The following is a 115,343-nucleotide window of genomic DNA, read 5'->3' on the forward strand; positions in this document are numbered from 1 at the left end:
GCATCATCAGAGGCACTATTGATGCGTAAACCCGTGGATAGACGCTCCATCGCATTCGTTAGTAGGTTGTTGCTTTTGTTTACCGCACCTTGTGCAACAATTGATGCGTAATTAGTGTGAACACCTAACATGATACTTCTCCAGAAAATAACTGTGGTCTTGGTAAAACCTGACTTCAGGCATAACTCACTAAAGCGACAATAACGGCGTATAACTGAAACTTATTTAAAAAATATGGTGTTCACAAAGCTAAAAAAGACGGAATGCATCTCTTACAAACAAAAATGCCAGTAAGCTAAACTCACTGGCACTTAAAAAACCAACGCAATTAATGTGACCTAATTAGCGCAATAAGCCCATCACTAAGCCTGTATTTTGGTTAGCAGAAGACAATACAGTCGTGCCTGCTTGAACAAGCAGTTGGTTACGCGTCATATTCGCTGACTCAACCGCGAAATCCGCATCCATAATACGGCCTGCTGCAGCTTTAGTGTTTTCAGTAACACTGGCTAAGTTCGCCGCGGTATGGCCAAGACGGTTAATGTTGGCACCTAAGGTTGAACGTTCTGTCCCTACTGCTGCCAAGAAAGTATCAACAAGTGCAATAGCTGCGTTAGCAGTGCCACCCGTTAAAGTACCTGCGACAGTTTTAGATATAGCACCTAACTTAACATCTAATGTTTCAGAGGTTCCTGCACCAATCTGGAACTTCACACCTTTAACCAAAACACCATCGGTAGCATCTTTAAACAGATTGTTACCTGCATAAGTAGTGTTATCTACAATACGAGTTATTTCTGCGTTCAACTGCTGAAACTCAGCATCTAGCGCAGTTAAATCTTCAGCAGAGTTCACACCGTTAGCCGCTTGAGTCGCCAGTTCTTTCTGACGGTTGGCGATTGTCGTTAACTCTTCTAGCGCACCGTCAGCCGTTTGCAACATTGACGTCGCATCGGAGATATTACGTGACGCTGTCTCCATGCCTTTTACGTTTGCACTCATGCGATTAGCAATCTGTAAACCAGCTGCATCATCAGAGGCACTATTGATGCGTAAACCCGTGGATAGACGCTCCATCGCATTCGTTAGTAGGTTGTTGCTTTTGTTTACCGCACCTTGTGCAACAATTGATGCGTAATTAGTGTGAACACCTAACATGATACTTCTCCAGAAAATAACTGTGGTCTTGGTAAAACCTGACTTCAGGCATAACTCACTAAAGCGACAATAACGGCGTATAACTGAAACTTATTTAAAAAATATGGTGTTCACAAAGCTAAAAAAGACGGAATGCATCTCTTACAAACAAAAATGCCAGTAAGCTAAACTCACTGGCACTTAAAAAACCAACGCAATTAATGTGACCTAATTAGCGCAATAAGCCCATCACTAAGCCTGTATTTTGGTTAGCAGAAGACAATACAGTCGTGCCTGCTTGAACAAGCAGTTGGTTACGCGTCATATTCGCTGACTCAACCGCGAAATCCGCATCCATAATACGGCCTGCTGCAGCTTTAGTGTTTTCAGTAACACTGGCTAAGTTCGCCGCGGTATGACCAAGACGGTTAATGTTGGCACCTAAGGTTGAACGAGCAGTGCCCACTTCTTTAATATAAGTATCTACGGCTGTTATTGCCGCTGTCGCATTCGCAGCTGAAGTTAAATCACCACCAACATCCGTAGGTTTTGCAATTACCACATCTAAGGTTTCAGTTGTACCTGCACCAATTTGAAATTTAACACCAGTACCAGTGCTCAATTTGGCGAATAAGTCATTACCTGCATAGGTAGTTTTGCCCATGATACGAGTAGACTCTTTAATCAGTTCTTGGAACTCATCATCCAAGGCTTTCAAATCATCAGCAGAGTTCACTCCGTTGGCCGCTTGAGTCGCCAGTTCTTTCTGACGGTTGGCGATTGTCGTTAACTCTTCTAGCGCACCGTCAGCCGTTTGCAACATTGACGTTGCATCCGAGATATTACGTGACGCTGTTTCCATGCCTTTTACGTTTGCGCTCATGCGATTAGCAATTTGTAAACCAGCGGCATCATCAGAGGCACTATTGATGCGAAGCCCTGTAGATAAACGCTCCATGGCATTGGTCAATAGGCTGTTGCTTTTGTTTACCGCACCTTGTGCAACAATTGATGCGTAATTTGTGTGAACACCTAACATGATACTTCTCCAGAAAATAACTGTGGTCTTGGTGAAACCTGACTTCAGGCATAACTGAATAAGACGACACAAAACTCGTAGCACTGAAATCAAGAAACTAACTTTCACCAAATTACACAACTATATTCGAGTATCAGACCACCCAATCAGAGTAAAAGCGCACTAACCTGCTCTCGATTGGCATTTCCCTGAGCCATTAACGAAGTCACTTGATAACTAAAGGGGTAAGGTTGCATAAATTTATGCAAAAGCTGCAGTTCAGCCTTAGGCTGGCTCGAGGCCGTTAATTGCTTAGCCTTCACCAACAGTAAGCGGTGCGATGCTTTAATATCATCAATTTGCACTGTGACTTTTTTTTCAACTTTTGACACTTTAGCCAACGTCATTTTTAACTGTTCAGGATCCGTAAAATTCCACTCTCGGGGATCCTGCCAACTAAATTTTTCTTCTAGCGGTATATTTCTCGGCTCTCCCGCGGGCAACCTTTGCCCTTCGCCAACCATTAAAATCCCACCACCGAATCTAATCCAAGTCTCGTGCGGTGCAGTAAACACGGTTTCATCGGAGGATAAACGGTCGATACTTATTCCAATAGAGGCTAAAACAGGTTCGATAATACCTTGAAGCTCTAAGCGATTTTTATTCGCAGGCAAAAATAAATGCAATGTTTGCTTTTCTGTAAAAAGCGTAATTATTTCATCGCGATTCTTAGGTAAAGTAAGATCAACTCGTCGAAACTTAAAAAAATGTACTGCTGCAGGCTGCGAAGCCGTAATCAAATTCAAGTGATGATCGAGTAAGCGCTTTCCTTGGTAATGAGGCTTAATCTCGATTAATTGCCTACGACACTCTTCTGCTTTATTTAATGCATCTTCAACCACCGAATGTTTACTCGATTGGCGGGTTTGCAGCTGTTTATTTAGTTGGCCTAGTATACTTTTAGCCGAACTCAAGCTCTGTAACACCACTTGCGATGCACTAATATTATGCTGCTCTTGGGTCACCTTGGCCCAACGTCCGTAGGCTTCTAATCTATGCTTAGGTATGGGCCTTGCTTTTGGTGCGCTACGGGGCGCACCTGATGTTGGAGCAACATAATGGGACGTTACTGTCTGACTTTGACGTAACTGACTAAGTGACTCACCTATCCCTTTGATCATTTGGACTCATTACCTACATATGATTAAAAAGGGACAGCTGACTAATTTGGACAAAAGTTTGCTGGGTAATTTTTAATGCCGTTAACTTGACATTAAACTCTGCGGTGGCTGCGGCATAATCGAGCTCTTGCGTTTCACCTATCACTTGCTTACTAAACAACACCATCTCTTCATGGGAGCTTTTGACTAAAGCAAGATTATTTTGCTTGCCACCGAAATCGGTAATAGCCGCACCTATGCTATCTAAGGTTTCACTTAACGCTGTTTGTATTGCATTTGCTGCCGCACTAAAAGCGGCATCGCTTGGCGATACGCTTGGATCCTTTAATACGTTAATATAGTCCACTGTTTGATTTAAAATATCTTGGCCAGCATTGGAGAATAAAACCTTTTCGGCAGTGACATTAGCCGTAGTCCATGACGAGTTAGAGGTTTGTACCGTTCTCTCGCTAGCATCTCCTTGGTAGACGTATCGCCCAGTTGCATCCTTTACTACTGCGGCTTTCTCTATCGCGTTACCCGAAAACAGGTAATTACCCGACTCATCAGTGGCGTTAATATTATCCACCAACCCCTTTAAGAGTTCTTCCATCTCAGATGCATAGGAGGCTCTATCCTCTTTAGAGAGATTCGAGCTATTAGTGGCAATGCTGATTTCCTTCATTCGCAGCTGCGTCTCAACCATGCTAGATAAATAGGTTTCAGCTCGGTTCATGCTGGTGCTTAAGGAATCAATATTTTTAACGTATTGCTGCACTAGCGCGAGATCGCGCTGATTATCCATCACTCGAACAACACCAATTGGATCATCTGAAGGCGATAATATTGAAACACCTTTAGAGAGCATTTGATTCAAACGTGCCACATCATACGTCGTGTTCTGCAAACTGTTTAAATTGTTAGTGTATAAATTTTGCATTGTTACACGCATGAAAAAAGTCCTTAAAAGCTACTCAGCATTGTTTGAAATAGTTGATCTGCGGTAGAAATCACCTTCGCATTAGCCATATATGACTGCTGATAGATAATCAAATTGATCCCTTCTTCGTCGGGATTCACGCCACTGGTACTTGCCCACTGGGACTGCGCATCTTTCTGTAAATCAACACTGGTTTTAGCAAATGAAATCGCTTGGCGAGAAGCTGAGCCTAGCTGACCAACCTTACTAGAGAAAGATTCCGCTAAGCTTGTGTTACTACCAAGGCTGGTAAAACTCAGCTCTTTATTCGCTAGTTGCACTAAGGTTTTTAAATTTGTGTTATCGCCTTGGGTGCCATCTTTACCAAAAGCAAGTTTATCAGGCGTAAAACCAGCCGTTAGAGATAAACTTCCCCCAGGGTTATTGGCTTGATAAGTAAATAAATCCTGTGATGGTATCGCCCCATTTAAGTCGGTACCTGAAGCAAGAATAGAATTAAATTCGGTCGCTAACATTACCGCTAATTCATCGATGTACTCTTGTGAGTCTGCCAGTTGCACATCACGGTAAGTAAGTAAGGCGCCTAAACTGCCACCAGCGGTTTCATCAACATTAAACTGGCTGGAACTAAACTGAAGAGTCACCAGATCATTTTTAGGATTAGCGGGATCGGGAGCGCTCGCTAATTTAGCCGCCGTATTTCCTGTCAGTAATGGCTCACCTCGGGCCAGCGAGATATTGACCATGCCTTGGCTATCTTCAACAACCCGAATATCTAAAATCGCAGCTAAGTCATCAATCGCGGCATCTCGGCTATCCTGTAGTGCTGGCGGAATCGTCCCTGTCACGCTCGCTGCCTGAATGTCGCGGTTAAAACTGGCGATAATATTAAGTTGAGAGTTAATCTCTTTAACGGATGAACCAAGCTGCCCATTGATCTGATTACGTTGCGAATCAATATTGTCGTTGATTGCATTCACTCTTTGGGAAACGGCTTTCGCCTCATTCAGCACAGCTTGTCGATAAGCAATGAGGTTAGGCTGCTCCATTGCTGAATTTAGCGCTGCAAATAACTGGTCTAAACCTTTTGAAATATTGTTTCCTTCTGCACCAAATACTTGCTCAGCCTGACGTAAATAACTACTTTGCACTTTCGAAAAGCCCACTGCACTAGTGGTTTGCCATAACTGTGCAACTTCGTACTGATCAGAAATCCGTCTCACACCGTCGACAAAAACACCAGCACCGGAGCCATAAGCTCCGCCCCCCACTGAACTTAACATCACCTGCTGACGCGAATAGCCTGCAACCATAGCATTAGCAACGTTATTTGAAGTTGCATTTAATGCGGCCATACTTGCCAAGAGGCCAGACTTACCAATGTTCAACATGCTCATTTAAAATCCTTCACAACAGGCCGCATAATAAGTGCAGGCTGCATTGCTGTCGTTGTCATCTGTTGTGGATCAAAGGCGACCGGATCTTTCTCGGACTGAAATGAACGTGATAGCTGCTTAGTCATCACCTCAGCTAATCCCATGCCATTTACTTGGCTTAAACGACTCGCTAATTCCGCATCATGTAAATCTTGATAAATGCCATTATTACTTTTGGAGGTTAAAGGATTATCTTCGTCGGCCATCGCATCAGTGGCTGAGCGCATTTGCTTTAGTACCGTTTGTAGGAACTGCGCCTCAAACTGCTGGCTGACTAATTTCAATGCACCTTGCTCGCCATTCGCCTTAATCAAATCATCGGCACTAAGCTTATTTAAATAACCACCAGCGCTTTCAACTTTCATTAAATCACCACCAAATCCGCTTCCAAGGCACCCGCTTCAGACAGGGCTTCTAGAATCGCCATCAAATCCATAGGTGTAGCACCTAGGCTATTCACAGCTCGTACAATCTCTTCTATTGAAGTGCCTTCTGGCCACACGAACATACGTTTATTATCTTGCTCAACCAGCACTTGACTGTCATCTGTAACAACAGTCTCTCCTGCAGCATTACCCAGATATGCCCCATTCGGTTGACTCACATTTTGCCGCTCAACAATACTCACAGTTAAATTACCATGGCTTACGGCAGCCTTCCTCGCAACAACATCCCCCCCCATAACCACGGTGCCAGTACGACTATTAAAGACAATCCGGGGTGAGCGCCGACCTTGATCAATCTTAAGTTCTTCAAGCATTGACATAAAAGTCACACGCTCTCGATTCGACTTAGGCGCATGTATCAACACCTTTGCATGGTCTTGTGCTCGTGCTACATCAGGACCAAACACTTCATTAACCGCTCGCTCAATATTACGGGCAGTTTTAAAGTTAGGGTCTTTGAGGTTGAGTATGATGTCTTCATTATCACTAAAATTACTTTTGATCGGCGCCTCAAGTAATGCACCGTTAGGAATCGTACCGACGGTTGGAACGTTGACAGTGACAGACGATCCACTACGACCCGCAGCAGAAATACCTCCAACCACAAGATTTCCCTGTGCGACCGCATAAATCTCTCCATCAACTGCACGTAGTGGTGTCATTAACAAAGTGCCACCTTGGAGGCTTTTGGCATCGCCAAGGGATGATACCGTGACATCTAAGGATTGGCCTGGACTTGCTAGCGAAGTGATGGTGGCGTGGACCGCAACAGCTGCAACGTTTTTTAACTTAGGGTCAGTTTTATCGTCAATTTGTACGCCAAACTGTTTAAGCATATTCACAACTGATTGACTGGTAAACTTGACTTGAGAACGATCCCCCGTTCCATTAAGACCCACGACTAAACCATAACCTACCAGTTGGTTATCTCGTAATCCCTGAACATCAACAATATCCATCAGGTAACGACTTTGCTCTTCCGCTTGTAATGTGCTGGTAGCCAAAAGTAACAATAATAAACAACGTAACATCTCAATATCCTTGGTTAGAGCGGAAACCATGGGCTATTGAAGTAGCGAGAAGCCCACCCCATAGCATTACTATCAGCAATCGCCCCTTGACCACCATATATAATTCTAGCGTCCGCAATACGTTGTGAAGATATAGTATTGTTATTGCCAATGTCATCAATGCGTATGATGCCAAGCAAGCGTAAATACTCATCACCTTGATTCAACCGCAGCCATTTTTCACCGCGGATCAATAGGGTTCCATTTGGTAACACCTTAGAGACGGTTACAGTGATTGAACCAGATAGCTGATTTTGTTGGGTACTGGAGCCAGCGCCATTAAACCCCCTTGAGAAAGAGGTTTTACCATCGGCATTAGCACTTTTTTCACCGATATTCCCCATCAGCCCCATACCCATGTCTTGTTCTTTGTTGGTCTTAGTATCAGCCTTCTTACTCGAATAGGTTTTTTCATCCAACGCAACGGTTAAAATATCGCCCTCACGGAAAGCCCGCTTATCCTTAAATAGCGTTAACATATAACCTGGACGATAAAGACTGCCGTCTTTCGCTTCTGGCAAACTGTAGTTAATCTCGGGCGGTGCCCATTCCTTCGTCCCAGGTTTCGTTTCCTGATCTGGAATATGAGATATACAACCCGACAACAGTGCGAAACAGACAAACCATAACCAACGCATTTTCACCTCACTAAACAGATTGGTTGAGGAACTTGAGCATGTCGTCAGAGGCTGACACAACCTTAGCATTCATCTCATATGCTCTTTGCGTAGAAATCATTTCGACCATTTCCTCAACCACATTGACGTTTGCACCCTCTAACGCCCCCTGTCGTAAAGCGCCTAAAGCTTGATCACCCGCCACACCTTCCACTGCCACACCCGATGCCGCCGTTTCACGGTAAAGGTTGTCACCACGAGCTTCTAATCCAGAGGGATTGGTGAAGTTAACAAGTGTAATTTGACCTAAATCTTGGGGTTCAGCTTCACCAGCCATTTTGGCAGTGACGACACCATCACTCGCAATAGTGACAGTAAGCGCATCTTCCGGGATCACGATATTAGGTATCAAAGGTAACCCTTGTGACGTGACCATCATACCTTCGCTACTGCGATAAAATTGACCGTCACGGGTATACGCAAGATCGCCATTTGGCTCTTCTACTTGGAAAAAACCATGACCTTCAATCGCTAAATCCAACTGCTGACTGGTATTTTGCATATCACCTGTAGTGAATATTTTTTGAGTACCAACAACTCTTGTACCCGCACCTAACTGCAAGCCCGATGGTAAATTATTGAGCGCATCAACCTGCCCGCCTGGCTGACGTTGCACCTGATAGAACAGATCGTTAAACGCGACACGATCACGCTTAAAACCTGTGGTATTCACGTTTGCCAAGTTGTTGGCAATCGCGGTCATTTTCGTATCTTGTGCTGTTAGACCAGTTTTACTGACCCATAATGCTGATTGCATACCACTAATCCTTAAACATTGCCCAACAGACGATTACCAGCCTCGGCCAGTTTTTCTGCGCTTTTCATTAACTTAACTTGAATCTCAAATTGACGACTCAGATCCATAGATGCAATTAGCTCTGACACAGCCTGCACGTTACTCGACTCTAGGAAGCCACTATCTACTAATACGCCTTCATCCTGCGGTAATACTTGACCATCACGACGATAGAGCAGCCCATCCTGCCCTTTTTGCATTAATGCATAATCAGGATTCACCAGCTTCAATCGACCGACTTCCTCAATGATCCCCCCCTCGGAGGGCAAAACACTGACTGTCCCGTCTTCACCGATAAACAACTCTTTATATTCAGGAAGTACAATTGGACCATCAATGCCTAATACTGGCCGACCATCAATAGTCAGTTGCCCCTCCGCATCTGACTCTATTGCACCTGAACGGGTATAAGCTTCAGCACCGTCAACAGCAACACTGAACAAACCGCGATCACGAATCGCTAAATCCAATGAACGACCAGTAGGATTGATCACTCCACTTTGCTGGCTAAAACCACTGCTTTCGGTCTGTGCCATCACCCGAGTATTCAAACTATTACCTTGGGTAGCTAAAGGCACTGCATTCACGCGCTCTAGGTCAGCTTTAAACCCCGCCGTCTCAGCGTTAGCCAAGTTGTTCGCACGAATACTCTGAGCCTCAAGGATACGAACAGCGCCACTTGCTGCGGTATAAAGCATCTTCTCCATGTCAGTGCCTCTTGTTAAATGGCATTAAGTAATGCTTGTTGCATAGTCGAGTTCACATCGAGAACTTTGGCGTTAGATTGATAATTACGCTGTGCCGACATCAGGTTAACCATTTCAGCTGTGGTATCCACATTCGAGCCCTCTAAATACCCCCCCGTTACCGTACCCATAGTACCTGTAGAGGGTGAGCCAATAATGGCTTGCCCAGCGGTATTTGTAGCAACCCAAGCATTGTTACTCACTGCTGACAAACCGTTAGGATTACTGAAGTTTGCGAGTACGACCTGCCCCTGTAATTGATCTTGGCCGTTGGTATAAGTGCCATACAACATGCCATTATCATCCAGACGTACTCCCTTTAACTCACCCGAGGTGTAACCGTCTTGAGATAAGCTGGAGTTGTTGTATTTGGCAGCATATTGAGTGCTTTTATCGAAGTTGATATCAAATTTGAGCGGTGATGCTCCGTTGCTCAATGTAAGGTCGAAGGTATCTTTCGTTGTAGTTGGATCTAAAATCCCTTTCGAATCAAATTTTAATGTTGTTTGGTCTGGCAGCAGAGTCCCATCAAGCGTGTAATTAACCGTCCACTCATTCGGCGCTGTTTTCACATAATATTGCGTAACAACATGCTCAGTACCTAGGGAATCGTAAACACTAGTGGTTCCAATTGAGTGATAGCTATCGATATTTTTAGGATCAAATGGAACTGCAGGAACGGCTGGAGGAATCACATCAACTCGTGCATCTAAATTTGAAACCATATTTACTTCAGTCGTGGCTTTCGCCGCCAAAGATGCAGTTTGTACCTGTAAATCGCCTACATTACCGGTTTGCAATCTTCCCATCGCATTGACAGAATATCCCTGCAAACGGCTCCCTACAGGGTCGGTAATAAACCCTTGACTATCCTTATGGAACATCCCGGCTCTAGCATACATAGCGCCACCGTCATTGCCCTTTAGGACAAAAAAACCTTCCCCCTGGATCCCCATATCAAGTTGGCGACCGGTATACGTTAAGCTACCACCCTTAGAGAAGTTTTGAGTCGTTGACATCACACCAACGCCACCCGCCTGACCACCATTATAAATGGATGCGAATTCACTACGACCACCACGAAAACCACTCGTAGAGGCGTTCGCAATATTGTTACTGATGGTGTTGAGATCCTGGGTCGTTGCTTGTAATCCACTTAAAGCAATATTAAATGACATCTTTATTTCCTATAAAATGATTTACGAAACTTCAGAAATATTGAGAACTGAAATAACACCGACACCTTGGCCCATTTCAGCCATCATCATGCCCGATGCACTCGAAAAATGAATTCGCTCAATGGGAGCCTTAATATAAGTGGGCGCAATAAGGCTATTTTCACCAACAATAGCCTTAGCTTTGATTTCATATTGTCCTTTTGCTAATCCCAGCTCCTCAGGATCGATAGCAAAACGTATATCTCCCAGAGTTTGCGCACCTAGTTGTAGAGTGTGGACGACTTGCCCTTCAGAATTAACTATTTCAATATCCAGAGATTCAACTGCATTCTCCAAATAAACTTTTCCCTCAACCTTTTCAGCATCTAACGCAAACTCAGACACTGGCACCATAGCATTCTTCCCAATCAAAGATGCTGACTGCACAATGCCTAAATTTTCCATCATGACCATTTGGTTTGCTTGATTCTTTCGCATTCCCTCTAAACTTTCGACCTGGGAAAACTGCGCTAATTGAGAGATATACTCAGCACTGTTTAGCGGTTTAGTGGGATCTTGATTCTTGATTTGCGCGATCATTAAGGTCATAAATTCATTTTTTAATGATGCTGCATCATTTTCAGGTGCGGCCAAAGCACCCACTGGATTTTGAGCTGAACGATTGCTAGAACTAGCCACTTCCATGTTATTTATTTCCTAATTGTAATAACCCCTGCTGCATAGAGCGCGCACGGTTCATTACTTCTACACTAGTTTCAAATGAGCGACTTGCTGCCATCATGTCGGCCATTTCTTCAATAGTATTCACGTTGGAATAGGCGACATAACCTTGTTCGTTGGCAAAGGGATGATTCGGCTCATAGCGCATATCTAATGGGGCATCAGCCTGCACTATATCGCTCACCTCAATCGAAGCACCAATTGCGCCTTGTTGAGTAGAATCATAAATAGTCGCAAATACAGGTTTTAAGGCCCGATATGCGGCTTCTGGATTTTCAGCCGCAGTACCAGCGTTAGCGAGGTTACTCGCAACCGTGTTCAAACGTATGGTTTGGGCATTCATGCCAGCACCAGCAATTTGATAAATATCACCAAATGACATATAGGCTCCTAACGACCTTCAATGGCAGACTTTAAACCTGCTATTTTCATATTTAAAAATGTCAAACTCGTTTGATAATCCATCACATTCTGTGAATATCTCGCCTGTTCTTTTCCTAGCTCTACAGTATTATCATCAGCAGAGTTTTGGTAAGGCATGCGATAGGCAAGATTGTACTGTTGACTCAATGGCATACCAGCTTCAACATGTTTCATGGCGGCCTTGAAATCCAAATCTCGGGCTTTATACCCTGGAGTCTCAGCATTGATTAAATTGCTTGCTAATACCTTGCTTCTCTCCACCCTGAAATTGAGTGTTTGAGGATGTATTCCTAATGCTTTATCAAGGTTGATAGCCATCTCGACTCCTAGTACTGTATGCCCAAATTAATATCGATGGCTAAGCAACCTACAATTTGCGTGCCAATATATTTATACATATAAAACAGTTGGTTAAATGACCCCCCTAAGAATGGACGGAAAGTATTTTTCCCTTATTGTGCTATTAAGTATCTTGTTACTTCCCCTCAAGGCATTGGCGAAAGGAACGCCTTCTGCAACTGAACAAATATCTCAACAAACGACAAATTCATTGTCAGCCGAGATTGCGAGATGGCAAAAAACACAAGAGATCACAAAGATCAGCAAAAAAATCTCACTACGTATTCCATCAAGTGCTGCAAAATTAAAAGCCTGCAGCACTTCACTGAATATTGAAGCCGCTAAAGGACTTCCATTTGGTAGGATCCAGCGCAAAGTCAATTGCAATACTGAAGGGTGGTCATTGTATGTTCGTGCAAAAGTTGATCTCAGTGCCTATATTCCTGTCACAAATCAAACCCTCGAGCGAGATGAAGTGATCAGCGCAGAAAATCTTCAATGGAAAATGTTGCCTCTCACAGCATCAGATCAAGATATTATTACTAATGAAAGGCATATTTTAGGCCAGGCAGTAGTCAGAAAAATAAGAAAAAACAAACCTATAAAATCGAGCAATTTAAGCACTCCATGGCTTGTCAACATTGGGGATGAAGTGATTATCGAGGCAGCAAGCCCCACCTTTTATGCAAATATGTTAGGAATTGCTATGGATGCGGGTAAACAAGGGGACGCGATTAGAGTTAGGAATGCAAGCTCTGGCAAAATTATTACCGCTTATCCTGTTGCAAAAGGCAAAGTGCAAACCCGCTTTTAGTCTGTAATACAGACGTAAAAGATCAAAATTTTATTTTAGAAAATACCATTTGGGTCGCCTATATCTATTATCAGACCATTTATGACGATGAACATCTATGGAAATTAATAAAATTAACAGCACCTTAAGTGCTGGCTTTAACACGAGCAAAAGCGTTGATACGCTCAAAAAAACGCTTGTTTCAGACCATTTATCTACTTCAAACACGCAAGATATAAGTGACGATTGGCAATTACTGGAACAAACCCATAAAGAGCTACAAACGGTCTCTGATGTGGATATGGATAAAGTTGCCGCAATTCGTCAGGCAATGAGTAACGACAGCTTTGAATTAAGCTTGGATAAAATTGCTGAGAAGATACTTATACAACATGGAAAATAGCCAAGGAAATAAACGCGAACTCGTTCAAAACTTGATCAGAGACATTCGTCAAGATCTCGATGGGTATAGCCAACTCAAAGCAATGCTAAAACATCAACGAGAGTTAATGCAGCGTAGAGATAATGATGCCCTCTTAGCTCATAATGAGCGTCAAACGGCACTGTGTAACAAGCTTGAATTAAGAGCAAAGCAACGCAGTGAGTATCTTAAGATACTTGGCTTCAATGCTGATAATGCTGGCATGAAACGATTAATTTCAGCACTGCCAGATCACCTTAGGCCACAAATAAAAATATCTTGGGACAACTTACAATTGTTGGTCAAAGATAGCCAAGCAGCCAATGATACCAATGGGCGCTTGCTCGTGATGCAGCAAGAAACCATTAACCGAATTTTGAACGGCGATAAAGAGCTACATGATATTGATTACGGTGCCAAACGCTAACTTGCTCAGTAACTATGTCTAAGAGTATTACCACCAAGATTCTCTAAACTAATCAGCTTTTATTCCTATAATAGATGGCCGCCAAATCATCAGCCAAGACTTGCTCACTTCGTCCTGCTCGTGCTTTGTCTTGGAGATGTAATTGTGTATCAAACCACTTTAAACCTTGCTGACGTCCAAGCTGTTGACGCCAAAGCCGGTCGATACGCAGATGTTCCTGCAAAAGAAACGTCTCCCTTTGAGCCAACTTCTGGTACATAGGCTCTAAGGCTTGCGCCATACTTGCTGAATTCTGCCAAAGTAAAACATTTTTTCCCTCTTTGGCACCACGATAAGTGAAAATCATCTGCGAGAGCGTTTGTTGTTGCTGTCGGTTCAGTTGAACATTTTGGTTGGAATGCTCCCGCTTTTGACCAAGCTGGGCTAACTGTTTTTCAGCCTGTATGCATAACTTAGAGAGATGACGCCGGCTCATAACCCATCACTCCCATCAACTGTTCCAACTGCTCTAAACTCTCTGCTAAATTGATTTTAGTTTGTGTAGCTTGACGCAAAAACTTAGCCATATCTGGATACACACGTACAGCAAGGTCCATTTCTAGGTCTTGCCCCGCTTGATACCCCCCTAACGGTAATAAGTCTCTTACCTCATTGTAACGACTCAAAATATGCCTAACGATATGGCTTTGTTCAACATTACTTGGTGATGCTATCTTCATTGCAAGACGGCTGACAGAGGCGTTAATATCAATCGCAGGAAAATGACCTTGTTCGGCCAACTTCCGACTCAACACTATGTGACCATCTAAAATTGCTCTAGCGGCATCTGCAACAGGGTCTTGCTGGTCATCCCCCTCCACAAGTACGGTATAGAAAGCAGTTAACGTTCCTGAGGGATGTTCACCATTTCCAGCCATTTCAACCAGTCTAGGTAACTGTGCAAATGCCGAGGGTGGATAACCTTTAGTAGCGGGAGGTTCACCGAGACTCAGGGCAATTTCACGTTGTGCCTGCGCGTAACGGGTCAATGAGTCAACCAATAACAGCACCTGCTTACCCTGATCCCGAAAAGCGCAGGCAATCGAATGGGATAACTGCATAGCACGCAAACGCATGAGCGGTGTTGTATCGGCGGGGGCAGCAATAATTACTGCACGTTTACGCCCCTCTTCACCAAGCGTTTCTTCAATAAACTCACGCACTTCACGACCGCGCTCACCTATTAGGCCAACAACTACAACATCTGCATCGGTAAAACGAGTCATCATGCCGAGTAACACGCTTTTACCCACGCCAGAACCAGCGAATAATCCCAACCGCTGTCCTCTGCCAATAGGCAATAAGCTATTTATGGCACGGATTCCGACATCAAGTGGCTGCTTTATAGGTTGCCGTAATAGTGGGTTAAAACTAGTATGCGACTGCTGAACCTGTTGAACATCAGTGAGGGCGCCTTGCAAATCAAGTGGCTGCCCAAGCCCATCTAGCACTCTGCCAAGTAATCCATCACCAATAGCGATCGTTTGTTCATTGGTAATAGGAAGCACTCTCGCACCAGGCATCAAACCTTGTGTAGGCTCAATAGGCATCAGGCAGAGCACATCACGATGAAACCCTACAACTTCCGCCTCGATTAAACGACCATGTCGCCCCTCGATCTGGCAACGGTCGCCCATGCCAAGTTGACAACCAACAGCTTCCAGCAATAGGCCATTGACTCTAATCAGACGCCCATAGACCCGTGCAACAGGCACTTGTGGCCAATCATCTTGGAAAAAATCAGCCTCCAAGATCGGCCTCATGCAATTTAGTTTCGACTAACTTCATGCAGGTATCGAGTCTAGTCTCAACTGAGGCGTCTGCATCTGACTTATCACTCACAATGCGGCAACTTCCTGCTGAAATATTACTATCAGCAACCAAATTCCAACCGCGAATTTTATCTTCGGCCAGTTCTTTTAATTTGATAACCGTATTGGGCTCTAAATGGATCTTCATATCCGATTGGTCATCTGGCAAAGCACTTAAGGTCTCCTCAACAAGTTTCAAGATCTGTTGTGGCTGAAGCGTTAGCTCACAACGTATAACTTGTTGCGAAACCCGACGAACTAAATCTAAAATCAAACTTTGCTGTTCACGCACCTGCTTAGCATGCCCATCTTCAAGCAATTCCCTCAATGCACCAAGCGGTACAAGCAAACTATTCAGCTGTTCATTAATCGCGCTTTTCCCTGAGACAATGCCTTCATGCTTACCTTGATGAAAACCAGCCGCATGTCCGGCAACACGCCCCTCTTCGAGCCCCGCCTCATAGCCTGCATTCTTACCCTGGAGTACCCCCTCCTCATAGCCCTCATCAAATGCCTGCTGGTAACTTTGAAAATCATTACCTGCCTCTGAAGAGTCAACAGCATCATGCAACGCAGGAAAACGATACCGACGTGCAAGGCTTGGATTCAGACGCCAACGTGAATGCTTATTTTCCATTAGACTACGACCTGCTCTTCAAATAGTTGCAATTCAATCTCACCCTCTTGCATCAATTGTTTCGCAAGCTCCATGATCTCTTTCCTAGCACCATTTGCCCGGCTAACAGGAACGCCTCCTAATGCTTCAATTTGAGCTTCAATCGCCGATGACATGCGTTTAGGGAGTGCATTAAGCAAAGAGTCTTTTAATTCAAAATCAATGCCTTTTAATGCTAACGACAAAGTTTCTGAGGGTACTTGCCCCAGCAGAGTTTGTAATGTCTCTTGCTTTTGGCGACCTAAGATAATGAAATCAAACATATTATCAGTTACATCAATCGCCATTTGTTTATCGTGAAGTTTGATCATTTCCATCAGTTGTTCACGATCACCTTCAAAACGATTAAGAATATCAGCAACTTGCTTCACACCAGCGACCTGCGTATGGCTTTTCTCCATAGCCATTAACATACAACGCTCAACCAGCTCACGTAATTCATCGACAACGTTACGTTCTAATTCGCCTAGTTGGGCAATACGTACAAGCACCTCATCTTGGCTATCGCAAGGTAACATCTTTAATATCTTAGCGGCACTTTCCGCGGGTAAAAGCCCTAAAAGTACCGCTTGTAATTGGCAATGCTCATGAGTAATTTCACGTGCAAGTAATTGAGGATCAACCCATTCAAGCCGCTTTACCAGCACTTTGATTTCATCCCCATAAATACTGTCAATCAAACTTTTTGACAGTCTATCTCCAAGCGCAATGTCGAGTGTCTTTTGTAAATATGAGCGTGAGGCTCGAGCAATACCAGATTGTTCTTTATAACGTTGAAAAAAACGACTAAGAACTGCTTCAGCCTCTTGCTGCGTAATACTCGATAACCTTGCCATTTTATGGCTTAAGTGCTGCACATCATTGCGATCAAGGTGCGCCATCACCATGGCTGCACCTTCCTCTCCCATACTCAGCAATAACATAGCTGCTTGGGCATAATTATCCATCTTGATTTCGCTTGAGTTATTCACCGTCTTTATCGCCTATCCAATGAGCTATTACTTCTGCCACGCGCGCGGGTTCTTTATTTGCCAATAACGCCAAATGTTCCATCTTCACCGTCAAAGGCGAACCTGGCTCAGGTAAACCTTGACTACCTAGCCAATCAGCACTGGGCAACTGATGTGCTTGTTTAGAAGCATATTCATCCGTTAATCCGGTTGGGGCATTGACCGCTGCAGCGCTTAATGCCGCAACAGGCTCTATAGAAGGAGTGGGGATCTGAGCTGTACGAGTGAGATGTTTAACCAAAGGTCGTAAGACAAACAAAATAAGTCCGAACCCAAGAATCCCGCCAATAATGTAGCGAAAATAGGATTGGTAGTTTTCGGATTGCCACCAAGGTGAAGGGGATAATTCTGCCGTCACTGTTGGGGTGAATTCAAACGCGTTGATAGTAAAACTATCGCCTCTGTCAGCAGAAAAACCGATAGCATCTTTAACCATGTTTCCAAACTTAACGAGTTGAGCATCATCTTTAAATGCTCCTTGAGCTGCAGCACTATTGATGAGAACTGAAACAGAAAGGTTCTCGAGTTGCATCTGCTGGTAACGCACATGGCGAACGGATCGTCCAACATCGTATTGACGACTTTCTTCTTGTTTCAGGTTACGCGTTTTATCATCTGCAGCATCTTTGCCTGCCTTTGGAGGCTTATTACTTAAAGCCCCAGGGATCCCAGCCGCAATACTGTTACTCGAATCGTCGATACTCGTACGTTCTTGAGTCACAACATTTTGAGGATCGAGTGACTCCTTGGTTTCTTCAACCTGATTAAAATTCACCTTTGCCGTCACTCGCACTTGAAAATTATCATGGCCAAGTACAGGTTCCAGCATTGAAGCAGCATTCGTCACTAAGCTATGCTCGAGTTCACGAGTGTATTGTAATTGCTTATTCCTAGACTGACTAAGATCTTGATTACCTGAAATATTCTCACTTAAATATCGGCCATCTTGGTCAACAACCTTAATGTTGTTTGCCGTAAGCCCAGTTACACTCCCCGCAACGAGATTAACAATGGCATCTACTTGTGATTCGGATAAACGTGTATTGGGATCCAGCTGTAACATAACAGAAGCCGTCGGTAACTCAGGTTCCTGACGAATAAACAGACTCTGTTTGGGTATTGCTAAGTGGACTCTGGCAGCTCTTACCGACTTTAATGACATAATGGTGCGAGCTAATTCGCCTTCTAAACTATGCCGATATTTTGCTTGCTCCATAAATTGACTAGTACCTAGAGCATTATTATCGAGCGCCTCCATGCCGGAAGGCACTTTAACTTTAACCCCTTTTGCAGCCAACACCATCCGAGCATTACCAACTTGCTCCTCGGCAACCAGTACCGCACCAGTGTTCGCCTCAAGTCGATAAGGAATCCCTTCCGCCTCTAATACATTAAGAACTTGAGACGTATCGATATTTTCTTGGCTACCATACAAAGGACGGTAACCCGAAGTGGCCGTCCATAGCATTAACACTATGACGCTGGCTACAACCACTGCGAGCAGGGCAAGAATGATGACCTGACGATCCCCACGATTAAACCTACGCCATTTCTGGGTTAACTCCGCAATGAGTCCTGACGAACGCTCAGCTCCCACAATATCCTGACCTGATTGTTCAAAAGTGGTAGACATTCACACATTTCCTTAAATTGGCATCTTCATTACATCGTCGAATGCTTGCACGAGACGATTACGAATTTGGAGCATAGTCGCAAAGGACAAGCTGGCTTTTTGCGAAGCCACCATAGCACCGACAAGGTCATCACTCTTTCCACTATCAACCGCCATCATCGCCATTGAGGAACGATTCTGATCTTGGTTAACGGCCTCAACCTTACTCTTTACTAAATCTGTAAATGAGCCATAAACTTGAGCATGATCGGAGGGGTTAGGAGAGATTTTGATCGCACCTTTAGCGACTTCACGATGAATACTTAATGTATCCATTAACATGTTTGAGCTAACAATCGATCCTGAAGACATATTTTTTCCTATTACTTTTTGTATTAAGCAGCACGTCCCGCTTGCTCTAATAACGTTTCAATATCAATTCCTGCATCTCGCATCTGCACGAGTCGATATCTAAGAGCCCTAGTCGTCATACCCAATGCCTGTGCACTTAAGGTTCGCTGCCCATTGAAACGTTTAAGAACATCAATGATGTATTGGAACTCAGCCTGCTGTTTTGAAGCTCGCAGTCCATCTGTGACATCTCGATGTTCAACCGGCAATACTTCTTCCTGAACATTCAAACCAAGCTCGGCAGCCTGTATAGCCAATCCTCGCCGCATGACTAATGCTCGCTGGATACAATTTTCTAATTCCCTTACATTCCCGGGCCAATCATATGAGACAAGGGTTTGTTTTGCGTGGTCACTGAAATAACAGGCGCTAATTGCATCTGTTTGGCTATACAAATTCAAAAAGTGCTCAGCCAGAGGCAAAATGTCAGACTTTCTCTCCCTCAATGGACTGATTTTCAAAGGTAAAACATCTAAACGATAAAAAAGATCTTCTCTGAAGTTACCTAACTCTACTGCCTGTCTTAAATCACGATTAGTAGAAGCGATGATCCGAATATCCAAAGGTACAGCATGCAGGCCACCAAGCCTTTCAACTTCACGCTCTTGCAAAACTCGCAGTAACTTAGCCTGTAATGCCAAGGGCATTTCACCGATTTCATCGAGCAGTAATGTACCTCCATTTGCCTGTTCAAATTTCCCTGCCTTATCGCAAACCGCTCCTGTAAACGCACCTTTTACATGCCCAAACAACACTGACTCAAGAATACTTTCAGGAATGGCAGCACAGTTAATAGCAACAAAAGGCTTGTGCGAGCGCGATGAGTTGCGATGTATATAGCGAGCAAGAGGCTCTTTGCCAGTGCCACTCTCCCCTAGCAATAAAACACTAGCTTCAGTACTGGCAGCACGGTGAGCGAGCATCAACAATTGCCGACTAACGGCTGCTGATACGACCAAACTAGAATCGGGTAATTCTAATCGCCGTAATCGATGAATAGACGCAAGCAATTGCTCACTTTCGACAGGAATTAATAAATAGTCTTGGACACCAGCACGCATGGCTGCAGTAGCTAGCTCACTTTGCTCCGGAGCTAGTAGAGCAAGCTGATTGCGACCAGGAAAACGAGTGAGATAATCCTTTACATCACTAGGAGAACAACCAGACAGATTGATAACTGTGAGCCATGGCACTTCCATTCCATCTTTCCATAAGCAAAAGTCCTCTTGCATTATTTTGCACAAAAGATCCGCTTCTAGGTTTAGCCCCTCAATCCGTATACTTAGGCCTATCACTCGCCTTTACCCTCATATTTACAACACATAAAAAATATCTAATTCACTGGTTAATTTATATTTAACTGAGCTTAAAGATAAATTGTTTCAGTTAAAAAATAGGCATTACGCCACACCTACTATTAATGCCATGGCAATTGAAATCACAAGTTGCGGAAGTAAAACTTCCACCCAAAATCAATAAGGGAAGCATAGTTTCCATTATTGATTTACTGTTATTTGTGACAAATGTATTTTTATCTTTATAGAATCATACTAACAAGGGTACTTGGCAGCCAAAGCGTCATGAAAAACATCAAAAACATGATACATGTAACTAAAGACTGACTTATACCAAATATACTTGTGAATTAATATATCGAAGTGATAAAAATATTATCATTGTAATACACAAAGCAAAATCTGACTTATTTTGATGGAATTTACATCAATTAATGATATTAAGTTATAGACGACACCTTTTGTAAAAAGGTTAACACATTGAAAAACAAAACATAATTAGCATAAAGCTAAAAGGTAAAGGAAATAAATATGTCAAAAAACACAATACTGTCAAAAAAACATAAAGCGACAAAATATTGACTTAAAAAATAAAAGCCGCGTTTAATTCAAAAGTTATCACACAACACCCATTACATTTTATTCACAACAAGCATCAAATATCACCACTCTCACATTTCTTTATATTTTCCCAATAATTATTATTGAATACTTTAGCTGGATTACCTTATTATCACCGTCATTTTAAACGGAACACTTCCAGCATACCTCAGTCATATGCCGTTTAAGTCAATAACTTTTGATAGGTGATTTACCGATATAAAATAGCTGGCATGCTATTGAGCACGCTTTTTATACAAACGAGCATTGTAAGCAACCCGAATAAACTCTTGCGGTGATAAAACAGCATTGATAGGAAGTAAAATGAAGATAACCGCTAAAGCTCGACTGATTAAATCGAGTTCGGATGAAATAATTCGACCTATTATGTTAGTCCAAGAAAAACTGGCTAGAACACGTTTATTACAACAACTGGCTCAGTCACACCGTCCGCTGTTGGATGCCATAAACAATATCCTATCCCCACTTCTCAGACAGGGATATTCCACTGTTTCTAGTTCAAATTTAACCGAACCAAGGAAGCCTATAACCCCCGAACCTTACTACGCTTGGTTTATGTTGAAACAACAACAAAATATCCTCGGTTATTGGAGAATAGACCGCTGCACACTCGATCAATTAGCGAGCAATTACTATGGCAATATGTCAATGCCACTTAGCTCTCCTTTAAGAGATCCAAGCCATTCAGAGTTTAGGCTGGCAAAAAAATTGTTACTTGCAGTGATTAATGAGCTACCAAATAACATTATCGATGCCGATATCATTGAAATTGAATTGATTAATGGTCAAATGGAGCTTTCAGTATCAGCAGTATGGTCGTTCAATTTCAGCCAAGAGACCTATACACCGCCAATGCTTTTTTGCTTGAGCGAATATTTGCTCGGTCATTTAGCTGAGCAGCCTAAAAAATCAGAGGCTAGCGCAGATTTACCTTCAAAATTAGCTATTTGGTTAAAAAATCTGCCAGTAAAGATTCAAGTAACACTGGGGCAACATAAGATCCCAGTCCACTCTCTTAGCCTGTTGAACACTGGTGACATTCTACCAATTAATTTATATCCAAAAACCTTGTTATCCATCGGTAGTACTCCTTTGTTTCACGCAACAGTGCATAGTCATGAAGGGCTGATGGTGGCGAAATTGACCCAAGATGTTTACCAGAATGAGGAGCACGACATTGGCTGACCAAACGATTCTATCGGATGAGGATTTCCTACTCGATGACGATATTTTCTCTGAAAAAAATCTACTTAAACAGGATCTTAATAGTAGAAAGCTGAAGAATAACAATTTCTTCCAACAACTTCCGGTACAAGTCACTCTAGAGCTTGCCAGTGCAGAAATGTCCTTGGGTGAACTAAATCGAATGGGGGAAGGAGATGTTATTGCACTTGACCGCATGGTAGGCGAACCACTCGATATCAGAGTCAACGGCGCATTATTAGGCCGAGGTGAAGTCGTAGAAGTCGCAGGTCGGTATGGTGTTCGTCTGTTAGAAATAGAGAGTATCACTCTCGATGGGACTACCAACGAATGATCCTGCGGCTGCTTTTGCTCTCTGCTCTATTGTTTGCTCCCAATGCGATGGCATCTGAAGGCTTGACCTTGTTTACACTGGATAATGCTGAAAGTAGCCAAGCAGTTAATATTAAACTCGAAATTTTAGCCCTCATGACAGCCATTAGTTTTTTACCTGTCATGTTGATGATGCTTACAAGCTTCACCAGAATAATCATTGTATTGGCCATTTTAAGACAAGCGCTCGGATTGCAGCAAAGCCCACCAAACAGAGTCTTGGTGGGAATCGCGTTGATTCTCACGATTTTTATCATGCGACCAGTAGGAGACAAGATTTATAAAGAAGCATACATGCCATATGACCAAGGAAAAATCGAGTTAATGGAAGCCATTTCGATTGCAAAGGTTCCTCTAACTCGATTTATGCTGGCACAAACCAGAGAAACCGACCTTGAGCAAATGTTGAAAATCGCCAATGAACCTACACACATCAAAACAGCAGAGGAAGTCCCATTTTTTGTACTGATGCCCGCCTTTGTATTAAGTGAGCTAAAAACCGCTTTTCAAATCGGCTTCTTAATCTTCTTACCTTTTTTGGTTATCGACCTAGTGGTGGCAAGTGTACTTATGTCTATGGGGATGATGATGCTGTCTCCCTTGATTATCTCACTCCCATTTAAGTTAATGATCTTTGTATTAGTAGATGGTTGGGCTATGACAGTCAGCACGTTAACAGCCAGTTTTGGATAACAAATGGATATCAATGAGCTGACGGCTCTTTTCGCAGACTCCATGTTTCTTGTCATTATTATGGTTTCAGTACTTGTGACGCCTGGATTGATTTTGGGTTTAATTGTTGCGGTATTTCAAGCAGCTACACAGGTCAATGAGCAAACCCTCAGTTTTTTGCCAAGACTCATCATCACCTTGCTCATGGTGCTGTTTGTGGGTAACTGGCTGATACAACAGCTCAGCGATTTATTCGACAGGCTATTTATGAACATTCCCCATATTATCGGTTGATATGCTGTCACTGACGTCAACAGAAATCAGCATGCTCATTGGCGGCCTCTGGTGGCCATTTTGTCGGATTATGGGCGCTTTTATGGTCATGCCTCTGCTAGGTAATGCTTATGTACCCGTAATGGTGAGAATTTTTCTCGCCCTCAGTATTGCTGCATTGTTAGCGCCTATGCTTCCGCCCGTTCCTCCTATTGATGCACTCTCCCTTGCATCACTCTTTTTAGCAATTGAGCAGCTACTTATTGGGTTTATGCTCGCATTATTTTTAACGCTGCTAATACATGTGATGACAATGCTTGGCAATATTATGTCAATGCAAATGGGGCTCGCAATGGCCGTAATGAACGACCCAGCCAATGGTGACTCAAGTCCAATTATCAGTGAATGGTTTCAGATTTTTGGCACATTGATTTTTCTTGCTCTTAATGGTCATTTAGTAGCCATTAACATCATTGTGGATAGTTTTCGTTTATGGCCGATCGGTAATGGAATTTTTGAGTTGCCGCTCATGGGACTAATCAGTCGATTTGCTTGGTTGTTTGCCGCTTCACTTATGCTAGCCATACCAGCAGTGCTGGCGATGTTGATGGTGAATATTACGTTTGGCGTATTAAGCCGCTCAGCTCCCTCACTAAATATCTTCTCACTCGGTTTTCCCATGACAATGTTAATGGGATTGTTCTGTGTGTTTCTATCTTTAAGTGGCATCCCTAGTCGATACAGTGATCTTTGTTTAGACGCTCTGACTGCTATGTATCAATTTATCGGTGGGAATATATGAGCCAAGCGCAACAAGATAAAACAGAACAAGCCACACCGCAGAAACTTCGCAAAGCAAGGAAAGAGGGACAAGTCCCACGCTCCAAAGATCTTGCTTCAGCAGCTCTTGTTCTTGGTTGCTCAGTGATACTCACCACAAATGCCGATTGGTTTGCAACAAAAGTCAGTGGATTAACTAAATACAATATGCAGTTGACACGTGCTGAGTTAGACCAGCCAGATATGATGGTACGCCACCTTGGAAGCAGCTTTGTTGAAATGTTAACGCTCTTAAGCCCACTTTTTATCATGGTCGCACTACTCGCTGCCGTCGCCGGAGCGCTACCAGGCGGTCCTATATTCAATTTTGGAAATGCCAATTTTAAATACAGTCGAATTGATCCTATTTCGGGCATAGGAAGAATTTTTTCCGCACAATCCCTCGTTGAGTTACTAAAATCCTGTTTAAAAATCGTGCTCCTCCTAACGATTATGTTGGTTTTCTTGAATGGCCATTTACAAAGCTTACTCAGTTTTAGTCATCGCCCAATAGAAGAAGCCATTCGGGATGGAATAAACCTTTTATCCCAAGGGATGCTTTATCTCGGTACAGGGCTTATCGTCATCGCCTTTATTGATGTCCCATACCAGTACTGGCATCACAAAAGACAATTACGCATGTCACGCCAAGAGGTAAAGGACGAGCATATTCAGCAAGAAGGGAAACCAGAGATCAAAGCAAAAATCCGTCAGCTACAACAACGTATTGCTCGTTCCCGTGCAGATACGACTATTCCTAATGCTGACGTCCTTTTAGTAAACCCCACTCACTACGCAGTAGCATTAAAATATGATCCTGCATTAGCCGATGCTCCTTATGTTTTAACCAAAGGCACTGAAGAACTTGCTCTTTATATGCAAGAGCTCGCCAGAAAACATGACATTGAAATTATAGATATTCCACCACTCACAAGGGCTATTTATCATTCGACACAAGTCGATCAGCAAATTCCCAGTGCCTTGTTTATCGCCATTGCACACGTATTAAGTTATGTCATACAGATACGAGCTTCTCGCAAAGGGTTACAACAAAAACCGGAACCATTACCACATTTTTTTATTCCTCCCCATTTACGTCACGATTGAAGGAATGCTTAACCTATGAATTGGCTACGACGCACCTTTGCAGGAAATTACAGTTATATTGGTATTCCAGTTATGCTGCTCGCTATTCTGGCGATGGTGATTCTGCCACTCCCTGCATGGCTATTAGACATTTTATTTACATTTAACATTGTCCTCGCCGTTATGGTACTGCTCGTGAGCGTGTCGATAAGGCGACCACTGGAGTTTTCAGTCTTCCCAACCTTGCTATTACTTGCCACCTTAATGCGTCTCACTCTAAACGTCGCATCAACGCGGGTAGTACTTATTGAAGGTCACGAAGGCGGTGATGCTGCAGGTAAAGTAATTCAAGCCTTTGGTGAGGTCGTTATTGGCGGGAATTATGTTGTAGGCGCTGTTATCTTCTTAATTTTGATGATAATTAATTTTGTGGTTATCACCAAAGGGGGAGAAAGGATCTCCGAGGTATCTGCACGTTTTACGTTAGATGCCTTGCCAGGTAAACAGATGGCTATTGATGCCGATCTGAATGCAGGTACGTTAACTCACGAACAAGCACGCATTCGTCGTCAAGATGTTGCAAGGGAAGCAGATTTTTACGGTTCTATGGATGGAGCCTCAAAATTTGTTAGAGGCGATGCGATTGCTGGACTATTAATTTTAGCTATCAACATCATTGGTGGGATCTGCATAGGTATCTTTATGCATGATCTCAGTACAACTGAAGCCTTTAAAACTTATGCGCTCTTAACCATTGGTGATGGCTTAGTTGCACAAATTCCATCTCTTCTGCTCGCCACTGCTGCGGCTATCATTGTTACGCGGGTTTCTGATGCAGAAGAAATGCCGACACAATTAAGCCGACAATTACTTGCCAATCCTAAAACCCTGGCCACTGCCGCAATTGTGATGGGAATTCTTGGGATCACACCGGGAATGCCTGCATTAGTCTTTATCTCTTTTGCAATATTACTGGGGTTCGCGGCATGGAAGCAGACCCAAAATAGAGCGGCCTTCACAGAAGATAAAACGGAAGATCAAATTGAAGTAACGCTAACTGAGCCTTCTGCCCCTAGCTGGGAATCACTTCCTTATGTTGACATCATCGAAGTAAGGCTAGGTTATAGGTTGGTGCATTTAGTTGAAAAAACGAAAGGTGCAGAGCTACAGAAGCGACTGACAGGGATCAGACGTACGCTATCTGAACAAATTGGATTTTTACTTTCTGAAGTTAGAGTTCGTGACAATTTAGCCTTAGCGCCGCATGCATACCAAATTAATTTTATGGGGACCCAAGTTGCAATTGCCGAACTCGAACCAGACCTACTTTTAGCGATAAAAAGTGGGCCTGTCTATGGCACAATTGACGGGATTTTAACCAAAGAGCCCGCCTATCAAATGGATGCCATTTGGATCGAACCAGATCTAAAGGCTAAGGCATTGAACTTGGGGTACTCTGTGGTTGATAACGCAACAATTATCGCTACTCATGTGAGTAAATTACTACGGGAGTCACTCCCCGAGTTATTGCAACATGATGATATTATGCAATTAACCGACAGGCTAAGTAAGCAAGCACCAAAACTTGCAGAATCTCTTAGCACTTGCTTAACGCCCATTCAATTGCTCAAAGTCTTTCGATTACTGCTTAAGGAACAAGTACCGCTCAAAGATATACGGACCATAGCAACAACCTTGCTGGAGTGTAGCGAACAAACTAAAGACCCGGTTCTCCTTGCGGCTGATGTACGCTGTGCGTTACGTAATAGCATATTGCATCAAATCACTGGTAGCAGTACACAGCTGAATGTACTCACACTGACTACAGAGTTAGAGCAAACCTTGATGACAGCATTAAACCAATCACAACAACAAGGACGAGTATCACTCGATAGTTTCCCTATAGAACCGAATTTACTTGCACAATTGCAACATAAAATGCCGCAGCTACTCGCTGAGTCAAGAGAGAAAGGATACAACCCCATCCTACTTGTATCGCCACAATTGAGGCCTTTCCTCGCGCGTTATGCGTTAGCATTTGCACGGGGATTACATGTTTTGTCTTATAACGAGGTTCCAGAGACAAAAGAATTGATGATCGCAGGACAACTTGGATAATCAAGCCCAGTCATTACGTAATGTGTTAAAGCAAAATGTCGTCTCCTTTCAGCATCGGCTAAAAATATACTGACCATTTGTCACCACACACGTTTTAAGTCTTGAGAAACATATGGATAACTGACCTAACGTTAGTATTTCGTTATGGTCAGAAATCCATAGATAGTTACACTCATCACTCCATTCATCTTTAAATCGACCTTTTAATTACATTTTTACAATAGTATGAACTGCATCAGGTTCTAGGAGACAAATGTCCTCTGGCATCCTTGCTTACCTCCCTATAATCCAGGCCATCACTTCGTGACTCGGTGCTTGGTTCTCTTGCTTCATTGCGCGGCCACACCGTTTCCCTTAAGGAGCTAGCAAATGAAGATACTCGTGCTAAATGGACACCCCAACGTAACTCAGTCTGTGGCAAATGCCAGCATACTTGCCCTTGAGGCTGAGCAACCAGGCTGGCATATCAATTCAGTGGCTCAGTTTGATGGCGATATTGCAGCCGAACAACAACAATTACTCGAAGCCGATGTGATTGTGGTGCAATTTCCTCTCTATTGGAGCACCTACCCTGCTGTGTTAAAACATTGGATAGATGAAGTATTTACTTATGGCTTCGCTTTTGGGCCCAACGGCAGCCAATTACAAGATAAACCAGTACTGTTTTCCATTACGGCTGGAGCCACCGAAGCATCTTACAGTGAGACAGGCTTTAATTTTTTACCCTTTAACGCTTATCAGCAAGCCTACGAACATCCATTTAGGGCTGCCGCCGTCAATATTTTAGACACTATTATCAGCTTCGAGATGAACTCAACAGTTTCAGAAGGTGGTAATAAATCAACTACCCTTTCCCTCGCATCAGCACACGCTAAACGGGTCATTGCAGCCGTTAATTCATATAAGGAACACTCATTATGATCCAATCAGTCCTTGGCATTTTGGTGTTATTAGGTATAGGTTTTCTGTGCTCAGATAACCGCAGCATGATCAGCTGGCGCGCAGTAAGCGGTGCATTTGGTATCATCATCGCACTGGCCTTTTTTGTACTGGCAACCGACATAGGAGCCGATGTGTTGCTGGCTGTTTCAAATACGGTAGGCAAAGTTTTTGGTTACGGCACAGAAGGGATCAAATTTGCCTTTGGCAGCTTAGTCAATTTCAGTGTTGAAGGTATAGGTTTTGTCTGGGCATTGCAGGTATTACCACAAATCATCTTCACTGCCGCGCTAACCTCACTTCTGTACTACCTCGGAATTATGCAGTGGTTTGTATTGATTATTGGCGGCAGCTTGCAAAAAGTACTAGGTACCTCACGTGCTGAATCGATGAATGCCGCAGGTAATATTATTCTCGGGCAAACTGAAGCACCTTTACTGATCAAACCCTATCACCGAGTCCTCACCCGCGCGCAAATTTTTGCAGTGATGGTCGGAGGGTTATCATCGATCGCAGGCTCTATTTTAGCGGGCCTTGCAGGCATGGGGGTAGCTCTTAACTATTTGATCATGGCTTGTTTTATGTCAGCCCCTGCAGGTTTAATGTTCGCTAAATTGATCATTCCAGAAACTGAGCCAACCGTTAACGAAGTACCTGAATTACCCGATGATGAAAAACCTAGCAGCTTTATTGATGCGATTGCTAAAGGGGCGATTGCCGGCATGGGAATCGCGGCAATCGTTGGTGCAGTTATCATCGCCTGTATTGGCCTAATGGCCTTGTTAAACGGTGGTTTGGGCGCGATTGGTGAAGTGTTTGGTTTGCCAACGTTAACCATCGATCTGATCCTAGGGATCTTATTTGCACCTGTAGCCTGGTTGATAGGCATCCCTTGGGCCGAAGCAAGCACAGCAGGCGCATTCTTAGGCCAAAAAATAGCAATGAATGAGTTTGTCGCCTTCGCCAACATGGGGAATGTGGAGCTATCTGCACGTAGCAATGCCATCATGACGATTGCCTTATGCGGCTTTGCTAATATCGGGTCAGTAGCCATGGTATGTGGCGCCCTTAGCAAAATGATCCCTCAACGCGCGAGTCTAATTGGTCAGCTCGGGATGAAGGTCCTATTAGCAGCTACGCTCGCGAATTTGATGAATGCCGCAATCGTCGGTGTATTTATCTAAAGAGTCCTCAGGAACGGTAGGCTAGTGCCGAACTCGCCTACCAATCTATATGATTGATAAAGGTCTAAAATGAGTATTCAACCCCATATTCTAGTCGCTCCCCATCAAGTCAGTGACAAAGCCATTGTCTGCGGAGAGCCCGCTCGAGTTAACCGAATTGCCTCACTACTGACAGAAGTTGAATTCTTAGCAGAGAATCGAGAGTTTCGTCTGATGCGTGGCCGTTATGGGCAAATCCTGATCACCGTCTGCAGCACAGGTATTGGCGCCCCCTCAGCACTCATTGCCCTTGAAGAGCTACATCAATGCGGCGTCAAACAGCTTATTCGCATTGGCTCTGCGGGAGCGCTCCAACCACATATCGCTATAGGTGATGTGATTATTGCTGAAGCAGCGGTGCGTGACGATGGTGGCTCAGCCAGCTATGTAAAACCTAGTTTTCCAGCCTATGCCAACCATCGTTTAGTCGCTAAATTACAAGAATATTGTGTGCAGCACCGTATTAGCGCCCATAGTGGTGTGGTGCGGTCACACGACAGTTTTTATACCGATCAAGAACAAGATCTGTGTAATTATTGGCACCGCCGAGGTGTATTAGGTGCCGATATGGAAACAGCTGCATTATTCACTGTCGGTAGACTGCGAGAATTAGAAGTGGCAGCAATTCTCACCAACGTAGTTCTTTTTGAACAAGATGTTAAAGCAGGAGTTAATGACTATGTCGCAGCCTCCCAAGCATGCGCTCAAGGTGAACGACATGCCATTTTAGCCGCACTCAACGCACTATGTGATTAACCAGACCTATGTTTTCCTAGTTCTCTCATGAATACCAATATGGCGCAGTCTTTGCGCCATATTTCCCCTCCTCATTTCAGCCCCCCATATCAGCGCCATAACTCGCACCTAAATGGTTACATGCAAGAGATGTACGTATTTTATGTTAGGATGTGTATCAATCTGCGGCAAGACACGCATCTAATCGCACAAATATTCAGAATTATCATTGAAATGCAGCTACATCCAGAACTCTCTAGCCGCTTTGGCAGCACATTAACCGAGCAGCGTGAACTCTTTAAGCACGCCTTATATCAGTGCCAAACGGGCATTCGCCATTTTTCTCCCGGTGAGACTATGTTGCAACAGGGTCAAAACGTGCGTGAACTTTATCTAGTGTCAGTTGGAAAAGTCGCTATGTATACCAGTGCCAATAATGGCCGCCGTTTTCAATTAGGTGAACTGAATTGTGACCAGCATATTTTTGGTGAAATTGAGTTTTTTACTCAACTCCCCTGTCAGTGGACAGTGATGGCCGAAGATCAGATGGAAGCAGAGGTGATCTGTGCGACCAAACTGCAACAATGCTTAGTCACACAACCGCAATTAGCACTTTTTTTTGCCTCTGCACTGGCATGGGATTACCAAGACTCAATGGCAATCTACACTAATCGTTTACTCCATCCGATAGCCGTAAATATCGCCCTAGACCTGTTGCAGCGAAGTCAAAACAACCTTGCTCTCGGCGCCTTTAACAAAGTAGAACAGGAAGCTGAACGCTTTGGCACTAGCAGTCGTGTTTACCGACGAGCTCTCAATTCATTAATTGAACTCGGCCTTGTCGAAAAGCGCGAGCAGCAGCTTCATATTATCAACCCTAAATCACTAGCGGCCTTTATTGCCGATTAACGCAAATGACCACGCTTTTAGTACCTTTATAACCACACTCTCTGTTAAGCACTTTGACGCTTTTTACCTTCTAAAATCGATTAACTTGCTGGGCGTCTGGACACATGCGCAACTTGTTTACACCATTCCAAACAATGGCGTAAGCTTCTGCTGTAGCTCATGGTGGGAGGCGACTTGAAAATGCGGGCGAATACCTGCGGGGGCTGCGTGTCCATGGACGTTATACCAACAGGTGTGGAATCCCGCGTTGATACCGCCTTGAATATCTGAATGCGGGTTATCGCCCACCATCAACACTTGTTCGCGTGCGGGCTGACCCATCAGCTCGAGGGCGTATTCAAAGATACCGACATCGGGTTTAGCCATGCCCACTTTTTCTGAAATAACCAAAATATCAAAATGATGCTGTAAACCAGTACGCTCTAAACGCACTGTTTGCAACTCGGTAAAACCATTGGTGATGATCCCCATTTTGGCTTTTCCCTGCAGCGCGGCCAGTAATTCACGGGCGCCGGGCAAGGGCGCACAAATCTCAGCCATCGCCGTTAAAAATGCACTGTTTAAGGTTTGCGGGGTCAGCGCAAGCTTTGCCGCCCATGGCTCGAAACGTATGGTTTGCAGTTCGGCGGCGCTGATCTTGCCATCCTGATACGCAACCCATAACGGCTTGTTTACACTTTGATATTCTTCGAAATCGGTACGAGTAAAATCGACGCCAAAACCTGAAAACATACGCTTCAGCCCTTCGAAAGCATCGAAATAAAAGAGAGTTTCATCTGCATCGAAAAGCACCCAAGTATAGGGTAAAGCGGCAGCATGATTCGGGGTTAAAGATGACATACGACTCCTAACAACACACTAAAGGCACGGCTTAATCCGTCAAGGCAAGCAGCACAGTACTATACAACACCCAAAATCTAACGCGAAGGCACACGAAAAACAGAGCATAGTTAGCAAGTCTATCTGCCAATAATGCTTTAGCGCCTTCAACACCAAGGGAACAGGTTTTTAGTTGCGAAATAGTCTACTATCTTGGTTTAAGATTGATAATACCGCATACATGAAACCAATTGTTGAGCATATCTCAACAGTAATTAGATTAGGCACCTGTTTCCAGAGATGAGCTCCAACACGGGTTATCATCGTCGCTGATCAGCCTGAGCATAAAACCTCACCGCCACAACATTGGAGCCCTTTGATGGATCATTTTTCTGCCCTGCCCATTTTTGTCACTGTGGTGGAATGCGGTAGTTTTTCCGCCGCAGGACAAAAACTTGGGCTAAGCAAATCGGCCATCAGCAAGCGTATTACGCAACTGGAGCAACACTTAGGGATTCAACTATTACAACGTACCACTCGCAGTTTGAGCCTGACGGATGCTGGCGCGCGCTATTTCGAATATATTCGCCCCGCAGTGCAGCTTACCCAAGAAGGATTGGATGCTATCTCCGAGCTGCAGCAAACGCCTAAAGGCAATCTGCGAATTTCCGTGCCTATGGTGTTTGGACGCTTGTATATTGCCCCTTTAATCGCTGAGTTTTTAAAACGTTACCCCGATATTCAGCTGCAAATGCAAATGGATGATAAGACCACTGATTTAATCGCAGGCGGCTTCGATCTGGCCATTCGAATTGGCGAGCTTCCTGACTCCAGCCTTATCGCCCGCAAAATTGCCCCTTGTTTGAGCGTGATTTGCGCGTCCCCCGCATATCTAGCGCAGCACGGTTTACCCATAGTTCCTAACGAGCTAACTCAACACAACTGCTTGTTTTACAGTTACTTTCAAGACGGTGTGGAATGGAGCTTCCACAGTCCCGATGGCATGCAACGCATCCAACCCAAAGGGAACTATCAGGTTAATAATAGCGATGCCATCCATCTAGCCTGTCTCGATGGACTCGGTATCGCCAACCTACCACGCTTTATTGTTGAGTCCGATCTACAGGCAGGGCGTTTACAAACGATACTGGCTGACTTTCCACTCCCCGAACATGGTATTTATGCCGTATATCCGCAGCGAAAATACCTCCCAACCAAAGTGACGGTATTGATTGAGTTTTTAATGGAGAAGTTGGGAAAAATCTAGGAAGTAATATTTAACCCACAGCCAATTTAGCCGCGTCATGCCACATTACATCAGGGATTGGCTGTTCTAATCGCCATGTGACATTCATGGGTTGTGAGCCGTTATGGCTGACATAATGCACTTTGCCAAAATTAACAAATCCCATAGTGCGGCCATTTTCATCTTTTGACTGCTCTCGAACAAACAGCAACACGGTTTTTCCCAGCTTTTGTTGCTCAATATAACTCAGACCTCTACCTAGTTCTGGCCTTGCGCTATTTTGCGATTGCCAGTGGAATAGATGTTCACTAATCGCATAGTCGTGATACATGGTTGTCGGTGAAAACTGCTTCTCTGATTTATTTAACGTCACAAATAAACATTCAAGGTTTTGCTCATTAATCGCAAGTACACCTTCCCTTGAAGGCGATTTAGCAGCAAATGTGCTTGCACCCATCGCCGCTAAAATTTGCTCACGAGTATAACGAGAGTGCACTTTCAACGCTGTGGGTTGGAGTAATTCCAAATCCATTTCTTGATGGTGTATCCGGTTAATCAGTATCGCCAAAACAGACAACAACTCTTCTTGCAACGGCTTATTGCGTAACATCAGCAAGCTAGCCGCTAAACTGTTAACGTTTAAAGCCGTACCTGATTTATCCCAAAAGTTGTAATGACACATCAAAGCAAACTGATTTTGAATAGGATCCACCCCATTAAAGACAAAATCATTTTCGCATAACTGCTTGATAAATTTTAAATAGGATAATGACGTGCAACTGAGTAAGTGGAAGTTAATCGCACGATAATATGCCTTGGCTAAACCCGGCTGAACTGCAGGTTCTGCAATCTTTTCTCCCTGTACAGCCTCGACTAAAAAGGTCCATCCACTTTGGCCATTAATCTTTATGCGATAAATATCTTCAAGGCTCACTTGCGGGTTCATGCGTAAAAAATTGCCTAGCGTGAGCGGCAAGTCAGTTTGATGTTTAAAGTTTGCCATTAGACTGGTTAATCGATTGGCATTGAGCGTTGCGCGGCTAATATTACGCAAAATCATCGACTGCGCTTTCTCTTCAAGTTCAATTCGGCACCCTAGCGGTAGATGCGGAAAATCATTGAGAATTTCATCTTTAATCGACTGATTGGTTTTACCGACTAACGCTCTAAATTTCTGTGAGAAATCATATTCATCGCGTGAATTGCCAACAAAATCTAATACGGTGCAGCACTGCTTATCATCGGTGAGACGCAAACCTCGGCCAAGTTGTTGCAGGAATATGGTCAAGCTTTCCGTTGGCCGTAAAAATAACAAGGTATCGACCTCTGGAATATCGACACCTTCGTTAAAAATATCCACCACACACAAAATGGATAATTTGCCACTAACTAAGCTCTGCCGCTTTTCGTAGCGCTCTTCACTATTATCGCTGGTCAACACATCGGCGCTAATCCCCGCTAAATTGAACTTTTTCGCCATATACTCGGCGTGTTCCCTACTGACGCAAAAGGCTAACGCCTTAATATTGTCTATATCAGTTACGGTTTCAGCTAGGCTACGAATAATACGCGTCACGCGTTGTTCATTATGAGTGTATAAATTGCTCAGCTCAGCGACGTCGTATCGGCCACGACTCCAATTTAACTTGCGAAGATCGGTCTCATCATCAATCGCAAAATATTGAAAAGGACATAAATGCCTTTGATTAATAGCTTCGGGTAAACGTATTTCGGCGGCAATGACACCGCAGAAGTCAGCCAGAATATCGACACCATCATGCCGTTCAGGGGTTGCCGTCAACCCAAGTAAAATCGTCGGCTCAAAATGTTCTAATAGCCCACGGTAACTACTCGCAGCAACGTGATGGACTTCATCAATAACAATATAATCATAAAAATCAGTTGCTAATGGCAAGTTATCAAGTTGCAGATTCAAACTTTGGATAGATGCAAATAAATGTTTGTAACTATTAGGTTTATGCTCTGCCACCCATAGCTCGCCAAATTGATTGTTCTTTAACACACCGCGATAAGCGCCGAGGGCTTGCTGTAAAATTTCTTGCCTATGGACAACAAATAGGAAATTTGCTTCTGGATGTTGTTTATAAAACTGTGCGAAATCGAATGCGGAAATAATCGTTTTACCCGTGCCGGTTGCTGCAACAATAAGGTTTTTAAAACGACCATGAACGCTTCGTTCTACTGCAAGCTGTTCGAGGATTTCTCGCTGATGCGCAAACGGCTTAATGTCAAAATGAAATGGGCTCGGTTCAGTGCCACTGCCTTTCGCTTCTTTGAGCGCATTGTTTAACTTTTCTTTACTGCTCTCATCACCGCTAAAAAGCTCAAATTCGTTCGATTCCCAGTAAGTTTCAAAGGTACTGAGTGATTTATCAATGATGTGGGGAATTTCTTGGGTGGTGATCTTAAGGTTCCACTCAAGCCCGCTGGTTAATGCAGAATGCGATAAATTTGAAGAACCGATATAACCGGTATGAAACCCCGTATTTCGTAAAAATAAATAGGACTTTGCATGCAGCCTTTCACGTTTCGTGTTGTAACTTAATTTGACTAGGGTATTGGGTAAACTAGCTAGAAACTCGACGGCTTTAGCATCCGTCGCGCCCATATAGGATGTAGTGATGATGCGTAACTCTTTACCGCTGCGTGTAAATTCCTCAAGTTCATTTTTGAAGATGCGAATCCCCGCCCACTTGATAAATGACACCAGCCAATAGATTTTATCCGATGATCGGATCTCACGTTTAAGCTCACTTTCAAGTGATAATCCCGCATTACTCCCGCAAAAAAGCTCACTCTGAGTGAGTCCCGTTAATGGAAATATGGCGGCCGTATATTTAGGTAAATCAGTCGCTATCGGATTTTGTTTGTTAAAAAGAGCCGTGAGGATCCGACCTTGGCTATCGATAAGATTTTCATTAATAAAATCATCATCGTTAATGTGCTCTTTGAGCCACATCACTAACCGGTTAGCCAAACTGATTTGATTGAAGACTTGGTTTTCATCGGCGGGAACTGAATTAATCACATATTCAATTACTTTAGTCAGAAAACGTGAGAGCCAAATACTTGCCTCAGCAACTTCTAGCTTCCTTTCTCCAACAAAAAATATGTTCTTATCTAAGCGCTGCTCAAGGAGTTGAGTAATAAGCTTTTCATAAATCCCGACCTGTTCCATAGCCAGATATGCCCCTAGACAAACAATCAAAGTTGTAGCGAATATACCACATAACAATTTGATTCAAATTGCGATTTGTGGGATGGCTTTATCTTTTGCGATAGAGAGTTAATATAGCCTAGGCTTTAAACTAATCGATTTTTTACGATAAAGGCTGTAATTACACGCGGGAAATATGTTAGGCAGGCGAGCATTTCCCCCACAAAAGCAAACTAGCTTCTACTGCCCACTCGGCAATAAGTACCTTGTACTTCGGCCGCCGGCGTCGGCTTTCACTAAAAAGCCTTGCTCGACCATTTGCGCAAGGTGACGGGTGGCGGTGGCGCGGCTCACCTTCGCGACCTTTTGATACTGGCTACTATTCATCCCTAATTCAAAATCGCCATCTAACATCCGATTGAGCACTTTGGCTTGCTCTTGACTCAATAAGGATTGATCGACATTTTGCCAATACTGCGTTTTTAGCAGAGTCTTGTTCACATCTGCCATCGCATTGAGTAAGCAATCATTGAGGGTTTCAAAAAACCATACTAACCAAGGAGTAATATCGACATTTCCCCTTTGGGTGGACTCTAAAATGTCATAGTAGGCTTGGCGACGGGCCAGAATACTGACCGACATAGCGTAAAAACGAATTGAGCGTTTTTCCGCTTGCGCCAAAGCTAAATCGGTCAATAAACGCGTGATGCGCCCATTACCGTCATCAAGCGGATGCAGAGTCACAAACCAAAGGTGAGTTATCGCCGCACGGATAAGCGGATCGATACCCAGATCTTGCCTTGATGCATTAAACCATTCAATAAACTGCGAGAGTTCAGCGTCCAAACTGGCTTGAGAGGGGGCCTCAAAATGCACTGTTGGTTTATCAATCCGGCCTGAGACAACTTGCATAGGCGTATCGCCACGTAGCGCTCCACCAATAACTGGGTTAAACAGCGTATAACCCTGTGGAAATAACTGTTTATGCCAACCTAATATCCGCTCAAGGGTTAACTCTGTATCTAAATTTTTTAAGGCATCGAGCATAATGTCAGCCAAACCATCGGTTTGTACTGTGGTCGGATACGGTTTGTCTTCGGACACGCCGAGTTTTTTAGCCAAGGATGAGCGCACCGAAGCAGCATTGAGCTTTTCACCTTCAATAGCACTCGAGTGAATAATGTTAGCGAGTAAGGTGTCGAGTGCCGCCGCTGATGTTAACTGGCTGTCGTCGTGACTTAGCATTTGCTTGCCGAGCAGTTGACCCTGATTGAAATAAACCTGACGCAGCAAGACATCAATGCTGCTGGCATTCCAATGAAATTTAGGCCAATCGGCTTGCTGCCAAATCCACATAGCTTACCCCATGAGTCAAATAACAAGCCTATTCTACTCACATTATGAGTCAATTAACAAACCTATTTACCTCACAAAATGAGGCAAATAATGCAAGCAATCGCCTCATCTTGCCCAAATGCTTCTAGCATAAAGGGATTTATGCTGTTGATTGCTTCTACAAAGCAATACCGACGCAACGCCAGCTTTGCGCTGCCAAAACCGACTCACTGCGATATACTGCCAACGTTCATAAAACGCTAATGTTAAAACCCAATTTACACACCCATCGCGACCACACTGACAAGAATGCAGAGCCCAATCCATGCCTGATAATGCAACTATTGCCACCCTTCCCGATTCTCAAGGGCGTGACTATCGCGCAGATGTACGGCTCAATCAGGTACAGTGCGATTCGACTAAATCAAATGACACTAGGCCAAGTACAATCGAGCCAAATGCAACCAAGCCGAGAGCCATCATGCATGAATCGCATGCTGCCGAGCAAAAACAGAAGATTATTTTTATCGGTTTGCCTCGCACTGGGACGACGAGCGTGAGCGTGGCCTTATTGGAGCAAGGCTTAAGAGTGGCGCATATGGCGTTTACCAAAGAAGCCTTTATGCTGGCGGATGCGATTTCCGATGCGCCTTGTTTTAGCGATTTCAGACAGTTGGATGGATTATTCCCCAAAGCCAAGTTTGTCTATCTTGACCGAGAGCTAGAGTCTTGGGTGCCGTCGATGCAGATGTTACTCAGTCGAATGCTGCCACATTTAGATGTGCAAACCGGCCGATTCCACCCGATTATGAAACGCAGTTTTCGACATAGCTTTGGCGTAGGTGTAGTCGAAAATCCGCAAGATACACAACATCTTATCGATTGTTATCTGCGCCATAAACAAAGCGTGTTCGACTATTTTGCTGGCCGAGATGACTTCTTATCAGTCGATGTAAGTCAGCAAGGCGCCCTCGGCCAATTATTAGCATTTATCGGATTAGCCAGCGCCGAAGACCAACAGAATTTTCCTAAACTCAATGTAGGCCGTAATGTCGCCAGTTGGGATGAATATAAACATCCGAATAAGATCAGCGCTAATGCCTCGGGGCCGGAAAAACGTAAGTTCTTCGATTATAAGCTTTAAAACTCAACGGTTGAGAAAGCTAGTCAGGGGTATTTCGGCGTTTTACCACAGTTAACCAGTCGAGACTCACGCCCGAAATCGCGTTAAAACCGCGGATACGGAAGATAAGCTGCAGCAACTGCGGCCTAGGCCTGACTTTCGGTTCGACCGAGCGCGGAATAAACCACAGCGTCACGAATGCGCGCAGTATGGTCGACACCAAAAACACCACAAAAATCGGGCTACTGAGCCAACTATTCCAACCCGACCAGACTAAAAAGTCCGCCGCATGGGAGGCTATCGTGCCACCGACCATGGCCCCCACAAACACCAACCCCGCGCTGAGTGACGCTTGCAGCGCCGCGTAGGTCGCAAAATCACTGCGAAAGGGACGAATATCATAAAGATAATTGGCGGTACTTAAGGTAAAGCCGCTCCACGCTAGGCCCGAAAACGCCTGAATGAGGAGAATATACAGATAGTTATCGGAAAACAGCCATAACAACGGCAAGCTTGGGATCATGCAGCTGGTGATAATCATCACCAAACGATTACCAAATTGATCGCTAAATCGTCCCCAAAACTTCAGCGTCACAAACTGAGTCGCTATCGATGCCACACTCGCGAGTACAAATTCGATGTAGCTAAACTTCAAATCTTCCAGCATATACACGGCGAAAAACGGCGCCGAGATGGCCACCATCGCCTGCATACTGGCCACAAATAGGCTGTATTGGCGGAAGGTTTTATCCTTCCATGCTCCGCGAAAATTGCGGATAGTTTGGATAAATACGCCCCGCTGCTTGGCTTCGCGCGGATCAGGGTCGTGCATTTGCAATAACAACCAAGCCGAAACAAAACGCCCCATAGCCGCTATCGAAAACAACAGGGTAAAACCTAACCAGGCCATTTGCAGCGAATCGGTAAAGGTAAGAATGCCACCACCCACAAAAAATACGCTTAAGGATGCGCCCATGGTTAAGCGGGTGCGCGCCGCAAAAAAGGCGCCGCGGCGACGCTCGGGCACGATAGACCCCATCCAGGCGCGCCAATGGGGTTGAATAAGATTAATAAAACCGTGATACCCGACGGCAAGCGCGATAAATATCCACACTGCATGATCGGGGCGAAAGGCCGCTAACCCGCCCATCGCCAATACCACAACCGCCTGCAAAGCGGCGCAGCAAACGATAAACCCGCGACGGGAAAAATGGCTCGCTAGCCATACCGAAACCAACTGCGACATCGCCCCGAAGAGCTGCGGTAAACCAGTAACAAAGCCCATTTGTGCAAGACTGGCACCGAGAAAAATTGCGTAAGCATTGAAAAAGTTATCACTCGTCGCCGTCATCATCGACGAAGCCACGGCTTCCTGCTGCGAGCGGCGCAGAGTGCATCTTAACCAGAGATTTCTAGCACTACGGCGCGAACACGTTAATGCAGTGGGAGCTTCTAGGGTGCCCATTCCAAGCCAAATCCATATGAGACTGAGGGGTTTTGATGTTGCAATTATGTCGTATATAAGTAAAAAAACAAAACGCCCCAAATGGGGCGTTTGCTAACAGAAAGCAGACTAGAAACAGGCTTTAAGTTCAGCCTCTTGGTCGAGCAGGCTTTGATACAAGGTAAACTGATTCGCCGCTCTATCCAGATTATGGCCCTCACGGTGCACGTGGAAATACACGTCACCATTCAGATAGTCCGTTAAAAAACGCACGCCGATCATCAGGCAAATCACCCGCGCCCCGAGCCAAAGGCTACGTTTTTCGACTTCAGTTAACACTTCACCCAGCTCACTTAAATAACCACGGCAAATGGCGGCAAAGATGGATTGGCGCACTTTAACATTCTCAAGGGCGGTCGAATCTTCGGCTTCAGGCGAGCAGAAGGTACGCACCATATCGCCAAAGTCATACATCAAATGCCCTTTCATGCAGGTATCGAGGTCGATGATCGCCATGCTCGACATATCGCGCTTATCAAAAAGCATGTTGTTGATTTTAGTGTCGTTATGGCAAATACGCAGCGGGAGCTGTGGCGAAATCTCGGCTAGCTCATCTAATAAACTCTGCTGTGACAGAGCGTAATCGACCCAGTTACGGCATAAATCTAACCGCTTAGCCTTATCCTGCTGCACCGCTTGGCGCAGCATTTCCATCCGTCCCGGCAAGTGATGAAACTGCGGGATCACATCCTCAAGCTGAGTGGCGTCAAAATCACTCAAGGCACAGGCAAAATGACCAAAAGCTTTAGCCGCCATTTCGGCTTCGGCTTCAGACTTCACCACCTCGATACTTAAACTGTGGGGCAAATAACTGATGGCGCGCCAAAATCCCTGCTCACCTAAGTCGATCGCCAGCTCGCCGTCTTGAGTAAGACAAGGGCTCACAACCTGCAAGCCATATTGCTGTTGTAATGCCTTGGCGCATAAATGATGGCTAATTTTATCGGCATTACTTACCAATACCTGCGGCGTCTTAAACACTTGGGTATTAATACGTTGCAGCACTAACTCACCCGTAGGCCAACGCACTAACAAGGTATCGTTAATATGACCATTCCCTAACGCTGAGATTTTTGCTTCGTCGGCTTCAATTCCAAAATGAGGCAACACTGACTGCCTGATGAGTTTAATCACTCAATAACTCCATTAATTTTTGCTTTACCCAGACAGTATCCTGCGGATAGGTCACACCGAGCCAAGGCTCGCTGGCCACATCAACAAACACGGGCACACCTTGCTCAATTCCCGCCTGAACCACGGCGGGCAAATAGCATTCAGATTTAGGCAATTGGCCTTGTTGTTCGATAAATACCGTTAATTCACGTTTAATAACATCAAATATGCTTGGCGAGAAGCCCCAACAGGTCATAGAGATCAGCGACTGCGAAGGAAGCGGTGCCAACCCCTCTGGGCCTTCGCCGATAAAACCATGATCTTGGGCTTGAATATTCAACCATTCAGCGACTGAGCGCAGTTGCCCCTGCTCCACTTGGCATAAGCCACGATTCACGCCACCGTGCTCAGATAACGTCAGCTCAATCGGATAAGCCACCATCATCCAGTCGTTAGGTCTGGCGGTTAATCCCTTCGCAAGTGAGGCAAAGGCGCTGTCACCGTAAAAATCATCGGCATTGATCACCGCCATTGGTCCATTAACACTACCACGGGCACACCAGAGCGCATGCGCAGTCCCCCAAGGCTTTAAACGATGGCTCACATCCGCAAGCTGCGCTTCAGCGGGTAAATCGGTGAGCGACTGATAACAGAAGTGATACTCAAAGTCCGCCGGCAAAAAGCGTATCAACAGCTCGTGGAGTTCCGCTTCTAATTCGGGGCGGATCACCAGCACGGCACGCTTAAATCCGCTGCGGATCGCCGACTGTATCGATAACACCAACATGGGTTCGCCCGCAGGACCGAGGGAGGCCAATTGCTTATCGCCGCCAAAACGACTACCTAGCCCTGCCGCCATAATGACTAAGGTCAAATCTGTATTCATGTGGGATTAGTGTTCAGTTCGTATTAAAGATATTTTCCCGAACCTCGCCGCAATCGGCTATGCGAGCGCATTTAAAACAAGATTGGAGAAAAAGAGGAGCAAAAGTGTAATCTACCCCTCTAGTCCTGACTAGAATTTTATCGATTTAACGGGCTAAATAATTACCAAAATTGCGATTAGGCTCTAAAACCGCTTGGCTGCCCTTGAGGCTGAACTTGTAACCACACAAACCGATGCTGCCACGGCGAGCCAGATCTGTGATGATATTGGCCGTATCCAGCGGCGTAAAACGCGCCTCCGTTGCCGAATCGGCAAGCAAGTCCACGCTGATAGTGCGATACTCAGTGCCATTATTAAATACCAGCGCGCTACAACTCTTATCGCCCTTGGCCGTGGCAATCGACCACAGCTGTTGCGGCTTACCACGCTCACCTAACCAGCGAATAATTAACACATCTTGCTCTAACGCCACCGAAAAACCATCGGGCATATCTAAGGTCACACGATCGCTTGCGGCAATAGGCGCAGAGGGCACGACAGGAGCAGCTTCTTCAGCCTGTGACTCATCGCTATTAGGCCATAATCCCCATACCAGTAAGACTAACAACACAACGCCCACCCCACCGCCGACGGGCAACCAATAACGGCGCTCAAGCTTAGGTAAAGAGGGCAACTTAATAAAACGTCGATAGGGTGCAAAAAACTCGGCAACGCCTCTAAACAGCTCAGTCATTGAGCCCGACTCTTTCGCCTCGGCGCGGCGACGACGCACTTCTTCAGCATGCTCAGTATCGTTAAAGGCCGCGGTATCTTCATCGGGGTCGAAACGCCATACCGGCTCATCACTGTGCTCGGCAGGGTCGAGTGGTGCGCGTTTAAATTCTGCACCCTGTAAATCGACTTGTGCTAAATCCACATCGGCGATGTCGATGCGGGTTTGCTCCACTCGGCTCTGATTAGCAGGACGAAAATCGGCGTGCCCCTCGAGCAACGCATCTTGCACGACAAAATCAGCAGGATTTTGCGTCATTTTTGTTAACGCATCGAAACGCAGTTCATCTTGGCGCAAGGCATCCAAGTCGGCGTCCACAACGGGGGAAGCACTCGTTGGTTCAGTATGGGAATAGGTTTCGGCCTCTGTCGATACCGGAATATCCGGCGCAGCATGGGAGACACTGGCATTCTGTGCCGCTGCAGCCTTTGGTGTTAATACGGGCTCGACTCGGCGACGGGGAACGGCCTGCGAGGTTGGGATATCTAAAGCTGGGCCATAATAGCCAAAACGATACTCCACTAACGTGGGAGAGGTTAAACGTGTGCCCCAAAAGGTCGCACCAGCGCCCAAGACCAACCCTAGAATGGCGACTACGGGCGGCGCAGCCACTATATACAGCGCCAGTAAAATCAGTAGCGGCAGAATAAAGACTGCAACCAAGGCCTTAGGCTTAGCCGCATCATTTAAACGGCGCAGCGCAGTAAGGGCGAGCAAGGGTAAGCCCACTAACGCTAAAAGATACATTAAAAAGTTCGCCCCAAACGCGGCGACAGCCAGTGAAATGCTCAAATACACACCAACACTGATGGCCACAAAGCGGGGACGGGAATCACGCCCATGAAGGCAGAAAAGAGATTTTAACAGCACGACCCTTCCTTTATAGTGAAATAATCCTAGCGCACACGACTCTCAATGTCGCATAGGCACGAGCGTAACGAATTTAGCCGCAATTGTCAGTGCAATAAGACGCTAGATAAGCAAAAATGCTGATTATATCCATCTAAAGCTAAATCAGGCTTAATTCTCAGGCTCAGCAAGGCTTAGGGACGCAGAGATTTTCAGTATCCGATCCTTGAGTCACAGTAAACCGTAAAAATGCACCAGCGGCAGCGCTAACTGTCGCAAAACATAAATAGACAACAATTGCTGGCTAACTAGCCCTAGCGTTTTTCAGGTCAAAATCTGTATAATGCTCGGCTTTCTGGGCCCTTCTTGCGTTAACCAACTGGATATTTTGCTCATGACCGCACGCGGAAATTTATTTATTGTTTCAGCCCCGAGTGGTGCTGGTAAATCCTCGCTGATTTCGGCGCTGCTGAAAGACAAACCCGCCGACATGCAGGTTTCAGTGTCGCACACTACCCGTGCGCCTCGCCCTGGCGAAGTGAATGGTCAGCACTACCATTTTGTTAATGTTGAAGAATTTAAAGCACTGATCGAGCAAAATGCCTTTTTCGAGTGGGCCGAAGTGTTCGGTAACTACTATGGCACTTCGCGCCACGTCATTGAGCACACTTTGACTCAAGGTATCGATGTTTTCCTCGATATCGACTGGCAAGGCGCCCAGCAAGTCAAAGCCGTGATGCCAGAGGCCATTGGTGTATTTATTCTACCGCCCTCAAGGGATGAGCTAGAACGTCGCCTCACTGGCCGTGGCCAAGACAGTCAGGAAGTTATCGCCAGCCGTATGGCACAGGCGGTTTCTGAAATGTCGCACTATAAAGAATATGATTTTATTATCGTCAATGACGATTTTGACACAGCACTGGCCGATCTGCGGGCGATCATTCGCAGCCAACGCTTAACGGGTGCTAGTCAGATCCACGCGCAAAATGATATGCTTAACGATCTGTTGGCAGGCTAACTGCCTTAGTGTACAATTTTGCGTCATTTTTTCCCTAGATAAACTGGAGTTTCAACACATGGCTCGCGTAACTGTAGAAGACGCCGTAGAACAAATCGGCAACCGTTTTGATATGATCCTGGTTGCGGCGCGTCGTGCTCGCCAAATCGCCGTGCAGGGTAAAGACCCTATGGTTGAAGAGATGAACGACAAGCCAACGGTTATCGCCCTGCGTGAAATCGAACTAGGTTTAGTGAATGCTCACACTTTAGATGCTGACGAGCGTCAATCAGTGCGTGAGCGTGAAGCAGCTGAAATCGCAGCTGTTGCAGCCATCGCTGAAGGCCGTTCACTATAAGTCTAATTGAGTCACACCTGTTTGGGTAAAGGAGAGCTGCCACTTGTATCTGTTTGAAGGTCTAAAGGAGTCTGCTTCCGGTTACTTAGAACCTGAACAGGTAGAATTGCTCAAGCAGGCGTACCAAGTTGCGCGTGATGCCCATGAAGGGCAAATGCGCACCAGCGGCGAACCTTATATTACCCATCCGGTTGCGGTTGCCCGCATCCTCGCCGAGATGCGTCTCGATCACGAGACGCTGATGGCTGCTTTGCTGCACGACACCATCGAAGATACCTATGTCACCAAAGAGGACTTGGCCGAACAATTTGGCGAAGCCGTGGCAGAGTTGGTTGAAGGGGTGTCTAAGCTCGACAAGCTGAAATTTCGCGATAAAAAAGAAGCTCAGGCTGAAAACTTCCGTAAAATGATGATGGCGATGACGCAGGATATCCGCGTTATTCTCATCAAGCTTGCCGACCGCACCCACAACATGCGCACCTTAGGCGCCTTGCGTCCTGACAAACGCCGTCGTATTGCCCGTGAAACCTTAGAGATTTACGCGCCGATTGCCAACCGACTCGGTATTCACAATATCAAGACCGAGTTAGAGGATTTAGGTTTCCAAGCCTATTATCCGATGCGCTATCGGGTGTTAAAGGAAGTGGTCAAAGCTGCCCGTGGTAACCGCAAAGAACTCATTCAAGGCATTGAGGCTGCAGTATTAACCCGCCTAAACGATGCGGGCATTAAAGGCAAAGTCAAAGGCCGCGAGAAAAACCTCTACTCCATCTACAACAAGATGCAGAGCAAGGAACTCCAGTTCCAAGAGGTGATGGATATCTACGCCTTTCGCGTCATCGTCGACTCCATCGATACTTGCTACCGCGTCCTCGGTGCCATGCACGGCCTGTATAAACCGCGTCCGGGTCGCTTTAAAGATTATATCGCTATCCCCAAAGCCAACGGTTATCAGTCGCTACATACCTCGTTATTCGGCCCACACGGCGTGCCCGTCGAGATCCAAATTCGTACCGAAGATATGGATCAAATGGCCGACAAAGGGGTTGCGGCCCACTGGGCTTACAAAGGCGGCGCCGATGGTCAAGGCACCACCACGCAAGTGCGTGCCCGCAAGTGGATGCAAAGCTTGCTGGAACTGCAACAGAGCGCCAGCACCTCCTTCGAATTCGTGGAAAACGTTAAAACTGAACTCTTCCCCGAAGAGATTTACGTCTTTACCCCCGAAGGTCGCATTTTGGAATTACCGGTTAACGCTACCGCCGTGGACTTTGCCTATGAAGTCCACACCGATGTGGGCAATACCTGTGTCGGCGCCCGCGTTAACCGCCAAGCTTATCCGTTAAGCCAGCCATTAATCTCCGGCCAAACCGTTGAGATCATTACAGCTAAAGGCGCGCGTCCGAATGCCGCTTGGCTTAACTTTGTGGTGACGGGTAAAGCCCGCGCCAAAATCCGCCAAGTGCTTAAGAGCCTAAAAGCAGACGATGCTATCGCCCTTGGCCGCCGTTTGCTTAACCATGCGCTGGGTAAAACCAAACTCGATAGCATTCCTGCCGAGCAGATTGATAAAGTCGTGCGCGATACCAAGCACGCCAATTTAAATTCCTTACTCGCCGATATCGGCCTTGGCAATGCCATGAGCATAGTCATCGCCCAACGTTTGATTGGCGATAATTTAGAGAATCAAGAGAGCCGCGATTCTCACCTGATGCCAATCCGTGGCGCCGAAGGTATGTTAGTGACCTTCGCTAACTGTTGCCGCCCCATCCCTGGTGATGCAGTGATAGCCCACGTGAGCCAAGGTAAAGGCCTAGTCGTCCACATGGAAAACTGCGCTAACATTCGCGGTTACCAAGGCGAGCCAGATAAATACATTCCCGTACAGTGGGACAATGTCGAAGGCGTCGAGTATCAAGCCAATCTGCGGGTGGAAATTGTTAACCACCAAGGCGCGCTGGCAAAGATCACCTCGATTATCGCCGCCGAAGGTTCGAACATTCACAACCTTAGCACCGAAGAGCGTGATGGCCGCGTTTACTTGATTAACCTGCGAATTTCGGTGAAGGACAGGATCCATTTAGCTAACGTGATGCGCCGTATCCGGGTACTGCCCGAGGTGTTGCGTACATCCCGTAATCGTTGATCATTACTTTAGAGAGAGCGTCATGGCAGAAAAAATCATTATCGCGACCGAAAACGCCCCAGCGGCAATTGGCACTTATTCTCAAGCGGTTAAAGTCGGCAGCACAGTATATTTATCCGGCCAAATCCCACTGGTGCCAAGCACAATGCAGATCGTGAGCGATGATTTTGAGGCGCAAGTTGTGCAAGTGTTTGAAAACTTAACGGCCGTTTGTACCGCAGCTGGCGGCACGATCAACGATATAGTTAAGCTCAATATCTTCCTAACGGACTTAAGCCACTTCGCAAAAGTGAATGAAATCATGAGCCGTTACTTCAGCCAACCTTATCCAGCTCGCGCCGCTATCGGTGTGAAGCAGCTGCCTAAGGATGCGCAAGTCGAAATGGACGGCGTGATGGAGCTGTAAGCTTCCACCGATTTTACGAGGCGCTTAGGCGCCTTTTTTATTGCCTAATGCGCCCGCGGCTCCTGCTCTGACCTGTGATTAAGTTCATTTTCATTTCATACTCAAACGATAGGCTAGTCCGCCAATTTTAAGATTTTACAATCTTGCAAACTATTTGCGTGGCCTCACAAAACTCGCCATACTGGGCACCTATGTTGGGGTTAAAATAACAATAAAGAACAGGGAATTGCCTATGGATAATGCGATTAAGACGCCAGTTGAAATGTTGGCGCACTGGGCGAATACACGTGGGGATGAGATCTATTTGCGCCAGCCAATCAAGGGGCAATACCTTGATTTCACGTGGAATGAAGTGCAAGAAAAAGTACAGCAACTCGCGGGTGCACTGCGCCATTTAGGCTTGGAGCCGGGCGATAAGATTGCCGTGCTCTCTAAAAACTGCGCCGAATGGTTTATTACCGACCTCGCCTTGATGCACGGCGGCTATATCAGCGTTCCCATCTACCCCACCGCCAATACAGATACTATCCGCTATGTGTTGCAACATAGTGGTGCCAAAGCGATTTTCCTCGGCAAGCTCGACCACTGGGCCGATCAAGAAGCCGGCGTCGGCGGCGAATTACTCCGCCTTGCCATGCCCTATGAGACCATGCCGGCCCAATATCAGTGGGAACAACTACTCAAGATGGGCAACCCTCTGATTGAAGCGCCGTTACCTGAGCTCGATCAGACCATGACCCTGATTTACACCTCTGGCTCAACGGGCCAACCTAAGGGCGCGATTCAGACGTTTGCCAGCTATGGCTGGACTTGCCAAGCTGTGGTGCGCGATCTGCGTACCAACGGCAACGACAGATTATTGTCCTACTTACCGTTAGCGCATATTACCGAGCGTGTGGCGATCGAAGGCTCATCTTTTTATTCTGGCAGCACCGTCGCCTTCGTCGAAAGCTTAGACTCCTTTGTTGCCGATGTGCAGCGTGCTAAACCAACGGTGTTTTTCTCGGTTCCGCGACTGTGGAGCCTGTTCCAGAAGAACATTATCGACAAGATTGGTGTTGGCAAACTCAATCTATTGCTAAAAATCCCACTGATTAGCAGCCTAGTAAAACACAAGATCCACAAAGGGTTAGGACTCAACCATTGCCGCTTACTCGGCTCTGGTTCGGCGCCTATTCCGCCCTCGCTGATTCACTGGTACCACAGCATTGGCTTGGATATCTGCGAAGCCTGGGGGATGACGGAAAACTGTGCTTACTCCATCATCAACTATCCCTTCGATGTGCGCAAAATCGGCACTGTGGGTAAACCCGTGCAGGATTGCCAAATCCGCCAAGGTGAAGACGGCGAACTGCTACTGAAGAGTCCCGGCCTGATGACGGCCTATTATCTGCAACCCGAAGCAACAGCGGCGGCCTTCGATCCCGATGGTTTCTTCCATACTGGCGACCTCTGCGCTATCGATGCCGATGGTTGTGTGACTATCACTGGCCGCGTGAAGGACAACTTTAAAACCGCTAAGGGTAAATACGTCGCTCCAGTGCCAATTGAGCGTAAGCTCGCGCAGGATCCCCATGTGGAGCTGATTTGCGTCATTGGTTCAGGCCTGCCGCATCCCGTCGCGTTAGTGCAACTTTCCGAGGGCGCGACCTTACAAGCCCGCGAGGAAGTTCGCGCATCTTTAAAAGCGACCCTCGATAGCGTGAACCCACATTTAGAGTCCCATGAGCATGTGGATGCGATTGTAGTCGTGAACGAGCCTTGGACCATCGAAAACGATGTGTTAACTCCGACACTGAAGATCAAACGTCATGTGCTCGAGAAGGCATTTAGCGAGCGTGTCGACGGAATTCGCGGTGCGCAAGTACGCTGGGAAGATGAGTTAGCCGTCAAATAAGGTTAAAGCGCACACTGAACTATGAAAGCACGCTCTTCGGCGTGCTTTTTTATGACATATTCTGTCAAAGCGTTTCAAAAACACGTATCATGTGCGCCTGTCAGCGTAAGGTGATACACCTTAAATCAATTCACTCAATCAGGTTTAACAGAGTCTAAAATGCTCATTGCACTTTCAATTATCGGCGGCTTTATCATTTTAACCTTAGGCGCAGAAGCCTTAGTCCGTGGCGCGAGCTCCATCGCCCTACGTCTTGGCATTACGCCACTCATCATCGGCTTAACCATTGTGGCCTTTGGTACCAGCGCGCCCGAACTTGCGGTGAGTGTCAAGTCAGCACTAGCAGGTAATAGCGGCATTGCACTGGGTAACGTGATTGGCTCTAACATTGCCAACATTGGTTTGATTTTGGCAATTACCGCTCTTATTCGCCCGATTCAAGTACAGTCACAGATGGTAAGACGGGATATCCCCTTGATGATCCTTGCCTCTATGCTGTTTTGGGGATTGTTATTGGATGGCGAACTCAGCCTGATTGACGGCGTGATTTTATTATCACTGCTTGTTGGCTACCTCGTATTCAGCTATTTCAGCTCGAAAAATACCACAGATGCCAATGGCGAAATCATCGAAGAAGGCCCTAAAAACCCATTACTCTCGGTGGCCTTTATTGTCGTAGGTATCGGCATGTTAGTCGGTGGCGGGATTTTATTTGTGAACGGTGCGGTCGATTTAGCCAAGGTATTTGGCGTGAGCGAAGTCATCATCGGCTTAACCATTGTCGCTATCGGCACCAGCATGCCAGAGTTAGTGACCTCTGTTTTAGCGGCACTCAAAGGTGAGAGCGATATCGCTATCGGTAACGTGGTTGGCTCTAACCTATTCAACATTTTAGGTATTTTAGGTGTGACTGCGATTGTGCACCCAGTATCAGCCTTAGGTTTCCAATCCTTCGACTTTATCGTGATGCTCGCCTTAGCCGTGGTGATTTTACCCTTCGCTTGGTCAGGACTACGCATCGGTCGCCGTGAAGGTGCCACACTGCTTGTCGCTTACTTAGGCTACATGGTTTACCTCGTCAACCAAGCCAGTACCCAAGCCGTCGTTTAACACGCTGCGCCTTGCCTTACAAAACACCGGAGCCTCTCCGGTGTTTTGCTTTTAGGCCTAAGACATGACATTTGTCATGCCCAATTGATGACCTTTGTGCCTGCACACGGGCCTAGGTATTTCTGATAATGAAGCCGTCCCCAAGCAATGGGTTATCACTTCAATAAGGAAATACCATGAAAACATTCTTACTATTATCAAGCCTTGCCCTCGCCTGCGCGCCCGTATTCGCGGCTTCCAACTCGAGCTCAAATATCGCTGCAATAGACAAAGCTGCAAGCACCTTGAATATCGATAAATTACAACAGCTCAGCACGACAACACAGGATTACGAAGCGGCTTATGCCAACTATCGTTTAGCCATCAGCGCCAATGTGATGGGGCAAAAAACCTTGGCGGAACAGGCCTTAACTTCGGCGCAAACCAGCTTAGAAGCCCTCAACAATACCCAAGCTGATGCCGAGTCCCTCGCGCTATTATCGTCCGTTTACGGCATGCAAATCGCCTTGGATAACAGCAAAGGCGCCGAGCTTGGGAGCAAATCCGCCAATGCCATCGCTCAAGCCGAACAGCTGGCACCGCTTAATCCGCGGGTGGCATTAGTAAAAGCGATTGCCGCCTATAATACGCCCGCCATGTTTGGTGGCAGCATGCAAGTTGCCAAGACGCTCGCCAGCAACGCCATCGAACGGTTTAATCAACCTTGCGAAGACATTTGCTGGGGTGAGGCCGAAGCTTACACTTGGCGCGGACTCGCAAAACAGGAGTTAGGCGACACCCAAGGGGCGATTGAAGATTGGCAACAGGCGCTGCAAGTGGAAAAAGATTATGGTTGGGCTAAGTTTTTACTTCAGCAAAATCAGCAAATAAGTGCAAAATAACCCCTGAACAGGCAAAAGGATTGGCTGACGTTTGCGGCCAATCCTGCCATCGGTAGCCAGCTATTGGCCTTAGGCGAAGCGTTATGACTCAACACTCAGTGCAAATAGAACAAAAAATCGCATGGGTTTACCTGATAAACCTAGCGTTTTATCTGATCCCGTTGTTTGTCACGCCCTATCCGAGCTGGCAGATAGGGCTCATTTTAGCCGTACTGATTCCCTTTATTTACAGCTACTTTTGGGCCTATCGCTGCCATACTCGAGTGGCTTATCGACCAATCAGCGTCATGCTATTACTGGCGATTGCCATAACGCCCATCAATCCTGGCTCTATTTCTCTCTTTACCTTTGCCAGCTTCTTTATTGGCTTCTTCTATCCACTCAGAGTCAGCCTGCTAAGTTGGTTTGGAATTTTGGCTTTATTGTTCTTACTCAACCACTTTAGTCAGTTCAACAATCTGTATTTCCCACTGTATGGCTCGGCGTTAGTTTTCGGCGTTGGCATGCTGGGGATTGCCGAGCAAAAACGTTATCAGCACAGATTGAAGGAGCGGCAAAGCGCGCAGGAGATCAGCACCTTAGCGACCATGGTTGAACGGGAGCGCATCGCCAGAGACTTACACGATATCATGGGGCACAGCCTGTCATCGATTGCCCTAAAAGCTGAACTGGCGGAAAAACTGCTCGCCAAACAAGAATATCAATTAGCGACCACTCAGCTGCAGGAGCTAGGACAAATCGCTCGGGAGAGCTTGAGCCAAATTAGGCATACAGTCTCAGATTATAAACATAAAGGGCTGGCCAGCTGCGTCACTCAATTATGTCACTCCCTGAGGGACAAAGGCATCGCGGTGGAGCTGCTAGGCGAGTTACCCAAATTGTCCGCCAGAGCAGAGAGTCAACTCGGTTTAGTGTTAACTGAGCTGGTGAATAATATTCTGCGCCACAGTTGCGCCAGCCAATGCCGCATTCAGTTTCGCGAGCAGGCCAATAGCCTTATCGTCGACGTGCGAGATAATGCCCCAACAAGCCCTATTATCGAGGGTAACGGCCTAACAGGGATCCGCGAGCGGCTCGCTAGCCTTGGGGGACATTTAAGCTATGATCTTGAACAGGGATATGCCTTTAGCGTCAGTTTACCTTTGCAGGGAGCAACAGATTAATGCACATTCTTCTCGCGGAAGATCAGGCCATGGTGCGCGGCGCGCTCGCAGCACTATTAACCCTAGCGGGCGGTTTTACCATTACCCAAGCCAGCAATGGCGATGAAGCCTTAAACCTGCTGAAACAACAACATTTCGATCTACTGCTGACGGATATCGAAATGCCGGGAAGAACAGGTTTGGAGTTGGCAACTTGGCTTAAAGAACAGCATAGCCATACCAAAGTTGTCGTTATTACCACCTTTGGCCGCGCAGGTTATATAAAACGCGCCATTGAAGCAGGCGTGGGCGGCTTTTTACTGAAAGATGCGCCCTCGGAAACCTTAGTCCATGCCATTCAACAAGTGATTGCGGGTAAGCGGATTATCGATCCTGAGCTGGCAATCATGGCGATTGGCGATGTCGATCCCCTCAATGATAAAGAGCGCCGCGCCCTACGTTTTGCCAGTGAAGGCAAATCCACCGCCGAGATAGCCGAGATGCTGTTTATTGCCGAAGGCACGGTACGCAACTATTTATCCGAAGCCATTGCCAAACTAAATGCGAGCAACCGAATCGATGCCGCCCGCATCGCCAAGCAAAAAGGTTGGTTATAGCTCTGCTAGTTGTCATAAATGCAGTAAATGCGGTCGAATTTTCCTAAGGCTAAATCATCCCGGTGGATAATAAAATTCAACTGCATAGAATGCTCACTGTAGATGACTTTAAGTAGCACCAGATAATCTTCGGCATTGCCGCCTAACTCAGACGCGGCGTGCAGTTCGGGGGCTTTATAGCGGCTATCACCATGGCCATTAATGCTAGCGATACCATCGTAATACGGCAGCGGCTGCTCGGGGACGAGCAATGCCTGCAAGTTAGATGACTGCCACTCGGTATTAGCCCATTGCGATTGAGTGAGAATCTGACCGGGGATTAACCCGTGCTCGTTCAATTGTATCAGCTCATAGCCCTTGAGCTGATCTTGCCACTCTGGTACCAATTCATCATCCACAACCGCTAGGGCCTCCAGCACCATGGCTTGTTGCGGTTCTGATAGCGCTTGTAAACGGGCCTTGGCTAACCTTACTAAATGCGGGTTGTCACTATTAATCATGTCTGTGGCTATCATCTTTATGCTGGCAACTCCCTGAAGTTGATAAGCCTCTTCATACTCATAGTTTGCACATACAGCATCGTCGAACTTAAGTTCGGCAATCGCTTTCCCAGAGTTCAGTTGCAGATCTTCAGCGACATAATAAACATGGCCGCGAAGCATTTCCGAGAATCGCCAGCGCTCCAAAAAGAACAATAATCGCCCTTCTCGAGGCAAATAAGATTGAAACGCCTTCAGGTCGCTACAGTTGAGCTGTGCAATAAATTGCATGGGCACACGGAAGGCCTGCGCCGCCTCGTCCCAGTCCCAATCCTGCGACCAGCAATAATGCTCCTCGATATACTCGCGAGTGTGGTCGAATTCCTCAGCGTAAGCATCCAGCATCTCCAATCGCCCAACCAGAGTCACCGGATAATCCATGCCGACAGGCAAATCCGGCAATCCACCTAGTCGGCTGTTACCTAACTGGGCATAGTCTTCGTTTGCGCAGGGATAGAGGTCGACACTACTGCGAATAAACGCCGAGAGAACGTTGGCAAGCTTGGGGTCTTTAAACTGTGCCAGCTTTTGCTCGAGTAGCTGCTGACGAATGGGGGAATTTTCTGCTAACAACATATCCATATTAACCTCACTGCTCCAATATTGGCTTTTTATCATTTCTATCAAATATTTGCTATCGCTTAACCGCTCAAAATGCCAATGCTGTCACGCTAACGCTAACGCCTGAGTCAGCCGCTTGCGGCTCTAGCGGACAGCGATCCTGTGAATTGAAAACCCTTAGGCGAATTACTGCTACACTCAAATTCTGCGCAAAAAGATCAACAAAAGGATTTGTTTATGGCGATAGCCTGCGTGCATACCCGAGCCAGTTGCGGTGTTGAGGCTCCAGAAGTCATAGTGGAAGTGCATCTCAGTAATGGGCTGCCCGCCTTTAATCTGGTGGGCTTACCCGAAGCCTCGGTCAAAGAAGCGCGCGAGCGTGTACGCAGCGCCTTGATCAATGCGGGATTTGAATTCCCTATGCGCAGGATAACGGTTAATCTCGCGCCGGCGGACTTGCCTAAACAAGGGGGCCGTTACGATTTGCCCATCGCCATAGGCATTCTGGCGGCTTCGGAGCAAATCCCCGCCAGCAGCCTTAAAAATACCGAATTTGTCGGCGAGCTCGCGCTCTCGGGGCAGATTCGCCATTGCCAAGGGTTGCTGCCCGCCATCATTGCGGCTAAACGCCATAATAATCAGTTAATTCTTCCCTTAGAGAATCGCCACGATGCCGAGCTTGTGGGCTATCACGGGGTCTATTTTGCTTCCCATTTACAAAGCCTAGCCGCGTTTCTCCACGGACAAGCACCATTGCCTATGCTCGAACAACAGCTCGAATGGATTAGCGATGAGGCGCCAACCACCCAGCCTTGCCTGAGCGACGTCATAGGCCAGTATCAAGCTAAACAGGCCCTCGAAATCGCCGCGGCAGGAAACCATAATCTGTTGATGCTCGGTCCGCCGGGCACGGGTAAAACCATGTTAGCCAGCCGCATTATGGCGCTACTGCCCATACTCAATTACGAAGAGGCATTAGAGGTCGCCGCCATCCATTCGGTGGCGGGCATTAATATCAAACCGCAGGATTTTCTCAAGCGGCCATTTCGGGCGCCGCACCATACCAGTTCGTCCATCTCCTTGGTCGGCGGTGGCAGCATTCCTAAACCGGGGGAAATCTCCCTCGCCCATCGCGGCGTGTTATTTTTAGATGAAGTCGCCGAGTTTCCCCGTAAGGTGCTCGATTGCCTGCGTGAACCCATGGAAACGGGCGAAGTAGTGATCTCCCGCGCCGCCGCTAAGTTAACCTTTTTAAGCCGCTTTCAATTGATCGCCGCCATGAATCCCAGTCCCAGCGGCGATATTGAAGGAGCGAACCGCGCCACACCCGATCAGGTTCAGCGCTATCTCGCCAGACTCTCGGGGCCTTTTTTAGATAGGTTCGACCTCACCATCGAAGTCCCCAAACTCCCCGCAGGTACACTCACACAACCAACAAGTACCAGCGAAACCAGTGATGAAATCGCTAAACGAGTCAAACGCGCCCGCGATAGCCAACTCGCGCGAGCTGGCGTGCTCAACAGTGAACTCTCGGGAAAACAACTAAAACAATTCGGCGGCCTCAGCGACGCCGACTTAGGCTTTTTAGAGCAGAGTGTCGTCAAGCTTGGGTTATCCGTTCGCAGCTTTCATCGCATTCAACGTGTTGCCCGCACCATTGCCGACCTAGAGCAAGCGCCCAATACCGAACGGCGCCACCTCGCCCAAGCCTTAGGTTATCGCGCCATGGACAAACTATTAGCTCGCTTATCCCAGCAGTATTGAAGCCCAAAATGTTAACAAATGCCCCGACCAGCTGCCGTAAGATTGAGCCAAACGCCGACACCGAGTAACATAGGCCTCCAATTTTATCAGGAGGCACTAATGGGGACGCTGTTTTCACAATTAAAAGGCTGCATTGCCTTCTTAGGTTATGTGGTGAACACCTTGTTTTGGGTTATACCCATAGTGCTAGGTAGCCTGATAAAGCTTATCCCTGTGCCTCCATTGAGAACGGCCATCAGCTACTTTCTCGACTTTTGCGCGAGCGCCTGGATCAGCGTCAATGGCGTGATTGAACGTGTGCTGCACCCAGTCGACGTCGAACTCACGGGTGACACCCAGTTCTCGACCAAAGAATGGTATATGGTGATTGCTAACCATCAGTCCTGGGTAGATATTTTAATCCTGCAACGGGTGTTTAACCGCCGCATTCCCTTCCTGAAGTTCTTCCTCAAACAGGAACTGCTTTATGTACCAGTATTAGGACTGGCGTGGTGGGCATTGGACTTTCCCTTTATGCGCCGCTATAGCACGGCACAGCTGAAGAAAAATCCGAAGCTCAAGGGCAAAGATATTGAAATTACACGTAAAGCCTGCGCGAAATTTAAAACTAAACCCGTGAGTGTGATGAACTTTGTCGAAGGCACGCGTTTTACTAAGGCCAAACATAAAAAACAAAACTCACAGTTCCAACATCTATTAAAACCTAAAGCGGGTGGCATGGCCTTCGCGCTATCTGCGATGGGAGAACAGATCCACAAGTTAGTGGATGTCGCAATATACTACCCTGGCCCTGTCCCGAGCTTTTGGGACTACCTGACAGGTAAGCTGCCAAAGGTTAAAGTACACATTAAAGTGACCGATATTGCGCCAGGCATGCGTGGCGACTACATGAATGACCGTGATTTCAAAATTAGCTTCCAAGAACAATTGAACGACATTTGGCTCGCAAAAGATCAAGTGATCAGCCAACTGGCTGGCCAAGCGGACCAAGAAGTAAGGTAAAACCTCTATGTTGAATTTCCTTCCCGGCCCAGTGCTGTTTATTCTCAGTCTGAGCCTGCTGATCATTAACACCGCCCTTTGGGGAACCTTGGTTTGCCTCGGTGGTTTAGTGAAAATGCTGATGCCAGCTCAAAGTGCACGCAACGCAGTGACCGCACTGATGAACCGTTTTATGTGGGCATGGGCGAGCTGCAATGGTGGCATTTTATATTTGATTGCCAAAATTGAGTGGGACATCCAAGGCCTCGAAGGATTGGATAAAAACGGCTGGTACTTGTTAATCAGTAACCACCTCAGTGGCTTTGATATTGCCGCGCAGACCTACCTACTGCGTAACCATATCCCTATGCTGAAGTTCTTCCTTAAGAAAGAGCTGATCTATGTGCCTATTATGGGCCTAGGTTGCTGGGCGCTCGACATGCCCTTTATGGACAGAACCAGCCCGGCAAAACTCAAGAAAAATCCAAAGCTTAAGGGTAAGGATTTAGCGACCACTCGCCGCGCCTGTGAGAAATTTAAAAATATGCCCACCTCGATCATCAACTATGTTGAGGGCAGCCGTTTTACCGAAGACAAACGCCAGCGTCAGGATTCACCTTACCGCCATTTACTGCGTCCTAAGGCGGGCGGTATTGCCTTTACCCTGTCGGCCATGGGTGAGCAATTTACCAATCTGTTGGATGTGACCTTAGTGTATCCCGATGCACCGGATGATGTGTTATTCGGCGTGATGAACGGCAAAGTGCGTAAGATTGTGGTGCGAGTTCGCGCCTTACCTGTTCCCCAAGTCGATGCGACTCGCTACTTTGCCGAATCCGAATACCGCGTCGAGTTTCAGCGTTGGTTAAACCAAATTTGGGTCGAGAAGGACGAGCAAATCGATTCGCTGTTACTGCAACATCGACAGCTGACGGACAGCGCCACCAGCACCCACACTCAGCTTCACTAACGTAAAGTGAGTCGATAGCGGGTTAGGCTTACCTAGCCCGCTGATTCCGCCTCAAGCAGCGCCAGCCTTGTTGCCGCTTGCGCTAATTCCGTTTCATTAAACACACTCACACCCGCCGCCTGCAGTAATTCCGCCGTCATTCCCTGCCCTGCGATTAAACGTTTACTGAAAGTGCCATCATAAATATGTTGATTGCCACAGGAAGGACTGCGCGCCTTTAAAATCGCAATTTTAATACCTTGATCCTGAGCCAGAGCAAGCGCCTTTTGCGCCCCCAACCTAAAAGCTGCTGTTACATCTTCACCCTGCGCCGTTAGCACTACCTCGCCGACACGCTCGGCAGCAGGCCTTGGTGTAGCTAATCCGCCCGCGCATTCGGGACAAAACGCCACTATACGATCTTCTCGCTGCCATCGCTGCATCCACTCGTTTTGCAGCAAATTATGGCCACCGTCATAACGTACCGCCTGCCCGAGCAAACAACTGCTAATGAGGATTTTCTCCATCCTGTCCCCCTAATGCCTAAACCCCAAGAGCCTTAACTCTGTGAGTGCCGCCCCATACCTCCTTAGCATTGTACTCAATAAGTCGCAATGGGGTAAAAGCTGTGCTTGAACGGAGCTTCAGACATCACTCAACACTAAAATTGTCGACAATTATTAATTACAAAATAGAGAAGATAAAATTATCAAAATCAACTAAAAACAAAAATAACCAACAAATACAACATTTAATATAGTAAAAACCAGAAATATAGACTTACGTCTAAGTAAACATATTGTTGACAATAATCATTAGCGGGACTATTTTTTACCCATTGTCGACAATCCAGCAATCAACGAGTGATGCGCAGTATGTTGAAGCAAGAGACCATATTCCCAACAGATGACACCCCAAGCTCAGTGGCCCATGCCGCGACGAGCCCAACGAATAAGGTGAAATCCCTCGCCAGCGAAAAATCGTCGACCACCTTAGCCGATCAAATTTTGGTGCAAATACAAACCAGCATCATCAAGGGCGAACTGCCTGCGGGTAGTAAGATCAACGAGCAAGCTCTCGCCGAAAAATATGGCATCAGCCGCGGCCCGACCCGTGAAGCGCTACAAACCTTGGAAAGACAACGTCTCGTTGTCCGCGCGCCCCATGTAGGAGCCCGAGTAGCTCAACTCACAGTGAGCGAGTTAAACGATTTATATCAATTACGTAGCGTGCTCGAAGGCATGGCCTGCGAACTCGCCGCCAGCCGCATTACCCCAGAACAGCTGGCGAAGTTGCAAGACCTGCTCGCCGTGCAAGAAACCGCGCTGGCCAATGGCGATACCTATTTCCAAGAGGAAGGCGATGTCGACTTCCATTACCAAATCATCCAAGCCAGCGGCAATAAGCATCTGCAAGAAACCTTAATTGGTGGGCTTTACCACCTGCTGCGGATGTATCGCTATCAATGCACCAATAAGAACCGCCCAGTAAAAGCCATTGCCGAACACAGACGTATCGTCGAGGCCATCGCCCAGCGTGATGGTGAACTCGCCAGTCTGTTGATGCGTCGCCATATTGAGCAAGGCCGTAAAAATACCGAATTACGCTTGATTGAATTACAAGCTAACGCCGCCGCGAAAGAAACCTTAGCCAATATTAACTAAGGCGTTGCGGCCCATAAGCATCCAATGCTGAACACTCAGTACCCTAAATAGGATAAGGACAAGACCATGACCCAAAGCGCAGGATTACGTTTTCGCCAAGCTCTTGCTAACTCAAAACCGCTGCAAATCGTCGGCACCACCAATGCCTATTTCGCCCTGATGGCGGAGCAAACGGGTTTCCAGGCCCTGTATCTGTCGGGCGCAGGCGTAGCGAACGCCTCCTACGGTTTACCGGATTTAGGCATGACCTCGATGAACGACGTGCTGATCGATGCCGGTCGTATCACCTCTGCAACCCAACTGCCACTGCTGGTCGATATCGACACAGGTTGGGGCGGCGCTTTCAACATCGCCCGCACCATTAAAGAATTTGAAAAAGCAGGTGTTGCCGCGGTGCACATGGAAGACCAAGTGTCACAAAAGCGTTGTGGCCACAGACCCAACAAAGCGGTCGTCAGCACAGAGGAAATGGTTGACCGTATCAAGGCCGCCGTCGATGCCCGTACCGATCCTAACTTTGTGATCATGGCGCGTACCGATGCGGTTGCCGTAGAAGGTTTAGAAGCGGGTATCGAACGTGCAAAAGCCTATATCGCCGCGGGTGCCGATATGATTTTCGCCGAAGCCTTAACTGAGCTCGACCAATACCGTCACTTCAAGGCGCAGGTTAACGCACCAATTCTGGCGAACATGACCGAATTTGGCCAAACCCAATTGTTCAACAAAGAAGAACTTGCCGAAGCGGGCGCCGACATGGTGCTTTACCCACTCGGCACTTTCCGCGCCGCTAACCAAGCTGCACTGAAAGTGATGCAAGCGCTGATGAATGATGGCCATCAACGCAATGTCTTAGACACTATGCAGACCCGTGCGGATCTGTATAAGTACTTGGGCTACCACGCCTTTGAAGACAAGTTAGATCAATTGTTTAGCCAAGATAAGTAAAAGATAAGTACAGACCATGGACGTCAGTAGAAGCTTAGGCTTCGCGTTGTTACTGATACCCAGATGCGCGAGCCGTGACCTCAAATAACGGCTCACACATCACCGACACGCTGCAACCCTACATAAGGCCGAAACGAGTATTTCGCCAACATTATGCAGCTTTAACCAAAAAGCGAGACGGCCAATATTGAGCCGGTCTGCAATAACCATAGCGTTAACGGAAGGGAAGAATTATGTCAGACGCAAAAAAATTAAGTGGTGCAGGATTACGTGGCCAGAGCGCGGGTGAGACCGCATTAAGTACCGTAGGTGTATCGGGCAGCGGCCTGACCTACCGTGGTTACGATGTGAAGGACTTGGCCGAAAACGCCACCTTCGAAGAAGTCGCCCACCTCATCCTCTACGGTGAGCTGCCAACCACAGCACAACTCGAAGCATACAAGACCAAACTCAAGGGCATGCGCGGCCTGCCACAGGCATTAAAAGAAGTATTAGAGCGTATCCCTGCCGACGCCCATCCAATGGATGTCATGCGTACCGGTTGCTCTATGCTGGGTAACCTCGAAGCCGAGCACAGCTTTAGCGAGCAAAGCCAAATTGCCGATCGTTTACTGGCGGCCTTCCCATCGATCATCTGCTACTGGTATCGCTTTAGCCACGATGGTGTACGCATCGAAACCGAAACCAATGATGAGCAAATCGGTGCTCACTTCCTGCACCTGCTGCACGGCAAAGCCCCATCGGCGCTGCACGCTAAGGTAATGGACGTATCGTTAATTCTGTATGCAGAGCATGAGTTTAACGCTTCAACCTTTACCGCCCGTGTGTGTGCATCGACCCTGTCGGACATGCATTCCTGCGTCACTGGTGCTATCGGCTCACTGCGTGGTCCGCTACACGGCGGCGCTAACGAAGCGGCGATGGAACTGATCCAAGACATGAAAGACGAAGCCGATGCCCGCGATGTGCTCATGGGTAAACTCGAGCGTAAAGAGAAGATCATGGGCTTTGGTCACGCCATCTACCGTGAGTCAGACCCACGTAACGCCATCATCAAAGAATGGTCTGAAAAACTGGCCGCCGATTACGGCGATGATCGCCTCTACCGCGTATCGGTCGCCTGTGAAGCCCTAATGTGGGAACAGAAAAAACTCTTCTGTAACGCCGACTTCTTCCACGCCAGTGCTTACCACTTCATGGGCATTCCAACCAAGCTGTTTACCCCGATCTTCGTTTGTTCACGGGTAACAGGCTGGACGGCGCACGTGATGGAGCAGCGTTCAAACAACCGCATTATTCGTCCAAGTGCCGACTATGTGGGTGTAGCGCTACGTAAAGTCGTGCCGATTGCAGAGCGTTAATAACACAACAGGAACTGGCGCTAAGCGTCAGTTCCGCATGAGCTCTTTAGGTCTAACGCCTTAATAAAAGAGCCGAATTTACCCTATGTGGCTGCGATAGCGGCCACCGAAGTACAAATAGGTACGGACATTACCACTATGACCACAGCTATGAATCGCCTCTATCGCAAGCCCTTACCAGGCACAGCACTCGACTATTTCGATACCCGTGAAGCCGTTGAAGCCATCAGCCCCGGCGCCTACGCTAAACTACCCTACACCTCGCGTGTGTTAGCGGAAAACTTAGTGCGTCGCTGCGAGCCAGAGGCGCTAACCGCCTCACTAAAACAAATTATTGAATCTAAACAGGAACTGGATTTCCCATGGTTTCCTGCCCGCGTAGTGTGCCACGATATTTTGGGCCAAACCGCGCTGGTTGATCTTGCGGGTCTGCGTGATGCGATTGCCGCTAAGGGTGGCGATCCAGCGAAGGTGAACCCCGTTGTGCCAACTCAGCTAATTGTCGACCACTCGCTGGCGGTGGAATACGGCGGCTTCGATAAGGACGCCTTTGCGAAAAACCGCGCCATCGAAGACAGACGCAACGAAGACAGATTCCACTTTATCAACTGGACGCAAAAAGCCTTTAAAAACATTGATGTTATCCCACAGGGTAACGGCATCATGCACCAGATTAACCTAGAGCGTATGTCACCTGTGGTGCATGCGCGCGATGGCGTTGCCTTCCCAGATACCTTAGTGGGCACCGACAGTCACACACCACACGTAGATGCGCTGGGCGTTATCGCCATAGGTGTGGGTGGACTTGAAGCAGAAAGCGTGATGTTAGGTCGCGCCTCTTATATGCGTCTGCCCGACATTATCGGCGTTGAACTCACTGGCAAGCCTCAGCCAGGCATTACCGCCACCGATATCGTATTAGCCCTGACCGAATTCCTGCGTAAGGAAAAAGTGGTTTCTTCTTACCTTGAGTTCTTCGGCGAAGGCGCAGAGGCTCTAACACTTGGCGATCGCGCGACTATCTCTAACATGACGCCAGAATTTGGCGCCACCGCCGCCATGTTCTATATCGACCAACAGACGCTAGACTACTTAACCCTGACGGGTCGTAGCGATGAGCAAGTGAAGCTGGTTGAAACCTATGCCAAGACTACAGGTTTGTGGAGCGATGATCTCAAGCAGGCCGAGTACCCACGTACCCTGCATTTTGATCTGTCATCGGTAGTGCGTACCATTGCTGGCCCATCGAATCCCCATGCTCGCGTTCCGACTTCAGAACTGGCCGCGCGCGGCATCAGTGGCGTAGTTGAAAACGAGCCAGGCTTAATGCCAGATGGCGCCGTGATTATTGCGGCGATTACAAGCTGTACCAACACCAGTAACCCACGCAACGTAATTGCGGCGGGTCTGCTGGCACGTAACGCCAATGCTAAAGGCTTAAGCCGTAAATCTTGGGTGAAAACCTCACTCGCCCCCGGCTCTAAGGCGGTACAACTGTATTTAGAAGAAGCCAACTTGCTGCCAGAGCTGGAGTCATTAGGCTTTGGTATTGTCGGTTTTGCCTGCACCACCTGTAACGGTATGAGCGGCGCACTCGACCCGGTTATTCAGCAGGAAGTGATCGACCGCGATCTTTACGCCACCGCCGTATTATCCGGTAACCGTAACTTCGACGGCCGTATTCACCCCTACGCCAAACAAGCTTTCCTCGCATCGCCACCGTTAGTGGTGGCCTATGCGATCGCAGGTACCATTCGCTTCGATATCGAGAAGGATGTGTTAGGCCACGATAAAGACGGCAACCCAGTGCGCTTAATCGATATTTGGCCAACGGATGCCGAAATCGATGCCGTGATTGCAGCAAGCGTGAAGCCAGAGCAGTTCCGTAAGGTCTACGAGCCGATGTTCGACCTGAGCGTCGACTATGGCGATAAGGTCAGCCCACTGTACGACTGGCGCCCACAATCGACCTATATCCGCCGTCCTCCTTACTGGGAAGGCGCATTAGCGGGTGAACGCACCCTCAAGGGCATGCGCCCATTGGCCGTACTGGGTGACAACATCACCACCGACCATTTATCACCCTCGAACGCGATTATGATGGACAGCGCGGCGGGTGAATACCTGCACAAGATGGGTCTGCCAGAGGAAGACTTTAACTCCTACGCGACCCACAGGGGCGACCATCTAACGGCCCAACGTGCCACCTTCGCTAATCCCAAACTCAAAAACGAGATGGCGGTTGTCGATGGCAAGGTGAAACAAGGCTCACTGGCGCGTATCGAGCCAGAAGGCAAAGTGACCCGTATGTGGGAAGCCATTGAAACCTATATGGATCGCAAACAACCGCTGATCATTATCGCTGGCGCAGACTATGGTCAGGGTTCATCCCGTGACTGGGCGGCCAAGGGCGTGCGCTTAGCGGGCGTTGAGGCCATTGTCGCCGAAGGCTTCGAGCGTATTCACCGCACTAACCTAGTCGGCATGGGTGTATTACCGCTGGAGTTTAAGGCTGGCGAGAATCGCGCTACCTATGGCATAGATGGTACCGAAGTGTTTGACGTTTATGGTGAAATCGCGCCAAGAGCGGATCTCACTGTCGTGATTAGCCGTAAAAACGGCGAGCGCGTCGAAGTGCCAGTAACTTGCCGTTTAGATACCGCTGAAGAAGTGTCTATCTATTCTGCAGGCGGCGTGTTGCAGCGTTTTGCGCAGGACTTTTTAGAGTCGAACTTGAAGTAGCTTTCGCAAACAAATAACTCTCGCAAAACAAGTAACACTCGCACAAGGGGCGGCGACTCGAGACAAAGACGCCGCCTTTACGACTGACGCAAGCGTTTAACGAATCGCTATTCCCCTTGGAGTTAATAGCATGAGCAAGAATCCGTTTCCGCCCCAAATTAAAGTTGCCGCCACCTATATGCGCGGCGGCACCAGTAAAGGGGTGTTTTTCCGTTTACAGGACTTACCCGAAGCAGCCCAAGTACCCGGCCCAGCTCGAGATGCCCTGCTGCTGCGCGTGATTGGCAGCCCCGACCCCTATGGCAAGCAAATTGATGGCATGGGCGGCGCCACCTCAAGCACCAGTAAAACCGTTATCCTGTCGAAAAGCAGCCAAGCCGACCACGATGTCGACTATCTGTTCGGCCAAGTATCTATCGACAAACCCTTTGTCGATTGGAGCGGTAACTGCGGTAACTTAACCGCCGCCGTGGGCGCTTTTGCTATCAGTAATGGGCTGATTGACGCTACGCGCATCCCACAAAACGGCGTCTGCACAGTGCGTATTTGGCAGGCCAATATTGGCAAAACCATTATTGCCCACGTGCCGATTACCGATGGCATGGTGCAAGAGACTGGTGATTTTGAGCTGGATGGTGTGACCTTCCCCGCCGCCGAAGTGCAAATCGAATTTATGAACCCCGCCGCTGACGAAGACGGCGATGGTGGCAGCATGTTCCCCACGGGTAACTTAGTGGATGTGTTAGAAGTGCCTGGTGTTGGCAGCTTTAATGCGACCATGATTAACGCGGGAATTCCGACCATATTCATCAATGCCGAGGATTTAGGTTACACGGGCACTGAGCTGCAGGACGATATCAACAGCGATAATGCCGCTCTAGCGAAGTTTGAAACCATTCGTGCGCATGGCGCGGTGCGTATGGGACTTATCAAGCATATTGATGAAGCCGCATCACGCCAACATACCCCTAAGGTGGCCTTTGTTGCTAAGCCGAAAAACTATGTGTCATCCAGTGGAAAAGCCGTCGCGGCAGAGGAGATCGATCTGCTGGTACGCGCCCTCTCCATGGGCAAATTGCACCATGCGATGATGGGCACAGCCGCCGTGGCGATTGGTACAGCGGCGGCGATTCCCGGCACTTTAGTCAATCTCGCAGCAGGCGGTGGTGAGAAGGAAGCGGTACGTTTTGGCCACCCTTCAGGCACCCTTCGCGTCGGCGCTCAGGCCATGCAAACAAATGGCGAATGGACTGTCGTCAAAGCCATTATGAGCCGCAGCGCCCGCGTACTAATGGAAGGCTTTGTTCGCGTACCGGCGGCTTAAGCCAAGAAAAGCGTTCAACCAAAGACCTTGCTTCTCCCCCTTCCGGCAAGGTCTTTTTTTATTTCGTTATTAGGCAAATCCCAATATGTTGGCATTCGGTAAAAACTGCTAAACTCCCCCTCGATAGCAAGATAATCACAAGCCGCATTTTGCGTCCTGTAAATCCGTGAATATACTGATTATTCATTTGATATTTAGCTGAGCTCGCGTCTTTGTTGCACTATACGCGGCATCCCCAAGGTAAATGCACTATACCGCCCAGTTTTGGGTTAATGGGTTTTGATAGGGGTAACTTTGAGCCATCCAATCCTTAAACTTTTCTTCGCCGCGCTCTGTCTTCTTGGCTTATCTGGATCGCCGCTAACAGGCTTGGCATTACCCTTAAATGCGGCTAACACACAGCTGAAATTTGAACATATCCGCAGCGAAGAAGGCTTAAATCAAAATACCATTACCAGCCTGTTTATGGACAGCGCAGGCATGCTCTGGATTGGTACTCAGGATGGATTACACAGCTACAACGGTTACAATTTCAACCTCTTTATCCACTCGCCAAACGATCCTAAGAGCATTTCCGAAAGCTATGTATCAGACATTATTCAAGATGCACATGGCTATATTTGGGTTGGCACTTTTAGCCAAGGGATCAACCGTTTAGATTTAAAAACCGGCACCTTTGAACGCTTCGGTGTCGAGCAAGGCCTGACTGACCCTAGAGTCACTAAACTCAACATTGTCGGCAATACGCTGTGGATTGGTACGCAGGGCGGATTATTTTCGCTCTCCACCCGTACCAACAGAATTACCCAAGTGTCATTAGGGACGAGTATCGAACCCCAAATCACCAGCTTAGCCAATGTGGATAACACCTATTTGCTGGCGGGCACTAAGGCCAGTGGCACCTTTGCCGTAACGGCCAATACCATCACCCGACTCAATGTACCTCAGGATGTGGTCGCCTATCAGATCAAGGCGAATTCGACCCGCGCCATTACCTTGGCCCTTGGCAATCAGCTCTGGCACTATGATCTGGTATCACAGCAGGGACAAGTACTCTGGCAAACAGAGCATAATGTCCCTTACATCAAAGACTTTATCCAAACACCCCAAGGGCAGTTTTGGGTAGTGGGACCTGAGGCGGGTTTGATCCAGCTAGATCGTGAAGGTGAACATTTCGTCGCGGCCTACCATAAGTACGATACCAAGCGCCCCACGAGCATCAGCGAAAACAATATGCTTTGTCTGTTAGAGGACCCGTTTGGCAACCTATGGATTGGCGCGAGTTATTCGGGGCTGAATAAGATCAATACCCGTCGGCAGTATTTTCAGCATTTATCTGAATACTCAACAGAATTTCCCCTGCAAAGTAATAATATTCGCTCCATTTACCGCAGCCAAGATAACGCTCTATGGATAGGGACCGAAGGCGCAGGACTCAAGCGGCTCGCCTTCAATCACACTCAGTACGAGCATTACACTTCCTTTTTTGCCAACGCCTTAGGCCTAAAGACGCAAAACTTAAACCTGACCGTGCGCTCCATTGTTCAAGACCAGCAAGGCACGCTCTGGTTTGCCAGTAACTATGGGCTGGGCCGCCTAAGTTCTAGCGGTGACTTTAGTCTGTTAAAGGTTTCCGATAATCAAGATACCTCCACAGAAGCTAACCATATCCGTAGTTTAGCGCTAGATGACCACAACAGGCTGTGGGTTGCGACTACCCATGCCCTGTATCGAAAAGCCTCAGAGAATGATGAGTTTACGCCCGTCTCCATCACCAATATTGATAACTTTCACCCCGAGCAAAATATTCTGCTCACCCTAAGAGTGGATAACACCACACTGTGGATTGGCTCACTCAATGGTTTAGTTAAACTGGATATGCAAACGGGGAAAGGGGAAGCGTTTTACCACGACCCCCATGACAAAAATAGTATTATCAACAACCGTATTAGAGACATTTTAGTCGCCAGTAATGGCGACATCTGGTTTGCGACCCATGGCGGTATGAGCCGCTTATCGGCACAAGCCGACACTCCGATATTTAAGGATTATACCCGTGAGCAAGGTCTGCCCAGCGACACCATTTACGCCCTGCTGGAGGATGCCGATCATCATATTTGGTTTAGCAGTAATGCGGGTATCGGCAAGTTAAATCCCGTCAGTGGCAAAGTCATCAATTTTAACGAGCAAGAAGGCCTGCAGGCGCTCGAATTTAACGGTGGCGTGAAACTCAAAGATCAAGATGGCGACCTCTGGTTTGGCGGCATTAACGGAATCAATCGCTTTAATCCTAAAGCATTGCCCGACAAACGGGGCGAAGCCCGAGTCGCACTCACCGCCTATAAGATTGCCGGTGAAAAACACACCATCCTCGATCTTAGCCACCCGCCGCAAATCGTGATGAACTACACCGATCAATTGGTCAGCTTTGAGGTCACCTCGCTGGATTTTAGCTACACAGGCAAAAACCGTTTTAGCTACTACCTCGAGGGTTTCGATAACCAATGGCACGATTTACCCACGGGGAATGAAATCACTTTTACCAATATCGAACCAGGCCATTATGTACTGCATGTGCGACATTCCTTGGAGTACAACAACGAAGGTAATTATGCGTTGTTGGTCGATTTAAGTGTAAACGCCCCCTTCTACCGCACTCAATTTGCCTATGTGCTTTATGGGTTACTGGCATTAGCCTTATTGGTCATTATCTATCGGTGGCGTAAGCAAAAACGTAACCAACAACAAGAGTTTGAGACCAGCATCCGCGCCTCCGAAGAGCGGCTAAAATTGGCACTCTGGGCTTCGGGCGATGGCATGTGGGATTGGAATATCCAAGAACAGCAGGTCTATCGTACCCATACGGATATTCCGGTTTCCCAGTGGAGTAGCGACACACTGTTGCACGACAATGCCCACCCTGAGGATAGGGAGCGGTTTAAACAAGTCTTGACCGACCATCTACAGGGGCGCACACCATTTTTTGAAATGGAATATCGCATCGAGCATTCACCGGGTAACTGGCTGTGGATCCTTGAGCGCGGCAAAGTAGTCGAAACCAATGAGCTGGCCAGACCCGTGCGTATGACGGGCACCACCCGTAATATCACTTCGCGTAAGTTGATCGAAAATGAGCTAGTGCTCTCTTCTCAAGTGCTTAACAGCATGAACGAGGCCGTTGTGGTGGCAGGTTTGGACTATCGTATCCGTTCGGTAAACCCCGCCTTTAGCGCCATTACCGGATATTCGGAGCGGCAAATCAGCGATAAGTATTTAATTCACTTAGCCTACAGCCGACAACAGCGAGACCTCTTCAATGGCATTGAGCAGCAACTGCTGCGCCATAAACATTGGGCGGGTGAAATTTGGATCCGCAACAAGGCACGCAAGGCGATTCTAGTATGGCTTGAGATCAACCAAGTTATCGATGTGAAAGGGGAAACCAGTCACTTTGTGGCGGTGTTTACCGATATTACAGAGCGTAAAAAGGCCGAAGAGGATCTTCGCTTCCTCGCCAGCTTCGATACTCTGACAGGGCTGCCGAATCGTACCTTGTTCCAGGACAGGCTCAACCACGCTATATCTCAAGCCCATAGATCGAATAATATCGTCGCCCTGCTGTTTTTAGACCTCGACCGCTTTAAGCATATCAATGACTCCATGGGGCACCATATTGGCGATCTGCTGCTCAAAGCCGTGGCCCACAGGCTGCAAAATGCTGTTCGCGAAGGGGATACGGTGGCCCGTTTAGGCGGCGATGAATTTACCATTATTTTGGAAGGTGTGGCGAAAACCAAGGCGGCGACGCTGATCTCAGAGAAAGTGCTCAAAGCCTTTCAGGCGCCCTTCTTACTCGATGATAAGTCCCTGACTATCTCAACCTCGATTGGTATCAGCCTGTATCCCAACGATGCGGAAGATGTGGATTCACTGATTAAGTTTGCCGACACCGCCATGTACCACGCCAAGGCGCTCGGGCGAAATAACTTTCAGTTTTATACCAATAAACTCAATGAGATGGCAACGCGCCATGTGCAACTTGAGGCAGGGCTTAAACAGGCCATCTCACGCAATGAGTTAAGCTTGGTGTATCAGCCCAAGTTTTGTTTACGCAATGGCTCACTCACAGGGCTTGAGGCGTTGCTGCGCTGGCATCATGCCGAACTAGGCCCAATCTCGCCCGCCGAGTTTATTCCGCTGGCGGAGGAAACCGGCATCATTAACCAAATTGGCCATTGGGTGATCAACCACGCTTGCCAGCAACTCGCTGAGTGGAATGAGCTAGGTTTTGGCGATATCAGCATGGCGGTGAACCTTTCGGCAAGGCAGTTGAAGGCCGATATTATCTCGACCATCGAAGTGGCTCTCGCGGTATCAGGTTTACCCGCCAAGGCGCTCGAGCTGGAATTAACCGAGTCGATGATCATGGGTAATCCGCAGGAGTCGGTTAATATCCTCTCTAAACTCAAGGCACTAGGATTAACCATCGCCGTGGATGATTTTGGTACTGGTTACTCTAGCTTGAGTTATCTTAAACGTTTCCCTATCGACACCTTAAAAATCGACCGTGAGTTTGTGCGCGACATTACCAACGACCCCGACGATGCAGCCATTACCAGCGCGATTATCGCCCTCGCCCACAGCCTAGAGTTAAATGTGGTGGCGGAAGGGGTAGAAACCCAAGAGCAGCTGAACTTCTTGGCGCTACAAGGCTGCGATCAGGTACAGGGCTTCCTGCTGAGTAAGCCACTCAGTGCTCAGGATTGCTTAGCGCTGTTGCAACAACGGATAAAATAAAATCAGATAAAAAAATAAGGCTCCCTAAAGGAGCCTTATTTCATTGAATCATTTAATGATTAAGGTGCGACACGCTCAACACGTTTCACCCAGCCATCCGGGCCTTGGATATGGCCTTTCTGGATATCGGTGTACAACTTGTAGATGCGTTGAATATGCTCACCCACTTCACCGTTGCCCACGGTCACCACTCGGCCATCTTCAAAAATATAGGAACCGACAGCAGATACCACGGCAGCTGTACCAAAACCACCCGCTTCGATAATCTCACCAGATTCGATATCGGCGATAAACTTATCCAGCATAACAGTCTCTTGGCGCACTTCGCAGCCGAGTAACTCACCCAACTCCATAATGGATTGCGAGGTAATGGATTTTAAGATGGTATCGGTGAAGGTTGGGATGATCACTGTGCCATCTTTCAGAATGTGGAAGTGGTTCATGGCGCCCGCTTCTTCAATCTGTTGGTTGTTCGCATCTAAATACAGCACCTGTGATGCACCAAACTGCGCGGCAGCCTTACCGGCACGCAATGAGGCAGCATAGTTACCCGCCGCTTTAGAGGCGCCAGTACCACCCGATACGGCGCGATGGTAAGTCTTGCTGATCAGCAGACGAATACCTTTATTCACACCCGCCGCATAGTAAGCACCACTTGGGCTTAACACCACGCAGAATGTGTAGCGCGTACTTGGACTCACAGACAGACGGTCTTCGGTCGCAAAAATAAAGGGGCGAATGTATAAACAGGCACCTTCTTGCATCGGGAACCAGAGACGGTCTACGTCGATCAAGGCGTTGATCGCATCGATTTGCATCTGCTCATCGATATTAGGAATACAGACAATATCCGCGGAACGATTCATACGCTCGGCGTTTTTGTTGATACGGAAAGTGTAAATTTCGCCATCTTCATGCATAAAGGCCTTGGCGCCTTCGAAGATTGACTGACCATAATGCAGGGCCATCGCACCCGGCGCCATTTCAAACGGACCGTAGGGCACAATACGTGGATCGCGCCATTCACCATCGCGATAATCCATTAAAAACATATGATCGGTTCTGAGGCTACCGAAGCCCACATTTCCTTCGGGCTTGAATTGCTCAGTACGGCGTTCGGACGCAGGTTTTAAATCGTATTTTATTTCCATCGCATACCACCTTGATTACTGAACAAGCAGACTAGGTAGCGGCAGGAATAAAGTCAATAGGTGAGATTCATCTAAAAGTCTTAGCCGATAAAATAAGCGGTTAAAAAGATGTCTTAACAACTTGCCGTTAGGGCAAATCGCTTCATTTACCTCCCCTTATTGACTTTGGATTTCGTCATGCGGCGCCTCAAGCCAGCCGCCCACGGCTTGTATAGGTTCTTCATTTAGCGTTAACCAGGCCACCCAAGCCAAACGGGGCGCACTAAACGCTGATGCGGGAATGGCATCGAGGGATTGGGTAAACTGCAGCGTAGGGTCTTTGGCATGCTCAAGCACACTCCTCGCGGGCAAAGATTGCAAACTCAGCACCACAAAATCATGGGGTAATTGCCTATGGCGATTCTCGCCGCGTTTTATCTCAGTCGTAAAACCCGAGCCGACCAACGCCAAATGCAAACGTGTTCGATACAAGTCTTTATCCTGTGCCCAAGTGGGCTGCGGCTCAAAACTCGCCTCAAGCTGCTGGTTGGCGATACTCAACTTAAGCATCCCCACCTCAGGTTGAGGCATAGCAAAGATCCCATCTAACTCACCCGAGAACCAACCACGCCACTCCTTAGCATTAATCACAAACTGCGGTGTATACACTTGCCGCGTATGCTTTTGGTTTAAATGTTGATATTGGCGCTCACTGAAAGCCCTTTGGCCAAAAATATCCTTCCATCCTAGGTAATCCCAATAAGTCACATGAAAGACTAACGGAAAATATTTCTGCCATAGGTCGGTCTTATTAAACTGCTCAGATAACCAAGCCTCGGCGGGTGGACAACTACTGCAGCCCTGTGACGTATAAAGTTCGATAATATAAGGGCGGGTCACGGCACTCTGCGCTTGAAAGGGCGTCAACGACTGAGCAAACACGGGTTGCAACAGCGGCCAGAACAAGATGCTCACTAATAGGATTCGTTTCATTATTTCTCCTCTCTTATACCAATCGTATTAATAGAGAAGAAGACCTTGAATCGCATCCAAATCATTCACACTAGAGGAAAGATGATGTCTGACTACAAAATGATCCCCTGTGCCCACTACGATTACCTTGAGCTGGCCTGTATGCACGGCTATCACCTCGACATTGAGTTGCAGGACGGCAGTCTGTGCCAAGCACGGGCAATCACGACCCAGACCCACGCCGATAAGACTGAATGGCTAGTCGTCGAACATCAAGCGGGCCAGCAAACACTGAGACTAGATAACATTATCGCCATCACGCCCACTGATCCCCATGCCAGTTTTGGCCGTGTTATGATTGCGAGCCAGTAGTAATGGAGCATAAACAAATGACAAGGATGATACTGTTGCTGGAATTAGGTGATTGGACTGGCGGCAATCATGGTCAGTCCCCCTACTTGGTGGAGTTTGATAGCGAGCGACTCGATTCCCCCTTTGACGTTAGCGAAGGTTGGGGACATGGATTAGGCGGCAGCTGTTATTCGTTGGCACGGTTTGTTGAAACTGAACATTATACTCAACTCAAGCACCACGCATCTTGGGCCGCGACCATCATAGAGCAAGGTTTACCAACGCTGGATATAGAGGCCATCGCTCAAGGCTTACTGGCGCAGTATCCCTCGCACCGCCCCAATATTCCGGCGAACTTAGCCCGCTATTTCTAACTGAAGATCTTGCTCTAGCTAATGATCGCGTTCTAATTGAAGATCGCGTGGCGTAGCCTTGTTACGGTAGATATGCCGCAGCATTTAAGGCAGCAATGGTTGAGGGCGAGTAAAGCCAAGTTCGACTTAGCTTTACTGCTAACTTAGATTAGAAGCGAGTTACGCCTTAGCGACTGCGGCAATCACAGAAACTTCAACCAGATATTCTGGCTCGGCAATGGCCGCCTGCACACAAGCACGGGCAGGCGCATGACCCTGTGGCACCCAAGCATCCCAAACCGCATTCATGGCATCGTAGTCATTCATATCCTTTAGATAGATAGTGGCTGACAACAAGTGTTCCCGAGAACTGCCCGCCTGCGCTAACAGAGTGTCGACTTCCTCTAGCATAGTCGTCGTTTGTTCGGTGATGTTTTGATACTTATCCTTCGCCACTTGGCCACATAAGTACACTGTGCCTTGGTGGATCACTATGCTGCTCATACGTGTACCAACATCTAAACGGGTAATGCTCATAGGGATAATCTCTTAAATCAAATGGTTAATTCTACGGGCATTCTACCCCGAAAGGCTCAGTTTGTCTGCGAACGAGCGCTCAGCCAAGGTGGATAAAAGCGTGTCATTAAGGCCAATAACCCTAACGCAGTGCCTATGACCCCAAACCACACGAACAGGGTTGCAACCGATAAGTTAACTAACTGAAATCCCACTAATGCCGCACCAGCTCCGATTAATGCAAACGGCAGTTGAGTCACCACATGGTCATGGGGTAAACAGCCTGAACTCGTCGCGCTCAGCACGCTAGTATCGGAAATCGGCGAGCAATGATCGCCAAACACAGAGCCCGCCATCACCGCACTCAATACAGGTAACAACAAGCTGGCATCCATGTTATGGGCAATTTCCCCACCGATGGGGATCATAATCGCAAAGGTGCCCCAGCTTGAGCCTGTGGCAAAGGCCATAATAGCGCAGAGTAGAAACATCCCCGCCACCAGCAGACTCGAGGATAAGTACAATTTAGCCCAAGCCGCCAACAAGCTCGCCACGCCCAGATCTTGGATCACCGCGCCTATCATCCAAGTACAGAGTAAAATCGCGATGGCAAAAGCAATCATCCGCACGCCATGCACTAAGTCCGCCAGCAGTTTCCCTATGCTTCGGCCCGACAACATCAACAACACTAGCGTGACTAAGGTCGATAACAGACAAGCATCGCGCATCGCTGCGCCAATATCGGCTTTAGCTAACCAGGCCGAAACATCCCATGACGGCACCTGCTGCGCGCCAGACCAGAGAGTTAAACCGACAGAGGCGCACAGTAAGGTCAGCATGGGAATCGCAAGTAACCAAGGATTGCCTTGGGAGGGAGTTAAACTTGGCTCAACGGGATCTGCCGCCAATAGCGCATTCTCGATGGGGCGAAATCCCATCCCAAACCAAGCCACAATCAGCGACAAGCCTAAGGTGGTTATCGCATAAAAATTGAATAAGGCGACGTCGATAAAGGCCTCAAGGGCAGAAACGGGTAAAAAGCTGAGTCCCGCCAAGAGCGCCATCACATAGGGTCCCCAGCTAGAAAAAGGTAAGAGCGAACAGAGCGGCGATGCATTAGAGTCAACTAAATAGGCCAACTGCGTCTGACGGATGCCATAACGCTGGCTCAGAGGTTGGCACACATGCCCCACGGCGAGGCAACTAAAAATACCATCGATAAAGACTAGCCAGCCCAACAGCACCACACCAATACGCGCCTGTCGCCCCGTGCGAATGCGTCGATATAGCCAATCACCAAATTGCTCTACCGCACCGCTTCTGGCAAGGAGCTGCGTCATGCTGCCCAGCAGCAACATGGCCATCAGCACATTTAAATGCCACCACTGCCAAGCGCCTTGGCTGTAAAACTGCTTAGCGCCTATCTCCAAGAGATAGCCCAAGCTTTGCCCTATATCGAAGTGAGCAATGATTAAGGCGCCCGAGAGGATACCGACACCCAGCGCCACTAAGGTACGCCGCAGCCATAGGGCTAACACTAGGGTTAATAACAGGGGAAGTATCGCAAGCAGATTCGGCGACATGGGCCTTTCCGATAATAAATAAACCCAAGAATACTAACGAGTTAGTAACAAATGCAAAAAAACTTAAATTCGTACGCGGTTATCGGGCATTTTTTAACCAAACGACAAAGACTGCTATTCCTTATGCTATTGGCACTGCTAGAATCACAGTCCCATCCAGAAACTATAGGACTCTCCAGATGAGCCTTGAATTACTGTCCAAACTGGAAACCAAGATCCAGGCTACACTCGAAACTATCGAGCTTCTAAAAATGGAGCTAGAGGAAGAGAAGCAAAAGACGTCGACCTTGAGTGAGCAAAATCAACAATTATCTGAGCAAAACCAACAACTGCAACAAGAACTCGCTTCTTGGAACGACAAAGTCACCGGACTTGTTGGCCTGCTCAACAGTGAAATCTAAGCTGTTTTAGTTTGATGATTCTGCGATTCAATCAGTTCGTTCAGCTCTAAGATAGCCTGCTTCACTTTTGGCAGGCTTTTTCTTGGCAATAAAAAACGCCCCTTTTCAAATTCTAATCGACCTAAGTCTTTAACCCATATCACGCCAGTAAGAAAAATACGCGCATGCTTTGCAATAAGCTTCGGTGCGTATACAGGGAAAACTCTCATACAACCCCCTACAGCATTCTTGTTATTGATTACAGTTGTTTGACAGAAGCATTACCTATTGAGTTTCATCCCTGATAGATTTTTTTCAATATTTACAATAAAATTAATGTAACTGCATGATTTTTAATTAGAAATAACAAAGAAATCATAAAAACACTTAACAGTCAATTTTTTGACTATTGACATTATTTTGACGCCAAACTAGACTTATCCACGTTACTCAGGGTAAAAATGAGTCATATGACTCAAGTCCGTACTCTCCATTATCGGAAGTACGGTTTTTTTTTGCCAAATTTCCACCGCTAGTAGAGTTTTCAGATTCATATTGCCCGCATTTGCCTACTGCCGTGTTTCTGCAAACGTCCGTGCAACATAGTAATTATCTATAAACGGACGTTAATCAGCAGAAAGCCTGCCAAGCATGAACACTCCTTGGTATCAGATACGAATATTTCGAAGTTCTGGTTCAACTATTTGCGACTATGTTGCGCAAACCAATAAAAAAGGAGCGCTAGGCTCCTTTAATTTTATGCTCGCAGTATCAATCAGTTAGATTACAAAATGATGATAAAACAGCGGCAATCGGGTGATCATTACTGTTTCTTAGCTAAATAATAAGCGATATCTAACAGCTCATCGTAAGACTTGATCGCACCCGTTTCGACGCGGTACTTGCCATTCACCACTAATGCAGGCACACCTGAAATCTTCGCGTTTTCAGTATCACGCTTCATCTTCGCCATTTGCGCTTTCACCATAAAGGAGTCAGCCGCCGCATCGAAGGCTTTGCCGTCTACGCCGTTAGCCACGAACAAGGCGCGCACGTCATCACGGTTAGTGAAGTGTTGTTTCTTCTCATGGATGGCTGAAAATAGAGCCGCATCCATTTTATCGTCCACATTCAGTTGGTGCGCTACCGCAAAGGCGCGTGACATTTCTACGCCCATTTCCTTACCGATAAAGTCAACGTGGGCTTGGTTAAATGCCACACCTTCTGGCTTCTCAGCCAAAATTTTAGGCACTACAGTTTTAGAGAAGTTGAAGCAATGTGGGCAATAGAAAGAGAAAAACTCGGTGATTTCAGGCTTAGCTGTCGCTGGGCCGTCGTTAATCACTGTGTAGTGTACGCCTTCTTTGTACTCAACTGCCGATACAGTTAATGGAGCCAATAACAGCGCTACCACCATAAGTAATGCTTTTTTCATGAATTTTCCTTAAATCAATTTTCAAAACTAGCTGGAGCCTAACATATTTCATTTTTTGAGTGTAACTCAAGCCAAGAGTTCAATCGGTTTGGGCTAAGAGGTGCGTAATTCCACCCTGTTCACACATTTAGTAGGGGATCAGGCTCAGCGGCGGTTCATCGAGTGCCGCGAGTTGCTCCTTAAAGGCTAAGATCTGCTGCTCCCAATACTTTTCATCCCCAAACCAGGGGAAATGCATAGGGAAAGCAGGATCTTGCCAACGCCTGCCAATCCAAGCGTTATAGTGCACCATCCGTAATGCGCGTAGGGGTTCAATCAGCGCCAACTGCCGAGTATCGAACTCACAAAACTCTTCATAAGCCTCGAGTAATACCTCGAGTTGCAGTTGCTGCTGCGCTCTATCGCCCGTCAGCATCATCCATAAATCTTGAATAGCCGGTCCCATACGGGCATCGTCTAAATCCACAAACCCCGGCCCATCGGGTGTCCAAAGAATATTCCCCGGATGTAAGTCCCCATGCAGACGAATGGGCGTAAAAGCTTGCTGCGCCCAACGCTGATTCACCTTAGCCAACACTTGCTCCACCACGGTAAAAAACGCGGGGCGTAGTGTGTTTGGTACTAAGTCTGACTGCTTTAACCAGGCTAAAGGTTCATCGCCTAAAATCTGCGGATTTAGCGGCTCACGGGCCTTAAATGTCGACTGGGCACCGTACTGGTGTATACGGCCGATAAAACGCCCAACAAATTCCAACTGCTCTAAGTTATCCACTTCGAAGGGGCGACCGCCGATGGAGGGAAACAGTGCAAACCGAAAGTCGTGGAAATGATGCAAGGTCTGCCCTTGCACACATGCGGGCACCGCCATCGGGATTTCCTGCTCGGCAAGCGCGATGGCATAGTCGTGTTCTTCTTGGATCTGTGCATCGGTCCAACGATCGGGGCGATAAAACTTCACCACATAGCGTTGCCCTTCATCGCTGCGAAATTGATACACGCGATTTTCGTAGCTATTGAGCGCGAGTAGGCCTGTCTCTGGATACACCCCAAGACTCTCGATCGCATCTAAAATCAAATCCGGCGTTAAGGCCTGAAAGTCAAAGGCTGCGCCCGAATGCATATCATCAACAGCACCCTGAGATGGAACTAACTTATCTTGGCTCATTGCGACTCTCTCATATATAGGACTTTAACAGTGTGGCAAGGTATTCCAATACCTCAAAATCAGCCTCACGCTCCACACTCAGCCAACAGATATTGCCGTAAAACTCATAATTGAGCCAAAGCGAGGTGCCCTCAAACTCCAATAACCATTGATGGCGATCCGCGCCCCATTGGCGCTCGCGCACTCGGCAATCTAAGGCGTGGGCTAATGGTTCGGCAAAGGCCTCGAAATGATCAAAATCGATATCGCCGCTCACACTTAAGCTTAACGCGGCTCTATCTAACTGAATGGCTTCTAATTGCATTTTTACTTCCATCAACTGCTGCACGACATAATCAGCCCTTGTCCCCAATCGGGTGGACGCTTGGCCAGATCTTCGTGCTCAACTTGTTCGGCGAACGGCTGGCGCAATACTTGGTGTAGACGCTCTAGCGGCGCCAGATTGCCCTCCTCCACGGCAATAATGGCCTCCTGAGCCAAATAATTGCGTAGGATGTATTTGGGATTAACGCTATTACACGCCTGCTGCCAGGCCTCAACGTCGGTAACTTTACCCAACCGCGCCTGATATGCCTGATACCAAGCATCAAATTCATTAAGGTCGATAAAATCATCCCGTAGCGAAGAGTGCGCACTACTCGGGTCAAGCTGACCGAAGCGGCGCCAGGTGTTGCTGTAATCCAGCTGATTTTTCTCCATCAGCACGGTAAAGCGGCCAATCAGTTCTAAGTCCTGCTGATCCTGCTCGGCAGTCGAATCCGCTCGCTCAGCCAGCCCTAACTTAGTGCGCATCAGCATCAAATAATGCTGCACTAGCGCATGTTGATATTGATTCAAGGAGGCAATTAAATCATCGGACGGGATCACTGGTGTCAACGCCTGCGCTAAACGTTGCAGGTTCCACAGGCCAATGCCGGGCTGCTGACCAAAGGCGTAACGCCCTTCTGGGTCGGAATGATTGCAAATAAAGTCTTCTTGGAAGGTATCGAGGAAGGCAAACGGGCCAAAATCGAAACTGTCCCCCAGAATCGACATATTGTCGGTATTCATCACCCCATGGGCAAAGCCGATAGCCTGCCAATGGGCGATGAGCTTAGCGGTATCTTGCACTACCTGCAAAAACCACGCTTTATAGCCCGCCAGATCGCAGCTCAAATGCGGATAATGCTGCTTCAAGGTAAAGTTGAGTAACTGCGTGAGCTTATCGGCTTGACCACGCTCGCTATGGCAGAAAAATTCGAAATGACCGAAACGGATATGGCTACGTGCCAAACGTACGGTAATGGCTGCGGTTTCTTGGCTCTCACGCCAGACGGGCATATCAGAGCCGATCACCGCCAAGGCTCGGGTCGTCGGCACGCCTAAATGATGCAGCGCTTCGGAGACAAGAAACTCCCGCACCGCTGAGCGCATTACGGCTCTACCATCGCCATGGCGAGAATAAGGTGTCGGCCCGCCGCCTTTGAGTGCCACATCCCATGCACCTTGGGGGCCTAATACCTCACCCAAAATAATCGAGCGACCATCACCTAATCTGGGCGTGTAACCACCAAACTGATGGCCACTGTACACCTGCGCATAATAACTTGCGCCCTCAATGGCCTCGTTACCCGATAATCCCTGCAATAAGGCATTAGTAGGCTGCTGTAAGTCGATTAATTTGGCGGCATCCTCACTCCACGCCAGCCAATGGGGATTGCTTATCCCCAGCGGATAAACTTGAGAGTAAAACTCAGGCAATTGGGTAAAAAAATCCTGTTTGAACTTCATCAATGCTTTCCCTATTGAACGAGCTGCTTACATACGAGTACGGACTTGTCGTTAAGCTCACACTGTTGGCCGCATTGATAGACGCCGGCGCCGCTGGCCTCGAAGCCACTGACACCCGATCCGGTTAAGCGTTGTAATCCTTGGGCTTTGCGCTGGCACTGCTCGAGAGTGTCGTAATAACCATTGATATCATCGGTTTGTAATGGCGTCGTTGGCAGTGAGGTCGCCGCAGGATAATAAAATAGCGTCCATTCGGGGGTTTTAGTGCAGCCACTCAACCCAAGGCTGAGGCTGGCAAATAAGATGGCCAAGGATAATTTCATTTTGCCGATTCGGTTAAAACAGCTCGCAACATACTTCATAAAAATAGCCCATAAAAAAAGCGAACCTTAGTTCGCCTTTTGCGCGGTAAGTATCAGGATTCTACACGGCTTTACCCGGTTAAATAACCGCTTTTCGGCTAAGGGTATCTCAAGTGCATTGTTAATCGCGTTTGAGCACCAAAGCCTGAGTTCTATTCTCGCGGTCAGACAACGACCTTAGGCCGTCGCCGCTTTCGTCTGCGCCTTCTCGATACGGCTAATTCGTCCTTCAAACCCCGTCACAGTGCCATCGGTTAAACCAAGTTTGATCGCCTCTTGGCAGAGTGCAATCGCTTTATCAAAGTCTTGGGTATCGTTTAGCAAAGTCGCGAGCTGCATAAAACCTGGGGTTTTAAGCTCAAGCTCTTTGGGCTTTTCGGTATTCGCACTGTGGAATAACGCAAGATACAGCCCATGTAGCGCTGCGCCATAGGCTAAATATTCCGTCGATTTGCGCTGCTTGTAGCACTCTGCAATCACGTTTTGTAAGGCGTTATAGCGAGCCAAGGCAGTCTCTGCACCTTGGTATTCTTCTACCGCGCGCGCTAGAGTCACATTCGCCCATGAACCAAGTGCAGCAAGCGACTCGTCTTTCGCCAAACGATTGCTCGCCACCTCTGGTGAACTCTCAGCGCTCTCTTTAGCCTTAACGGGCGTATCGACAGTTTCCGACTCTTTTTTGACCTCACTCGCATGGGTGACCAAAGTGTCATCCTCAGGGATTGCAGAGTCTTTATTGACATCCGCAGCATGAGTATCGGCAAGGATAATCACATTCTCGTCATGGGTTGCTGCGGGGATTTCAACGTCGATAATATCTTCGCTCAGCTCAACGCGGCTCGCCGGCTCAACGTCCCTTGGCATTAATTCAACCTCGGGCGCTTTGGCCGCAGCAGCGGCTTCTGACTCGTTCGTCGCAGAAGGAGCAAGGTCAGGCGTAGGTTCAGCCTCATCGGGCGAAGCGCTTGTATCCCTTGTCTTTTCGGTTGATTTCTTCGCCATCATTGCCTCTTGTTCTTCCTTCGCCAAGCGCTGGGCACGACGAAATAAAAACACTCCGATAGCGATCAGTATAAAAACGACAACGACCTTCATTCTTCTTCACCTTTAATGGCTGCTTCCCATCAGAAGCAATTGCAGTTGGCTTGCCAGGACGACTCAAGGGCCTGAAGCTGGCAAGGGATTCTGTCCAAAAGTTGAGCAGAGATTAACCGCTATTAAAGTCCATAGTGTCTGTGTAAATCAAGTATTTATGCCGTTTTATCCGATCTTGCACGCAAATCGATAGGCGCAATTCGGCTAGACTGTTAGGGTTTATGACCATTTGCAAAATTAAGGAAAGCCTAATGCAAAACATTCTGATCGTTGCCCACGCCAGCCCCTATGGCACAGAAAAACTCTTCAATAGCCTGCGTATCGCTTTGGCACTGAAGGACCAAACAGAGCAACAAGTTGATTTGAAAATCTTTTTAATGTCAGATGCGGTGTTTGGCGCCCTTAAGCATCAAACGACTCCAGACCTCAGTTACAACCTACAACAGATGTTTGAGATCCTAAGCGCTCAGCAAGTCCCTATTTTACTCTGTAAAACCTGCGCCCAAGCGCGGGGCGTTAACCCCGAAATGCTGCTCGAAGGCGCACAAATAGGCACTCTGCAGGATCTCACCCGCTGGACGCTGGCCGCCGATAAGGTGATGCATATTTAAAGTCTCATTTTGTGCGCATCTTCATAAATTGACACTTCAGTTTTGAACAAGCCCGCGCCGCTGCTTATGATGGGATTATCCGAGTGACAGACTAAGGTATTCCCATGGACTCAGCGGCCCTACTTACAGGTAAACTGCGCTACGAGCATGAAACCATTAGCGCAATGACGAAGATCTATTGCAAAACTAAGCACCAAGGCCAAACGGCATCCGGCCTGTGTGAAGAATGTTTAGCGCTGCTAGAATATGCCGCCGTTCGCCTCGATCGCTGCCCCTACGGACAAGATAAACCCACCTGCAATAAATGCCCTGTGCACTGCTATAAACCAGCACAAAAGGCGCAGGTCAAAGAGATCATGATTTTCGCCGGCCCACGAATGCTGTTACCGCATCCCATTCGCGCAATCAAACACTTACTGGCGGAGCGTCAGCCGGTTCCCGCATCTGTGCCAGAGGCGGCCTCTAATCGTCATCAACGCATCGCAATTTCACAGAAAAACCTTTAGTAACACTTTTGCGCCTCGAAATTCCCTGTTATAACAGGGCGTCGAGGTGTTAAAAATGAACGAGTTTAATACGTTTTTTGCTCAAGCCTATTGGTGGTTATCCCTTTTTGGTGGCTTACATTGCCTCGCGTTAGCTATTTATATTCGCTACTTCTACCACTCCAACAATAATCAAAGACTGCTCGCGGGTTTCTTAAGCCTTGTTGGCCTGTATTTCCTGACGGGCATGCTCAACCGAGATAACACCCCCATCCCAATCCATGTGTTATTTAACCTGATCACCCCGATTTATTTTTTACTCATGCCGCTGCTCTACCTCTACTGCAAACGCAGCCTAGAGCAAAGCACTGAGCCTGTGGGATTCTCACGGCATTATTGGCTAGCATTGATCACACTGTTTCTCGCCATGCTGGATATAGTCGTACGGCTAAACTTGCACAAAAATGCCCTTTGGTTTCAGGCAGAATTTTTTAAGCATCGCCAAGATATCGACCTCAGCCACTGGAGCCTTGCCTTGCCTCTGTTGCTGTTTATCCAAACGGCGATCTATTTTTTTGCACTCTGGCGACTGTTCCAACGACATAAGCTTCGCCAACAACAGCGTAACGAGGCACCGCAGCAAACCTTAAAGCTGATCCGTTTTCGCTGGTTGTTCGGCCTGACCTTGGCCATGCTATTTAACTGGCTGTTAAGGGTATTTGTGGTGGTGCTTCCCTTTTATCTTGGAGATTCGCTCTCGACCCTATCCCATGCGCTGCCACGCTTAAGCCTGCTGCTAAGCTTTTACCTACTGGCGGCATACGGCCTGAAGCAAATCACCCGCACCGCCTATCTCAAGGGACATATGTCAGCCCCTCAGCCAAAGGCGGAGCCTCAGGCGGGAGAAATACTCACTCCTGAAGAATTTGAATTTATTCAACAACTACAGCAGGAATCGAATGAAGGCTCTGAAAAAATCACCAATACGCCCTCTCGCTCGAAGAACTAATTCACCCTAAAGCACTCAAAACTGGCACACTGTCACCCAGCAAAAACTGAACCCCAGCTGACATGAACTCAGCTTTAGGCTGTCATTTGTTAAAACAAAGGGTAGTCTGATGGAACCGAAGCATTAAGGAGGAACGCCATGAAATCATTTTTATCCCTTATCGTCGCATCAACCTGTCTGATTGCCAGCTTTATGGCACCCGCAGCTCAGGCCGACGATAGCTACACCGAGGCTTTAAATAATTTTCACCAAGCAAAGGAAACGCGCAAATTTTTTGATACCGCCTATGGTTATGCCCTTTTCCCCACTGTCGGTAAAGGCGGAATAGGTATTGGTGCAGCCTACGGTAAAGGTCGCGTCTTTCAAGCGGGTCAATATATGGGAGACTCTAGCCTGACCCAGCTCTCCATTGGTTTTCAGCTAGGCGGACAAGCCTATAGCGAAATCATCTTCTTCAAAGATGCCAAATCCTACAACGAGTTCACCAGTGGCAGTTTTGAGTTCGATGCACAGGCCTCGGCCGTTGCGATTAACATGGGCGCAAATGCGAAAGCGGGCACCACAGGTAACTCGGCAGGCGCTGGCCAAGCGGGTGGTAATCAATCGGCAACTGCCGCCTATATCAATGGTATGGCGGTATTTACCGTGGCCAAGGGTGGATTAATGTTTGAGGCAGCGCTAGCAGGGCAATCCTTTACCTTCGAGCCTAAGGGCAACTAAGTAGTAAAAGTCAGTGACTGCAACGAATCAAACCAACTGGACAATAAGTACTACTCGTCCAGTTGGCTTGTGTTGAACGATTTTATGAGACCAACCGATATAGCTATAAAATCTTTTGATGAAACTAGCTGGAATACCCTTTCAAAACATCATCAATCATGATGTTAAGGGATGTTATGCCTGCCCCAGTTATATACCAAGCCTCGGGATCCACAAAAATAATGTTCCCCGTCTTCCAAGCGTTAGTTTCTCGCAAAAGAGGATTATCAATAGATTGTTTATCCAATACGGGGCTTCGCTCCATCACTGCGGTTCTGTCGACGACATAAATAATGTCGGGATTGTTTTCAAGAATAAACTCGCTTGTTACAGGTTGACCGTGCAATCCCATCTGCTCTGAAAGGCTGGCAGGTTTAACCCCTAGCGCACTGTAAATAAACCCATAGCGTGAACGAATACCTAAAAATCGAAAAGCACCATTATTATGCAGCACCACCAGGGCTTTTTCTGGCCTGTCCTTAATCACCATTCTGGCGGCTTGGATCTTAGTTTCCAGCTCATCCACTTTATGTTTTGCCAAGGTTTGCTTATCGAATAATTTCCCCAGCACTAACAAGTGCTGTTTGACTATATCAAAGTAATCGCTGTTGCTGTCTTGGTAATCAATATCCAAATGAATGGTTGGTGCCAAATTGGAAAGCGCTTGATAATGACTAGCTTGAACGGATGACATCAGCACTAGGTCGGGCTTAAGTGCATAAATACGTTCCATATTGGGTTGAACGATAGCGCCTAAATCAACGATATCACTATTGTTGCTGTAGTCTTTCAGGTAGTAAGGAACAAAATCCTTTGGCATACCTACAATCGGAACACCCAACTGTTCGAGATAGTCAACTTCATTCATATCTAAGGCGGCAACGCGTACTGGCCGTTTTGTAATAACAGTTGTGCCCAGCTTATGCTCTACCTCTATCGGGGCAAACTCCAACTCAACCGTTGAAGCCCGCGTATCCGATGATGCAAGTTGTACTGATTCGGTTTTATTGTCGCAGGCCAGCAAAAAAGCCGAGCTAAATAACAGAATCGCTATCACTTTAGTCCCACTTCTACATTTCGACGTCACTTGTATTCTCCTTGTAAGTTGAAGTTGAAATAGTTACATACAGTTCCTTGACTTGTTTTCAGCACTTCAAGATCCATTTCGTACAGTGCTTTTAACCTTTGTGCTGTAACGACCTCTTCAACGGGTCCAGCGCAATGCACAACGCCTTGCTTCATACCTACAATATAGTCGGAGTAGTTAGCCGCAAAATTGATATCGTGAACCACTAATACAACCGTTCGTTTGTAATCGTCACACAGATGGCGAAGTGCCCGCATGATGCTAACGGCATGTTTCATATCCAGATTGTTGAGCGGTTCATCTAACAATAAATAATCAGTTTGCTGCGCAATCGCCATTGCCAGAAAAGCCATTTGGCGTTGTCCGCCGCTAAGTTCATCAATAAATACATTGGCTAATGACTGTAAAGCTAAAAACGACAGAGCTTCATCAATGGCGCGATGATCTTCCTTTGTAAGTGCCCCTTGGCTATAGGGAAAACGACCAAATGCCACTAACTCCCTGACCGTGAGGCGTAAATTAAGGCTGTTAAACTGACGCATGGTTGCAACTTGCTTGGCATAATCCTTCAAGGGAATATTGTGGATAGCAGTACCTTTGAGTAATACCTCGCCCTGCTGGATATTCAGTAACCGACCAATCGACATCAGTAAGGTACTTTTGCCTGCACCATTAGGGCCGATAAGAGAAGTCATCTGATGTTCTGGAAATTGTGCTGTGACATTTTTTAGCACAGGTTTCGCGCCATAAGACTGATATAAGTTATTGACGGTTATCACACTGCGCTCCGAGGTTTAAGAATTAAGACAAAGAAATAGGCGCCACAAAATAGATTAATTAACAGCCCAACACTGGTTTGATAATTAAACAGATGCTCAACAAGCATTTGCGCGATCAGAAAAACCGAAATAGCAACGGCGCATCCTGTTATCAAGGTAAATGAGTGCGACGGATGCCTTGCCAGTGCATAGGCCATGTTCGCGACAAATATCCCCATAAAAGCAGTCGGTCCCACTAAACTGGTTGATATTGCGACCAATACCGCGATAAGACCCAATAGCAGGCGCACCACTTTTTGATAATCAATACCAAGAGAAATTGCCTGCTCTCGTCCCATCAGTAATACATCGAGCACAGCTCGCGATTTCCAAGCGACAATACACACGGCACCGACAAGCACTAAAGAAATAAGCAATTGCTCTGGTTGAGCACGGTTGAAAGACGCTAAGCTGTAGCTCTGGAAAATTGAAAATTCACCGGGACTGATAGAATATTGGATTAACTGAGTAAAACTGCCTAACACCACAGTGAGTACTAAGCCCACAAGCAGTAGGAAGAACACATCATGTCGATCTCCACTAAATAGCCAACGATGAATCGCTATTGAGTAAAGCAACATCACCACGACTGAGACAAAGAAATTGCTGTTAGCGGTGATCAGAATACTGCTGCCCGCCCCTAAGATAAGGATCAATAGTGCCTGCAAAATCAAGTAAACCCCTTCATACCCCATGATAGATGGCGTTAAAATGCGATTTCCGGCTAAGGTCTGAAACAGTATCGAGGAAAACGCAATACAGACACTACCAAGGCAAATAGTGCCCAAACGCACCAATCGATTCGGTATGACATAGTCAAAATCAAAGCCTGAGCCCATCAATAAAAATGTGACTGCCAACATTACAGGCAGCCCCCAGCTCACAAAACGCCATGCACTGTCTTTCATTTGATTTTCCAAACGATAACTAAAAATATGAGTCCACCTAAACAGCTTGCCGTTAGACCTATAGGAATTTCAAAGGGATACAAAACAAGCCGACCAAGCAAGTCACAGATAATCAGTAGTGTTGCGCCAGCAAAGGCGATAATAGGCAAGGTACGCTTTAAATTATCGCCGTAACGCATAGCGATAAGATTAGGAATAATCAAACCAATAAATGGAATGCTCCCGACAGTGATAACTGTGGTCGCAATGGTCAGGGAAACCAGCACTAACCCTAAGATAACTAGGTTGAAATAACTCAGGCCTAGTGTGGTAGCTAAGCCTTCGCCCATTCCTACAATGGTAAAGCGCTGTGCATAAAGGTAGGTCAGTATGACTACGGGAAGGATCAGATAGATGATTTCGTAGTTACCCTGCACGATTTTTGAAAAATCACCCAGCATCCATCCCTGCATACTCTGCATCATATTGTTTTGATAAGCATAAAGTTCCGCTATCGCACTGAGTACACTGCCAAACATAATCCCAATAATTGGAATGAGCACCGGACTCTTGTACCGAATACTACGAATAATCAGAATAAAGGCTAAGCTCGCAAGCAAGCAAAAAACCAAAGCCCCCAACATTCTGGCGGAGCCCCCCATACTCGGGGCATGAATGATTGAAATTAATATGCCTAGTTTGGCGGCATCAAGCCCGCCACAAGTAGCAGGTTCAACAAACTTGTTTTGCACAATCTGCTGCAAAATCACACCACAGACAGCGAGCCCTGCGCCTGAGCAAATCAAGGCAAAGAGCCGCGGTAGACGACTTGCAGATAACACCAACCAGACATCATCCGAGAACGTCAGCATCTGCGTCACAGAGGCATACTTTGCACCTAGCAGCAGTGAGGCGAAACAAAGCACAAAAAAGCACGTCAGTGCATAAACTACCTTCACAAACTGATACTTCCTATACGCAATAAATCTTGTACTAATCTGCAGCCGCTATGAAATGTTCATATCGATGCACTATGTTTGAACCTTATCGGATCCCCCTGCCTTTTGAGCATGGGTAACGGCAATACCCGCTAACACTAAGTCACGTTTTCGCTCCCACCATTTGCGGGCACCCACCTTCATGATGTCTACCATCGCATTTATCTGCTCAGCTTTATCAGGGAGCTTGGTGGCTTCATCTTCCCAAATTGCGATAATGCGCTCTTTACGTGTACGGCCATCTACCTCTGGTTTAGTGGTTGACCACCATCCCAAAAAGCACTCCCCCACCATGTCAACTAAGATATCAACGGAAAGCACAGCCTCATCGAGGGAGAAGCCTTTGCGTTGCAGCTTTTCGACCGACTCAGCAAAAGAACGTATACCCGATGACGGCGTAACACTGGCCTGATGGATAGATTCAGCGAGGCCTGGATGACGCTCATAGAGTGTCCAAATGGCATCGGTCAATATGATCAATTCGCTCCGCCAATCGGTGGCAGCTGGCGCTCGCCAGTCCAGCTCATTGATAGCAAGCTCAGCCGCAATGGAGATAACATCATTCCGACCTGCTACGTGATGGTAGAGGGAAGAATGATCGACCTTTAAATGCGTTGCTATAGCTGGGATGGTCGCTTGATCAACCCCAATCTCCAACGCAGCTCTGGCGATAGCCTCACGGGAAATACGGCTAGGTCTGCCACGCTGGCGTTTTTGAGTGGGTTGATCCGGTACTTGTGTCATATCGATAAGGTTTCCAAGGCAAAAAAGCCATTCTAACCGCTCTTGCTACCCGCTGCATGGCAATACCCAATACAGCGGGTAGAAGCGAGCCGCTAAAACTTCGCCCTAACACCTGCGCCTATTTCTCGTGGTTCAAGTAAATATGCATCAACGCCTCCAGTACTTCTGTCAGCCATTTTTGCCACAGGAGCACGTTCATCCAGTAAATTGCGCGCATAAACAAAGGCTTCAAAATATTGGTTGATTTGATAGGAAGAATTCAGGTTTACCGTAGTGTAAGACCCCACTCTTAACTCAGGCTCATTGGTATCCGTTGAAAAGTATCCATCCGTATGACGCACATCTCCGCTCACTTTAAAGGCGTCAGTGATCGCATAGTCAAACCCAAGATTGAACATATATCCTGGCGCTTTACTAAACTCGTTGCCGACAAACTCCTCGCCACGGTAGTCATTAAATTCACTTATCTCAGTTTCAAGTAAACCCAGCCCACCATATAAGCTAAAACTATCGGCAACGTTAAAGTTCCAATCTAATTCAATCCCATAGCTTTGCGCTTCATCAGCATTAATAATGACAGAACCAAAGGGTCGTCCATCTAGGTAGTCAGTAACTGAACGTTGTGAATCATTAAAGCGGGTGTAAAAGAGATTGCTATTTATGATCAAGCGTTGTTCAAGCAGATCGATACGGGTAAAAAGTTCATAGTTCCATGCCGACTCGGCATCGAATGTATAATATTCGCCGCCGCGGAAGTTGATTCCTGTACCACCAGGAATATTGCCTTCACTGATCATAGCGCCGATTAAGACGTTATCAGTCAGATCATAGGACAGGGCAACCTTAGGTAATAACGCCGTAAACGTCTCTTCATATTGATGGCGCACTCCTGGGATGTAGCTGGCAATACCATCGTGGCTAATTTCATCAGACTGATAACGGAGTGCGCTGGTGAATGCCCACTTGGGTGAGAAGCGCCATATGACTTCACCGTAGGGGGCAAAACTGGTATGTCTCAAGTCAGCGTCGGCATTACCAAATACGTTGTTCAACTTGTTATTCGTTTTATCATCCCAGTAGAAGATACCGGCAACCCAACTAAACTCTGAACTCTTGTCACCAAAGTTCAGCCTTATATCATTCGAAAAGTTTTCATTATCTCGTTTTGCAATCCCTTGATAAGGTGCCGCGAAGTGATAATCAAACTGCCCTTCTGAATACTGCAGTTGGTTATGCAACTTCATCCCATTGTCGAACACATATTCAAGATCAAAAATCCCGACATGATTACTGACTTCTTGATTGTCCTGAAAAATTGAACGATTTTCTAAGTCATCATAGGGTTCTGATACCACCTCGTTTCTGGGACGTTTAGCCTCAGTGGAGGAATAAGTCAGCATGGCAGAAAAGTTGCTGTATTTTTCGGGTTCCCATAGCAACTTCGCCCGTAGATTTTGGTTTTTAAACTCAAAATCCAAATCATGGGCTGTAAAATCTGGGTTAACGTAATCAACAAAGGTATCTCTAGCGCTGTAATCTGCGCTAATTCTTGCGGCAAAGTCATTACTTAGCGCACCGGACGCCATGACCGAAAAGCGCTTCTTATTCCGACTACCATAAAGTGCTTGCGCTGCAAATTCTGGCGTATAAGTGGGGTTATGGGTATGGATAACTACAGCGCCAGCAATACTGTTGGCTCCTTGACTGGTCGTTTGCGGACCACGGTAGACTTCAATAGACGACACATCCCACACGCCTGCGGCGCCTAAATCCAGTTCTGCGGGGCTCAGATATTTACCATCGACACTGATAGTTGCACCGGGCACAGGCTTAGATAAATAGGCATTACCTGCTGCTATAGGCCCTTTGGTATCCGTTCCGCGGATAATGGGCGCATCGGTATTTCCGGCATAAATTAAGTTTGGTGTACCGCCGAGAATTTCTGAAATCGTTGATTGGTCTGCATTTTTCCTCAACTGTTCTTCAGTAATGACCGTCACTGAGCTCGCCGTTTCCTTCAGCGTTCGCTCGATTTTCTGACCGTAAACTGTGATGACTTCAATGTTTCCCGCTGCATCTTGTTGCTTGGATTGTTTATCTGGAGCAGTTCCATTGTCAGCAATAGTTGAGCCTGAAATAGCGCTAAGCCCCAGCGCAAGAGAACCGATAACCCACTTTGATTGTGGGTAAAACTTACCAAATCGGGGCATGTTTAATAACTCCTTATACGAAAGATTTGTTGCCAATGAGAATAGTTATCAATTATATTATCGCCGTTCAAAACATTTATCAACACTATGTTGATAAATAAAAATGACCGCTTAATATGGTCGCCATCTCATGGCGGTTCAATTTTTATGAAACAAGGAATTTGGCTCGTGGATGTTCATTTGCCCATAAAATCTGGCACTCAGACTATTTTTTACTCTGCAATATCAAGACTTCATCGCTTCATTGGCCTTATGTTAATCACACTTTCCAGACCGAAGCCCAGCCTGCTCCACTTCGATTTTTTAGGTGAACATTAAAATGCAGCGACTTTTCAGTCCCACTTCAACATTAGCCTTCGCCCTACGTCCGGCGATTCCCGCACTCACTTTCGGAATGCTGCTAGCTGCAAGTGCTGGCGTGACGACACTAGGAGCACTCTGGTGCATGATTCAACTTATTGCTGGTCATCATTCGCTATGGTTAGCGGGGGTGCTCATATTTGGGGTCGTGTCAGCGCTGCTATCAGCTGGCGCATCTTGGGTTAACCACAATGCTGAGGCGCAATTTTCTGGAAGATTAAGGCGTCATGTTGCAGCGCATCTTGTCAGGCTGCCACCAAGTACTTTGGCAAAATATAAGGGCGAAAAGTTAAAGCGATTAATGGTCGATGACATAGCGTCATTGCATCATATGATCGCGCATTTACCCTCAGAATTAGCGACCTTTATCATTGTCCCTGCCATCACTATCGGTTTGCTGATCTTAAGCGCGTGCCTAGTGGCATTACTTGCCCTTATCCCAGGTCTAGTCGCAGCGCTTTTCTATTTGGTGGTGATCCCAAGGCTTGCTGCAAAACAGGGGGAAGCACGAGTCAATGTGATGGGAAATATCACTGCAGCAGTAGATGACTACGCCCGTGGTGCACCTGTATTTCGCATTTATGGCGCACAAACGGGTGCTATGGCCGATTACCAAAGGGCAACTAAGCATTTTATTGAGGATATTCTTAAGCGGGTAAGCAAGGTATCCACTTCAGTCGCTGTGGCCACATCACTACTGCAGGCTGTTTGCACTTTTGCGATTGCTTATGCCATTGGGCATGAATGGCCCCCAGAAAAGCTTGCTGCAGCCTTGTTCTTCAGTCTGGCCATTGTCACACCAGCCCTAAAGCTCGGGCATGGACTTGATTATCTTGCCACGGGCCGGGCTGCCGCTGAGCGACTAACGGATTTTCTTGAGCAATCGAGAGTTCCTGTTGGTAAAGGCAATATTGAGCTTAATACACCTATGCCGCTCACTCTCACCGATGTAGTGCCTTCACTGTCTACCAGCAGTAAAGCAGTGCCCATTAACTATCAATTTAGAGCTGGCAGAGTCTCGGTAGTTACAGGGATCAGTGGTGTTGGTAAATCCACATTACTGCGCTTATTAGCTGGCATGGAGCCGCTACATGCCGGAGACATTCGACTCGCTGGTATTGAACTCAATAAGTTGGATGAAGCCTCAATTAATCGCGCGATCATGCTATTACCGCAAAGTGCGGGACTACTAGCAAGCTCCATTGCTGATAATCTCGCACTCACCGCACCTAATGCCACGGATGACGATTACTTAGCAGCATTACACTGCGCGCAATTGGACAACCCCTTAACTACTCATGCAAGCACACTGTCTGGCGGTGAAATACAACGGGTTAATCTTGCTCGTGTGTTTCTTTCACCCGCTCGCGTGATATTGCTTGATGAACCCACATCGGCCCTAGACAGCGAAACGGCGTTTAACGTGTTCACCGCGCTACGCCATCATGCAAAAACAAACCATAAAACGATCGTGATGATCACCCATGACTTAACGCTTGCCGAGCTGGCGGATGACAAGCTCGCACTCAAGTATCATCACAGGGAAGGAGAAGGCCAATGATACATCGTCCCCAAGATTACGCAGCCATAAAGCACATAATACCTGTTGCCTGCGGTTGGGCTCTAGCGGCCATATTAGAAGCGGCATGCTACATTCAACTGGCTTTAGCCATTACTCAGCAACAATCACCGCAAAAAGTGCTATCGATTGCCGCGATAACCATACTCACCACTATACTGGCTTCGCGTTCTGGTTTTTGGGCCGCGGCGAGGCTGGCCAATGCACTCTACCGTGCATTAGGCTCGACCATGCAACAAGCTAAACTTTCTTGGTTTACACCGAGTGTCAGAACACTCCTCATAGAAACTGTCTCTCGGAGTATTCCTAGCTTTATGAGTATTCCGGCACATCAATTTCAGGTATTTATTCATGCACCGCTTATCCCGCTATGCATTGCCTTTGGCATAGGATTGATCGGTGGCCTGCCACTGGTACTGATGTTGGCTAGCTTGTTACTCGTGTCATTTGTGATTCAGAGTATGGCGCAACGAGCTCTTGCCCGCGCCGATATGGACCGAAACAACACTGAATTGGCAGCAGATCAGTCAACCCTTGAACTGATCGACCACCTTGAGTTACTGCGCACAGCAGCAGGATATCGCGGTGCAACAACACGGTTAGAGCAAAACTGGTTGGCACAAGAAACGGCACTTGAACGAACTAATCGCGTTGCAGCCATAGCGGCATTACTGTCGGCTATCGCCAGCTTTTTACCTATTGCAGGCATGGCACTCTATCTGGTGCTATCTGGCATAAACAATACGACAATGCTGCTCGCGGTCTTGATGTTGACCATGCGCGCAGCGGCGCCACTTGAGACGCTCGCGGTAGCGGCGATAGGCATTAATGATCAGATAGCAGCAATAAAACACTATCGACAAGCGACTAATGTACCCACGCTCAAAGAGCCAAGCCAAGCACAACAAAAGATACCAAACAATCATACGATCGAACTGAATAACGTAACATTTCCCCCTGCGGTGCAAAATATCAATGCCACTATCAAACTAGGTGAACGCGTGCTGATTGGCGGCCCGAGTGGTTCAGGAAAAACAACCTTACTTAAGCTATTGATGCGCTTTGATGATCCCACCCGAGGACTGATCACTTTGGGCAAGGTGCCACTCACATCAATCCCCGCTGCTGAACTTGCCCGCTTTTTCGCCTATGTGCCACAGGATCCACTTATCTTTACCGGCACCATTGCCAGTAATATTCGTATCGGTAACCCTGATGCCGACGATCAAGCCGTAGATAAAGCGGCACGCCAAGTGGCGCTAGATGAAGTATTAGACAGATCAGAACTGGGCATTTACCAAGAAGTCGGCTTACAAGGTGCAGGGTTATCGGGAGGGGAACGCCAAAGGCTTGCCTTAGCACGTGCGCTTATCAAAAATGCGCCAATTCTGATAATGGATGAGGCCACCTCGGCATTAGATAAAGAGACAGAAAAGCGCGTTGCTAAGATGATTTGCGAACAAAAATGCACGCTAATTTTGGTCTCCCACCACAATCAAACTATCTGGCAACCCACTAAGATAATAGACATGAGGTAATCAATAAAACCCCGGTATCTCTCTAAGACTGCGTTTTATCTAGAGGCTGTTGATCTTTGAGTGAAAAATAAACGGCATAGCAACAAGGTATAATGGTTTCGCCAAAAATCAAAAATACCACCGAGAACGGACGTTGCTATGCCAAGAACAATGTTAACAGATAAAGCCTGGGAAGCCCTAAAGCAAATACTTAAAGACACGGGGCGTGTTTACAATAAGTATGAGCACAGAAATACGCTTGAAGGCATTCTGTATCGGATGCGTACTGGAGTTCAATGGCGAGATCTGCCTGAAAAATTTGGCCGTTGGAATACCGTTTTTAGACGTTTTAACCTCTGGTCAAAAAAGGGGTACTTCAAAAACTGTTTCAAAGCATATCGTCTGAAAATGACCCTGAGTGGCTATTTATTGATGGAAGCATCGTGAAAGCGCATCAGGACAGCTGCGGGGCAGCAAGCGGTGCAGACGAAGCGATAGGAAAAAGCCGAGGTGGCAATTCTACAAAAATTCATCTTGCAGTTGATAGTGGTGGGCTGCCTGTTTATTTCGAAATCTCTGGTGGGCAAGTACATGATATCGCCCATGCGTAGAGTTTGATAGCAGAAGCCCCAAAATCAAGCAGTATCACTGCCGATAAGGGCTACGATAGTGATAGGTTACGAGCATTTATTGAAGCTCAAGGTTGCGCGGCCAATATTCCGAGGAAAGAGAACAGTAAAACTGGGAATGGCCATATGGACTGGTGCCTTTATAAGTACCGGCACTTGGTTGAAAACGCTTTTTTAAAGATTAAAAAATATCGGGCTATTGCGACTCGCTACGACAAACTGGCAAGAAACTATGCCAGTAATGTCGCGTTAGCCTTTGTCATGGTCTGGTTACCAATACATTGCTGAATACAATTTAAGCAAAGATCAACAGTCTCTAGTTTAGGGCGACGGAATTTGAATAGCGCAATAACACATGCTGTTCACTTGTGGTAAGTGTTAATATTTTAGTCACCTGATTTAATAGGAAATGGTATTTATCATTTAATAAATACCATTTCACTATCACTGACAATTACTTATGCCCCCACGGAGCGGGTAGCAAAGGCTGTGGCTGAGTTAGATCAAAATCCACTTTAAAATCGAGGTTTTCACGGGTGAGTTGATAGCTAAACATCGTTGGCGTTATCGCCATATGCCACACATTGGTGACTGACTGGGTCAGGCCATTTTGCATAAAGTTATCAATCGATGCCTGATCGATAGGGAATGACTGCTTTTGGCTGCTGCCGACACTCGCCGTATCGCCGCCATACATAGTCACTTTATCTTCCGTCCCGTCTTGATGGCGGTGATCATGCTTTAACCTTAAGCCTTGAGCCGTTTTTGTGATCACCCAAGTACGGGAGTGGTCATCACCCACATGGAACGGAATTTTTAGCTCAGTATCACTGCATTCGCGCACATGCATCACCAGTGCTTTATCACGAAAAGCCGCATCGGCGCTGTCCGTTGACACCACTTTGCCCGCAAATGCTTTACCACAATGGGATGCTAATTGATTGAAGAAAGTCTCTTGCTCTATGGCAAGTGCAGGTTCGGTAGCCGCATTGGCAAATACCGGCGTCGCCATCATAAGGCCGACGATGCCAAGGCGTGGTAGGGTGATAGTTTTCATTATGTTTTCCATGGAAAATTCGATGAAAAACACGCTAACACAGGGGAATAAATTTAAACTTAATTCCCCTGTGTTAGCTCGCTTGGCGTTACCAACCGATATACAGACGTGAACGGTTGCCTAAGCGTTTTTTGATAAAGCGTGCCGTGATAATACTGCCCACCATCAGGAAGATAAAAATCCCTGCCGAGAACAGGATACTGGTGACCCAAGACCCCGGTGGTAAGCGATAACGGAACACTGTGGCGACTGTATTAAACAACATGTCGAATAACGGATGGATGAAGAAAATCGCAAAGCTCATCTCAGCGGTTTCGACTAGCCAAGGGATGCGACTACGCTTCGACAACCAATCACAGAAGTTAAGCACTAACACACACAGACTTAGCTTTTGGATAAACTGCCAGTCGATGCCGTTATATTCAAACGGCGCCTTATGGTAGTTGCCAATGTGCTGCACTATGTAGCTTTGCTCGACCAGACTCACAATCAGAAAGATCACCGCTAACGCACTGAAAATTGAGCCATAGCGCGTCACAATATGTTCATCTTGGGAATATAAAATACCAATCAAATAGAAAGGCATAAAATACACCACTGAGTGGATAAAGTTGACGTTACCTATGGGTCTGTGGAGCAGAATTGCCACCACACAACTCAGCACGAATAGGGTCCAACGCATCTGCTGCGAGCAGCGGATAAACCACAAAAACACTGGCGAGAATAAAAACACCGCCATGATAAACGGGATATACCAGTGCGGATACAGGATGTAGCCATTACGCACGGTATAAAAAATACTGAGCAACACCTGTTCAAGCGGTTGATGCTCTAGGAAAAACCAACGTAAACTTAAGCAGAACAAGCCAATAACAGAAACGAATAAAAAGGGATAAAGTACGTTTTGTACCTTATTCTTCATAAATTTGCCGTAATCGAAGTCTTTATAAAAAATCCGATGGAAAAAATAACCAGAGATAAACACGAACAATGCCGTGCCACCCCTGAGTAAATTTTCTAGCAGTAACGGAAACCCTTCCCCAGAGTTATAAATACTGTGGCCAAGCACGATAAAAATAATCGCGATGCCGCGCATGTAGGTAAATTCGAGCTGATTTTTTCTCATATTAATTCATCGCACAGTAGAGGGTTCTTCCCTCAACAACACTTGCAGAAACCCGGATGGTGCCATGGATTTCCGGCTCATTGAACACCAAATACTGACCTTCGCGCTGAAAGGTGAACCCCAAAGGTAACAGAGTTGCGGCTTCAATGCCCTCACAATAATTCTGTAAGGGCACATCCAACAACGGACTGCCACTCACATTTAAGTTACTGAATTGTGAACTCATACCTAAATAGGCTTGGGTCATTTCTTCTTGATAGGGCACCACATAAAACCCAGAGCGCACCTCACCCACATCGATAAAACTGCTGCTATCGCTCACACTCGGCATCACCAATAACGGCACTTTCGGGTCTTGCACATCCTTAAGTAACTGGGTCAGTTTTTGCTCAGTCGCCGGATAGTAGGCCAGCATATCCTGCAACCGTTTCTTCTGCGCCATATTCTGGGCAACGGGCGGAGCAATCGGCTTGATGCGACTTAACAGTAAATCCACGGGCAACATGCCCGACATCACTGACTCTTTCCACACATAGGCATCTTGAGTGCTATCGAGCAATATGCCAGCCAGCGCGCCGATATTCTCGGCCTCGGCCGTCCAGCCACCGAGCATTTGCTGTTGTTGATAATAATCCTGCACGTACTGCAACAGGATTTGCTGATAGCCGAGGTAGGACTGGTTTTGACTTAAGAAGCGCGCACCCGCGATTAACTCGACATATCTGGCGCTGCCTTCGACTAAGTCATTTACATAACTGACTTTATCTTCGTTAGGTGCCGTTTGCCGCCACACTTGTAGCCAGTATGCGGCATAGCCTAAATACTGCGCCTGCTGCTCGGGTTGTTTTAAGGCCGCCATCAAGGCATTAAACAGTTGTAAACGATAATAGCGGGCATCGAGGTTGAGTGGATAAACCTCGCCTTCATATCGACGCGCATCCTCTAACACCCGCCACTCGGATTGGGCATAAAAATGAAACGCCTCGTGCACACTGTTGCCCGCCCAAATCACAAAAGGTAAATCGGCGGTTTTAGTCGTGCTGTCGAATTGAATCGTCGGCGACTCGAGCTGGATAAGCACACCCGCTTGCCCTTGATATTGGGGAAAACCAAAGTTAATCGATAACCCAGAGTGCAAGTTAACCGACTCTAACACGCTGTTGTCTTGGATAATTTCACCGCCGGGTTGGCGTAACCACACATTGCCTGCATAGCTAAAGAGGTGCACTTTATCGTCGAGGCGAAATCCTGGCCACAGGGCTTCACTCTGGCGACTGGTCTGAGCCATAAAATCGAGGTACAGGCGGGCGAGTTGTTCTGGCGAGGCCTTATCGGCGAACACGGGGGTGGCGGCAGAGACTCCTAAAAACCACAGGATCACCGCCATAATATTTTTCATTTCTTTGCCTAAACACACACAATGGGTTCACAAAACAGCGCTAGCATATAGCGCAATGAACCAATAGTGAAACGTTTCAAAAAAAATATTTTTACCCTTAAAAAACGTGGGTAAAGCCTATTCATTAACCACTAATAAAATCATATTTTTAGCCTAAAAGATGCTGCCATTTTCGCGACTAAGGCTTAGGCTCAGCGGGCTCATCGCCAAACCACAGCGCCAACTTATCCGCCGCTTGGGATTTCACCTCATCATCTATATAGAGCATAACCATAGTAAGCGCCGCCGCTAAGGCGCCCAAGTCATCGGTAAAGCCCACTAAAGGTGTCAAATCCGGGATCGCATCCAAGGGCGAGATAAAGTAAGCCAAGGCCCCAAAAATCACCGACTTGGCCCACTTAGGCGTATTGGGCTTTTGCGCCGCATAGTAAAGCCACAGGGCACGCTCAACCACTTCACGCCCAGCCTGACGACCAAACAGTTTGATTTTGTTCCAAAAACCAGTTTCAGTGAATTGTTCTTCTGCCATGTCGACTCCTTGTAATGACGATTAACGTAGCTCACAGTGTACGGCGATACGCGGCGGGTGTCAGGCCAAAAGCCTGTTTAAAGCGCGCCGAGAATTTTTCTGCCGATAAATAGCCGCAGGCCAAGGCAATTTGCAGCACGGAATCCGTCGAGTTTTGTAGCAGCGTTAGGCCCTGACACAAACGCACTTCGGCGAGCAATTGCCTAAAGCTAGTGTCTTCCTGCGCCAATTTACGTCTTAAACTGGCACTGCTCATATGCAACTTGTCGGCGATGTCCTCTTGCTGCCATGGGGCTGAAGGATGTTGCCCCAATAAGCCCAGCACCGCTTGGCTCACATTCGCAGGCTTATGACTGTAGAGCCAATTGACGCTCGCTTGCTGCGGCAGACTGAGCAGCAAGGCTGCTAAATAATGCATCTGCACCGACGTGGGTAGTGCCAAAGTCAGGCTGTGCAATAACGCATTCCAGGCAAAATCGACCGAGCGTGAAATTGTTTGCGTGGGTTTAGGTATCTGCCTGTCGGTCGCCGCCAGCATAACGCCCGAGGGTAACTCATAGGGTAAGAGGAGTTGCACCGCTCGATAGCGCCCGCTCATTGGTCGATTAACGAAGCTGATATGGCTTCCGGCGGGTAACAATAATAGCTGCTCAGCATTCACGGCGAGGGCATCATCTTGCCAGAGCAGCGACTTCTCGCCTTGGATCACGCGGATAATCGAGGGCTGATGCACTGGCACCCGCGAAAGTGACTGCGCCAGTTTAGAGTCGTATTCAAACATGCGGATCATGCATCAGCCCTGCACGATTAACGCTGATACACAGCGGTCAGCTTAGCACTACCTAAGGCCTGCGAATTGAGCATAAAGCCTAACAACGTGGGAGATGCCTCTTTAGGTAACTCTAATGGCGAAGGTAGCGCCCACACAGTAAACACATACCTGTGCATGCCATGCCCCTGTGGCGGACAAGCGCCACCAAAGTCGGTGGTGCCAAAGTCATTCTTCAGCGCAATCGCCCCTTTAGGTAAGGCGTTGGCTTTAGAGCCCGCACCTTGGGCTAACTGTTGTTGCTCGCCGCCAATATTGTAGACGGCCCAATGCCACCAACCACTGCCTGTTGGCGCATCTGGATCATAAGCCGTCACCGCATAGGCTTTTGTGCCTTTTGGCGCATCACTCCAAGTGAGTTCGGGAGAAAGATTCTCGCCATTACAGCCAAAACCATTAAAAACAAATTGATTCGATAATTGCTGACCTTCGCCAATATCTTTACTCGATAAGGTCATGGCCTGCGCCGAACTAAATACCGCCGTTAATAATCCAACTCCGACTATCCACTTATGTAAATGCTTCATCACTGTCTCCTATAGATACGTAACACCGCTAATTTACGTCAGCTCCAGGTCATAAACCTGCCTCAAAACGCCAAGTTTCTTCCCTAAATGCTCAAAATTGAGAAAAAGTGTCGACTTTTTGTCATCTTTAAGCACCAAAGTGATTTTGTAAAGACTTTGTCTGCATTTTTATTCAAATATAGCGTACCTTATAAATAACCAAGCAATTTAATACTGTGGTTTGCGAGCAATTAGATATTTATCATTTATTAATTTATGCACTTTTTAACTTTCATTATTTATTTGACAATATTTACTTTCGTTATTTAGATAATGATACTTAAGGATGATTGACTGTATTTAATTTGGTAAAAATATTGAAATAAATAATTACAACCAATTAAAAATACGACACTGATCATATTTTTATTGATAACACACAGATAAACTCCATACCGTAATAAAACGTATCAATCATTTTCTCTAATCTCATAATGGAGTTGTATATGAAGAGGAAATCAAAAATCATGGCTCACATCCGGCGCACCAGACATATCATGATGCCAAGCCAACGTGACTATTTCGACCATTCATACATCTTCCTTCGCTAATCCTCGCGTAGGTCGTAGGCCAATTAACAGGTCTAAAGTGGTATTGCCCTTGTAAGCGCATACACTTATCGTACTGTTTTTGCAGGTTTATTATCTCGCACCTAAATCAAAGCATTCTTTAGTCAGTGCAGCCAAGCTGCGGCCAAATAATTCTCTCGGAATAAATCTATCTATTTTATTCTAGGACGATTTATAGCCTCATCATATCTGCACACGGAATAGCCATATCTAATTTAATGCCATTAATATTTTTTAATTAGGTATAGGCCAAGTTGTATCCAAAACTTTTTAAAGTAAAAGGGAAATTAACGATGAAATCATTAAAAGTTGCCGCCAGCTTATCTGTTAGATCATGTTTTGAAATAGACAGAGAAGTCGTCAATGTATTAACCACAGATTTTTGCGATGTGGGTGCGGCTGTAGTCTCTGTTGATGATGTTAGAAATGGTATTGTTGAAAAAATTAAAAATACCGGATTGAAACTGCCTATTTTCGTATCAGTTTGTTGTGAAGAAACCTTCCCAGATGATATTTGCTCTTCTATTACCGGGGTATTTGAGCTCTGCGGTAGCAATACCGATTTCTATGGCAAACAGGTCGAAACCGCCGTCCAAAAATATGAGCAAGCCCTATTACCGCCGTTCTTTGGCACACTGAAAAAATACGTGGAAATGGGCAATTCCACCTTCGCCTGCCCAGGCCATCAGGGTGGTCAATTCTTCCGTAAACATCCTGTGGGTCGCCAATTTTTCGATTTCTTTGGCGAAACCATTTTCCGCTCAGATATGTGTAATGCCGACGTTAAACTCGGCGATCTGTTAATCCATGAAGGCGCGCCACTGGATGCACAAAAATACGCGGCTAAAGTCTTTAACGCCGATAAAACCTACTTTGTGCTCAACGGAACTTCTTCTTCAAATAAAGTGGCGACCAACGCACTGCTGGCGAAGGGTGACTTGGTATTATTCGACCGTAACAACCATAAATCCAACCACCATGGCGCGTTAATTCAAGCCGGTGCGACACCGATTTATTTAGAAACGGCCCGTAACCCCTTCGGCTTTATTGGCGGTATCGACGCCCACTGCTTCCAAGAGTCTTATTTAAGGGAACAAATCCGCGCCGTTGCACCAGAGCGTGCCGATGAACAACGTCCATTCCGTTTAGCTATTATCCAGCTGGGCACTTATGACGGCACTATCTACAACGCTCGCCAAGTAGTTGATCGTATTGGACATCTATGTGATTACATCCTGTTTGACTCAGCTTGGGTTGGCTATGAGCAATTTATTCCTATGATGAATGACTGCTCGCCTCTGCTGCTCGAACTGACGCCTGAAGATCCCGGTATTATCGTGACTCAGTCAGTGCACAAACAGCAGGCTGGCTTCTCACAAACCTCGCAAATTCACAAAAAAGACTCACATATCAAAGGCCAAGCCAGATACTGCAACCATAAACGCTTCAACAACGCCTTTATGATGCACGCCTCTACCAGCCCCTTCTATCCGCTGTTTGCCGCATTGGATGTGAACGCTAAAATGCACGAAGGCGCCAGTGGCCGTTATCTGTGGCGTGAGGCGGTAAAAGCTGGTATTGAAGCTCGCAAGTTACTGCTCAAAAAATGCAAATATATCAAGCCATTTATCCCAAGCATGATCGAGGGACGCCCATGGCAGGATTATCCAACCGAACAAATGGCCGATGATTTACGTTTCTTCGAGTTTGAACCCGGACAAAAATGGCACTCCTTCGACGGTTACGAAAAAGGCCAATATTTCGTAGACCCTTGTAAGTTCCTATTAACCACGCCAGGTATCGATGCCGAAACCGGTAAATATACTGAGTTTGGTATTCCAGCAACTATTCTGGCTAACTTCTTACGTGAAAATAATATTATTCCCGAGAAGTGCGACTTAAATTCGATTTTATTCCTGATGACGCCAGCAGAAGATATGGCGAAGATGCAACACTTAGTGTCGCAAATATCTCGTTTTGAAAAGTTAGTCGACGAAGATGCGCCATTATCTGAAGTATTACCTAACGTCTATAACGCAAATAAAGCCCGTTATAAAGACTATACCATTCGTCAACTCTGCCAAGAGATGCACAACCTTTATGTCAGCCATGACGTAAAACAACTGCAAAAAGAAATGTTCCGTCAGGCGCATTTCCCAACAAAAGTGATGGATCCACAGGAAGCCAACCTCGAGTTTATCCGTGGCAAAGTGGAGTTAGTGCCACTGTCACAAATTGAGGGACGCATTGCCGCTGAAGGTGCATTGCCTTACCCACCTGGAGTGTTATGTGTGGTCCCAGGTGAAATATGGGGCGGCGCGGTACAACGTTATTTCTTAGCCCTTGAAGAAGGCATCAACTTATTACCCGGATTCTCCCCTGAGTTACAAGGTGTTTATCTCGAAAACACCCCAGACGGAAAAATCCAAGCCCTAGGTTATGTATTAAATAAATAATTGAAACCCGGCTGCAGAGTTAATTAACCCCGCTCTGCAGTCAATTTCAAACTTCTATAATGAATAACATTATTAGGTCATTATTATGAGTAAATCAGCAAATAAAATTGGTGTCGTCCAATTAACTATTATCACCATAGTCAACATGATGGGTTCAGGTATTATCATGTTGCCTACCCAATTAGCCCAAGTCGGTACTATTTCTATCCTTTCTTGGTTAGTGACTGCGGCGGGTTCTACGGCGCTTGCTTATGCCTTTGCTAAATGCGGTATGTTCAGTAAAAAATCAGGTGGTATGGGCGGTTACGCCGAATATGCCTTCGGCCGCAGCGGTAACTTTATGGCGAACTACACCTATGCGGTATCGCTTTTAATCGCTAACGTCGCCATCGCTATCTCTGCCGTGGGTTATGCCGCGGTGCTACTCGAAGTGAACTTAAGCCCAATGGCTATCTGTCTTGCCACCATTGGCGTGCTTTGGTTAGCGACAGTGGCTAACTTTGGTGGCGCCCGCATTACGGGTCGCGTGAGTAGCGTTACCGTGTGGGGGATTATTCTGCCCGTGATTGGTGTGTCGTTAATCGGTTGGTTCTGGTTCGACATCGACCTCTACAAAGGTGCTTGGAACCCACACGATATGCCTTTCTTTAAAGCCTTAGGCGGTTCAATCGCGATGACTTTATGGGCATTCCTTGGCTTAGAATCAGCTTGTGCTAACTCGGAGACAGTAGATAACCCAGAGAAAAACGTTCCTATCGCCGTAATGGGCGGTACCTTAGGTGCAGCGCTTATCTATATCGTTTCAACCAACGTGATTGCCGGTATTGTGCCTAACGCCGACCTTGCCAACTCAAACGCACCTTTCGGTCTAGCCTTCGCGCAAATGTTTAACCCTGTGGTCGGTAAAATCGTGATGGCCTGCGCCATTATTTCCTGTACTGGCTCACTGCTGGGTTGGCAGTTCACTATCGCGCAAGTGTTTAAAGCCTCTGCCGATGAAGGTTTCTTCCCTAAAGTGTTCTCTAAGGTCAGTAAAGCCGATGCGCCAATTTGGGGTATGACCATCATCGTTTCGATTCAAACCCTGCTGTCTCTGATGACTATTAGCCCATCACTGAGCAAACAGTTTGAAGCCCTGGTTAACCTCGCCGTGGTGACTAACATTGTGCCTTACATCCTGTCGATGGCAGCCCTAGGTGTGATGCAAAAACAACTCAAAGTACCAGCGAACAAGGCCCGTGTTGCCAACGTGATTGCGGTTATCGGCGCCCTGTATAGCTTCTACGCCCTCTATAGCTCTGGTGAAACCGCAGTGATGTTAGGCGCTATCGCGACCTTCTTCGGTTGGACCATCTACGGGGTGATTTCCAATAAAACACCAACAGCTGAGATCAAAGCAGCGTGAGCACGTCTCCCCTGCGATTCTCACCCATTACTAGATAAGAAACATAAAACCAATCCGTCTTCAGGGACTTTAAGCCACAGTGCTTAAGGTCCCCAGACAAAACTTGCCTAATTTCGGTGGAACTATGAAAAAAACATGCATCGCTCTAATGCTACCTATGCTGTTGGCCGCCACCAGCAGCCAAGCGGTTGAACTCTATAACGATCAAAAAAACTCATTAGATTTAAGTGGTTGGTTAGGCTTCGCGGCACTCAACGACAGCCACGATACCTCAGTCATTGACGACTCCTCCCGAGTACGATTTAGCTTTGAACGCAGCGAGAGAAATGGCTGGACCGCCTTTGCCACTACGGAATGGGGCATCAACATGGTGTCCAGCGATGACAGTTTAGTGATGCAAGGCGGCAAACTGGCCGCCGAAAAAACCGAAGACTTCCTCTATAACCGTTTAGGTTATGTCGGTATGTCGCACGATGAATGGGGTAGCCTCAGTTTTGGTAAGCAATGGGGCGCTTACTACGATGTTGCAGGCACGACAGATTTACCGAACGTCTTCGCCGGATATAGTGTCGGCGCCTACGCCTTTAGCGATGGCGGCTTAACCGGAACAGGCCGTGCCGACTCCGCGTTTATCTATCGAAATAGCTTTGGCCCAGTGCAAATTGCCCTGCAATACGCCGCCAAAACTAATGGTGATGTCACCTTAAAAAACGATGACGGCAGCGAAATGACCAACTCTGAGCTTAATTTCGATAGCAGTTACGGTGCCAGCCTGACCTACTCACTCACAGATAAATTTAAACTGCTCGCCGGCTTTAACCGTGGCGACTTTGAAGGTCACTTAGGAAACACTCAAGTTGATGAAACCAACGAAATCGTCGGTATCGGCGCCATGTATGGTGATTACTATCACTACGCCGATAACCGCGAAGCCAGCGGTCTCTACGTCGGCTTTAACGCCCATCAGAGTAAGAACAATGAACTAGTCGGCGGCGAGCTCTACGACGCTACTGGCGCTGAGCTGATGACGGCATATCAATTCGATAATGGCTTTGTGCCTATGATTGTCCTCAGCTATTTGGACTTAGACACAGATGTCAGCACGCCCATCCAAGGCAAATGGACCCGCCAATTCGCCATGCTTGGCCTGCACTACCGTTACAGTAACGACACTGTGATGTTTGCCGAAATGAAGTTAGATTTCAGCAACATGGATGATCCAGCACTCGAAGCGCAGGAAGATAATGGCTTTGCAGTAGGGATTAACTACTTCTTTTAGGAATGGACAGTCTTCATCAGGCTCTCCCGTACATTGAGGGATAGTGGCTCACGTTCCTCATATCCGTGGGCCCATTTGAGACTGAGGTGCGGCGCACGTTCCGTCTACAAACGCTCGCCACACACTCATTGGATGGTACCGCTGGTTTACCATCATCTCTGCGCCACTCCAAATAGGTTTACTGGAGTGGCTTTTTTTCGCCGTTACTTAGCGTGCTGACGGCCTAAAGAGGCTTTGTTTCCACGACCTTGGTGGCCAGCTTTACCCTGCTCTGATTTTCCCTTAAAGCCCGACTGACCAAAAGGTGCCTTAGCGCCCGGACGGCTACTCTTAGGCTGCTGACCTTGCGCTGCATTCGCCCCAGGCTTAGGTCCCTTAGGCTTGCTTGCGCTCGGTTTGCCCTTGGCATCGCCTTTACCCTTACGCTCATCGAACTGATTGCCCGAGAAGCGCGTCAGGGCTTTTTGCCCTTGGTTAGCATCCTTCATCCATTTCTGGCCACGTTCGTTGCGCCCTTCTGGTGGAACGAGGTGATTCGGACTGTTACCAATCAAATCTTCACGTCCCATGGCAATCAAGCCTTCGCGGATGATAGGCCAACCCGCTGGGTCGTGGTAACGCAGCAGCGCCTTATGCAGGCGACGTTGGCGGCCCTTCTTCGGCACTGGCACCACCTCACTGGTGTGCTTCACGTTTTTCAGCGAGTTCAACTCAGTGTGATAAATGGTCGTCGCATTTGCCATTGGCGATGGATAGAAGTTTTGCACTTGGTCGAGCTTAAACTTACGCTCCTTCAGCCAGAGCGCGAGGTTGAGCATATCCTCGTCGGTTGTGCCCGGATGCGCCGAAATAAAATAAGGGATCAGGAACTGTTCTTTACCCGCTTCCTTAGAATACTTGTCGAACAGCTCTTTAAACTTATCGTAGGCGCCCATGCCGGGTTTCATCATCTTGCTGAGCGGCCCTTCTTCGGTATGCTCAGGGGCGATTTTCAAATAGCCGCCCACATGGTGCTGGACCAACTCTTTGACGTAGGCCGGATCTTCAATCGCTAAGTCGTAACGCACGCCCGAAGCAATCAAGATTTTCTTGATGCCGGGCACGGCGCGAGCTGCGCGGTACAAGTCGATAGTGTGTTTATGATCTGTACCTAAATGGCCGCAAATCGATGGATACACACAGGATAAACGGCGACAGGTTTTCTCCGCTTTTTCACTGGTACAGCCGAGGCGATACATGTTGGCGGTGGGGCCGCCTAAGTCGGAAATCACCCCAGTAAAGCCGGGAACCTTATCCTGAATATCTTTGATTTCTTTAATAATCGATTCTTGCGAACGGCTCTGGATAATCCGGCCTTCATGCTCGGTAATCGAGCAGAATGAACAGCCACCAAAGCAACCGCGCATGATGTTGATCGAGGTTTTGATCATGTCATAGGCGGGGATTTTGTCCTTACCGTAGGCAGGATGCGGCACCCGTTGATAGGGTAAATCGAATACGGCATCCATCTCGTCGGTATTGAGTGGCCAAGCCGGAGGGTTCACCCACACGCCACGGTCACCGTGGGGCTGGAACAGCGCTCGCGCACAACCCGGATTTTGCTCTTGGTGCAAAATCCGCGAGGCATGGGCGTATAAGTATTTGTCCTCAGAGACCTTTTCAAAGGCTGGCAGCAGCACATAGGTTTTATCCCAAGGCTTAGGGCGTGGCGGCTGCACACTGATGGGTTTTGGCGCATCGTTATCGAAAATTTTAACATCCGATGGGCCAGATAAATTGGCACAGCCCACATCGTCGGCGCCATAGGGGTTCGGGATAGGATCGATTTTATGCAGTTGATCTATCTTGCGAGAATCCATCCCACGCCACTCGGGCATAGGCTCTTTACGGATAACGGCAGTGCCGCGCACATCCTGAATATCCCCAATGGCTTCACCCGCCGCTAAACGACGCGCCACTTCAGCCAGCGGACGCTCGGCGTTGCCGTACATCAAGATGTCGGCCTTGGCATCGAAAATCACGCTGCGACGGACTTTGTCCGACCAATAATCGTAGTGCGCGATACGGCGCAGGCTCGCCTCGATGCCGCCAATGATCACTGGCACATCTTTAAAGGCTTCTTTACAACGTTGGGTATAAACGGTCACGGCACGGTCTGGGCGCTTACCGCCCACATCGCCAGGAGTATAAGCATCATCGCTGCGGATACGACGGTCGGCGGTGTAACGGTTGATCATCGAATCCATGTTGCCGGCGGTGACACCAAAAAACAGATTCGGGCGGCCAAGCTGCATAAAGGCATCTTTGCTCGACCAATCGGGCTGAGAAATAATCCCGACGCGGTAGCCTTGGGCTTCTAACATCCGGCCAATGACCGCCATACCAAAGCTGGGATGGTCCACATAGGCGTCACCAGTGACAATAATAATGTCACAGCTGTCCCAGCCTAATTTCTCCATCTCCTTGCGAGACATAGGTAAGAAAGGCGCGGTGCCGAAGGACTCGGCCCAATACTTGGGATGGCTAAACAGTGTGGATTCAACTTGCATCGATTTTGACCCAAAAGCGTAATGTCAAACAAAGGTGCAGGCAAAAACAGGCCGCACCGATTTAGGGACGCGGAGTATAGCAGGCAAACAGGGATAAGTGCGATTAAAAAAACAGCAGCCGAGGTGTTTTTCGGGGTATTTGCACCAATGTGCTCAATACCCCTAAAGTGGCTAGGGATATGGCTTAGACGGCCATTACCCTATCTCAGCCATTACAGACTTTGAGCAAAATGCACTAAGTTGACTAAGGCTAGGCTGATAGTCACCAACCAAGTGAGCAACACGCCCCAAAAACGGCCGAAATGATAACCGCCTTTCCCCTGAGTTAACCCTATCGCATGGAGCAAGCGCGCCACAATCCACACTGTACCAAAACAATGCAAATAGAAATGCGCTAAGCCACCCGCCTCGGCCACCAGCATTAAAATCAATACTATGGGCGCATTCTCAATCAGATTCGCATGCACCCTGCCCGCCAGCGCCAAGGCATTGTTGCCGCCATCGCCGATACCGATTTTTTGGCTTCGTCTTAATTTCACCACTCGATAAGCCAGCGCGATTATCAACAACCCAGTCAAGCTGGCGTAAAACCCTGTTACCATCAACGGCATAGCGATTCCCTTTTGATTAACATCACCGCGGTATAGACCGCAAAAATTCAGCAATTTATTTGTATTAAGCTTAAAAGCCATTAACCTTTTAGCGACAAGATAGGTTAATATGCGCGCGTGATCTCTTACAACTTTTTATACAGTGAATAGCCCGATTGGATAACGAACAGTTTCTCGAAAAGCGTAAATTTATCATTAAGCTAGGCAAGGCTTTACATAAGTTTGGCACACCCGCTTACCGTCTTGAAACCCATTTGCAAACCGTCTCACGGACGCTCGGAATCGAAGGTTATTTTTTAATCTCGCCGACCTCGATGACCTTCGTATTACAACACGATACCGATCAAGAATATAACCATGTTGCGCGGGTTAAACCCGGCGAATTGGATTTAGGCTCCCTCGCCCGCACCGATGAACTGGTTGATGAGCTCACCTCGGGTAAACGCACACTCACCGAAGCCTTAGACAGGCTAGAGGAAATTGCCAACAAACCCAACCCCTACGGCCCAGCATTAACCTGTTTCTCCTTTGGCACCTCGGCGGCCGCCTTTGCCATGTTGATGGGCACGGGTTGGAACGATGTCTTTTGGTCAGGCTTGTTAGGCTTGCTAGTCTATGGCTTTGTGTACCGCGCCGAGCGTTCGACGCGCATGGCAGAAGTCTTAGAGCCCTTCGCGACGATTGTTTGCGCCATTGCCGCCTGCGCCATTGCCCGCATCGATCCCAATATTAATATTCCCGTGGTGATCCTCTCCTCCATCATCATCTTTATTCCCGGCTTAGCCTTAACCTTAGGGTTGGCAGAACTGGCGGCTCGCGACCTGATCTCGGGCACTGCGCGGATTATGGACGCCAGTATGTTGTTGTTTAAGCTGTACTTTGGCGCAGTGCTGGGGATGGCGATCGGTAAAGCCTTCTTCGGTGAAGCTATTCATATCGAGCCTGAAGGCTTACCACGCTGGGCGATTTGGTCGGCGGTGCCTATCCTGTCGATGGCGCTGGTGTTTATCTTTAAGGCACGGATGCAAGATTCGCCCTGGGGCGTGCTGGCGGGGATAGTGGCATTCTTCTCCGCCATGTTAGGCGGGCACTTTTTTGGGGATTCGGTGGGGATCTTCTTCGGCGCCCTAGCCGTAGGGGTTTACTCCAATCTTTATGCCCGTTGGATGAAGGCGCCCGCCTCGATTGCACTGCTGCAGGGTATCGTTATCTTAGTGCCCGGCAGTAAAACCTACATAGGGCTGAACGCGCTGATCTCGGGTGAGACTATGCTTAATCAGGCACATATTGGCTCGCAGATCTTTTTGATCTTTATGTCGCTTATCGCCGGACTGATTTTTGCCAACGTCGTGGTACCACCAAGACGAACGCTATAACCTCTCACCCTAGGGCTGGCGCCAAGCCCAGCCCGATTCTTAAAGCAACCTTAAGTAAAATCATAATCTTATTAAAATGTTTCCTTGACTAATGGTCACTTCCCGTGTGTTATTAAATTGTGAAGTGCAGCAGAGCCTTATGCTGTTGCTATCCAGTTTACGGGAGTGGTTTTATGCAGAAGTTTACCCTGTATGCATCGATTCTACCTTGTTGTCTCTGTGGTCTAGTCAACCTAGCCAGAGCGGATGAGGCTGCCCCCAAAACGCCCCCCGAGGAAGCCTCTAAAAAGGTCAGCAAGATTGTCGTGGTGAGCAACCCGATTTTCGATGAGTCCGATCCCGACGCATTTTTTATCCACCGCTGGGCAAACTATCTGCATATCAACACCAAGGAATACGTGGTTAAAGATAGGCTGACTTTTGGTGAAAACGATACAGTTACCCAAAAAGACCTCGACGAGTCACAACGTTTACTGCGCGCCGAACCTTATATTCGCGATGCAAAAGTCTATGTCAGTGAGAAAGATCCCGAGGCCGATGTCCACCCAGATGATGAGTCCATCGTTATCGAGACCTGGGATAACTGGTCCCTGCTCCCCACCACCAGCTTTAGTAGCTCGGGCGGTGACACCCGTTACTCCTTTGGCGTGAAAGAAGACAACCTCTTCGGTACTGGCATACGCACCCGTTTAAAATATCAATCCGACGAGTCACGCACTGGCTATAAATTTGCCTTCGAAGCGCCCATTAGCATTATCGACCACGGTATTGTCGCCGCCGAGTTTTACGATAATAGCGACGGCCAGGCAAAGCATGTGTATGTGAGTAAGCCCTTCTATTCATTGAATACTGAGACCATGTACTCGGCGGAGTTTTTGGATGATAGCCGCACCGATATCTTGCGGCAGAACGGCCATGAGGTGAACGAGTTTGAACACACTGTCGACTATCTTAATCTGCAATACGGTTGGCTACTCAATAGAAACAATGACAATCTTTCCCGCTTTATAGCAGGCTTTACCCAAGATAAGCACGAGTTTGCCAATTCAGAGGTTTACCCCACATCCGAGTTACCGCAGGACAGGGACTTTATGTATCCCTGGGTCGCCTATGAGTTTATTCAGGACGACTTTCAGGTACTCAATAATGTGCACCTTATTCGTAATAACGAAGACTTTAACTTAGGTTGGCACCACTATATTCAATTGGGTATCGAAACCAATGACATAGGCGACAATAACCCCGTGGGCTATCACTTCAAATGGCAAACTACCCGCGGGTATAAGTTTGATGAGCATTTATGGCTACTCGAAATGGGCGCCACCAGCACCTTAGGCACCACCCCAAAAGATACCTATCAAGCCAATGTTCAGGCCGAATACTTCTATCAAATCAATCCTAAATGGATAGCCTATGGCAAGGCGTGGGCAAGCGTGTCGAATAACACTTACCTCGACCTCACCGAAGGGCTAGGCGATGAAACCGGGGTACGCGGTTATCCCAACGAATATCAGCAGGGCGATAACCAATGGTTACTCACCGCCGAAATCCGTAATTATCCCAATATCAACCTATACCAATTGGCCGAACTCGGCTGGGCGGTATTTGCCGATGTCGGCCAAGCCTCGGGTGGTCCGTTAGCGGCCAATAACGAGGTCAGCGGCCCGCTTGCCAGTTTCGGTATTGGCGCGCGGATTTATTCCTCTCGCTCCAGTTACGGCAACGTCGCCCATATTGACCTCTCAGTGCCCTACACGGGTGGTGATTCGGTCAACAGTTGGGAATGGCGTTTTCTGGTGAAGCGTAGCTTCTAATCTATGGTTTAGCGCGCATCGGATATGCGCCTCGTTTTATCGCTGAGCACGCAGTTTTAGCAGTAAACGCTTGTCAGCCATCGACAAAGCGCATAGCGTAACTTAAGCATTTAACGGGAATAAGGGACTAAAATGAAAAACTTCGCCGCTGGGCTAAACAACTTTTGGGTGGGATTATTCACGGGGATCATGCTGCCGCTGATTATCGTCGCGGGATTGTTATACGCCACCGTCGATAAATTCACCGGACTCATAGAAGACGCCGCCATCGCGCCTTTAATTAGTCGCAGTGAACAGACCTTCGATAGAGTCGATAATCTGCTCCTCACCTTAGACAATAAAGTCGACGACGCAAATTTAAAGGACGTAGCACTTTTAGCCCCGTTAAAAAACGCGCAATTGCTCCCAGAGCTACAGGCCCTCGCCAGTGGAGTCACTAACCTCAAACAGACAGTCACAGATATCGATAAGCAAGCCGTATTAGCAAACCTGCAGGAAAAACTGCAAGCCTCACTTGCGACCAAATTCCCCGAGGATAAAGCGAAAGAACTCGCTCAGAATCTTATCAATATTGCGCAAGTGCTTGCGAGCGAACAAAAACACTCATCGGCAGCTGTAGAACAAACACCGAATAATTAAGCCGATAGCGATAAATAGATAGGGAAGAGTCCCCTTTTATTGCTATCAAACCCGCTAACCACTCAGCAAATAAAACTACTCTGCACATAAAAAGCCCGTTTACCTAATTTAGATAAACGGGCTTTTTACTGAATTTGATGAGTTGGCCGATAAGCCGGGTCCTGTCTTGGACAGTCATTCATCTAGGCCTGCAATCGCTCGCAGGCTCAAGCGACCTACCCGGTTCCAACGCGAGCCACGCCATACGGAACCCTATTTGGTCTTGCTTCGGGTGGAGTTTACCTTGCTACGGACTATTGCTAGCCGCACGGTGCGCTCTTACCGCACCCTTTCACCCTTACCACCTTAGCCTAGGCTATGATGGCGGTCTCCTCTCTGTTGCACTTGTCGTCGGTTCGCACCGCCCAGGCGTTACCTGGCACCCCGCTCTGTGAAGCCCGGACTTTCCTCCCCGCTCTTGCGAGCGCAGCGACTGTCTGGCCAACTCGGCGCGGATTATAGCCTAAGCAATCTGCGCGTACCACTGTTAATCCCGTCAGTGTGTGCCTATCTCAAAGATCCGCTTATAAATCCGACTCTAAACCGAACTTATACAGGGCATTCTTTTTAAGACCGTGAATTTGCGCGGCAATGGCGGCGGCCTTTTTGAGGGGCAATTCTTCACAGAGTAATTTCAAGGTGTTGATGGCGACAGTCGGAATGGCGTCATCATCCTCCGCGGCGCGATGCCCATGCACCATCAGCACTATCTCGCCTTTTTGCTGGTTAGGATCGCTA

Annotated in this window: 106 protein-coding genes, 1 other RNA gene and 2 pseudogenes (1 of these 109 running past the window's edge); 51 read left to right on the forward strand and 58 right to left on the reverse strand. The window is 47.3% G+C overall.

The window, feature by feature from the left end; all coding sequences use genetic code 11:
* From CBX96_RS14515 to flgB, 15 genes and pseudogenes are all read right to left on the reverse strand, one after another.
* Positions 1 to 131 (reverse strand): annotated as a pseudogene (locus CBX96_RS14515) (Lateral flagellin); the annotation flags it as partial.
* Positions 132 to 342: 211 nt separating this feature from the next.
* Positions 343 to 1,158, reverse strand: coding sequence for a flagellin (locus CBX96_RS14520; protein WP_109287175.1), 816 nt, complete (start codon positions 1,156 to 1,158; stop codon positions 343 to 345).
* Positions 1,159 to 1,369: 211 nt separating this feature from the next.
* Positions 1,370 to 2,176, reverse strand: a complete 807-nt coding sequence (locus CBX96_RS14525; protein ID WP_109287176.1) for a flagellin — start codon at positions 2,174 to 2,176, stop codon at positions 1,370 to 1,372.
* A 146-nt stretch (positions 2,177 to 2,322) separates the two neighbouring features.
* A complete protein-coding gene (locus tag CBX96_RS14530; protein ID WP_109287177.1) occupies positions 2,323 to 3,336 on the reverse strand; it encodes a hypothetical protein in 1,014 nt (337 codons plus the stop codon).
* 13 nt (positions 3,337 to 3,349) lie between these two features.
* On the reverse strand, positions 3,350 to 4,267 hold the full coding sequence (gene flgL, locus CBX96_RS14535) for a flagellar hook-associated protein FlgL (protein ID WP_109287178.1): 918 nt from the start codon (positions 4,265 to 4,267) through the stop codon (positions 3,350 to 3,352).
* A gap of 11 nt (positions 4,268 to 4,278) precedes the next feature.
* Complete coding sequence (gene flgK / locus CBX96_RS14540) at positions 4,279 to 5,652, reverse strand: flagellar hook-associated protein FlgK (RefSeq protein WP_109287179.1); 1,374 nt, start codon at positions 5,650 to 5,652, stop codon at positions 4,279 to 4,281.
* Positions 5,649 to 6,056, reverse strand: a complete 408-nt coding sequence (locus tag CBX96_RS14545) for a rod-binding protein (RefSeq protein ID WP_109287180.1) — start codon at positions 6,054 to 6,056, stop codon at positions 5,649 to 5,651. The genes flgK and CBX96_RS14545 overlap by 4 nt, the downstream gene beginning before the upstream one ends.
* Positions 6,056 to 7,168 (reverse strand): flagellar basal body P-ring protein FlgI, encoded by a 1,113-nt coding sequence (locus CBX96_RS14550; RefSeq protein WP_109287181.1) that lies wholly within the window; start codon positions 7,166 to 7,168, stop codon positions 6,056 to 6,058. Before CBX96_RS14550 ends, CBX96_RS14545 begins: the two co-directional genes overlap by 1 nt.
* Positions 7,169 to 7,182: 14 nt before the next feature.
* Entirely contained in the window at positions 7,183 to 7,845 is a 663-nt protein-coding gene (gene flgH / locus CBX96_RS14555) for a flagellar basal body L-ring protein FlgH (protein ID WP_109287182.1), read from the reverse strand.
* Between the two features lie 10 nt (positions 7,846 to 7,855).
* Positions 7,856 to 8,641 carry a flagellar basal-body rod protein FlgG gene (gene flgG / locus CBX96_RS14560; protein WP_109287183.1) on the reverse strand — a complete coding sequence of 262 codons (786 nt, stop codon included), beginning with the start codon at positions 8,639 to 8,641 and terminating at the stop codon, positions 7,856 to 7,858.
* A gap of 11 nt (positions 8,642 to 8,652) precedes the next feature.
* A complete protein-coding gene (locus tag CBX96_RS14565) occupies positions 8,653 to 9,387 on the reverse strand; it encodes a flagellar basal body rod protein FlgF (RefSeq protein ID WP_109287184.1) in 735 nt (244 codons plus the stop codon).
* A gap of 14 nt (positions 9,388 to 9,401) precedes the next feature.
* Positions 9,402 to 10,604 carry a flagellar hook protein FlgE gene (gene flgE, locus CBX96_RS14570; RefSeq protein ID WP_109287185.1) on the reverse strand — a complete coding sequence of 401 codons (1,203 nt, stop codon included), beginning with the start codon at positions 10,602 to 10,604 and terminating at the stop codon, positions 9,402 to 9,404.
* Positions 10,605 to 10,625: 21 nt separating this feature from the next.
* A complete protein-coding gene (locus CBX96_RS14575) occupies positions 10,626 to 11,288 on the reverse strand; it encodes a flagellar hook assembly protein FlgD (protein ID WP_109287186.1) in 663 nt (220 codons plus the stop codon).
* 1 nt (position 11,289) lies between these two features.
* Complete coding sequence (gene flgC / locus CBX96_RS14580; protein WP_109287187.1) at positions 11,290 to 11,706, reverse strand: flagellar basal body rod protein FlgC; 417 nt, start codon at positions 11,704 to 11,706, stop codon at positions 11,290 to 11,292.
* 8 nt (positions 11,707 to 11,714) lie between these two features.
* Positions 11,715 to 12,065 (reverse strand): flagellar basal body rod protein FlgB, encoded by a 351-nt coding sequence (gene flgB, locus CBX96_RS14585; RefSeq protein WP_109287188.1) that lies wholly within the window; start codon positions 12,063 to 12,065, stop codon positions 11,715 to 11,717.
* 112 nt (positions 12,066 to 12,177) lie between these two features.
* On the opposite strand from flgB, the gene flgA reads away from it, so the two are divergent.
* The 3 genes from flgA to CBX96_RS14600 all read left to right on the forward strand — a co-directional run bounded on the left by flgA (position 12,178) and on the right by CBX96_RS14600 (position 13,727).
* A complete protein-coding gene (gene flgA / locus CBX96_RS14590; RefSeq protein ID WP_258294687.1) occupies positions 12,178 to 12,900 on the forward strand; it encodes a flagellar basal body P-ring formation chaperone FlgA in 723 nt (240 codons plus the stop codon).
* A gap of 97 nt (positions 12,901 to 12,997) precedes the next feature.
* Positions 12,998 to 13,282 carry a flagellar biosynthesis anti-sigma factor FlgM gene (gene flgM / locus CBX96_RS14595; RefSeq protein ID WP_109287190.1) on the forward strand — a complete coding sequence of 95 codons (285 nt, stop codon included), beginning with the start codon at positions 12,998 to 13,000 and terminating at the stop codon, positions 13,280 to 13,282.
* Entirely contained in the window at positions 13,272 to 13,727 is a 456-nt protein-coding gene (locus tag CBX96_RS14600) for a flagellar protein FlgN (protein ID WP_109287191.1), read from the forward strand. Before flgM ends, CBX96_RS14600 begins: the two co-directional genes overlap by 11 nt.
* Before the next feature lie 52 nt (positions 13,728 to 13,779).
* Here CBX96_RS14600 and CBX96_RS14605 read toward each other — a convergent pair whose 3' ends face one another.
* The 7 genes from CBX96_RS14605 to CBX96_RS14635 are packed head-to-tail and all read right to left on the reverse strand — an operon-like array spanning position 13,780 to position 20,581.
* Entirely contained in the window at positions 13,780 to 14,202 is a 423-nt protein-coding gene (locus tag CBX96_RS14605) for a hypothetical protein (protein WP_109287192.1), read from the reverse strand.
* Positions 14,180 to 15,529: a FliI/YscN family ATPase gene (locus CBX96_RS14610; RefSeq protein ID WP_109287193.1), complete on the reverse strand. Its 1,350-nt coding sequence runs from the start codon at positions 15,527 to 15,529 to the stop codon at positions 14,180 to 14,182. The genes CBX96_RS14605 and CBX96_RS14610 overlap by 23 nt, the downstream gene beginning before the upstream one ends.
* Positions 15,507 to 16,214 (reverse strand): flagellar assembly protein FliH, encoded by a 708-nt coding sequence (fliH, locus tag CBX96_RS14615; protein ID WP_109287194.1) that lies wholly within the window; start codon positions 16,212 to 16,214, stop codon positions 15,507 to 15,509. Before fliH ends, CBX96_RS14610 begins: the two co-directional genes overlap by 23 nt.
* Positions 16,214 to 17,200, reverse strand: a complete 987-nt coding sequence (locus CBX96_RS14620) for a flagellar motor switch protein FliG (RefSeq protein WP_258294690.1) — start codon at positions 17,198 to 17,200, stop codon at positions 16,214 to 16,216. Before CBX96_RS14620 ends, fliH begins: the two co-directional genes overlap by 1 nt.
* Positions 17,201 to 17,216: 16 nt before the next feature.
* A complete protein-coding gene (fliF, locus tag CBX96_RS14625; protein ID WP_109287196.1) occupies positions 17,217 to 18,896 on the reverse strand; it encodes a flagellar basal-body MS-ring/collar protein FliF in 1,680 nt (559 codons plus the stop codon).
* A 12-nt stretch (positions 18,897 to 18,908) separates the two neighbouring features.
* Positions 18,909 to 19,247, reverse strand: a complete 339-nt coding sequence (gene fliE, locus CBX96_RS14630; protein ID WP_109287197.1) for a flagellar hook-basal body complex protein FliE — start codon at positions 19,245 to 19,247, stop codon at positions 18,909 to 18,911.
* 23 nt (positions 19,248 to 19,270) lie between these two features.
* Positions 19,271 to 20,581: a sigma-54 dependent transcriptional regulator gene (locus CBX96_RS14635; RefSeq protein WP_109287198.1), complete on the reverse strand. Its 1,311-nt coding sequence runs from the start codon at positions 20,579 to 20,581 to the stop codon at positions 19,271 to 19,273.
* A 924-nt stretch (positions 20,582 to 21,505) separates the two neighbouring features.
* Here CBX96_RS14635 and CBX96_RS14640 point away from each other — a divergent pair.
* The 11 genes from CBX96_RS14640 to CBX96_RS14690 all read left to right on the forward strand — a co-directional run bounded on the left by CBX96_RS14640 (position 21,506) and on the right by CBX96_RS14690 (position 31,551).
* Positions 21,506 to 22,387, forward strand: coding sequence for a FliM/FliN family flagellar motor switch protein (locus CBX96_RS14640; RefSeq protein WP_109287199.1), 882 nt, complete (start codon positions 21,506 to 21,508; stop codon positions 22,385 to 22,387).
* Entirely contained in the window at positions 22,380 to 22,739 is a 360-nt protein-coding gene (locus tag CBX96_RS14645; protein WP_109287200.1) for a FliM/FliN family flagellar motor switch protein, read from the forward strand. Before CBX96_RS14640 ends, CBX96_RS14645 begins: the two co-directional genes overlap by 8 nt.
* Positions 22,736 to 23,470 carry a flagellar type III secretion system pore protein FliP gene (gene fliP, locus CBX96_RS14650; protein WP_109287201.1) on the forward strand — a complete coding sequence of 245 codons (735 nt, stop codon included), beginning with the start codon at positions 22,736 to 22,738 and terminating at the stop codon, positions 23,468 to 23,470. Before CBX96_RS14645 ends, fliP begins: the two co-directional genes overlap by 4 nt.
* A 3-nt stretch (positions 23,471 to 23,473) precedes the next feature.
* A complete protein-coding gene (locus CBX96_RS14655) occupies positions 23,474 to 23,743 on the forward strand; it encodes a flagellar biosynthetic protein FliQ (protein WP_109287202.1) in 270 nt (89 codons plus the stop codon).
* Between the two features lies 1 nt (position 23,744).
* Positions 23,745 to 24,524 carry a flagellar biosynthetic protein FliR gene (gene fliR, locus CBX96_RS14660; protein WP_109287203.1) on the forward strand — a complete coding sequence of 260 codons (780 nt, stop codon included), beginning with the start codon at positions 23,745 to 23,747 and terminating at the stop codon, positions 24,522 to 24,524.
* Positions 24,521 to 25,648 carry a flagellar biosynthesis protein FlhB gene (flhB, locus tag CBX96_RS14665; RefSeq protein ID WP_109287204.1) on the forward strand — a complete coding sequence of 376 codons (1,128 nt, stop codon included), beginning with the start codon at positions 24,521 to 24,523 and terminating at the stop codon, positions 25,646 to 25,648. The genes fliR and flhB overlap by 4 nt, the downstream gene beginning before the upstream one ends.
* Positions 25,649 to 25,663: 15 nt before the next feature.
* Entirely contained in the window at positions 25,664 to 27,745 is a 2,082-nt protein-coding gene (gene flhA / locus CBX96_RS14670; protein WP_109287205.1) for a flagellar biosynthesis protein FlhA, read from the forward strand.
* A 369-nt stretch (positions 27,746 to 28,114) separates the two neighbouring features.
* On the forward strand, positions 28,115 to 28,666 hold the full coding sequence (locus tag CBX96_RS14675; protein ID WP_109287206.1) for an NAD(P)H-dependent oxidoreductase: 552 nt from the start codon (positions 28,115 to 28,117) through the stop codon (positions 28,664 to 28,666).
* The gene (locus tag CBX96_RS14680) at positions 28,663 to 29,868 is read left to right on the forward strand and encodes a NupC/NupG family nucleoside CNT transporter (RefSeq protein WP_109287207.1); all 1,206 of its coding nucleotides are present in this window, start codon (positions 28,663 to 28,665) and stop codon (positions 29,866 to 29,868) included. The genes CBX96_RS14675 and CBX96_RS14680 overlap by 4 nt, the downstream gene beginning before the upstream one ends.
* Positions 29,869 to 29,937: 69 nt before the next feature.
* Complete coding sequence (locus tag CBX96_RS14685; protein WP_109287208.1) at positions 29,938 to 30,663, forward strand: nucleoside phosphorylase; 726 nt, start codon at positions 29,938 to 29,940, stop codon at positions 30,661 to 30,663.
* A 213-nt stretch (positions 30,664 to 30,876) separates the two neighbouring features.
* Complete coding sequence (locus CBX96_RS14690; RefSeq protein WP_109287270.1) at positions 30,877 to 31,551, forward strand: Crp/Fnr family transcriptional regulator; 675 nt, start codon at positions 30,877 to 30,879, stop codon at positions 31,549 to 31,551.
* A gap of 117 nt (positions 31,552 to 31,668) precedes the next feature.
* Here the strand turns inward: CBX96_RS14690 and yjjG are convergent, their stop codons facing one another.
* Positions 31,669 to 32,391 (reverse strand): pyrimidine 5'-nucleotidase, encoded by a 723-nt coding sequence (gene yjjG, locus CBX96_RS14695; RefSeq protein WP_109287209.1) that lies wholly within the window; start codon positions 32,389 to 32,391, stop codon positions 31,669 to 31,671.
* Between the two features lie 358 nt (positions 32,392 to 32,749).
* On the opposite strand from yjjG, the gene CBX96_RS14700 reads away from it, so the two are divergent.
* A complete protein-coding gene (locus tag CBX96_RS14700) occupies positions 32,750 to 33,637 on the forward strand; it encodes a LysR family transcriptional regulator (protein WP_109287210.1) in 888 nt (295 codons plus the stop codon).
* A 10-nt stretch (positions 33,638 to 33,647) separates the two neighbouring features.
* Here the strand turns inward: CBX96_RS14700 and CBX96_RS14705 are convergent, their stop codons facing one another.
* On the reverse strand, positions 33,648 to 36,815 hold the full coding sequence (locus CBX96_RS14705; protein ID WP_109287211.1) for a DUF3427 domain-containing protein: 3,168 nt from the start codon (positions 36,813 to 36,815) through the stop codon (positions 33,648 to 33,650).
* A 219-nt stretch (positions 36,816 to 37,034) separates the two neighbouring features.
* The gene (locus CBX96_RS14710) at positions 37,035 to 38,150 is read right to left on the reverse strand and encodes a Fic family protein (protein WP_109287212.1); all 1,116 of its coding nucleotides are present in this window, start codon (positions 38,148 to 38,150) and stop codon (positions 37,035 to 37,037) included.
* Positions 38,151 to 38,454: 304 nt separating this feature from the next.
* Between CBX96_RS14710 and CBX96_RS14715 the strand changes: the two genes are divergently transcribed.
* On the forward strand, positions 38,455 to 39,273 hold the full coding sequence (locus tag CBX96_RS14715) for a sulfotransferase family protein (RefSeq protein WP_109287213.1): 819 nt from the start codon (positions 38,455 to 38,457) through the stop codon (positions 39,271 to 39,273).
* A 19-nt stretch (positions 39,274 to 39,292) separates the two neighbouring features.
* Here the strand turns inward: CBX96_RS14715 and CBX96_RS14720 are convergent, their stop codons facing one another.
* The 4 genes from CBX96_RS14720 to CBX96_RS14735 form a co-directional block, all read right to left on the reverse strand.
* Positions 39,293 to 40,717, reverse strand: a complete 1,425-nt coding sequence (locus tag CBX96_RS14720; RefSeq protein ID WP_109287214.1) for an MFS transporter — start codon at positions 40,715 to 40,717, stop codon at positions 39,293 to 39,295.
* Between the two features lie 108 nt (positions 40,718 to 40,825).
* Entirely contained in the window at positions 40,826 to 41,890 is a 1,065-nt protein-coding gene (locus CBX96_RS14725) for a phosphotransferase enzyme family protein (RefSeq protein ID WP_181382213.1), read from the reverse strand.
* Positions 41,883 to 42,755, reverse strand: a complete 873-nt coding sequence (locus CBX96_RS14730) for an NTP transferase domain-containing protein (RefSeq protein ID WP_109287215.1) — start codon at positions 42,753 to 42,755, stop codon at positions 41,883 to 41,885. Before CBX96_RS14730 ends, CBX96_RS14725 begins: the two co-directional genes overlap by 8 nt.
* A 145-nt stretch (positions 42,756 to 42,900) precedes the next feature.
* Positions 42,901 to 44,397, reverse strand: coding sequence for a hypothetical protein (locus CBX96_RS14735; RefSeq protein WP_109287216.1), 1,497 nt, complete (start codon positions 44,395 to 44,397; stop codon positions 42,901 to 42,903).
* A gap of 373 nt (positions 44,398 to 44,770) precedes the next feature.
* Here CBX96_RS14735 and gmk point away from each other — a divergent pair, with 373 nt between their 5' ends.
* The 9 genes from gmk (at position 44,771) to CBX96_RS14780 (ending at position 53,930) form a co-directional block, all read left to right on the forward strand.
* Entirely contained in the window at positions 44,771 to 45,394 is a 624-nt protein-coding gene (gene gmk, locus CBX96_RS14740; RefSeq protein WP_041417076.1) for a guanylate kinase, read from the forward strand.
* Between the two features lie 58 nt (positions 45,395 to 45,452).
* Positions 45,453 to 45,731 (forward strand): DNA-directed RNA polymerase subunit omega, encoded by a 279-nt coding sequence (gene rpoZ, locus CBX96_RS14745; RefSeq protein ID WP_011624339.1) that lies wholly within the window; start codon positions 45,453 to 45,455, stop codon positions 45,729 to 45,731.
* A gap of 43 nt (positions 45,732 to 45,774) precedes the next feature.
* Positions 45,775 to 47,877, forward strand: coding sequence for a bifunctional GTP diphosphokinase/guanosine-3',5'-bis pyrophosphate 3'-pyrophosphohydrolase (gene spoT, locus CBX96_RS14750; protein WP_011624879.1), 2,103 nt, complete (start codon positions 45,775 to 45,777; stop codon positions 47,875 to 47,877).
* 22 nt (positions 47,878 to 47,899) lie between these two features.
* Positions 47,900 to 48,283: a RidA family protein gene (locus tag CBX96_RS14755; protein WP_011718553.1), complete on the forward strand. Its 384-nt coding sequence runs from the start codon at positions 47,900 to 47,902 to the stop codon at positions 48,281 to 48,283.
* 232 nt (positions 48,284 to 48,515) lie between these two features.
* Entirely contained in the window at positions 48,516 to 50,180 is a 1,665-nt protein-coding gene (locus CBX96_RS14760) for an AMP-binding protein (protein ID WP_109287217.1), read from the forward strand.
* Between the two features lie 159 nt (positions 50,181 to 50,339).
* Positions 50,340 to 51,290, forward strand: a complete 951-nt coding sequence (locus CBX96_RS14765) for a calcium/sodium antiporter (protein WP_109287218.1) — start codon at positions 50,340 to 50,342, stop codon at positions 51,288 to 51,290.
* 176 nt (positions 51,291 to 51,466) lie between these two features.
* A complete protein-coding gene (locus tag CBX96_RS14770) occupies positions 51,467 to 52,171 on the forward strand; it encodes a tetratricopeptide repeat protein (RefSeq protein WP_109287219.1) in 705 nt (234 codons plus the stop codon).
* Positions 52,172 to 52,254: 83 nt separating this feature from the next.
* Entirely contained in the window at positions 52,255 to 53,334 is a 1,080-nt protein-coding gene (locus tag CBX96_RS14775) for a sensor histidine kinase (RefSeq protein ID WP_109287220.1), read from the forward strand.
* On the forward strand, positions 53,334 to 53,930 hold the full coding sequence (locus CBX96_RS14780; RefSeq protein ID WP_011624346.1) for a DNA-binding response regulator: 597 nt from the start codon (positions 53,334 to 53,336) through the stop codon (positions 53,928 to 53,930). The genes CBX96_RS14775 and CBX96_RS14780 overlap by 1 nt, the downstream gene beginning before the upstream one ends.
* 5 nt (positions 53,931 to 53,935) lie before the next feature.
* Here CBX96_RS14780 and CBX96_RS14785 read toward each other — a convergent pair whose 3' ends face one another.
* Complete coding sequence (locus CBX96_RS14785; protein ID WP_109287221.1) at positions 53,936 to 55,051, reverse strand: DUF1963 domain-containing protein; 1,116 nt, start codon at positions 55,049 to 55,051, stop codon at positions 53,936 to 53,938.
* Between the two features lie 216 nt (positions 55,052 to 55,267).
* Between CBX96_RS14785 and CBX96_RS14790 the strand changes: the two genes are divergently transcribed.
* The 3 genes from CBX96_RS14790 to CBX96_RS14800 all read left to right on the forward strand — a co-directional run bounded on the left by CBX96_RS14790 (position 55,268) and on the right by CBX96_RS14800 (position 58,745).
* Complete coding sequence (locus CBX96_RS14790) at positions 55,268 to 56,794, forward strand: YifB family Mg chelatase-like AAA ATPase (protein WP_109287222.1); 1,527 nt, start codon at positions 55,268 to 55,270, stop codon at positions 56,792 to 56,794.
* Positions 56,795 to 56,893: 99 nt separating this feature from the next.
* Positions 56,894 to 57,796, forward strand: a complete 903-nt coding sequence (locus CBX96_RS14795) for an acyltransferase (protein ID WP_109287223.1) — start codon at positions 56,894 to 56,896, stop codon at positions 57,794 to 57,796.
* 7 nt (positions 57,797 to 57,803) lie between these two features.
* The gene (locus CBX96_RS14800; RefSeq protein WP_109287224.1) at positions 57,804 to 58,745 is read left to right on the forward strand and encodes an acyltransferase; all 942 of its coding nucleotides are present in this window, start codon (positions 57,804 to 57,806) and stop codon (positions 58,743 to 58,745) included.
* A gap of 32 nt (positions 58,746 to 58,777) precedes the next feature.
* On the opposite strand, the gene CBX96_RS14805 is transcribed toward CBX96_RS14800, so the two are convergent.
* Positions 58,778 to 59,251 carry a DUF523 domain-containing protein gene (locus CBX96_RS14805; RefSeq protein ID WP_109287225.1) on the reverse strand — a complete coding sequence of 158 codons (474 nt, stop codon included), beginning with the start codon at positions 59,249 to 59,251 and terminating at the stop codon, positions 58,778 to 58,780.
* Positions 59,252 to 59,599: 348 nt separating this feature from the next.
* Between CBX96_RS14805 and CBX96_RS14810 the strand changes: the two genes are divergently transcribed.
* The 6 genes from CBX96_RS14810 to CBX96_RS14835 all read left to right on the forward strand — a co-directional run bounded on the left by CBX96_RS14810 (position 59,600) and on the right by CBX96_RS14835 (position 71,557).
* Positions 59,600 to 60,388: a GntR family transcriptional regulator gene (locus CBX96_RS14810; protein WP_109287226.1), complete on the forward strand. Its 789-nt coding sequence runs from the start codon at positions 59,600 to 59,602 to the stop codon at positions 60,386 to 60,388.
* Positions 60,389 to 60,454: 66 nt separating this feature from the next.
* Positions 60,455 to 61,333, forward strand: coding sequence for a methylisocitrate lyase (prpB, locus tag CBX96_RS14815; protein ID WP_011624869.1), 879 nt, complete (start codon positions 60,455 to 60,457; stop codon positions 61,331 to 61,333).
* A 233-nt stretch (positions 61,334 to 61,566) separates the two neighbouring features.
* Positions 61,567 to 62,694 carry a 2-methylcitrate synthase gene (gene prpC / locus CBX96_RS14820; RefSeq protein ID WP_011624355.1) on the forward strand — a complete coding sequence of 376 codons (1,128 nt, stop codon included), beginning with the start codon at positions 61,567 to 61,569 and terminating at the stop codon, positions 62,692 to 62,694.
* Between the two features lie 138 nt (positions 62,695 to 62,832).
* Positions 62,833 to 65,436: a Fe/S-dependent 2-methylisocitrate dehydratase AcnD gene (gene acnD / locus CBX96_RS14825; RefSeq protein ID WP_109287272.1), complete on the forward strand. Its 2,604-nt coding sequence runs from the start codon at positions 62,833 to 62,835 to the stop codon at positions 65,434 to 65,436.
* 130 nt (positions 65,437 to 65,566) lie between these two features.
* Positions 65,567 to 66,760 (forward strand): 2-methylaconitate cis-trans isomerase PrpF, encoded by a 1,194-nt coding sequence (gene prpF / locus CBX96_RS14830; RefSeq protein WP_109287227.1) that lies wholly within the window; start codon positions 65,567 to 65,569, stop codon positions 66,758 to 66,760.
* 279 nt (positions 66,761 to 67,039) lie between these two features.
* Complete coding sequence (locus CBX96_RS14835) at positions 67,040 to 71,557, forward strand: EAL domain-containing protein (protein ID WP_109287228.1); 4,518 nt, start codon at positions 67,040 to 67,042, stop codon at positions 71,555 to 71,557.
* 59 nt (positions 71,558 to 71,616) lie between these two features.
* Here the strand turns inward: CBX96_RS14835 and CBX96_RS14840 are convergent, their stop codons facing one another.
* Both CBX96_RS14840 and CBX96_RS14845 read right to left on the reverse strand, forming a co-directional pair.
* Positions 71,617 to 72,708, reverse strand: a complete 1,092-nt coding sequence (locus CBX96_RS14840) for a branched-chain amino acid aminotransferase (RefSeq protein ID WP_011624359.1) — start codon at positions 72,706 to 72,708, stop codon at positions 71,617 to 71,619.
* A 156-nt stretch (positions 72,709 to 72,864) separates the two neighbouring features.
* A complete protein-coding gene (locus CBX96_RS14845) occupies positions 72,865 to 73,680 on the reverse strand; it encodes a DUF1223 domain-containing protein (RefSeq protein ID WP_109287229.1) in 816 nt (271 codons plus the stop codon).
* Positions 73,681 to 73,764: 84 nt separating this feature from the next.
* On the opposite strand from CBX96_RS14845, the gene CBX96_RS14850 reads away from it, so the two are divergent.
* Both CBX96_RS14850 and CBX96_RS14855 read left to right on the forward strand, forming a co-directional pair.
* The gene (locus CBX96_RS14850; protein WP_181382214.1) at positions 73,765 to 74,031 is read left to right on the forward strand and encodes a Rho-binding antiterminator; all 267 of its coding nucleotides are present in this window, start codon (positions 73,765 to 73,767) and stop codon (positions 74,029 to 74,031) included.
* Between the two features lie 17 nt (positions 74,032 to 74,048).
* Complete coding sequence (locus CBX96_RS14855) at positions 74,049 to 74,384, forward strand: hypothetical protein (protein ID WP_109287231.1); 336 nt, start codon at positions 74,049 to 74,051, stop codon at positions 74,382 to 74,384.
* A gap of 159 nt (positions 74,385 to 74,543) precedes the next feature.
* On the opposite strand, the gene CBX96_RS14860 is transcribed toward CBX96_RS14855, so the two are convergent.
* On the reverse strand, positions 74,544 to 74,900 hold the full coding sequence (locus CBX96_RS14860) for a RidA family protein (RefSeq protein ID WP_037413739.1): 357 nt from the start codon (positions 74,898 to 74,900) through the stop codon (positions 74,544 to 74,546).
* Positions 74,901 to 74,956: 56 nt separating this feature from the next.
* Entirely contained in the window at positions 74,957 to 76,462 is a 1,506-nt protein-coding gene (locus tag CBX96_RS14865) for a Na+/H+ antiporter NhaC family protein (protein ID WP_109287232.1), read from the reverse strand.
* A gap of 179 nt (positions 76,463 to 76,641) precedes the next feature.
* Here CBX96_RS14865 and CBX96_RS14870 point away from each other — a divergent pair, with 179 nt between their 5' ends.
* Complete coding sequence (locus CBX96_RS14870; protein ID WP_089066742.1) at positions 76,642 to 76,863, forward strand: cell division protein ZapB; 222 nt, start codon at positions 76,642 to 76,644, stop codon at positions 76,861 to 76,863.
* Here CBX96_RS14870 and CBX96_RS14875 read toward each other — a convergent pair.
* The 7 genes from CBX96_RS14875 to CBX96_RS14905 form a co-directional block, all read right to left on the reverse strand.
* Positions 76,860 to 77,072 carry a DUF1107 domain-containing protein gene (locus CBX96_RS14875; protein ID WP_011624366.1) on the reverse strand — a complete coding sequence of 71 codons (213 nt, stop codon included), beginning with the start codon at positions 77,070 to 77,072 and terminating at the stop codon, positions 76,860 to 76,862. The genes CBX96_RS14870 and CBX96_RS14875 overlap by 4 nt on opposite strands.
* Positions 77,073 to 77,665: 593 nt before the next feature.
* The gene (locus tag CBX96_RS14880; protein ID WP_109287233.1) at positions 77,666 to 78,277 is read right to left on the reverse strand and encodes a thiol:disulfide interchange protein DsbA/DsbL; all 612 of its coding nucleotides are present in this window, start codon (positions 78,275 to 78,277) and stop codon (positions 77,666 to 77,668) included.
* Positions 78,278 to 78,404: 127 nt separating this feature from the next.
* Positions 78,405 to 79,442 carry a serine/threonine protein kinase gene (locus tag CBX96_RS14885; RefSeq protein WP_109287234.1) on the reverse strand — a complete coding sequence of 346 codons (1,038 nt, stop codon included), beginning with the start codon at positions 79,440 to 79,442 and terminating at the stop codon, positions 78,405 to 78,407.
* Between the two features lie 10 nt (positions 79,443 to 79,452).
* Positions 79,453 to 79,746 (reverse strand): DUF3630 family protein, encoded by a 294-nt coding sequence (locus CBX96_RS14890; protein ID WP_109287235.1) that lies wholly within the window; start codon positions 79,744 to 79,746, stop codon positions 79,453 to 79,455.
* 11 nt (positions 79,747 to 79,757) lie between these two features.
* Entirely contained in the window at positions 79,758 to 81,212 is a 1,455-nt protein-coding gene (locus CBX96_RS14895) for a YdiU family protein (RefSeq protein WP_109287236.1), read from the reverse strand.
* Positions 81,213 to 81,223: 11 nt separating this feature from the next.
* The gene (locus CBX96_RS14900) at positions 81,224 to 81,574 is read right to left on the reverse strand and encodes a hypothetical protein (RefSeq protein WP_109287237.1); all 351 of its coding nucleotides are present in this window, start codon (positions 81,572 to 81,574) and stop codon (positions 81,224 to 81,226) included.
* Between the two features lie 177 nt (positions 81,575 to 81,751).
* Positions 81,752 to 82,669, reverse strand: coding sequence for a hypothetical protein (locus CBX96_RS14905; RefSeq protein ID WP_109287238.1), 918 nt, complete (start codon positions 82,667 to 82,669; stop codon positions 81,752 to 81,754).
* 251 nt (positions 82,670 to 82,920) lie between these two features.
* Between CBX96_RS14905 and CBX96_RS14910 the strand changes: the two genes are divergently transcribed.
* The 4 genes from CBX96_RS14910 (at position 82,921) to CBX96_RS14925 (ending at position 85,494) form a co-directional block, all read left to right on the forward strand.
* A complete protein-coding gene (locus tag CBX96_RS14910; RefSeq protein WP_011624373.1) occupies positions 82,921 to 83,280 on the forward strand; it encodes a DsrE/DsrF/TusD sulfur relay family protein in 360 nt (119 codons plus the stop codon).
* A 104-nt stretch (positions 83,281 to 83,384) separates the two neighbouring features.
* Complete coding sequence (locus CBX96_RS14915; RefSeq protein ID WP_109287239.1) at positions 83,385 to 83,786, forward strand: nitrous oxide-stimulated promoter family protein; 402 nt, start codon at positions 83,385 to 83,387, stop codon at positions 83,784 to 83,786.
* 55 nt (positions 83,787 to 83,841) lie between these two features.
* Positions 83,842 to 84,774 carry a hypothetical protein gene (locus CBX96_RS14920; RefSeq protein ID WP_109287240.1) on the forward strand — a complete coding sequence of 311 codons (933 nt, stop codon included), beginning with the start codon at positions 83,842 to 83,844 and terminating at the stop codon, positions 84,772 to 84,774.
* A gap of 138 nt (positions 84,775 to 84,912) precedes the next feature.
* On the forward strand, positions 84,913 to 85,494 hold the full coding sequence (locus CBX96_RS14925; RefSeq protein ID WP_109287241.1) for a lipid-binding SYLF domain-containing protein: 582 nt from the start codon (positions 84,913 to 84,915) through the stop codon (positions 85,492 to 85,494).
* 124 nt (positions 85,495 to 85,618) lie between these two features.
* Here CBX96_RS14925 and CBX96_RS14930 read toward each other — a convergent pair whose 3' ends face one another.
* The 6 genes from CBX96_RS14930 to CBX96_RS14955 form a co-directional block, all read right to left on the reverse strand.
* A complete protein-coding gene (locus CBX96_RS14930) occupies positions 85,619 to 86,620 on the reverse strand; it encodes a siderophore ABC transporter substrate-binding protein (protein WP_109287242.1) in 1,002 nt (333 codons plus the stop codon).
* The gene (locus CBX96_RS14935; RefSeq protein ID WP_109287243.1) at positions 86,617 to 87,399 is read right to left on the reverse strand and encodes an ABC transporter ATP-binding protein; all 783 of its coding nucleotides are present in this window, start codon (positions 87,397 to 87,399) and stop codon (positions 86,617 to 86,619) included. The genes CBX96_RS14930 and CBX96_RS14935 overlap by 4 nt, the downstream gene beginning before the upstream one ends.
* Positions 87,396 to 88,346 (reverse strand): iron chelate uptake ABC transporter family permease subunit, encoded by a 951-nt coding sequence (locus CBX96_RS14940; RefSeq protein ID WP_109287244.1) that lies wholly within the window; start codon positions 88,344 to 88,346, stop codon positions 87,396 to 87,398. The genes CBX96_RS14935 and CBX96_RS14940 overlap by 4 nt, the downstream gene beginning before the upstream one ends.
* Entirely contained in the window at positions 88,343 to 89,284 is a 942-nt protein-coding gene (locus CBX96_RS14945; protein ID WP_109287245.1) for an ABC transporter permease, read from the reverse strand. Before CBX96_RS14945 ends, CBX96_RS14940 begins: the two co-directional genes overlap by 4 nt.
* A 72-nt stretch (positions 89,285 to 89,356) precedes the next feature.
* Positions 89,357 to 90,067, reverse strand: a complete 711-nt coding sequence (locus tag CBX96_RS14950) for a TetR/AcrR family transcriptional regulator (protein ID WP_109287246.1) — start codon at positions 90,065 to 90,067, stop codon at positions 89,357 to 89,359.
* Between the two features lie 92 nt (positions 90,068 to 90,159).
* Positions 90,160 to 92,277, reverse strand: a complete 2,118-nt coding sequence (locus CBX96_RS14955) for a TonB-dependent receptor (RefSeq protein WP_109287247.1) — start codon at positions 92,275 to 92,277, stop codon at positions 90,160 to 90,162.
* 319 nt (positions 92,278 to 92,596) lie between these two features.
* Between CBX96_RS14955 and CBX96_RS14960 the strand changes: the two genes are divergently transcribed.
* The 3 genes and pseudogenes from CBX96_RS14960 to CBX96_RS14970 all read left to right on the forward strand — a co-directional run bounded on the left by CBX96_RS14960 (position 92,597) and on the right by CBX96_RS14970 (position 96,650).
* The gene (locus CBX96_RS14960; protein ID WP_109287248.1) at positions 92,597 to 94,198 is read left to right on the forward strand and encodes an ABC transporter ATP-binding protein; all 1,602 of its coding nucleotides are present in this window, start codon (positions 92,597 to 92,599) and stop codon (positions 94,196 to 94,198) included.
* Positions 94,195 to 95,754 (forward strand): ABC transporter ATP-binding protein, encoded by a 1,560-nt coding sequence (locus tag CBX96_RS14965; protein WP_109287249.1) that lies wholly within the window; start codon positions 94,195 to 94,197, stop codon positions 95,752 to 95,754. Before CBX96_RS14960 ends, CBX96_RS14965 begins: the two co-directional genes overlap by 4 nt.
* 138 nt (positions 95,755 to 95,892) lie before the next feature.
* Positions 95,893 to 96,650, forward strand: a pseudogene (locus CBX96_RS14970) (IS5 family transposase).
* 166 nt (positions 96,651 to 96,816) lie between these two features.
* Here the strand turns inward: CBX96_RS14970 and CBX96_RS14975 are convergent.
* The 6 genes from CBX96_RS14975 to CBX96_RS15000 form a co-directional block, all read right to left on the reverse strand.
* A complete protein-coding gene (locus CBX96_RS14975; protein WP_109287250.1) occupies positions 96,817 to 97,419 on the reverse strand; it encodes a hypothetical protein in 603 nt (200 codons plus the stop codon).
* 88 nt (positions 97,420 to 97,507) lie between these two features.
* Complete coding sequence (locus tag CBX96_RS14980; protein ID WP_109287251.1) at positions 97,508 to 98,545, reverse strand: acyltransferase; 1,038 nt, start codon at positions 98,543 to 98,545, stop codon at positions 97,508 to 97,510.
* Between the two features lies 1 nt (position 98,546).
* A complete protein-coding gene (locus CBX96_RS14985; protein ID WP_011718600.1) occupies positions 98,547 to 99,944 on the reverse strand; it encodes a hypothetical protein in 1,398 nt (465 codons plus the stop codon).
* A 178-nt stretch (positions 99,945 to 100,122) separates the two neighbouring features.
* Positions 100,123 to 100,473 carry a YkvA family protein gene (locus CBX96_RS14990; protein ID WP_011718601.1) on the reverse strand — a complete coding sequence of 117 codons (351 nt, stop codon included), beginning with the start codon at positions 100,471 to 100,473 and terminating at the stop codon, positions 100,123 to 100,125.
* A gap of 31 nt (positions 100,474 to 100,504) precedes the next feature.
* Entirely contained in the window at positions 100,505 to 101,263 is a 759-nt protein-coding gene (locus CBX96_RS14995) for an AraC family transcriptional regulator (protein WP_011718602.1), read from the reverse strand.
* Between the two features lie 17 nt (positions 101,264 to 101,280).
* Entirely contained in the window at positions 101,281 to 101,829 is a 549-nt protein-coding gene (locus CBX96_RS15000; RefSeq protein ID WP_109287252.1) for a YbhB/YbcL family Raf kinase inhibitor-like protein, read from the reverse strand.
* Between the two features lie 506 nt (positions 101,830 to 102,335).
* Between CBX96_RS15000 and speFL the strand changes: the two genes are divergently transcribed.
* The 4 genes from speFL to CBX96_RS15020 all read left to right on the forward strand — a co-directional run bounded on the left by speFL (position 102,336) and on the right by CBX96_RS15020 (position 107,577).
* Positions 102,336 to 102,419 (forward strand): leader peptide SpeFL, encoded by an 84-nt coding sequence (gene speFL / locus CBX96_RS21760; RefSeq protein WP_227499260.1) that lies wholly within the window; start codon positions 102,336 to 102,338, stop codon positions 102,417 to 102,419.
* Between the two features lie 311 nt (positions 102,420 to 102,730).
* Positions 102,731 to 104,893, forward strand: coding sequence for an ornithine decarboxylase SpeF (gene speF, locus CBX96_RS15010; protein ID WP_011624390.1), 2,163 nt, complete (start codon positions 102,731 to 102,733; stop codon positions 104,891 to 104,893).
* An 85-nt stretch (positions 104,894 to 104,978) separates the two neighbouring features.
* Positions 104,979 to 106,298 (forward strand): putrescine-ornithine antiporter, encoded by a 1,320-nt coding sequence (gene potE / locus CBX96_RS15015; RefSeq protein WP_011718605.1) that lies wholly within the window; start codon positions 104,979 to 104,981, stop codon positions 106,296 to 106,298.
* A gap of 124 nt (positions 106,299 to 106,422) precedes the next feature.
* A complete protein-coding gene (locus tag CBX96_RS15020) occupies positions 106,423 to 107,577 on the forward strand; it encodes a porin (protein ID WP_109287254.1) in 1,155 nt (384 codons plus the stop codon).
* A gap of 203 nt (positions 107,578 to 107,780) precedes the next feature.
* Here CBX96_RS15020 and CBX96_RS15025 read toward each other — a convergent pair whose 3' ends face one another.
* Complete coding sequence (locus CBX96_RS15025; RefSeq protein WP_109287255.1) at positions 107,781 to 110,126, reverse strand: YgiQ family radical SAM protein; 2,346 nt, start codon at positions 110,124 to 110,126, stop codon at positions 107,781 to 107,783.
* A gap of 212 nt (positions 110,127 to 110,338) precedes the next feature.
* On the reverse strand, positions 110,339 to 110,737 hold the full coding sequence (locus tag CBX96_RS15030; RefSeq protein WP_109287273.1) for an MAPEG family protein: 399 nt from the start codon (positions 110,735 to 110,737) through the stop codon (positions 110,339 to 110,341).
* A 155-nt stretch (positions 110,738 to 110,892) separates the two neighbouring features.
* On the opposite strand from CBX96_RS15030, the gene CBX96_RS15035 reads away from it, so the two are divergent.
* From CBX96_RS15035 to CBX96_RS15045, 3 genes are all read left to right on the forward strand, one after another.
* Positions 110,893 to 112,113 carry a threonine/serine exporter ThrE family protein gene (locus CBX96_RS15035; RefSeq protein WP_109287256.1) on the forward strand — a complete coding sequence of 407 codons (1,221 nt, stop codon included), beginning with the start codon at positions 110,893 to 110,895 and terminating at the stop codon, positions 112,111 to 112,113.
* Between the two features lie 173 nt (positions 112,114 to 112,286).
* Entirely contained in the window at positions 112,287 to 113,927 is a 1,641-nt protein-coding gene (locus tag CBX96_RS15040; RefSeq protein WP_109287257.1) for a hypothetical protein, read from the forward strand.
* Between the two features lie 132 nt (positions 113,928 to 114,059).
* Positions 114,060 to 114,566, forward strand: coding sequence for a hypothetical protein (locus CBX96_RS15045; protein ID WP_109287258.1), 507 nt, complete (start codon positions 114,060 to 114,062; stop codon positions 114,564 to 114,566).
* 134 nt (positions 114,567 to 114,700) lie between these two features.
* Here the strand turns inward: CBX96_RS15045 and rnpB are convergent.
* Both rnpB and rsmI read right to left on the reverse strand, forming a co-directional pair.
* Positions 114,701 to 115,054: RNase P RNA component class A (gene rnpB / locus CBX96_RS15050), an RNA gene on the reverse strand.
* Between the two features lie 75 nt (positions 115,055 to 115,129).
* Positions 115,130 to 115,343, reverse strand: the end of a protein-coding gene (rsmI, locus tag CBX96_RS15055; protein WP_109287259.1) for a 16S rRNA (cytidine(1402)-2'-O)-methyltransferase. 632 nt of this gene lie beyond the right edge of the window; only the last 214 of its 846 coding nucleotides appear in the window; its start codon lies beyond the right edge, outside the window — the gene reads right to left on this strand; the stop codon is at positions 115,130 to 115,132.

The organism is Shewanella sp. BC20, from assembly GCF_003129585.1.
Taxonomy (GTDB): domain Bacteria; phylum Pseudomonadota; class Gammaproteobacteria; order Enterobacterales; family Shewanellaceae; genus Shewanella; species Shewanella seohaensis.

Excerpts from the sequence above, each read along its gene's own strand:
- CBX96_RS14770 (WP_109287219.1), top strand. The coding sequence starts at position 51,467 with ATGAAAACATTCTTACTATTATCAAGCCTTGCCCTCGCCTGCGCGCCC.
- flgC (WP_109287187.1), bottom strand. The coding sequence starts at position 11,706 with ATGTCATTTGGTGATATTTATCAAATTGCTGGTGCTGGCATGAATGCC.
- CBX96_RS15045 (WP_109287258.1), top strand. The coding sequence starts at position 114,060 with ATGAAAAACTTCGCCGCTGGGCTAAACAACTTTTGGGTGGGATTATTC.
- CBX96_RS14675 (WP_109287206.1), top strand. The coding sequence starts at position 28,115 with ATGAAGATACTCGTGCTAAATGGACACCCCAACGTAACTCAGTCTGTG.
- CBX96_RS14900 (WP_109287237.1), bottom strand. The coding sequence starts at position 81,574 with ATGAAGTATGTTGCGAGCTGTTTTAACCGAATCGGCAAAATGAAATTA.
- CBX96_RS14680 (WP_109287207.1), top strand. The coding sequence starts at position 28,663 with ATGATCCAATCAGTCCTTGGCATTTTGGTGTTATTAGGTATAGGTTTT.
- CBX96_RS14985 (WP_011718600.1), bottom strand. The coding sequence starts at position 99,944 with ATGAAAAATATTATGGCGGTGATCCTGTGGTTTTTAGGAGTCTCTGCC.
- CBX96_RS14785 (WP_109287221.1), bottom strand. The coding sequence starts at position 55,051 with ATGGATATGTTGTTAGCAGAAAATTCCCCCATTCGTCAGCAGCTACTC.
- CBX96_RS14605 (WP_109287192.1), bottom strand. The coding sequence starts at position 14,202 with ATGAGCCGGCGTCATCTCTCTAAGTTATGCATACAGGCTGAAAAACAG.
- speFL (WP_227499260.1), top strand. The coding sequence starts at position 102,336 with ATGGCTCACATCCGGCGCACCAGACATATCATGATGCCAAGCCAACGT.
- CBX96_RS15040 (WP_109287257.1), top strand. The coding sequence starts at position 112,287 with ATGCAGAAGTTTACCCTGTATGCATCGATTCTACCTTGTTGTCTCTGT.
- flgA (WP_258294687.1), top strand. The coding sequence starts at position 12,178 with ATGGACGGAAAGTATTTTTCCCTTATTGTGCTATTAAGTATCTTGTTA.
- CBX96_RS14875 (WP_011624366.1), bottom strand. The coding sequence starts at position 77,072 with ATGAGAGTTTTCCCTGTATACGCACCGAAGCTTATTGCAAAGCATGCG.
- CBX96_RS14795 (WP_109287223.1), top strand. The coding sequence starts at position 56,894 with ATGGGGACGCTGTTTTCACAATTAAAAGGCTGCATTGCCTTCTTAGGT.
- flgK (WP_109287179.1), bottom strand. The coding sequence starts at position 5,652 with ATGAGCATGTTGAACATTGGTAAGTCTGGCCTCTTGGCAAGTATGGCC.
- CBX96_RS14655 (WP_109287202.1), top strand. The coding sequence starts at position 23,474 with ATGGATATCAATGAGCTGACGGCTCTTTTCGCAGACTCCATGTTTCTT.
- CBX96_RS14975 (WP_109287250.1), bottom strand. The coding sequence starts at position 97,419 with ATGAAAACTATCACCCTACCACGCCTTGGCATCGTCGGCCTTATGATG.
- CBX96_RS14700 (WP_109287210.1), top strand. The coding sequence starts at position 32,750 with ATGGATCATTTTTCTGCCCTGCCCATTTTTGTCACTGTGGTGGAATGC.
- fliP (WP_109287201.1), top strand. The coding sequence starts at position 22,736 with ATGATCCTGCGGCTGCTTTTGCTCTCTGCTCTATTGTTTGCTCCCAAT.
- CBX96_RS14760 (WP_109287217.1), top strand. The coding sequence starts at position 48,516 with ATGGATAATGCGATTAAGACGCCAGTTGAAATGTTGGCGCACTGGGCG.
- CBX96_RS14575 (WP_109287186.1), bottom strand. The coding sequence starts at position 11,288 with ATGGAAGTGGCTAGTTCTAGCAATCGTTCAGCTCAAAATCCAGTGGGT.
- prpB (WP_011624869.1), top strand. The coding sequence starts at position 60,455 with ATGACCCAAAGCGCAGGATTACGTTTTCGCCAAGCTCTTGCTAACTCA.
- CBX96_RS15025 (WP_109287255.1), bottom strand. The coding sequence starts at position 110,126 with ATGCAAGTTGAATCCACACTGTTTAGCCATCCCAAGTATTGGGCCGAG.
- CBX96_RS14705 (WP_109287211.1), bottom strand. The coding sequence starts at position 36,815 with ATGGAACAGGTCGGGATTTATGAAAAGCTTATTACTCAACTCCTTGAG.
- CBX96_RS14960 (WP_109287248.1), top strand. The coding sequence starts at position 92,597 with ATGCAGCGACTTTTCAGTCCCACTTCAACATTAGCCTTCGCCCTACGT.
- CBX96_RS14525 (WP_109287176.1), bottom strand. The coding sequence starts at position 2,176 with ATGTTAGGTGTTCACACAAATTACGCATCAATTGTTGCACAAGGTGCG.
- fliF (WP_109287196.1), bottom strand. The coding sequence starts at position 18,896 with ATGTCTACCACTTTTGAACAATCAGGTCAGGATATTGTGGGAGCTGAG.
- speF (WP_011624390.1), top strand. The coding sequence starts at position 102,731 with ATGAAATCATTAAAAGTTGCCGCCAGCTTATCTGTTAGATCATGTTTT.
- CBX96_RS14995 (WP_011718602.1), bottom strand. The coding sequence starts at position 101,263 with ATGATCCGCATGTTTGAATACGACTCTAAACTGGCGCAGTCACTTTCG.
- CBX96_RS14920 (WP_109287240.1), top strand. The coding sequence starts at position 83,842 with ATGAACGAGTTTAATACGTTTTTTGCTCAAGCCTATTGGTGGTTATCC.
- CBX96_RS14880 (WP_109287233.1), bottom strand. The coding sequence starts at position 78,277 with ATGAAAAAAGCATTACTTATGGTGGTAGCGCTGTTATTGGCTCCATTA.
- CBX96_RS14925 (WP_109287241.1), top strand. The coding sequence starts at position 84,913 with ATGAAATCATTTTTATCCCTTATCGTCGCATCAACCTGTCTGATTGCC.
- CBX96_RS15000 (WP_109287252.1), bottom strand. The coding sequence starts at position 101,829 with ATGAAGCATTTACATAAGTGGATAGTCGGAGTTGGATTATTAACGGCG.
- CBX96_RS14915 (WP_109287239.1), top strand. The coding sequence starts at position 83,385 with ATGGACTCAGCGGCCCTACTTACAGGTAAACTGCGCTACGAGCATGAA.
- fliH (WP_109287194.1), bottom strand. The coding sequence starts at position 16,214 with ATGGAAAATAAGCATTCACGTTGGCGTCTGAATCCAAGCCTTGCACGT.
- gmk (WP_041417076.1), top strand. The coding sequence starts at position 44,771 with ATGACCGCACGCGGAAATTTATTTATTGTTTCAGCCCCGAGTGGTGCT.
- flgE (WP_109287185.1), bottom strand. The coding sequence starts at position 10,604 with ATGTCATTTAATATTGCTTTAAGTGGATTACAAGCAACGACCCAGGAT.
- CBX96_RS14965 (WP_109287249.1), top strand. The coding sequence starts at position 94,195 with ATGATACATCGTCCCCAAGATTACGCAGCCATAAAGCACATAATACCT.
- CBX96_RS14855 (WP_109287231.1), top strand. The coding sequence starts at position 74,049 with ATGACAAGGATGATACTGTTGCTGGAATTAGGTGATTGGACTGGCGGC.
- CBX96_RS14765 (WP_109287218.1), top strand. The coding sequence starts at position 50,340 with ATGCTCATTGCACTTTCAATTATCGGCGGCTTTATCATTTTAACCTTA.
- CBX96_RS14530 (WP_109287177.1), bottom strand. The coding sequence starts at position 3,336 with ATGATCAAAGGGATAGGTGAGTCACTTAGTCAGTTACGTCAAAGTCAG.
- CBX96_RS14550 (WP_109287181.1), bottom strand. The coding sequence starts at position 7,168 with ATGTTACGTTGTTTATTATTGTTACTTTTGGCTACCAGCACATTACAA.
- acnD (WP_109287272.1), top strand. The coding sequence starts at position 62,833 with ATGACCACAGCTATGAATCGCCTCTATCGCAAGCCCTTACCAGGCACA.
- fliE (WP_109287197.1), bottom strand. The coding sequence starts at position 19,247 with ATGTCTTCAGGATCGATTGTTAGCTCAAACATGTTAATGGATACATTA.
- CBX96_RS14910 (WP_011624373.1), top strand. The coding sequence starts at position 82,921 with ATGCAAAACATTCTGATCGTTGCCCACGCCAGCCCCTATGGCACAGAA.
- CBX96_RS14720 (WP_109287214.1), bottom strand. The coding sequence starts at position 40,717 with ATGGGCACCCTAGAAGCTCCCACTGCATTAACGTGTTCGCGCCGTAGT.
- CBX96_RS14775 (WP_109287220.1), top strand. The coding sequence starts at position 52,255 with ATGACTCAACACTCAGTGCAAATAGAACAAAAAATCGCATGGGTTTAC.
- flgH (WP_109287182.1), bottom strand. The coding sequence starts at position 7,845 with ATGCGTTGGTTATGGTTTGTCTGTTTCGCACTGTTGTCGGGTTGTATA.
- CBX96_RS14885 (WP_109287234.1), bottom strand. The coding sequence starts at position 79,442 with ATGAGCCAAGATAAGTTAGTTCCATCTCAGGGTGCTGTTGATGATATG.
- CBX96_RS14610 (WP_109287193.1), bottom strand. The coding sequence starts at position 15,529 with ATGAGGCCGATCTTGGAGGCTGATTTTTTCCAAGATGATTGGCCACAA.
- CBX96_RS14805 (WP_109287225.1), bottom strand. The coding sequence starts at position 59,251 with ATGGAGAAAATCCTCATTAGCAGTTGTTTGCTCGGGCAGGCGGTACGT.
- flgM (WP_109287190.1), top strand. The coding sequence starts at position 12,998 with ATGGAAATTAATAAAATTAACAGCACCTTAAGTGCTGGCTTTAACACG.
- CBX96_RS14870 (WP_089066742.1), top strand. The coding sequence starts at position 76,642 with ATGAGCCTTGAATTACTGTCCAAACTGGAAACCAAGATCCAGGCTACA.
- CBX96_RS14565 (WP_109287184.1), bottom strand. The coding sequence starts at position 9,387 with ATGGAGAAGATGCTTTATACCGCAGCAAGTGGCGCTGTTCGTATCCTT.
- flgG (WP_109287183.1), bottom strand. The coding sequence starts at position 8,641 with ATGCAATCAGCATTATGGGTCAGTAAAACTGGTCTAACAGCACAAGAT.
- CBX96_RS14800 (WP_109287224.1), top strand. The coding sequence starts at position 57,804 with ATGTTGAATTTCCTTCCCGGCCCAGTGCTGTTTATTCTCAGTCTGAGC.
- CBX96_RS14690 (WP_109287270.1), top strand. The coding sequence starts at position 30,877 with ATGCAGCTACATCCAGAACTCTCTAGCCGCTTTGGCAGCACATTAACC.
- CBX96_RS14840 (WP_011624359.1), bottom strand. The coding sequence starts at position 72,708 with ATGGAAATAAAATACGATTTAAAACCTGCGTCCGAACGCCGTACTGAG.
- yjjG (WP_109287209.1), bottom strand. The coding sequence starts at position 32,391 with ATGTCATCTTTAACCCCGAATCATGCTGCCGCTTTACCCTATACTTGG.
- CBX96_RS14620 (WP_258294690.1), bottom strand. The coding sequence starts at position 17,200 with ATGGATAATTATGCCCAAGCAGCTATGTTATTGCTGAGTATGGGAGAG.
- CBX96_RS14990 (WP_011718601.1), bottom strand. The coding sequence starts at position 100,473 with ATGGCAGAAGAACAATTCACTGAAACTGGTTTTTGGAACAAAATCAAA.
- CBX96_RS15030 (WP_109287273.1), bottom strand. The coding sequence starts at position 110,737 with ATGCCGTTGATGGTAACAGGGTTTTACGCCAGCTTGACTGGGTTGTTG.
- CBX96_RS14850 (WP_181382214.1), top strand. The coding sequence starts at position 73,765 with ATGTCTGACTACAAAATGATCCCCTGTGCCCACTACGATTACCTTGAG.
- CBX96_RS15020 (WP_109287254.1), top strand. The coding sequence starts at position 106,423 with ATGAAAAAAACATGCATCGCTCTAATGCTACCTATGCTGTTGGCCGCC.
- flgL (WP_109287178.1), bottom strand. The coding sequence starts at position 4,267 with ATGCGTGTAACAATGCAAAATTTATACACTAACAATTTAAACAGTTTG.
- prpF (WP_109287227.1), top strand. The coding sequence starts at position 65,567 with ATGAGCAAGAATCCGTTTCCGCCCCAAATTAAAGTTGCCGCCACCTAT.
- flhB (WP_109287204.1), top strand. The coding sequence starts at position 24,521 with ATGAGCCAAGCGCAACAAGATAAAACAGAACAAGCCACACCGCAGAAA.
- potE (WP_011718605.1), top strand. The coding sequence starts at position 104,979 with ATGAGTAAATCAGCAAATAAAATTGGTGTCGTCCAATTAACTATTATC.
- CBX96_RS14685 (WP_109287208.1), top strand. The coding sequence starts at position 29,938 with ATGAGTATTCAACCCCATATTCTAGTCGCTCCCCATCAAGTCAGTGAC.
- CBX96_RS14710 (WP_109287212.1), bottom strand. The coding sequence starts at position 38,150 with ATGTGGATTTGGCAGCAAGCCGATTGGCCTAAATTTCATTGGAATGCC.
- CBX96_RS14810 (WP_109287226.1), top strand. The coding sequence starts at position 59,600 with ATGTTGAAGCAAGAGACCATATTCCCAACAGATGACACCCCAAGCTCA.
- CBX96_RS14905 (WP_109287238.1), bottom strand. The coding sequence starts at position 82,669 with ATGAAGGTCGTTGTCGTTTTTATACTGATCGCTATCGGAGTGTTTTTA.
- CBX96_RS14730 (WP_109287215.1), bottom strand. The coding sequence starts at position 42,755 with ATGAATACAGATTTGACCTTAGTCATTATGGCGGCAGGGCTAGGTAGT.
- fliR (WP_109287203.1), top strand. The coding sequence starts at position 23,745 with ATGCTGTCACTGACGTCAACAGAAATCAGCATGCTCATTGGCGGCCTC.
- CBX96_RS14640 (WP_109287199.1), top strand. The coding sequence starts at position 21,506 with ATGAAGATAACCGCTAAAGCTCGACTGATTAAATCGAGTTCGGATGAA.
- CBX96_RS14980 (WP_109287251.1), bottom strand. The coding sequence starts at position 98,545 with ATGAGAAAAAATCAGCTCGAATTTACCTACATGCGCGGCATCGCGATT.
- flhA (WP_109287205.1), top strand. The coding sequence starts at position 25,664 with ATGAATTGGCTACGACGCACCTTTGCAGGAAATTACAGTTATATTGGT.
- CBX96_RS14950 (WP_109287246.1), bottom strand. The coding sequence starts at position 90,067 with ATGACACAAGTACCGGATCAACCCACTCAAAAACGCCAGCGTGGCAGA.
- CBX96_RS14715 (WP_109287213.1), top strand. The coding sequence starts at position 38,455 with ATGCCTGATAATGCAACTATTGCCACCCTTCCCGATTCTCAAGGGCGT.
- flgB (WP_109287188.1), bottom strand. The coding sequence starts at position 12,065 with ATGGCTATCAACCTTGATAAAGCATTAGGAATACATCCTCAAACACTC.
- CBX96_RS14600 (WP_109287191.1), top strand. The coding sequence starts at position 13,272 with ATGGAAAATAGCCAAGGAAATAAACGCGAACTCGTTCAAAACTTGATC.
- CBX96_RS14520 (WP_109287175.1), bottom strand. The coding sequence starts at position 1,158 with ATGTTAGGTGTTCACACTAATTACGCATCAATTGTTGCACAAGGTGCG.
- rpoZ (WP_011624339.1), top strand. The coding sequence starts at position 45,453 with ATGGCTCGCGTAACTGTAGAAGACGCCGTAGAACAAATCGGCAACCGT.
- CBX96_RS14860 (WP_037413739.1), bottom strand. The coding sequence starts at position 74,900 with ATGAGCATTACCCGTTTAGATGTTGGTACACGTATGAGCAGCATAGTG.
- CBX96_RS14865 (WP_109287232.1), bottom strand. The coding sequence starts at position 76,462 with ATGTCGCCGAATCTGCTTGCGATACTTCCCCTGTTATTAACCCTAGTG.
- CBX96_RS14545 (WP_109287180.1), bottom strand. The coding sequence starts at position 6,056 with ATGAAAGTTGAAAGCGCTGGTGGTTATTTAAATAAGCTTAGTGCCGAT.
- CBX96_RS14890 (WP_109287235.1), bottom strand. The coding sequence starts at position 79,746 with ATGCAATTAGAAGCCATTCAGTTAGATAGAGCCGCGTTAAGCTTAAGT.
- CBX96_RS14845 (WP_109287229.1), bottom strand. The coding sequence starts at position 73,680 with ATGAAACGAATCCTATTAGTGAGCATCTTGTTCTGGCCGCTGTTGCAA.
- CBX96_RS14780 (WP_011624346.1), top strand. The coding sequence starts at position 53,334 with ATGCACATTCTTCTCGCGGAAGATCAGGCCATGGTGCGCGGCGCGCTC.
- CBX96_RS14895 (WP_109287236.1), bottom strand. The coding sequence starts at position 81,212 with ATGAAGTTCAAACAGGATTTTTTTACCCAATTGCCTGAGTTTTACTCT.
- CBX96_RS14755 (WP_011718553.1), top strand. The coding sequence starts at position 47,900 with ATGGCAGAAAAAATCATTATCGCGACCGAAAACGCCCCAGCGGCAATT.
- CBX96_RS14790 (WP_109287222.1), top strand. The coding sequence starts at position 55,268 with ATGGCGATAGCCTGCGTGCATACCCGAGCCAGTTGCGGTGTTGAGGCT.
- prpC (WP_011624355.1), top strand. The coding sequence starts at position 61,567 with ATGTCAGACGCAAAAAAATTAAGTGGTGCAGGATTACGTGGCCAGAGC.
- CBX96_RS14955 (WP_109287247.1), bottom strand. The coding sequence starts at position 92,277 with ATGCCCCGATTTGGTAAGTTTTACCCACAATCAAAGTGGGTTATCGGT.
- CBX96_RS14940 (WP_109287244.1), bottom strand. The coding sequence starts at position 88,346 with ATGAAAGACAGTGCATGGCGTTTTGTGAGCTGGGGGCTGCCTGTAATG.